This window comes from Shewanella sp. SW1 (genome assembly GCF_025653545.1).
Taxonomy (GTDB): domain Bacteria; phylum Pseudomonadota; class Gammaproteobacteria; order Enterobacterales; family Shewanellaceae; genus Shewanella; species Shewanella oncorhynchi.
The window spans coordinates 115343-230685 of record NZ_JAKKSG010000005.1 but is presented as its reverse complement, the minus strand read 5'-3'; the positions used below and the strand labels follow the sequence as shown (position 1 = coordinate 230685).

At 45.7% G+C, this 115343-nt stretch carries 99 protein-coding genes, 1 pseudogene and 1 riboswitch (2 of these 101 running past the window's edge); of the genes and pseudogenes, 40 read left to right on the top strand and 60 right to left on the bottom strand.

Features of this window, described 5'->3' with window-relative positions; genetic code table 11:
- The 3 genes from L5M71_RS06685 to L5M71_RS06675 all read right to left on the bottom strand — a co-directional run.
- Positions 1-1123: the 5' portion of an NCS2 family permease gene (locus L5M71_RS06685; protein WP_131523194.1), read on the bottom strand. The gene continues 167 nt to the left of window position 1, outside the view; only the first 1123 of its 1290 coding nucleotides appear in the window; its start codon is at positions 1121-1123; the stop codon falls past the left edge of the window.
- Positions 1124-1364: 241 nt separating this feature from the next.
- On the bottom strand, positions 1365-1703 hold the full coding sequence (locus L5M71_RS06680; protein ID WP_263207317.1) for a carbon starvation protein CstA: 339 nt from the start codon (positions 1701-1703) through the stop codon (positions 1365-1367).
- A 25-nt stretch (positions 1704-1728) separates the two neighbouring features.
- Positions 1729-2055: a winged helix-turn-helix domain-containing protein gene (locus L5M71_RS06675; RefSeq protein ID WP_113941178.1), complete on the bottom strand. Its 327-nt coding sequence runs from the start codon at positions 2053-2055 to the stop codon at positions 1729-1731.
- Positions 2056-2262: 207 nt separating this feature from the next.
- Here L5M71_RS06675 and L5M71_RS06670 point away from each other — a divergent pair, with 207 nt between their 5' ends.
- Positions 2263-2796, top strand: a complete 534-nt coding sequence (locus tag L5M71_RS06670) for a DUF924 family protein (protein ID WP_263148813.1) — start codon at positions 2263-2265, stop codon at positions 2794-2796.
- A 169-nt stretch (positions 2797-2965) separates the two neighbouring features.
- On the top strand, positions 2966-3823 hold the full coding sequence (locus L5M71_RS06665) for a substrate-binding periplasmic protein (RefSeq protein WP_263148811.1): 858 nt from the start codon (positions 2966-2968) through the stop codon (positions 3821-3823).
- Between the two features lie 15 nt (positions 3824-3838).
- On the opposite strand, the gene L5M71_RS06660 is transcribed toward L5M71_RS06665, so the two are convergent.
- The 3 genes from L5M71_RS06660 to L5M71_RS06650 form a co-directional block, all read right to left on the bottom strand.
- Positions 3839-4276 carry a universal stress protein gene (locus L5M71_RS06660; RefSeq protein ID WP_028761701.1) on the bottom strand — a complete coding sequence of 146 codons (438 nt, stop codon included), beginning with the start codon at positions 4274-4276 and terminating at the stop codon, positions 3839-3841.
- Between the two features lie 171 nt (positions 4277-4447).
- Positions 4448-4879, bottom strand: a complete 432-nt coding sequence (locus tag L5M71_RS06655) for a universal stress protein (RefSeq protein ID WP_028761700.1) — start codon at positions 4877-4879, stop codon at positions 4448-4450.
- 108 nt (positions 4880-4987) lie between these two features.
- Positions 4988-5371, bottom strand: coding sequence for an STAS/SEC14 domain-containing protein (locus L5M71_RS06650; protein WP_028761699.1), 384 nt, complete (start codon positions 5369-5371; stop codon positions 4988-4990).
- Between the two features lie 226 nt (positions 5372-5597).
- Here L5M71_RS06650 and L5M71_RS06645 point away from each other — a divergent pair, with 226 nt between their 5' ends.
- Together L5M71_RS06645 and L5M71_RS06640 are read left to right on the top strand one after the other, a co-directional pair.
- Positions 5598-7022, top strand: a complete 1425-nt coding sequence (locus L5M71_RS06645) for a coniferyl aldehyde dehydrogenase (protein ID WP_028761698.1) — start codon at positions 5598-5600, stop codon at positions 7020-7022.
- Positions 7023-7039: 17 nt separating this feature from the next.
- The gene (locus tag L5M71_RS06640; RefSeq protein WP_198571794.1) at positions 7040-7645 is read left to right on the top strand and encodes a TetR/AcrR family transcriptional regulator; all 606 of its coding nucleotides are present in this window, start codon (positions 7040-7042) and stop codon (positions 7643-7645) included.
- 147 nt (positions 7646-7792) lie between these two features.
- On the opposite strand, the gene L5M71_RS06635 is transcribed toward L5M71_RS06640, so the two are convergent.
- The 10 genes from L5M71_RS06635 to L5M71_RS06590 all read right to left on the bottom strand — a co-directional run bounded on the left by L5M71_RS06635 (position 7793) and on the right by L5M71_RS06590 (position 18059).
- Complete coding sequence (locus tag L5M71_RS06635; protein WP_105251644.1) at positions 7793-8599, bottom strand: CsgG/HfaB family protein; 807 nt, start codon at positions 8597-8599, stop codon at positions 7793-7795.
- Complete coding sequence (locus L5M71_RS06630; RefSeq protein ID WP_263207315.1) at positions 8599-8994, bottom strand: curli assembly protein CsgF; 396 nt, start codon at positions 8992-8994, stop codon at positions 8599-8601. The genes L5M71_RS06635 and L5M71_RS06630 overlap by 1 nt, the downstream gene beginning before the upstream one ends.
- Positions 8995-9004: 10 nt before the next feature.
- Positions 9005-9415: a curli production assembly/transport protein CsgE gene (locus tag L5M71_RS06625; protein WP_219251155.1), complete on the bottom strand. Its 411-nt coding sequence runs from the start codon at positions 9413-9415 to the stop codon at positions 9005-9007.
- A 298-nt stretch (positions 9416-9713) separates the two neighbouring features.
- A complete protein-coding gene (locus L5M71_RS06620; RefSeq protein ID WP_219255348.1) occupies positions 9714-11402 on the bottom strand; it encodes a sensor histidine kinase in 1689 nt (562 codons plus the stop codon).
- Positions 11403-11441: 39 nt separating this feature from the next.
- Complete coding sequence (locus L5M71_RS06615; RefSeq protein ID WP_263180159.1) at positions 11442-12920, bottom strand: sigma-54-dependent transcriptional regulator; 1479 nt, start codon at positions 12918-12920, stop codon at positions 11442-11444.
- A 123-nt stretch (positions 12921-13043) separates the two neighbouring features.
- Positions 13044-14243, bottom strand: coding sequence for an FtsX-like permease family protein (locus L5M71_RS06610; protein ID WP_263207310.1), 1200 nt, complete (start codon positions 14241-14243; stop codon positions 13044-13046).
- A 10-nt stretch (positions 14244-14253) separates the two neighbouring features.
- Entirely contained in the window at positions 14254-15564 is a 1311-nt protein-coding gene (locus L5M71_RS06605; RefSeq protein ID WP_198571797.1) for an ABC transporter permease, read from the bottom strand.
- An 11-nt stretch (positions 15565-15575) separates the two neighbouring features.
- The gene (locus tag L5M71_RS06600; protein ID WP_028761691.1) at positions 15576-16325 is read right to left on the bottom strand and encodes an ABC transporter ATP-binding protein; all 750 of its coding nucleotides are present in this window, start codon (positions 16323-16325) and stop codon (positions 15576-15578) included.
- A 98-nt stretch (positions 16326-16423) separates the two neighbouring features.
- Positions 16424-16687, bottom strand: coding sequence for a hypothetical protein (locus tag L5M71_RS06595; protein WP_028761690.1), 264 nt, complete (start codon positions 16685-16687; stop codon positions 16424-16426).
- Between the two features lie 109 nt (positions 16688-16796).
- Positions 16797-18059, bottom strand: coding sequence for an efflux RND transporter periplasmic adaptor subunit (locus L5M71_RS06590; RefSeq protein ID WP_263207308.1), 1263 nt, complete (start codon positions 18057-18059; stop codon positions 16797-16799).
- Positions 18060-18411: 352 nt separating this feature from the next.
- Here L5M71_RS06590 and pyrC point away from each other — a divergent pair, with 352 nt between their 5' ends.
- The gene (pyrC, locus tag L5M71_RS06585; RefSeq protein ID WP_263180162.1) at positions 18412-19443 is read left to right on the top strand and encodes a dihydroorotase; all 1032 of its coding nucleotides are present in this window, start codon (positions 18412-18414) and stop codon (positions 19441-19443) included.
- A 131-nt stretch (positions 19444-19574) separates the two neighbouring features.
- Positions 19575-20621: a hypothetical protein gene (locus L5M71_RS06580; RefSeq protein WP_263207306.1), complete on the top strand. Its 1047-nt coding sequence runs from the start codon at positions 19575-19577 to the stop codon at positions 20619-20621.
- A 383-nt stretch (positions 20622-21004) separates the two neighbouring features.
- Here L5M71_RS06580 and L5M71_RS06575 read toward each other — a convergent pair whose 3' ends face one another.
- Together L5M71_RS06575 and L5M71_RS06570 are read right to left on the bottom strand one after the other, a co-directional pair.
- On the bottom strand, positions 21005-22192 hold the full coding sequence (locus tag L5M71_RS06575; RefSeq protein ID WP_028761686.1) for an MFS transporter: 1188 nt from the start codon (positions 22190-22192) through the stop codon (positions 21005-21007).
- A 98-nt stretch (positions 22193-22290) separates the two neighbouring features.
- Entirely contained in the window at positions 22291-22980 is a 690-nt protein-coding gene (locus tag L5M71_RS06570; RefSeq protein ID WP_049821802.1) for an SDR family oxidoreductase, read from the bottom strand.
- Positions 22981-23098: 118 nt separating this feature from the next.
- Between L5M71_RS06570 and L5M71_RS06565 the strand changes: the two genes are divergently transcribed.
- From L5M71_RS06565 to L5M71_RS06540, 6 genes are all read left to right on the top strand, one after another.
- Entirely contained in the window at positions 23099-24022 is a 924-nt protein-coding gene (locus L5M71_RS06565; RefSeq protein ID WP_028761684.1) for a LysR family transcriptional regulator, read from the top strand.
- Between the two features lie 299 nt (positions 24023-24321).
- Positions 24322-24774, top strand: a complete 453-nt coding sequence (locus tag L5M71_RS06560; protein WP_028761683.1) for a hypothetical protein — start codon at positions 24322-24324, stop codon at positions 24772-24774.
- A 759-nt stretch (positions 24775-25533) separates the two neighbouring features.
- Positions 25534-26502 carry a retron St85 family effector protein gene (locus L5M71_RS06555; protein ID WP_263207303.1) on the top strand — a complete coding sequence of 323 codons (969 nt, stop codon included), beginning with the start codon at positions 25534-25536 and terminating at the stop codon, positions 26500-26502.
- A complete protein-coding gene (locus tag L5M71_RS06550; RefSeq protein WP_263207301.1) occupies positions 26499-27437 on the top strand; it encodes a retron St85 family RNA-directed DNA polymerase in 939 nt (312 codons plus the stop codon). The genes L5M71_RS06555 and L5M71_RS06550 overlap by 4 nt, the downstream gene beginning before the upstream one ends.
- A gap of 863 nt (positions 27438-28300) precedes the next feature.
- Positions 28301-29113, top strand: a complete 813-nt coding sequence (gene murI, locus L5M71_RS06545; protein ID WP_263207299.1) for a glutamate racemase — start codon at positions 28301-28303, stop codon at positions 29111-29113.
- 241 nt (positions 29114-29354) lie between these two features.
- A complete protein-coding gene (locus L5M71_RS06540) occupies positions 29355-31409 on the top strand; it encodes a toxin-antitoxin system YwqK family antitoxin (protein ID WP_263207297.1) in 2055 nt (684 codons plus the stop codon).
- A gap of 203 nt (positions 31410-31612) precedes the next feature.
- On the opposite strand, the gene L5M71_RS06535 is transcribed toward L5M71_RS06540, so the two are convergent.
- Both L5M71_RS06535 and L5M71_RS06530 read right to left on the bottom strand, forming a co-directional pair.
- Positions 31613-32755, bottom strand: coding sequence for a glucosaminidase domain-containing protein (locus L5M71_RS06535; RefSeq protein WP_263207295.1), 1143 nt, complete (start codon positions 32753-32755; stop codon positions 31613-31615).
- Between the two features lie 263 nt (positions 32756-33018).
- Positions 33019-33933, bottom strand: a complete 915-nt coding sequence (locus tag L5M71_RS06530; protein WP_263207293.1) for a LysR family transcriptional regulator — start codon at positions 33931-33933, stop codon at positions 33019-33021.
- A gap of 96 nt (positions 33934-34029) precedes the next feature.
- On the opposite strand from L5M71_RS06530, the gene L5M71_RS06525 reads away from it, so the two are divergent.
- Positions 34030-35097 carry a tartrate dehydrogenase gene (locus tag L5M71_RS06525; RefSeq protein ID WP_263207291.1) on the top strand — a complete coding sequence of 356 codons (1068 nt, stop codon included), beginning with the start codon at positions 34030-34032 and terminating at the stop codon, positions 35095-35097.
- Between the two features lie 128 nt (positions 35098-35225).
- Here the strand turns inward: L5M71_RS06525 and L5M71_RS06520 are convergent, their stop codons facing one another.
- Positions 35226-35684 carry a GNAT family N-acetyltransferase gene (locus tag L5M71_RS06520; RefSeq protein ID WP_028759274.1) on the bottom strand — a complete coding sequence of 153 codons (459 nt, stop codon included), beginning with the start codon at positions 35682-35684 and terminating at the stop codon, positions 35226-35228.
- 117 nt (positions 35685-35801) lie between these two features.
- Between L5M71_RS06520 and L5M71_RS06515 the strand changes: the two genes are divergently transcribed.
- Positions 35802-37265, top strand: a complete 1464-nt coding sequence (locus tag L5M71_RS06515; RefSeq protein ID WP_263207289.1) for a PLP-dependent aminotransferase family protein — start codon at positions 35802-35804, stop codon at positions 37263-37265.
- Between the two features lie 9 nt (positions 37266-37274).
- On the opposite strand, the gene L5M71_RS06510 is transcribed toward L5M71_RS06515, so the two are convergent.
- From L5M71_RS06510 to L5M71_RS06500, 3 genes are all read right to left on the bottom strand, one after another.
- Positions 37275-37658 (bottom strand): MAPEG family protein, encoded by a 384-nt coding sequence (locus L5M71_RS06510; RefSeq protein ID WP_113941155.1) that lies wholly within the window; start codon positions 37656-37658, stop codon positions 37275-37277.
- A gap of 92 nt (positions 37659-37750) precedes the next feature.
- On the bottom strand, positions 37751-38146 hold the full coding sequence (locus L5M71_RS06505) for a GNAT family N-acetyltransferase (RefSeq protein WP_028759277.1): 396 nt from the start codon (positions 38144-38146) through the stop codon (positions 37751-37753).
- Between the two features lie 29 nt (positions 38147-38175).
- Positions 38176-38691: an AAA family ATPase gene (locus L5M71_RS06500; protein ID WP_263207287.1), complete on the bottom strand. Its 516-nt coding sequence runs from the start codon at positions 38689-38691 to the stop codon at positions 38176-38178.
- A 471-nt stretch (positions 38692-39162) separates the two neighbouring features.
- On the opposite strand from L5M71_RS06500, the gene L5M71_RS06495 reads away from it, so the two are divergent.
- Both L5M71_RS06495 and L5M71_RS06490 read left to right on the top strand, forming a co-directional pair.
- Entirely contained in the window at positions 39163-40281 is a 1119-nt protein-coding gene (locus L5M71_RS06495) for a glycerol dehydrogenase (protein ID WP_131525605.1), read from the top strand.
- Between the two features lie 224 nt (positions 40282-40505).
- A complete protein-coding gene (locus tag L5M71_RS06490; protein WP_263207285.1) occupies positions 40506-41897 on the top strand; it encodes an NAD-dependent succinate-semialdehyde dehydrogenase in 1392 nt (463 codons plus the stop codon).
- A gap of 62 nt (positions 41898-41959) precedes the next feature.
- On the opposite strand, the gene L5M71_RS06485 is transcribed toward L5M71_RS06490, so the two are convergent.
- From L5M71_RS06485 to L5M71_RS06440, 10 genes are all read right to left on the bottom strand, one after another.
- Positions 41960-42787 (bottom strand): cobalamin-binding protein, encoded by an 828-nt coding sequence (locus L5M71_RS06485; protein WP_263207283.1) that lies wholly within the window; start codon positions 42785-42787, stop codon positions 41960-41962.
- Positions 42788-42863: 76 nt separating this feature from the next.
- The gene (locus L5M71_RS06480; RefSeq protein WP_263207281.1) at positions 42864-43898 is read right to left on the bottom strand and encodes a DUF2235 domain-containing protein; all 1035 of its coding nucleotides are present in this window, start codon (positions 43896-43898) and stop codon (positions 42864-42866) included.
- 214 nt (positions 43899-44112) lie between these two features.
- A complete protein-coding gene (gene cobO, locus L5M71_RS06475; RefSeq protein WP_006085878.1) occupies positions 44113-44736 on the bottom strand; it encodes a cob(I)yrinic acid a,c-diamide adenosyltransferase in 624 nt (207 codons plus the stop codon).
- 44 nt (positions 44737-44780) lie between these two features.
- Positions 44781-46439, bottom strand: coding sequence for a cobyric acid synthase (locus L5M71_RS06470; protein WP_263207279.1), 1659 nt, complete (start codon positions 46437-46439; stop codon positions 44781-44783).
- Positions 46440-46514: 75 nt separating this feature from the next.
- Entirely contained in the window at positions 46515-47141 is a 627-nt protein-coding gene (cobU, locus tag L5M71_RS06465; RefSeq protein WP_263207277.1) for a bifunctional adenosylcobinamide kinase/adenosylcobinamide-phosphate guanylyltransferase, read from the bottom strand.
- The gene (locus tag L5M71_RS06460) at positions 47138-47926 is read right to left on the bottom strand and encodes an adenosylcobinamide-GDP ribazoletransferase (RefSeq protein WP_028759425.1); all 789 of its coding nucleotides are present in this window, start codon (positions 47924-47926) and stop codon (positions 47138-47140) included. Before L5M71_RS06460 ends, cobU begins: the two co-directional genes overlap by 4 nt.
- A 106-nt stretch (positions 47927-48032) precedes the next feature.
- Entirely contained in the window at positions 48033-49115 is a 1083-nt protein-coding gene (gene cobT, locus L5M71_RS06455; protein WP_168822671.1) for a nicotinate-nucleotide--dimethylbenzimidazole phosphoribosyltransferase, read from the bottom strand.
- Between the two features lie 208 nt (positions 49116-49323).
- On the bottom strand, positions 49324-50454 hold the full coding sequence (locus tag L5M71_RS06450) for a FecCD family ABC transporter permease (RefSeq protein ID WP_263207274.1): 1131 nt from the start codon (positions 50452-50454) through the stop codon (positions 49324-49326).
- Positions 50451-51332, bottom strand: a complete 882-nt coding sequence (locus tag L5M71_RS06445) for an ABC transporter ATP-binding protein (RefSeq protein ID WP_263207272.1) — start codon at positions 51330-51332, stop codon at positions 50451-50453. The genes L5M71_RS06450 and L5M71_RS06445 overlap by 4 nt, the downstream gene beginning before the upstream one ends.
- A gap of 98 nt (positions 51333-51430) precedes the next feature.
- Positions 51431-51624: riboswitch (cobalamin riboswitch) on the bottom strand.
- Between the two features lie 221 nt (positions 51625-51845).
- Positions 51846-52571, bottom strand: a complete 726-nt coding sequence (locus L5M71_RS06440) for a histidine phosphatase family protein (protein ID WP_263207270.1) — start codon at positions 52569-52571, stop codon at positions 51846-51848.
- Between the two features lie 352 nt (positions 52572-52923).
- Between L5M71_RS06440 and metH the strand changes: the two genes are divergently transcribed.
- On the top strand, positions 52924-56658 hold the full coding sequence (gene metH / locus L5M71_RS06435; RefSeq protein ID WP_263207268.1) for a methionine synthase: 3735 nt from the start codon (positions 52924-52926) through the stop codon (positions 56656-56658).
- Between the two features lie 378 nt (positions 56659-57036).
- Here metH and L5M71_RS06430 read toward each other — a convergent pair whose 3' ends face one another.
- From L5M71_RS06430 to L5M71_RS06410, 5 genes are all read right to left on the bottom strand, one after another.
- A complete protein-coding gene (locus L5M71_RS06430) occupies positions 57037-57447 on the bottom strand; it encodes a hypothetical protein (protein ID WP_263139906.1) in 411 nt (136 codons plus the stop codon).
- 68 nt (positions 57448-57515) lie between these two features.
- Entirely contained in the window at positions 57516-57947 is a 432-nt protein-coding gene (locus tag L5M71_RS06425; RefSeq protein WP_263207266.1) for a hypothetical protein, read from the bottom strand.
- Between the two features lie 239 nt (positions 57948-58186).
- Complete coding sequence (locus L5M71_RS06420; protein ID WP_263207264.1) at positions 58187-58918, bottom strand: hypothetical protein; 732 nt, start codon at positions 58916-58918, stop codon at positions 58187-58189.
- A gap of 159 nt (positions 58919-59077) precedes the next feature.
- Positions 59078-59857 carry a Bro-N domain-containing protein gene (locus tag L5M71_RS06415; RefSeq protein WP_263207262.1) on the bottom strand — a complete coding sequence of 260 codons (780 nt, stop codon included), beginning with the start codon at positions 59855-59857 and terminating at the stop codon, positions 59078-59080.
- Between the two features lie 71 nt (positions 59858-59928).
- Positions 59929-60330 (bottom strand): hypothetical protein, encoded by a 402-nt coding sequence (locus L5M71_RS06410; RefSeq protein WP_263169221.1) that lies wholly within the window; start codon positions 60328-60330, stop codon positions 59929-59931.
- A gap of 192 nt (positions 60331-60522) precedes the next feature.
- On the opposite strand from L5M71_RS06410, the gene L5M71_RS06405 reads away from it, so the two are divergent.
- From L5M71_RS06405 to L5M71_RS06390, 4 genes are all read left to right on the top strand, one after another.
- Positions 60523-60966, top strand: coding sequence for a hypothetical protein (locus tag L5M71_RS06405; protein ID WP_263220658.1), 444 nt, complete (start codon positions 60523-60525; stop codon positions 60964-60966).
- Between the two features lie 630 nt (positions 60967-61596).
- Positions 61597-64494 carry a xanthine dehydrogenase family protein molybdopterin-binding subunit gene (locus L5M71_RS06400; protein WP_263207260.1) on the top strand — a complete coding sequence of 966 codons (2898 nt, stop codon included), beginning with the start codon at positions 61597-61599 and terminating at the stop codon, positions 64492-64494.
- Positions 64491-65024 carry a (2Fe-2S)-binding protein gene (locus L5M71_RS06395; RefSeq protein WP_006082848.1) on the top strand — a complete coding sequence of 178 codons (534 nt, stop codon included), beginning with the start codon at positions 64491-64493 and terminating at the stop codon, positions 65022-65024. Before L5M71_RS06400 ends, L5M71_RS06395 begins: the two co-directional genes overlap by 4 nt.
- Positions 65024-66313 (top strand): cytochrome c, encoded by a 1290-nt coding sequence (locus tag L5M71_RS06390; RefSeq protein ID WP_263207258.1) that lies wholly within the window; start codon positions 65024-65026, stop codon positions 66311-66313. Before L5M71_RS06395 ends, L5M71_RS06390 begins: the two co-directional genes overlap by 1 nt.
- Before the next feature lie 175 nt (positions 66314-66488).
- Here L5M71_RS06390 and L5M71_RS06385 read toward each other — a convergent pair whose 3' ends face one another.
- Positions 66489-67469, bottom strand: a complete 981-nt coding sequence (locus tag L5M71_RS06385; protein ID WP_263207255.1) for a dienelactone hydrolase family protein — start codon at positions 67467-67469, stop codon at positions 66489-66491.
- Positions 67470-67694: 225 nt separating this feature from the next.
- On the opposite strand from L5M71_RS06385, the gene L5M71_RS06380 reads away from it, so the two are divergent.
- From L5M71_RS06380 to L5M71_RS06355, 6 genes are all read left to right on the top strand, one after another.
- Positions 67695-68642 (top strand): LysR family transcriptional regulator, encoded by a 948-nt coding sequence (locus L5M71_RS06380; protein WP_011847616.1) that lies wholly within the window; start codon positions 67695-67697, stop codon positions 68640-68642.
- Positions 68643-68907: 265 nt separating this feature from the next.
- Complete coding sequence (locus tag L5M71_RS06375; RefSeq protein ID WP_105251603.1) at positions 68908-70116, top strand: NupC/NupG family nucleoside CNT transporter; 1209 nt, start codon at positions 68908-68910, stop codon at positions 70114-70116.
- Between the two features lie 217 nt (positions 70117-70333).
- Positions 70334-72631 carry a hypothetical protein gene (locus L5M71_RS06370; RefSeq protein ID WP_263207252.1) on the top strand — a complete coding sequence of 766 codons (2298 nt, stop codon included), beginning with the start codon at positions 70334-70336 and terminating at the stop codon, positions 72629-72631.
- Between the two features lie 12 nt (positions 72632-72643).
- Complete coding sequence (locus tag L5M71_RS06365; RefSeq protein ID WP_263207251.1) at positions 72644-74374, top strand: toxin-antitoxin system YwqK family antitoxin; 1731 nt, start codon at positions 72644-72646, stop codon at positions 74372-74374.
- A 159-nt stretch (positions 74375-74533) separates the two neighbouring features.
- Complete coding sequence (locus L5M71_RS06360) at positions 74534-76846, top strand: toxin-antitoxin system YwqK family antitoxin (protein ID WP_263207250.1); 2313 nt, start codon at positions 74534-74536, stop codon at positions 76844-76846.
- A gap of 143 nt (positions 76847-76989) precedes the next feature.
- Positions 76990-78087: a calcium:proton antiporter gene (locus L5M71_RS06355; RefSeq protein WP_025008445.1), complete on the top strand. Its 1098-nt coding sequence runs from the start codon at positions 76990-76992 to the stop codon at positions 78085-78087.
- Positions 78088-78116: 29 nt separating this feature from the next.
- On the opposite strand, the gene L5M71_RS06350 is transcribed toward L5M71_RS06355, so the two are convergent.
- From L5M71_RS06350 to L5M71_RS06330, 5 genes are all read right to left on the bottom strand, one after another.
- Positions 78117-79022 carry a hypothetical protein gene (locus tag L5M71_RS06350; RefSeq protein WP_263207249.1) on the bottom strand — a complete coding sequence of 302 codons (906 nt, stop codon included), beginning with the start codon at positions 79020-79022 and terminating at the stop codon, positions 78117-78119.
- Positions 79023-79186: 164 nt separating this feature from the next.
- Entirely contained in the window at positions 79187-80155 is a 969-nt protein-coding gene (gene pbpG, locus L5M71_RS06345) for a D-alanyl-D-alanine endopeptidase (RefSeq protein WP_105251600.1), read from the bottom strand.
- A 396-nt stretch (positions 80156-80551) separates the two neighbouring features.
- Complete coding sequence (locus tag L5M71_RS06340; protein ID WP_198571830.1) at positions 80552-81043, bottom strand: GNAT family N-acetyltransferase; 492 nt, start codon at positions 81041-81043, stop codon at positions 80552-80554.
- Between the two features lie 175 nt (positions 81044-81218).
- A complete protein-coding gene (locus tag L5M71_RS06335; RefSeq protein ID WP_263207327.1) occupies positions 81219-81938 on the bottom strand; it encodes an LrgB family protein in 720 nt (239 codons plus the stop codon).
- A gap of 2 nt (positions 81939-81940) precedes the next feature.
- Positions 81941-82375, bottom strand: coding sequence for a CidA/LrgA family protein (locus tag L5M71_RS06330; RefSeq protein ID WP_028761649.1), 435 nt, complete (start codon positions 82373-82375; stop codon positions 81941-81943).
- A gap of 122 nt (positions 82376-82497) precedes the next feature.
- On the opposite strand from L5M71_RS06330, the gene L5M71_RS06325 reads away from it, so the two are divergent.
- Positions 82498-83388, top strand: coding sequence for a LysR family transcriptional regulator (locus tag L5M71_RS06325; RefSeq protein WP_263207247.1), 891 nt, complete (start codon positions 82498-82500; stop codon positions 83386-83388).
- A gap of 8 nt (positions 83389-83396) precedes the next feature.
- On the opposite strand, the gene L5M71_RS06320 is transcribed toward L5M71_RS06325, so the two are convergent.
- Positions 83397-84215, bottom strand: a complete 819-nt coding sequence (locus tag L5M71_RS06320) for a hypothetical protein (RefSeq protein WP_263207245.1) — start codon at positions 84213-84215, stop codon at positions 83397-83399.
- Positions 84216-84648: 433 nt separating this feature from the next.
- Between L5M71_RS06320 and L5M71_RS06315 the strand changes: the two genes are divergently transcribed.
- From L5M71_RS06315 to L5M71_RS06305, 3 genes are read left to right on the top strand one after another with little or no spacing between them, the layout of a single operon-like run.
- Positions 84649-85383: a basic amino acid ABC transporter substrate-binding protein gene (locus L5M71_RS06315; RefSeq protein WP_263207243.1), complete on the top strand. Its 735-nt coding sequence runs from the start codon at positions 84649-84651 to the stop codon at positions 85381-85383.
- 7 nt (positions 85384-85390) lie between these two features.
- Positions 85391-86071 (top strand): amino acid ABC transporter permease, encoded by a 681-nt coding sequence (locus L5M71_RS06310; protein WP_006085903.1) that lies wholly within the window; start codon positions 85391-85393, stop codon positions 86069-86071.
- Positions 86064-86789, top strand: a complete 726-nt coding sequence (locus tag L5M71_RS06305) for an amino acid ABC transporter ATP-binding protein (RefSeq protein ID WP_106649618.1) — start codon at positions 86064-86066, stop codon at positions 86787-86789. Before L5M71_RS06310 ends, L5M71_RS06305 begins: the two co-directional genes overlap by 8 nt.
- Positions 86790-87335: 546 nt before the next feature.
- Here L5M71_RS06305 and L5M71_RS06300 read toward each other — a convergent pair.
- The gene (locus tag L5M71_RS06300; protein WP_263196162.1) at positions 87336-88406 is read right to left on the bottom strand and encodes a hypothetical protein; all 1071 of its coding nucleotides are present in this window, start codon (positions 88404-88406) and stop codon (positions 87336-87338) included.
- A gap of 55 nt (positions 88407-88461) precedes the next feature.
- Positions 88462-88557, bottom strand: a pseudogene (locus L5M71_RS23115) (transposase); the annotation flags it as partial.
- 208 nt (positions 88558-88765) lie between these two features.
- Between L5M71_RS23115 and nfsB the strand changes: the two are divergent.
- The 3 genes from nfsB to L5M71_RS06285 all read left to right on the top strand — a co-directional run bounded on the left by nfsB (position 88766) and on the right by L5M71_RS06285 (position 91466).
- Positions 88766-89419, top strand: a complete 654-nt coding sequence (gene nfsB, locus L5M71_RS06295; protein WP_263207241.1) for an oxygen-insensitive NAD(P)H nitroreductase — start codon at positions 88766-88768, stop codon at positions 89417-89419.
- A 334-nt stretch (positions 89420-89753) separates the two neighbouring features.
- Positions 89754-90398: a DNA-J related domain-containing protein gene (locus L5M71_RS06290; protein ID WP_131524261.1), complete on the top strand. Its 645-nt coding sequence runs from the start codon at positions 89754-89756 to the stop codon at positions 90396-90398.
- A 312-nt stretch (positions 90399-90710) separates the two neighbouring features.
- Positions 90711-91466, top strand: a complete 756-nt coding sequence (locus L5M71_RS06285) for a DsbA family protein (protein ID WP_105251591.1) — start codon at positions 90711-90713, stop codon at positions 91464-91466.
- A 110-nt stretch (positions 91467-91576) separates the two neighbouring features.
- On the opposite strand, the gene L5M71_RS06280 is transcribed toward L5M71_RS06285, so the two are convergent.
- A complete protein-coding gene (locus L5M71_RS06280) occupies positions 91577-92101 on the bottom strand; it encodes a cytochrome b/b6 domain-containing protein (protein WP_263207325.1) in 525 nt (174 codons plus the stop codon).
- 107 nt (positions 92102-92208) lie between these two features.
- On the bottom strand, positions 92209-92730 hold the full coding sequence (gene hemG / locus L5M71_RS06275) for a menaquinone-dependent protoporphyrinogen IX dehydrogenase (protein ID WP_028761755.1): 522 nt from the start codon (positions 92728-92730) through the stop codon (positions 92209-92211).
- 476 nt (positions 92731-93206) lie between these two features.
- Between hemG and L5M71_RS06270 the strand changes: the two genes are divergently transcribed.
- From L5M71_RS06270 to L5M71_RS06255, 4 genes are all read left to right on the top strand, one after another.
- Complete coding sequence (locus tag L5M71_RS06270; protein ID WP_113939002.1) at positions 93207-94415, top strand: MFS transporter; 1209 nt, start codon at positions 93207-93209, stop codon at positions 94413-94415.
- Between the two features lie 144 nt (positions 94416-94559).
- Positions 94560-95399 (top strand): TIGR03899 family protein, encoded by an 840-nt coding sequence (locus L5M71_RS06265; protein WP_028761753.1) that lies wholly within the window; start codon positions 94560-94562, stop codon positions 95397-95399.
- Between the two features lie 141 nt (positions 95400-95540).
- Positions 95541-97775 (top strand): EAL domain-containing protein, encoded by a 2235-nt coding sequence (locus L5M71_RS06260; RefSeq protein WP_263207238.1) that lies wholly within the window; start codon positions 95541-95543, stop codon positions 97773-97775.
- The gene (locus tag L5M71_RS06255; RefSeq protein ID WP_263207236.1) at positions 97772-99670 is read left to right on the top strand and encodes a sensor histidine kinase; all 1899 of its coding nucleotides are present in this window, start codon (positions 97772-97774) and stop codon (positions 99668-99670) included. Before L5M71_RS06260 ends, L5M71_RS06255 begins: the two co-directional genes overlap by 4 nt.
- 254 nt (positions 99671-99924) lie before the next feature.
- Here L5M71_RS06255 and cysC read toward each other — a convergent pair whose 3' ends face one another.
- The 5 genes from cysC to cobA all read right to left on the bottom strand — a co-directional run bounded on the left by cysC (position 99925) and on the right by cobA (position 105706).
- Positions 99925-100542, bottom strand: coding sequence for an adenylyl-sulfate kinase (gene cysC / locus L5M71_RS06250; protein ID WP_263207234.1), 618 nt, complete (start codon positions 100540-100542; stop codon positions 99925-99927).
- 64 nt (positions 100543-100606) lie between these two features.
- Complete coding sequence (locus L5M71_RS06245) at positions 100607-102331, bottom strand: SLC13 family permease (protein WP_173242986.1); 1725 nt, start codon at positions 102329-102331, stop codon at positions 100607-100609.
- Positions 102332-102334: 3 nt separating this feature from the next.
- Positions 102335-103777 (bottom strand): sulfate adenylyltransferase subunit CysN, encoded by a 1443-nt coding sequence (gene cysN / locus L5M71_RS06240; protein WP_263207232.1) that lies wholly within the window; start codon positions 103775-103777, stop codon positions 102335-102337.
- An 83-nt stretch (positions 103778-103860) separates the two neighbouring features.
- Positions 103861-104769, bottom strand: a complete 909-nt coding sequence (gene cysD, locus L5M71_RS06235) for a sulfate adenylyltransferase subunit CysD (RefSeq protein ID WP_028761749.1) — start codon at positions 104767-104769, stop codon at positions 103861-103863.
- A gap of 91 nt (positions 104770-104860) precedes the next feature.
- On the bottom strand, positions 104861-105706 hold the full coding sequence (gene cobA, locus L5M71_RS06230; RefSeq protein ID WP_263207230.1) for a uroporphyrinogen-III C-methyltransferase: 846 nt from the start codon (positions 105704-105706) through the stop codon (positions 104861-104863).
- Positions 105707-106148: 442 nt separating this feature from the next.
- Here cobA and L5M71_RS06225 point away from each other — a divergent pair, with 442 nt between their 5' ends.
- On the top strand, positions 106149-107033 hold the full coding sequence (locus tag L5M71_RS06225; protein WP_113939007.1) for a phospholipase A: 885 nt from the start codon (positions 106149-106151) through the stop codon (positions 107031-107033).
- A gap of 233 nt (positions 107034-107266) precedes the next feature.
- Positions 107267-108823, top strand: a complete 1557-nt coding sequence (locus L5M71_RS06220) for a S41 family peptidase (RefSeq protein WP_263207228.1) — start codon at positions 107267-107269, stop codon at positions 108821-108823.
- 61 nt (positions 108824-108884) lie between these two features.
- On the opposite strand, the gene L5M71_RS06215 is transcribed toward L5M71_RS06220, so the two are convergent.
- The 5 genes from L5M71_RS06215 to L5M71_RS06195 all read right to left on the bottom strand — a co-directional run.
- Positions 108885-110621 (bottom strand): hypothetical protein, encoded by a 1737-nt coding sequence (locus L5M71_RS06215; RefSeq protein WP_263207226.1) that lies wholly within the window; start codon positions 110619-110621, stop codon positions 108885-108887.
- Positions 110622-111023: 402 nt separating this feature from the next.
- Positions 111024-111809 carry a monofunctional biosynthetic peptidoglycan transglycosylase gene (mtgA, locus tag L5M71_RS06210; RefSeq protein ID WP_263207224.1) on the bottom strand — a complete coding sequence of 262 codons (786 nt, stop codon included), beginning with the start codon at positions 111807-111809 and terminating at the stop codon, positions 111024-111026.
- A gap of 752 nt (positions 111810-112561) precedes the next feature.
- The gene (locus tag L5M71_RS06205) at positions 112562-113344 is read right to left on the bottom strand and encodes a phosphoadenylyl-sulfate reductase (RefSeq protein WP_263207222.1); all 783 of its coding nucleotides are present in this window, start codon (positions 113342-113344) and stop codon (positions 112562-112564) included.
- Positions 113337-115034, bottom strand: coding sequence for an assimilatory sulfite reductase (NADPH) hemoprotein subunit (gene cysI / locus L5M71_RS06200; protein WP_263207220.1), 1698 nt, complete (start codon positions 115032-115034; stop codon positions 113337-113339). Before cysI ends, L5M71_RS06205 begins: the two co-directional genes overlap by 8 nt.
- 99 nt (positions 115035-115133) lie before the next feature.
- Positions 115134-115343 carry the end of an assimilatory sulfite reductase (NADPH) flavoprotein subunit gene (locus L5M71_RS06195; protein ID WP_263207218.1) on the bottom strand. 1590 nt of this gene lie beyond the right edge of the window, so 210 of the gene's 1800 nt are visible here — the last part of the coding sequence; the start codon falls outside the window, past its right edge — the gene reads right to left on this strand; its stop codon occupies positions 115134-115136.

The following is a 115343-nucleotide window of genomic DNA, read 5'->3' as shown; positions in this document are numbered from 1 at the left end:
CCACAGGCGCGGCTTCAGTCAAATCTTCCCATTCGACATGCACCAGTCCCGACATCATCAAAATCGCTACATAAAACAGTGTGCCCGCAGTCGCATAAGCCGGGATCATCCCCGCCAATGGCGATAAAAATAACGCAGCAATGAAGAGTAATCCCACCACAACGGCCGTTAAACCAGTACGGCCACCTGCGCTCACACCCGCAGTACTTTCGATATAACTTGTCGTGGTGGAAGTGCCAAAAGCCGCCCCCGCAATCGTTGCTAAACTGTCAGCGGTTAAGGCACGATTCAGACGTGGTAAACGGCCTTTATCATCGAGAAAACCACCGCGCTGTGCAACCGCCACTAAGGTGCCAGAGGTATCGAAGAGATCCACAAATAAGAAGGCAAAAACGACTGATAGCATAGTTACTTCAAATACTTGGGATAAATCCATCTTCATAAATGTAGGTGCGATTGAAGGTGGCATTGATACAATGCCCTGATACTGCACATCACCAAACACTAGTCCTAGGCCAGTGATAATCAGAATGCTGGCAATCACCGCCGACTTCATTCCCCGCTGCACCATAGCAATAATGAGGAAAAAGCCCAGCACAGCCATAACCGCCGGAAATGCCGTGATATCGCCCAGCGTCACTAGCGTAGCAGGACTTGCCACCACAATACCGGCGCTCTTAAGGCCAATCAGGGCAAGAAACAAACCAATACCTGCAGCAATACCGATACGTAACGACATGGGAATACTATTTACAATCCATTCTCGAATACGCACTAAGGACAAGATTAAAAAGCAAATTCCCGACAGGAACACTGCGCCTAACGCAGTCTCCCAGCTGTAACCCATTTCACCCACGACTGTGTAGGTAAAAAAGGCATTAAGTCCCATACCTGGAGCAAGCGCAATTGGATAATTCGCCATCAGCCCCATAACCAAACAGCCGACAGCCGCAGCCAAACAGGTCGCCACAAATACAGCCCCATGGTCCATGCCCGCATCGGCTAACATCATTGGGTTCACAAAAATGATGTAGGCCATCGTCATAAATGTTGTCAAACCTGCGACCGCTTCCTGCTTGAGGCTCGTTTGATTTTGTTTCAGTTTGAACAGTTTTTCTAACATGGAACAAGGTTCCTTTTTATTTTAAGTATGTAGGGTAGTTAGATGTAAACACTATGTAGCGTGATGACATTTGCAGCCGATTATAGGGAGTTTAGGCTGGTCAGGCCAGAAAATTGGCAACGGAGTAACGAAGAGAAAATGCTCAAATATCTATGCAAACGAATGCAATATCCTCTGGGGAGACTCGCGTTGAAGGTTAAGCATAAAAAATGAACATATTATGAACAAGATGATTCACTCGTTAGCGACCAATGCTGATTTGTAGCCATAAACAGCCCACATAAAGAGTAACAAGGATATATACAGCAGAAATAACTAAATTCAATTTCCACAGACTCAACCAAAAACTCCCTTTAAAATAGGTACGTAGCCTTACTTTTGATTTGTATAATGTTAAAGAAGAAGGTACCAACATTAACGCAGAACAGCCAAAGGCTGGTAATACCATAAAAATCATGCCTAAACCCGCAGCCCCAGCAGAAGCTTCAGATGTTTGACCGTCAATAGATGCTAGCGTTATATATCCTAAAATGACGCCTGCGATGGCAAGAATAAAACCTAACAGTTGAAGAGTTCTCAAATTCGTCCTTGGTAACAAACAGCGTTTAAATTGACTTATCGTAAAATCCTATCAGCTCAGCGATTTCGCTTAGATGGGTATCGACCCAAGCGCTGCTGATCGGCCCCCAGGTGACTATGCGGTAATAACCTGAATTGTTACGGCTGCCTTCCTGCACAAACTCGACTCGAATACCTATATCCTCAAAAGCTGCGATAGCGTCCTGTAAAGTTCGGCGAGGCATTCCGGTTAACTTATTGAGTGATAATAGATTATGGCGGTCATCATCCATTAAATGCGCCAAATATAACTTACGCAGAAACGCCTTATTTTGCTTTGAAACCTGTTGGGATGCTGGCATTGAAAGTGACATAGGATGACCTGTCTGGAAACAAAAGTAATTATCATCAAAACTACTTTATATTCAGTCAATAAGGCAATAGCCAATGCTAAATACTTACGGTTCGCGACAAGATCATCAGATAACAAATCTGCACTTAAATCAAACGAAACGGCTTGTCATCCTCCCCCAACAACTGTTATTTCTAATATCACTCAACACCTATGAAGAAAGGCTAAAATGAGCCAGACAATCACAGCAGACCAAATACTGACATTTTGGTTTGAAGACATTGACCCAAAGCTCTGGTGGATTAAAGATGTTGAATTTGATACCCAGATCAAACAGCGCTTCGAAGGTGTACTACTTCAAGCCAAACGGGGAGAGCTTTCACATTGGCGAATCACGCCTCAAGGTCGATTGGCTGAGATAATAGTGCTCGATCAATTTTCCCGTAATATTTACCGCGATACGCCTGCCGCATTCGAAGCCGATGCGATAGCCTTAGTGCTCGCCCAAGAAGCCGTTGCCCAACGGGTCGATACCGCACTAAAATCCAAACAAGTCCCTTTTCTATTTATGCCCTATATGCACAGCGAATCGGCAACCATTCACCAAGTAGCAGTAAAACTGTTTAATCGCGAAGCTGCGATAACAAACCTAACGTTTGAACTGCGCCATAAAGCGATTATCGACAGGTTTGGCCGCTATCCACATAGAAATATTATCTTAGGCAGGGAGTCTACGGCGGAAGAAATTGCTTTTCTGACTTAACCGGGCTCATCCTTTTGAGCCTGTAATAGGTTAAAGCGTTAATGTGTATTTGATAAATAAAGCCGTGCTGAGTTCACAGACACACTACACTTACTCAAGAAAGTCATGGAATGACTTGGCGAGTATCAAACACAGTTGCAAGTGTATACCGCGGAGGTGTTGGTAACTTATGGCGCATAAACTAAATAAGCCAAATAGCTCAGTGGCTCGTCGTAACCGCTATAAATTGATGGGGTTACTCATCCTATGCGGCGCTCAGCTCGGCCAAGCGGCTGAAATTAAGATAGGCGTCAGCCTGTCTATCCCGCCCTATGTCATCCAAGCAACCAATAGCGGGATCGAACTCGAATTACTTAACCAAGCCCTCGCCGTTAAAGGCCATACTGCTTCTATCCACTACTTACCACTGGCGCGCACTTTCCATGAACTCAGGGAGGGTAAACTCGATGGCATCATCAACATCAAAGAAGGAATGATTAACAACATTTTTTATTCCAACGTTGCGATAACCTACCAAAACTGCGCCATTAGCCTCGAGAGTAATCAATTTAACATCAATAGCATAGAAGACTTAAACAACAAACAAGTCGTCGCCTTTCAACGTGCATCATCGTTACTGGGGGAAGAGTTTGCCAACATGGTTAAGACCAATAGCGGCTACCAAGAACAAGCGAGGCAAGTGCAGCAGGTTTATATGCTGATGAAGCGCAGAGCCGATGTCGTTGTGATGGATAAAAATATTTTCAAATACTACTTAAAGCAGGCCTATCTTGAGGGCAAACTCACTGAGAAAGACTTAAAACAACAGGCGATTTGCCACCAAATATTCCCACCTACAGAATACAAGTTCGCGTTTCTCAGTGAACAAATTCGGGATGATTTTAATGCGGGACTCAAACAAATTACCCAAGATGGTAGCTTAGTGGCTCTGCAGGAAAAGTATCGACGCCTGATGTCATTTGACAATGAAGCCGAGGCGTCGACTAAGTTAACAGAACCTAAAATGATCAAAAATGATTCCTACTAAACTTATCCCATAGTGTTATTTCACCACCAACACAGGGCACTTAGCGTACTTAACAATATCCTGTGTAACGTGGGGTTTTAAAAAGTCAGCTAAACCGCTGCTCCCATGACTAGCGATAACCACCATGCCCACATCAACGGCTTCCGCTAAAATCTCATCAATAGCATCACCATGGCGCACGACTAACTTAATATTGAGCCCTTCGGTAAGGTTCTGCTGCATTTCCTGCTGCAAACTTTGCATTTTTGCATCAACGAAAGCTTTGAGTTCATTTTCCAATGTAGCGGGAATATCGACCGCAATACCATAACAATGGGCGCCACGGGCAGGGCTAGTCACATGCAACAACCGAATATCGACTTGATAAACATTTGCCATTTCAACCGCATATTTTAACGCATGGGCCGCAGTGGATGAAAAATCCGTAGGGCATAACACTTCTTGAGTACGCATAAGCTTATCCATCATTTGAGTTTTTAATTAAGCTAATTATTAAGGCCAAAATACCACTATTTTATAGCAGTTTGCTATGCTTCTTGCGTACCCATTTCAATTAATTATTCTTTATCAATCAAAAAGAAAGGACGCTATAAGCGCCCTTTGGATTTATAGAGTCAAAGCCAGTTACTTAACCACAAGCACAGGACAAGCTGCACCATTCGCCACCGCTTCTGAGACATTGGTGTGTAAAAAATGCGAAATCCCAGTTCGGCCATGGCTAGCAATTACTACCATGCCAATGTCTTTACTGTTGGCCTCTTCTAAAATTTGATAGACAGGATCGCCACGGCGGATCAAGGTAGTGATGGGAAGCTCAGTATTCAATCCATCCAATAGTGCTCGCATTTTAGTTGCCGCCGCTTCCTCCATGCTTTTAGCAAGTTCTTCAGGGGTAATAGATAGAATCATAAAGTTTTCATCACCGATCGGCTGTTCAACCACATGTAAAATTTTTAGCCCTACATGGTATAGATTAGCCATTTCAATGGCATAGCTCAGTGCATGGGCCGCAGTTTCCGAAAAATCTGTGGGCCAGAGTATTTGACCTGTACGCATAATTTGTACTCCTTCTATGGCGCGAATGGATTGTTGGGTGAATCTTTACGGTGCTGCTATAACGCCCGATTTAGCGCATTGGCAGACCACAAACTTCATCTCACAACCTTAGTCTCTCAGCCAAGCAACAGCATCGCCATTATCAACAAAAAACCTTACCTCAGCAGGCGTAAACCAGTTTGCCAATTTAGCCAACACTTCCTGCAAAGTCGTCTTACCGACGATGGCTATTTTCTCGAAATGACGAATATGCTTCACCCCAAGTTTGAGATCGTCCCAAGCGGCCTGTAGTTCCAAGCCTTCCAACTCGGTGACATCTACCAAGGCGAAGATATCAGGATCTTTCACCCCAGCTAATGCAGACTCCAACACAGGCACCATCATTTCGTAGTCTTGATGAGTTAAGGTACCGATAGCTTTAAAGGTAACGAAAAAATCATCATCACCATAACGCTCAATACCAATCGAAATTCCGTGCTTTAACAATGCCATACATACTCCTTATGTAACAACCCTTGATTTAGTGTAAAAGCTAACGCCACAACAAGCCGTGATCTTGCTCAAAAATACACCAGATACCTTGCGCCATCTCACTAAGCAAGCTAGGATAAACCGACTAATCAGTCGGTATTGATTTAATAAAAGACTCAATCGAGACGATTACTTAAATAAAGTACCGAATAAGACTCAGCCTACCATTTCCCTTGGAGCAACCACTATGAATATGGCCACCGAACACCTTAATACTTCGCCACTGACTCAGTTGCTCCAACGCCAACGCAGCAGTTATTTAGCGGCGCCGAATCCTAATTACGCTACGCGAGTGGAGCAATTAACTCGACTGAAGGCGGCCATACTGCAATTTCAAACACCCTTAGTCGAAGCCTTAAGCCAAGACTACGGCCATAGATCGATTGATGACAGCCTGATCTCAGACATTATGCCTGTCATCAACAACATCAATTACAGCTTGAAAAACCTCAAAAAATGGCTCAAGCCCAGCGCTCGCCATGCGGGCATCTTACTCGCACCCGCCAAAGTCACAGTGCATTATCAACCTTTGGGGGTGATCGGCATTATCGTGCCGTGGAATTTCCCCGTAATGCTGTCAATTGGCCCGCTAGTGACAGCTATTGCCGCGGGTAATCATGCCATGCTCAAAATGTCTGAATTTACCCCAGCGACCAACCAAGTGATCAAACAGTTATTGGCACAAGTCTTCGATGAATCCCACGTGGCGGTTGTTGAAGGTGAGGCGGACATTGCTGCCCAATTTTCTGCCCTGCCCTTCGATCATTTACTCTTTACTGGCTCGACCACAGTCGGCCGCCATGTGATGCGCGCCGCAGCGAATAACCTCACCCCAGTAACACTCGAATTGGGTGGTAAATCGCCTGTGATTATCGCCCCCGATATGCCGCTTGAGATAGCAGTAGAACGAATGATTTACGGTAAGTGTTTGAATGCCGGGCAAATCTGCGTCGCCCCTGATTATGTGCTTTGCCCTAAAACCAAGGTGGATGACTTTATCGCCGCCTACCAAGCTAAGTTTAAGGCCATGTATGGCACCATTAACCACAATAAGGACTATGGCAGCATCATTAATACACGTCAGTTTGACCGCTTGATGACAGTGCTCGAAGACGCCAAAGCAAAAGGTGCCCGTGTTATTTCAGCAACTGACGAAGCCATAGATAGCCAACATCGTAAACTCGCAACTCAGTTGATAACTCACACCAGTGAAGACATGCTATTGATGCAAGAGGAAATTTTTGGCCCATTGTTACCGATTATTAGCTACGACACCTTAGATGAAGCGATTCAGTACATCAACCACAGAGCCAGACCCTTAGCGCTTTATGTGATGAGTTTCGATGAGCCAACTCAGCAAAAGATCCTCCAGCAGACCCATTCTGGCGGTGTTTGTATCAATGAAACCGTGTTTCATGTCGCCGCCGACGATGCGCCCTTCGGCGGAATAGGCCCGTCGGGCATGGGGCATTACCATGGCAAGGAAGGCTTTTTGACCTTCAGTCACGCTAAAACGGTACTCAGCCGTGGCCGATTCAACACAGGCAAATTTGTTCACCCGCCCTACGGCACTTTTATCCAGCGCATCTTAATGAAGCTATTTTTGCGCTAGTCATTGGGGGATAAATCTTGAATAAACCATCAACAACACAACCCATTAAAACCATGACTGATAAACGCCAAGCTATTCTCGATACTGCTTTAGCGCTCTTTGTCAGCCAAGGATTTCATGGCACGTCCACCGCCTCGATTGCGAAACAAGCAGGTGTAGCAACAGGTACCTTGTTCCATCACTTCCCTTCTAAGGAAGCCTTGATGGAATCTTTGTTTCTAACCATAAAACAAGAATTTGCCGATGCCTTACTGTTAAACACCCATAAGGGCAGCGATCTTAAGCACAATGCCCTACAACTATGGCAAAGTGCGATAGATTGGTCGCTGGATAACCCTGTCAAACAACTGTTTTTTCAGCAATATTCAATGTCGCCCATGATTGCTGCTAAGGTGCGCGATCAAGCGATGAATAGCATCTTAGGCTTTATTAGCGAACTCATTAAGCAGGGACAAATGATGGGGCTAATCGCCCATTATCCAGTGGAATTGATGCTAGAAAACTGCCACGGCCAATATCTAGCAGCAACCCGTTTCTTTATCGATAACCCGCACTTGGGGACAGATAGAACATACCGCGATGCCAGTTTTGAACTATTTTGGAAGGCCATGCAAGCGGACTAAAATAGCCAAATATCAACTGACTGCTGCAATAACTGCAATAAAAAACCGAGTCAGCTTAACTGGCTCGGTTTTCTTTTACGCTATCGCGACTAAGTGCTAAAGCAGAAGTCTGCTTTGCTCTAGCATCTAATACCGGCTTTCAGGCACCTAGCCCTGACTCAACTCTTGGGCTTTTTCTGCTGGCTGCGCCACTTGAGTTGGGCTCCAGTAACCTTGTTTGATACCCTTATCAATCAGCTCAGCGACCGCCAATTCAATGGCTTGTAATACGCAAAATTGCACTGGCTCATTGGTAGTAAAACCGACTTCAGCCTCAGCGAGTCGATTTAAACTCGTGTAACGGAACAAGCCCGCACGCATTTCTTGGGATAAAACACGTTTGCTGGTTGAGACCGACATCATGACCTTACCTGTGTGTACATCCACGGCGCGTAGATAAATGGTCACCAGATCTTCACGGTACATTTCAGAGGCGCCAATGCCGTAGTATTCGACACCGCTACCACCAGTGCTAGTGTTGGTCTCATAACTAATCACCCCACCTTCGAGTAACAATCTGGCGGTGGATAATACGGGCACTTCATCGCCCTTAGTACCGCTCTGTTTGTTGCTGATCTTACGCTCGGTAAGCAAATTTTGTAGCCCTTCACGCTCAACTGGTGTAAACCATTTCGAGTCGAGCAAAGTCTGCATCAACATCGATGTTGCGCCCTGAGTTACCGCGGTCGAAAACGAACTCACGTTAGCCTGCGGCTTATATTGGCCAGTTTGATCGCGAAAGGAATACACGGCCACAGGGATAGGAAACTTAGGTCCTGGTTGAGTTTGCAACCCACGCATCACCTCACTCAAGGGGTTAACCTCGGCAGCCGTGATATTTAAATCGGGTTTGGAGATCAGGCTACAGGCCGACACACTTAGCAGTAATAAACTCACTAACACTAGACGGGCCATTAGTTGACTCCTCCGAATGTCGGCATTTCAATCACAGTGACTTCACCGGTTGCAGTATTAGTAATAGTTAGCATCACGCCATTTCCCGTAGAAGCCACTTCAATGCGAAAATCACCGGTATCGTAAACACCATCGGTGATTTCACCATCGGCAACGCCGCGGGTGATCGAGTTGATGATGTTACGCTCTAGGGATTCTTTAAAACGGGTGACAAAATCCTTCTCGGTCGAGCTGGATTTATTATCGTTCTGCGCTTGGGCTTTATTTAATAAAAAAGCCCCATTTTGCGGATTGCCGCCAAAACTGGGATTCACTGGCGTATAAATCAATTCAGTGGCTTGGCCACTGCTTGCCACACATAGCGTGACAAGAGCAAGTAACGTCCTGTATGTCATTATTATTATCCTAAAAGTCGTCCGATGTTCCTGAAAAATCACCTGTTATTGCATTGGCTCTGACTTGCGCTAAATAATCAATCGTAAGCAAAATCGCCTGCTCTGCGCTCTCTTTAATCGGATTTGCACGACGACCAAAATGGGTGGTGTAAATCCGAGTCCCGTTTACCTCTAAAGTTAAAACGGTTCCAGCCTGTGGAAACACTGTCTCATATAGAGTGACGTTAAAGCCTTGGGTAAAGGGCAGTTCGCGCCAATAGCTTGAGTAGTAAAAGCCAAAGTCCTTACCAAACCGAGTCAAGGTTCTATCTATTACTAAGCCACTAATTTCAATGTCGTTATCGGCAATAGTGATAGGGGAAGCCAGCAGCAGGAATGGACATAAAACGTAAGTAAACAGACGCTGTTTTAACTGTTTCACTTATCCCTCCTTAACCTTTTTAATCGAACCTTAAAAACCGCGCTAACCTCTGTTAGAACAAGGTGAGTTTTAACGCAAATTTTCGATAAAACAGGTTAACAGGGTTAAAGATCTCCCGTCATTACGCTGGGGGGCAAATTAGCCCGAAGAGCTAAGGTAAAAAGGCAAAAATAGCCCATTTGGCTAATACGCCAAGAGGCTGTTGAGGATAGGAGTTATGCATTAAACAAGCGGATAAGATAAGCAATAAAAATGCGACTTAAGAGTCGCATTACGGTGTTGATTCAAAACGCGAGCATTATTGTGGTAACCATAGTCGAACCAACAGGCCACCGTCACTGCGATTATGCATGCTAATACTGCCATCGTGGGCTTCGATAATTTCACGGCACAAAGGTAAACCTAAGCCTGTACCCGATTGTTTTGTTGAGTAAAACGGCAGTAGCGCCTGCTCTAATACTTCACCAGACATACCTGCGCCGCGATCCTCAATCACAATACTAAAACCTGCACCATCCACTAAGGTTTGATACCGAATCGACAGGGTGACATCCTCGGGGTTTGAGCCAGATTCATGGGCGTTTTTAAGTAAATTGAGGAGCACTTGCTCCATCTGTCCTTGATCGAAAAAACCATCAACCTCAGGTAACTCATGAATGAGTTTAAAGGGATAATGCTGAGTTAACTGGGCAGTAAATTGCGTCCAATTCACCTGACGCCGTTGCGGGAGCGGCAACTTAGCAAAACGAGCATAGTTGAAGATAAACTGGCTTAGATGGCTGGTGCGATTCTCGATGGTATCGAAAATTAAGGTTAGCTTGGGATTATCGATATCTTTGGTGAGCAGTCGGCCGGAGTTCACCATAGAGGCGATGGGCGCGACTGAGTTATTGAGCTCATGGCTAATAATGCGGATGACTTTTTTCCATACTGCCACCTCTTGACGATTGAGCTCGCGGGTCATCTGCTTGAGCAAAATCAAGTTATGCTGTTGGTTATTCAATAAAAATTGGCCGCGACTTAAATACCAAGTTTCCACATCATCTTCACCCATGGCGAAGAGTCCGTTCTTTTCATGTTTAAGCGCTAAGGCCAATACTTCGGGCAAATCCACCAGCAATTCATCTAAGCTCAAGCCTTCCATTCTGCCCTTTTTATGAAATAGGTGACGCGCCGCATCGTTGGCGTAAATGAGCCGCTGATGATCGTCCAGTAACAACATCACATTGGGAGAACTTTGAATCACCTTATCCAGTAATAACTCCCGCTGATAAATGTACTGCCTTTCTTGGCGCAATTTTGCCGCCGAATGGTTAAATAACTGCGCTAAGGTTTTGAGCTGACCTTCGCCATGTTCAGGAATACTCACACTAAAGTCATTATCACTAAAATTTAGCAAGCCGACTTCAAGGGAATCTAAACTGCGGCCGAGATGTCGAGTCAACCAAGCAATACCTAAACCACAGACAGCACAAGCGAGAAGCAACACGATCAAACCTTCACCTAAGGTCAAACTCGAGACACGCTCTCCCTTAGCTATCTCAGCGGATATCGCAGGAGATACAGGTGCTTTGGGCGGTAAAATGGATAGCGGTTCTACACGTAAAGGCTCAACCACATGAGGAATAGAATTAAACAGCCCTTCTTTAAGTTGTTCTAACTTGAAGAGTTTTATTTGTAACTGCTCTTGTTTAAGTTGTTCAAGCTTTTGCAGCTCGGCTTTAATCTGCTCGGCCCTCTGGTGCGCTTGCATCGCCGCAGCCTCCTGCAATTGCTCACTATTGTTAAGGGCGAGTTCGATGGAGGCGACCGTTTTCTCAAGCTCCGCAAAATCCAGTTGCACATTCACATCAGGGATTTCAATCGTGTTAGACGTGGCAACAGACGAAGCATAGGGTGAGATATACTTCACCAAAGCAAAACTCAGCAAGACGCCAAAGGCGCAGCAAGCCATTGAAAAAATGATAAGTTTAGTTCGAATTAACACTCAGATTCCTTAATCGATAGCCTAGCATCTGCATTTAGCCTATGACTTATCTAAACCAAACTTGTCCATCCGCCGATACAGCGCTTGGCGACTGAGTCCAAGCGCTTTTGCCACCCGAGCAATTACGCCATGATGCTGTTTTAGCGCCGCTTCGATATCTTCTCGGCTCACGTCTATCGCCTCATTGGCATCTGACACTTGGGCACGAACAGACTCATGATAAAATGCGGTATTTACGGGGATGGAAGCGGGCGAATAAACAGGCAGAGGATCAGAGTGTCTCAAGCCAGATAGCCGCGACTCAGATACAGCCGAAACACTGGAAGCAGATTTGATGACACTCGCAACAGGTGCCAAACCAAAGTCAGCTTCAGTCAACACATGGCTTTGCGCCAACAATACGGCTCGCTTACAGGCGTTTTCAAGCTCGCGCACATTTCCCGGCCAGCGGTGCTGTAATAACGCCTGCAACGCAGGTTTACTCAAGCTAAAATCGCTGCCAATAAAATGCTGCACTAAAGGTAAAATATCATCGATGCGTTGATTCAGCGGTGGCAATGCCAGTTCAATCACGTTTAAGCGGTAAAACAAATCCTCACGGAATCGCCCTTCAGCGATATCTTGGGCCAGATCCGCATTGGTCGCACTGATCACCCGCACTTTTACTTTCTGGGTTTTATGGCTTCCTAAGCGTTCAAATTCGCCGGTTTGTAGCACCCGCAATAATTTCACTTGACCAGACAAAGGTAAATTGCCAATTTCATCTAAAAACAGCGTGCCGCCGTCGGCCGCTTCAAAACGGCCAATACGTGCTTTAGTTGCGCCCGTAAAAGCGCCCGCCTCGGCACCAAACAGCTCGGCCTCTAATAAATCCATCGGCAAGGCGCCGACATTGACCTTAATAAAAGGTTTGTTTTTTAAGGGTGAATTGGCGTGGAGAATATCGGCAAGCTTGTCTTTACCCGCGCCATTGGGGCCAGTGATCAAGACCGACACATCGGAGCGCGCCAGTTGCAAGGCTAAATCAATGCAACGCTGCATAGCACCGCTGCCAAAGACAATACCGCAGAGATCCGCATCGGCGATCGCCACTTGGCGTTGATGATTCACTCGCTCCAAGCGGTGGTTAGCACGGGAGAGTTTATAAAGCGCAATCAGATTAGTGATGCTATTGAGTAGCTTAGCGTCATCCCAAGGTTTGCCCATATAATCGGCAGCGCCCGCTTTGACTAATTCAACTGCCGTTTCGAGTTGCGTCCACGCCGTCATCAAAATAATCGGCAAATCCCCTTGGCGTTCGCGCAGGGCGTAAAACAGCTGCCGACCTTCCTCACCCGAGGTGGTATCTCGGGTAAAGTTCATATCTTGGATCACTAAATCCACATCTTGCGTCGTCAATAACCCAAGGGCGTCCTCTGGGCTATGGCAAATCAGCACCCGATAATCATTGAGTTCTAGCATCAAACCTAGGGCTTGGCAGATGGCATGATTGTCATCGACGATAAGGATAGTATCCATAAGTGTGAGTGTTGTCCTAAGTAAAACTGTTAACCGTAAAGTAACAAAAAGTGCAATAACATCCTATTGTTATCGCACTTTTGTCGAGCTTTTATCGTACCTTGAGTAACATCAAATATTCCGCTATACGCTGCGGGTTGCGGTTGCTGGCGAAATATTTGCCGCCTTACGCGCCGGTAAGTAAACCGCTAACGTGGTGACAATAAATAAACCTGCCACAGTAATTAGTGGGTAGCTTAAGTCCAACATAGGCAAGCTATAGATTTTCATTAACTGTTGGCCTAACTGTATCGCTAACAAGCCGCCCAACACGCCTCCCGCTAAGCAAATCAAATAGTTTTCCACCAGGAAGTAACTGATAATATCGCGTTTTTTAGCCCCCAATGCACGGCGGGTACCTATCTGCTTAGTGCGGCGCTGGATATTAAACATCACCATGCCCGTTAAACCGAGCGAGGTGATAAGCAATAACAACACCACCATCATAGTTAACACAGTAATCATCAATTTATGATCGCGATATGAACTATCTTTTAAGGCCTCGATTGACTTAAAGCCATCGAGCACTCGGTTTGGATTCTCGGCCAGCAGCGCTTTTTTTATCGTGTCTTTAAGCTCGGCGTGAAACTCAGGTTTGGCCCGTACCATGTAAGAACTGCTGCCATAATCCACATTTTGAATCACACTATTTTCAAGGCTAGAACTGTCAATCCACGCGCCTTGCAGTTTTTCGACTACGCCAATCACAGTGATCTGCGCATCCTTGCCCTCGTACAACACTTTACCAAGTGCGGATTCATCAGGCCAAATGGCTTTGGCTAACACACTGGAGATGATCGCTAATCGGCTAGGGCTATCGAGGTTATCCTTAAGTTCATGGGGGTAAAAGTTACGTCCCTCAATCAGCTTAATGCCTAAGGTCTCAATGGTGTGATCTGTCCCTAAATACATGGCAAATTGCGGTGTCGATTTAGCGCTATCTGGGTCGGGGCCCAGATTTAACGTGCTCGACCAGCCGCCACCGCTTAACGGCAACATATTGGTTGAGGTCGCATCAATCACATTGGGTAGCCCCCGCAAAATTTGCTGATCAATTTTGTTTTGCGCGGTTTTATCAATCAATGGATCAAAGTTAAACAAGCTAAAGGTCAATACTTCTGACTCTTTAATCCCCGAATCACGCTGCATCAGGACTAAACGCTCTTGAATAATAAAGCTCGCATTCGCCACAATCGCCACAGACAGGATAATCTGAATAAGCAGTAAGACTGGACCGCTTTTACTGCGCAATAAACTGCTGAGAATAGGTTTAATATGCAACATAATGAGTCCCTTACTGGCTTTTTAGATAAACACTAGGTTTAGTGCGACACACAACCCATGCGGGATACAAGCCAGCCAACAAGGCTGTGCCTACCGCAATACTTGGGGTGATAATCCACATACTCGCCGATAAATGGGTTAAGCCCTTCGCGACCTCAAACTGGGCCGATAACCCATAAAGCGAAGCGTAGGCCCAAGCGAGTCCAAGCAAACCACCGAATAAGCCAATCATGCCCACTTCAACCATATATTGAGCGAAGATTTGACCACGGCTAGCACCAATAGCGCGGCGCACTCCCACCTCGGGAGCTCGCTTGAGGAACTTTGTCAGCATTAAACCTAATATATTGACTAAACAAACACTTAAAAACAGCGCACTCAAGCCAACCAAGATTTTATTGTCTTCGGGCACCACATGATTGTATTCAAGCCAAGTTGCCACATCGGATACTTTGACTGAGTCAGCGGCAGATTTATTATCCGTAAAACGGCCTAGGGCTTTTTGCTCCGCCACATAATTGCTGAGCCAAGAACGGTAACTGGCTACTGCGTCTTTATTTGGTAACTCAACCCAATACAGCAGCCACACTTTTTCAGAGTTAAGGCGATCACTGTAACTATTCATCGTCTCAAACTTCCAACCTGACGTGTTACCCCATATATCAAACTCTTCGATAGGCGTCAGCGAAAACGGCACAAAAATTTGTTCCGTGTCGTTAAAGGCACCGTTAGTGGGATCATAATATTTAGGCTTAGGATCCCAAGCATCAATCACACCAACCACTTGATAAGGTTTACGATTAAGATAGATAACTTTGCCAACACTGTTTTGACCCGCAAATAACTTTTGATTGAGTTTATCGTTAATCACCACTTGATAAGCAGGCTCAGTGTCGACGGATTTATCCCACGCATTACCGTACAAAAATGGCACGTCAAACAGCTTGAAAAAGTCACTGTCCGTCACCCGAATGCTTTCTAAAATAGGCGCAAAATTGGCATCCTCCGTCTGCACTGCCATCCCAGTGCGAAACATCGCAGCTTGGCGTTTAGGTAAGGTATTGTTGCGCAGATTCATCGCGTCTTGGTAAGTCACTAACGAGTTTAACTCATCCCAAGAATCGGGACCTTGGCTCCAAAGCTGTACCGCATTTAACTCATCAGAGCGTTCACCCGCAGGATTAAATGACATCATCTTGTACACGTTTAACGTAGTAATCGTGATACCAATACCAATCGAAATCGCCAACACCATCAACAGCGACAGCACTGGGGTTTTCTTAATGCTGCGCCAAGCTAAATCAACATAATAAAAGAACATAATGCATATCCTTAACGGTCGGCGTTGGCGACAAGTTTGTCGATATCAGTCGCAGCAGTGATGTCACTGACATGGCGATGACCTTGATGATACATAGTAAAGTCACACACTTGACCATCAACAATTTGAATGTTGCGTTGGGCGCGGCGAGCGAGTTCAGGATCGTGCGTCACCATGATAATGGTTGTGCCCGCTTGATTGATATTTTCGAGTAGTTCCATCACTTGACGTGCCATTAGGCTGTCGAGGTTTCCCGTAGGTTCGTCGGCGAGTAGGAAGCGTGGCTCCCCCGCCAAAGCACGAGCAATCGCCACCCTTTGTTGTTGTCCACCCGACAACTGAGTAGGTAAATGTTTAAGCCGTGAAGCTAAGCCCACTTGCTCTAATGCCTCTTGTACACGACGTTGACGCTCCTTGGCATTAAAACCACGATAGCGCAGCGGCACTTCGATATTCTCAGCTAAGTTAAGATCGGGAATTAAGTTAAAACCTTGGAAAATAAAGCCAATTTTTTCATTTCGGATAGTGGCGCTCTTGTTATCGCTCAAGTTAGACACGTTAATCCCATCGAGAAAATAGTCACCGTGAGTAAAACCTTCGAGTAAACCTGCAATATTTAAAAAGGTGGTTTTACCCGAGCCAGAAGGACCCGTGACCGCGACAAATTCGCCTTCATTCACCTCGAGGTTAAAATCGCGCAGGGCGTGGGTTTCTACTAAATCCGTTTTAAAAACCTTGCTCACATTCTTCATTGATAACATGTTAATTTCCTTTAAATAATCAAATCTATTTTGCGCCCAGACTCTGCGTCTACACCTTAGGCATCGACTCATGTACGACCGTAATCAGCACACCTTTATCAGCCAAAGAATGGCTCAACGACACACTCTAAAAACCACATAAAAGCGCCCAGCATAAGGTTGGCAGTTTCGGTGGAAACCTCACCCACTTGGCGAAACTCATCCAAAGGATTGCTCCATTCCAACAAATTGAGTCCGAGGAAAAACCAGCTATTGGCCTCACCGATACTTAATTCCACCGCAACCACCAGTAATAATAAGGCTAGTACTCCAAACATTTTGGATGACATCAACACGCTGATATCAAATTGTTTATCACGCATATCCGGCTCCTATTCTTGTCCATGTCGCAGCAGGTTTCGTCATTCACCTTGATCACTGCGCTGTTAAATTCATCAGATTGGTTGTTTAATAATTTACGAATATCGGTCATCAATGAATTCTGACCTGTTCGGCGTGATTAAAGGGGTCGACACTTGAAATAACCCACTCATCTCCGGCTTTGCCACCATCAAGCACTTCGACTTGGCTCAGGCTAGTACTGCCAAGCTTAACCTCACGACGACTGGCTAAATCGCCCTCGATTTGATAAGCCACATTACCCCCACCGCTGGTCATAAAGGCGCCGCGTTTTACCATAAGAACATTGGGTCTGTGCTCTAATAACACTCGGGCCGAGATACGTTGATTCTGGCGCAGTGTTAGGCTGTCGCTTTGGTCAAATTGCACCCTAGCGGTCACTTCACGGTTACGCACTTCAGGGGAAATTGACGATAACTTGCCCATTAACTTAATACTGCCAAAACTCAACTCGACTTCCATGCCTAAACCCAGATCGTCCGCATAGGACTCAGGCACGGCTAACTCAGCCTCATAGGCGCTTAAATCCACGACGGTTAAAATCGGTTGGTTAGCGCTAAGACGGGTTTTCTGCTCGGTAATCCAGTTACCGATAATACCGTTAACAGGTGCGACAATATTCAAGGCATCGACTTGACGTTCTAATTCACGCACCGCGAGAGTTTGACGCTCAACTTCTAGGGCTTTATTTTTAATTTCAAAGGTTAACGTATCTTTCGTTAACGCAACTTCTTGCTCTGCATGCTTAAACTTCAGCTTGGCTTTGTGTAGATCATCTTTGCCTTTTTCATAATCAATCTGGCCAATAAGCTGACTTTGAATCAGCTCCTCTCCGCGTCGGCTTTCCCTATCCGCCGCTTCAAGATCGACCGTTGCGATATCTAAGGTTTGATAAGCTTGTAATTGATCGCGTCTTGCATCCAACTTAGCGCGCTCTAATGCACTCTCCATACCCGCTAATAGGGACTTGGCTTGCGCTAGCTGATTAGTGAGTCTTGGACTATCAAGTTTGGCGACCACATCGCCCTTATTAACAGTATCGCCAGGATTGCTGAGCAGAGTCACAGTACCTTCCTCAGTGCTATACAAAATAGGCGCATTGGCCGCCACGATTTTACCTGTGGTCGCCACATCGCGGGTTAACGTTCCAACGAAGAGTTTTGCGGTAGTGATGTCGCTGCGGCTTAAGGATTTGCTCACGCTATCAGTGCCCAAGCTAGCCCAAACTAAGGCGCTGACTAATAAGGCGCAACCGCCAATGATCAGCGGTAACTTAAGACGTTTAGAGGTCGATGGCACAAGTACTGTATCTTGGCCGCTAGTATCTTTAATCATGGCTTTACTCGCTTCCCTGTTGGAATCATCAGTGCCGGAACGTATCAACGGACACTATTGGAAATCTCTACCCTAGAGACAGCAAAGCCTATGCCAAACAAGTAAAATCATTTACTTTCATAATCTTAATAAAAAATTACAGATAAAAGTGTCCGCGGACACTGGCGCTTTTATTTAAAAGTGTCCGCAGCAGTGAAATGAAAAGTGTCCGATTGAAAAAGCAGTTCCTAGATTCTAGGGTCTAGAATCTAGATTTATTAACCAAAACAGCCGAGTTTCCCTTTACAGTAAAATCCTTGCCACATAAGATCCTGCCACCCTCGCAGCAAAAACGATCAAAAGACCAAACCCTATGACCACAATAACAATCACTCGCCCAGACGACTGGCATATTCATTTAAGAGACGGCGCCCAGCTTAAAGATACAGTGCGCGACATCAGCCGCTATATGGGCCGCGCCATCGTGATGCCAAACTTAGTGCCCCCCGCTATCGATACCGAAACCGCACTGGCCTATTACGATCGCATTAAAGCGCAGGTGCCCGCGGGCTCACAGTTCGAACCTTTAATGGTGTTGTATTTAACCGACAAAACCAGCCCAGATGAAATCCGCAAGGCCAAAGCCTCGGGTAAAATTGTCGCTGCTAAACTCTACCCAGCGGGCGCGACGACTAACTCAGATTCCGGCGTAACCGATGTTAAAAACATCTATCCCGTACTCCAAGCCATGCAAGAAGTCGGCATGCTATTTTTAGTCCACGGTGAAGTCACAGATTCAGCTATTGATATTTTCGACCGCGAGCGTGTCTTTATTGAAAATATCCTCAGTAAAATTGTCGCCGATTTCCCCGCGCTTAAAATCGTGCTTGAGCATATCACCACCAAAGATGCCGTCGATTTTGTCACTCAAGCCTCAGACAATGTGGCCGCGACTATCACAGCCCACCATTTACTGTATAACCGCAATCACATGCTGGCAGGCGGTATTCGTCCGCATTTTTACTGCCTGCCGATTTTAAAACGCAATACCCACCAGCAGGCGTTGTTAGGTGCAGCGGCAAGCGGCAGCAAGAAGTTTTTCCTAGGTACAGATTCAGCGCCACACGCCAAGGATAAGAAAGAAGCGGCCTGTGGCTGCGCGGGCTCCTACACGGCTCATGCTGCCATAGAGCTGTATGCCGAAGCCTTCGAGTCGGTCAATGCGCTGGATAAACTCGAAGCGTTCGCAAGCTTTAACGGCCCAGACTTTTACCATCTGCCACGTAATACCGATACCATTACGCTGGTCAAAAAGTCATGGGATGTCCCTGCAACTTACCCGCTTGGCGATACTAACGTAGTGCCAATCCGTGCTGGTGAAGCCATTGATTGGCAAGTTAAATAAGCCTTAAGTCTTTAACATCAAGTCGCCTACGGGCGACTTTTTTATCAGATTTTGATTTTTAATCCACAATCGGTCAGTATCCAGCGCTTAGAATACGGCCCTTACTTATCACCTTTTAAGAGAAAATCAGTATGCCCACAAGGATGTTATTCTCCGTTTTATCTTCAAGCCTGTTGCTGACCGCCGCGATCTCTTTGCCGACCTTTGCGGTCAATGAACTCACAGGGATCTGGCAGGGACAGTTAGGTAAAAGCAAGGTCAGAATTTGTTTTAATCAATATGGAACAGGCAGTTATTACTATCAACGCTACTTAACGCCGATAAGACTCGAGCAGCAAGATGAACTGTGGAAAGAAGAAGGCAATACAGGAAATTGGCAGTTTGATAGTGTCACGCCACAAAAACTGAGCGGCCATTGGTTTAAAGATACCGCGAGTAAATCATTACCAGTGCAACTTGAGCGAGAAATCAGCCCAGATAAGGTCGAGGATTGTGGTGCCGATGCTTACAATCTACCGCTAGAAACCACGCCAAAACTCAGCCGAGGTAAATGGCAAAACTACGAAAATATTGAGTATCGCCCGCTGACTTTTGGCACAGATGTGGGTATCGAATTTAAAGGCCCACAAACGGGTATCTTGGCAATTAATCAATGGCTTGAACATAAGCTCACCGATGAAGCCCAACTAGCACAAACCTTTGATACTCGCCGCAGAATGCTGGCACAAATGGGCAGTTTTGTGACTGACGAAACCTTTGCCGAACCGATTTTTATTAATCAGCATTGGCTCAGTGTGCGCCTATATCGCTGGGCGGCAGGTTATGGCGCCAATGGTATCAGCCAAGAATTTGTGAGTTTCTCCCTTACCGACGGCAAACCTTTCCACCCGTGGCAGTGGTTTCTCGCCGATACGCAACCACAAAGTATGCTCGTGGGTATGAGTCATCCTTTACCCCCTGCATTAAGGGACAAATTGTTTGCTGGCAAAGCACCGGACGCAGAATGCCCCACATCAGACGGCTCAGGATATTACCAACTCACCCTTGAGCAAAAGGGGATCAAATTCTGGGAAACGCCCCGCGGCGATGGATGCGAGCAAGAGTTTGTCCTCAGCCCGCAAGAAGCCATGCCCTATGCCACCCAATGGGGAAAAACACAGCTTAAGCTATTAGAATAGTGTACTTAACTGAAAAAATATTAGAGGGAAAGAAAGCTGTCATGGCGATGATGCCTAACTGCCAGTTCGCCATCCCTGACTCTCGTTCGTAACGTTGCTACACAGCACTCACCCTAGCGAAGTTACAGGTATTGATTAGTAGCTTCGCCGGGAGTTGGCATATTTCTGATGCTTAACATGACCAGTTATTAAGTGGAATTTAAAAGTGTGTCTAGTCCGAATATAAATTAAGCAAGATAGACGATAGATGAATCAATCTTGCAGAATCACAAAGGTCAGCTACATTTGAGCCTAAAATACAAAATGCTCAATGAGTTACATTGAGCATTTTAGCTAAAATAAATTGCAGCCAATATCAGAAGTAATCAGACTTTCTACCACATTTAAATACTAGGCACAGCTACAGCATTCGCGGCACGTGTCTCACGTTTGTTTACCATCGAAATAAACACTAAGCCAAGCACAGGGACAATCACTGCTGCATAAGGGATCATGCCTGCACCCATCTGACTATCCAGCACCATCCCCCCTAAAAATCCACCGAACGCATTAGCTAGGTTAAAGGCTGAAATATTAGCGGTTGCTGCCAACTCTTGGCCTTCACCACCGTGATTCATTACCCGTAACTGCATTGCAGGAACATTAGCAAACGAAGCGATACCAAAGACAAAAACGGCAATCACAAACATCACTTTGCTGTCCAGCGCGAAACCAACCAGTAGCAGCGACACTATCATGGCTATCGCCCAAAACATCGACGCTTTCTGCAGGTTTTTATCCGATGAACGCCCACCTAAAGTGTTACCCAATATCAAACCTAAGCCGACGATAACTAAAATCCACGTTACTGCATGTTCACTAAAGCCCGTAATGTGCATCGCAATTGGCGCAATATAACCGTAAACAGTCATAAAACCGGACCAAGCAAATACAGTGATAGCAAGACTAATCAACAACATAGGGTTTTTAAACGCTCGCAGCTGAGCCGAAACATTTTTCGCTTCACCATGGCCGGTCGCATTAATAAACTTGAAGATAGACGCGATTGAGATAACGCCCAATATCGCGACTGTGATAAAGGTGGTTTGCCAACCAAATTGCAGGCCAATCCAAGTGCCACCTGGTACACCCAATACGTTCGCTAAAGTTAAACCCGCAAACATCTGACCCACAGCACGTCCGGCCATTTTTTCAGATACCAAACTGGTCGCCACTACGGCACCTATGCCATAAAATGGGCCTTGAACTAAGCCAGTAATCACTCGGCTAATCATCAGCAAGGTGTAATTGGGGGCAAATGCCGACAGCAAATTACCCAAGATAAACAGCACCATTAAGCTGGTCAGTACGGTTTTTTTATTGAACCGCGCCAAGTAAATCGTGAGGATAGGACCTCCAAACACAATTGCCAATGCATAGGCGCTGATCAAATACCCTGCCTGACCTTCACTAATAGACAAAGACGTGGCAATTTGTGGCAGGATACCAGCAATCACAAACTCTGCGGTGCCAATTGCAAACGCTGCTAGCGTTAGTATCCACACTTGTAACGGCATTTTTTCCTTGTTCATTGTAATCTCGCTTATTTTAAATTTTGTGTAGGGAACATACCGGCGATGTGTTATCAGCTCGGTGCAATCATGGGTAAAAGCACTATTTATTCAGCGCATTAGTTAATCAGCGCGCCACCATCAACATCGATAATGGCGCCAGTCATAAAGCTGTTGTTAATGGCAAGGTAATAGGCCATAGCGATATCACTCGGCTCACCCACTTTTGCCACAGGCAATGTGGTTTTGGCTTGTTCGTACATCGCCGTTTGCGCTGGCATTGACCCGGTTCTTGTTAATCCAGGGCTAACGGCGTTGACTCTAATGGGGGCAAGCTCTTTAGCGAGCACCTTAGTAAAGGCTTCTAAGGCGGCGTTCATTGTGCTTTTAACATAGGTATTAGCGACCACTTTTCGTGACAGCATCCCAGTGGTTAGCGTGATCGAACCACCTTGTTTAATGTAACGAACCGCCTGTTTTGTAGCATTGATTGAACCCCAAAACTTAGTGTCAAAAGCCGCTTTAGCTTGTTGAATATCGACATCAACGACCTTGCCAGCTGGCGCAGAAGAACCCGCGGTGATCACTAAGTGATCGAACGCACCAATGGATTCAAAAAATCGATTTACCGATTGTTCGTCCGCCACATCTACGCCTGTTTGACGACTGGCGACATGGACAATCTGGTTGTCTACCGTTAGCTGCCTAGCAAGCGCAGCCCCTATTCCTGATGTTCCGCCGATGATGACAACCACAGCTTTATCGCTATTGCTCTGATTACTAATCTGATTACTGATATGGCTGCTCATATGACTACTCTCTGTACTGCTGATTGGTTAGTGGAGCCAGTATATTCATTCGACATATTTTGATAATTGATTAATATATGAATTCATTATTCAGCCCAGACAAATAATAGAAGTGAAAATGGATAAATTTTCAGATATGGCGCTGTTTATCAGCATAGTGAAACATCAAGGATTAGCAGCGGCGGGCCGCGAGCTCGGACTTTCTCCAGCAACCGTCACGGCGCGCTTACAAGCACTTGAAGATCGCTACGGGGTTAAGCTGCTCAATCGAAGCACTCGACATCTGTCACTCACAGACTCAGGGGCCCTGTATCACCAAGCATGCTTGGGGATTATCGAAAATGTAAAAGAAACCGAAAATTTGCTGCAGAATGGGGTAAAAGAGGTCAAAGGCACCTTAAAAATTGCTGCGCCAAAAGATATAGGTAAACAATATATACTGCCGATTTTGTCCGCCTTCACCGACCGCTACCCCGATATCGTTCCCTATCTGTATCTCAATGATAATTTGTCTAATATTGCCGAATCGGGCATAGATGTCGTTATTCGCTACGGTGATTTAACTGACAGTAATCTGATTTTAAGGCGGCTCGCACCGAGTCGACGGGTACTGTGCGCATCCCCGGAATACCTTGCGCGTAAAGGCACTCCCGTTAAACCGCAAGACCTCAGCCATCATGATTGCCTCGCTATGCTGCGCAGTAATGAAGAGCTCAAAACTTGGCACTTTCAAGACCAAGAAGGCCGCAACTCAGTCACTGTCACCCCAAAACGGTTTTCTGATGATGGCGAAGTGATCCGTTGCTGGGCATTAGAAGGCGCGGGGATCGCGTTAAAATCACTGCTCGATGTGCAAAATGACATTAATCAGCAACGCTTAGTGACAGTTTTAAATGGCTACATGAAAAACTTTAATAGCTCGACCACAGTCTCAAGTGCCGACCTCAACGTGGTATACATCAGCCGCCAATATCAGCCCAAACGACTGCGATTATTCTTAGATTTTCTGTTCGAACAATTTGAAAAGCAGCTGGAGCATTAATCGCTAAACATGGAGCAAACGGGGGCAACTGCATCAACCAATAGACGCAAAGTATTTTATCGATGTGATCAACTGTATTTTAACGCATCACCTCGCAAGGATTGCGTGTAAACAGCGCATGGCTTATGCCCCGCAATGTAAGCAGCAATAGCAGTAAGGTCATTACGGCTAAACCCGGCATAGAATTAAATGTACTTTTGCCCAATAGAAAATTGCTAAGCACCCTCTACAATTAACCATCAGCTCACACTGCAAACTAGCAATGAGCGATCCACAACTTGATACTAACGAGGGAACTCATGAACACTAAAATCATCATCACAGCAAGCATTGCACTATTAATATCGGCAAATAGCTACGCCATTAACGACGAATATCGCAAGTTACTCGAGCGCTCTGGCTGCACCCAAATGTCAGAAGCCCAAGGCTGCGATATCCACAAAACCAAAGAGGAAAATGCTAAGGCAAGCGCCATGTCCCAAACCGCAGATGACGCTAAGGTAATCATTCCCAATGCCCGACAATGGCTTGCAACCGCCAGCTCAGGCGCGACGGTTGCCAACATTCAAATCGATGATAAAAATCAGGTTTGGGTTAATGGTAAACACGTAAAATCGAGCCATAGTGATGGCGCAATCAAATTCAAACAAGGCATGGTGGAGTTCACCATTTACCCTGATGCAAGCATGAATAAAGACAGCTCGTGGATTGATACTGATGCAGGAACTCAAGGCTCAATTACCGCGAAGTAACATTCAGTAGATGTCTAACAACGATGTGCTGAGCCATCGTTGTTGGGCAAACGCATTAGTGAGATTAAAGATTATCTCTTTGAAGTGATGGTGTTTGAGATTAATGATGAGTTGATTCGAGCCATGTGGAGTTTTGCAACCAACTGATTGGTTTTTTATCATTGTCTTTAAAATAAAAGTCAACGTCGTGGGGCTTCACCCCACACCCGACCGAAAGGGAAAAAACGCCTATTCCCCTTTTGGAAATCCCCCGGCGTCCCTAGCGAAGTTACATGCATTGGGTACTGGCTTCGTGCTTATTCGAAAATAACTAACGCTTCCGATGGGGCGTCCCTTCCCCCCGAAAGTTACGCAGACGTCCTGTCTGCGTCACGCTATTTTCTTCAACGCCCTTCAGCAACTTCGCAGGAAATAGTGAACTTCTGTGCTTTAAAGTTTTGTTTATAAGTTCGTTAAAGAAGACTCTTTCTAACATCATTTGGCATCATATATAAATCTTACTTAATATCTTGTTCTAAAGGGTGAATCTTCCTATAATCAACCTACTCTTTAGCGTTTGGGTCGAATATATTCAACCTTGTCGGGCGTTTCGCTAGACACTAATTTATTGAGTGCATTTAGGGTTGCGTTAGAACTTTTCTGACGATCCTTCGTGCCTCAGGAGCGCCAGAGAAAGTTCTAACGCTAGCCTCCAAGTAAAGAGTAAACCATCAATAGACGGGCATTATGCCCGTCTATTTTTTCAGGGAATAAGCCACAGTGAGTGATAAGTTTGAAAATGCAATTATTGATGTCTTCGAGTCTTTTGACATCAGTAATTTTAAGGTCAACTATCCAGATCATCGAATTTTTGTATGTGGCGGCCCAGTAGATGTAAAAGAAAGTATTCCTCAGAGTTTTAGGCATCGATTAATCGCAAGTTTAGCTTCTTCTCATCCAGATATTGAAGAAGAAATTGTTTTAGCAGAAACCTTTAAAGACTATTTTAGGGAACATGCTTACAGTGATTTACTTATATTTGAAGATGACATTGCTCAGTTAGCCTCCGTTGTTGTTATTTTTTTAGAAAGCCCAGGCTCTCTTGTTGAGCTAGGGATGTTCTGCACTAAACCAAATTTTTATAAAAAACTTCTAATAGTTGCGCCAAGAGAAGAAACAGAGAAAGAGGATTCCTTCATTTACCTTGGACCATTAGAGCACATACGGAAGAAAGAACCATCTTCTGTTGCAATATATCCTTGGCCAGATAATAAAGTACTAGATTATCCTAATATACATATGCAGGACTTATCTGACGCTTTACTAGAGAAGCGAAATACAATCCCTAAAAACCCTGCATTCAATAAGAATAATTCTGGACATGTGGCTTTGTTGCTATTAGAGATTGTTCGCCTTTCATACCCGATTTTATTGACTGAAATTGAACTTACATTGGTTTCACTTGGACTTGATGAAGATAGGAATAAAGTTACTCGCTTACTATACTTGCTCAATAGGTTGGAATACTTAAATACATATGAGTACGGTGTATACAAGTATTATTATCCACTTGACAGGACAAATCCAAGGGTGAAATTTGGCGCAGATAAAAATTCAAATGCATTCGATGAAAAAAAATTAGTAATGAATTTAAAAATATCTTACGTTACTGAAACTAATAGTCCTTCTCGAAAAAGAATAGCTGCAGCAAGTGAAATCCAGAAAAAACTTAGAGGTAATGCAAAGTGAACTTATCGGAATTACTTGCTAGTTTACTATTTATGGATGATGAGGAAATCATTTCTTTTGCAACTAGTTCACCTTATCGCTATAAAGTATATTCAATTGCTAAAAGAAATTCTTCTGACCGTAGGATAATTGCTCATCCATCAAAAGAACTTAAATTCATACAAAGAATAATTGTTCAACAGTTAAGTGTTAGGCTACCTGTTCATAGTGCTGCCAAAGCATATACTAAAGGTTTGAGTATTAAGGATAATGCTAGACCACACGCCAATTCTAAGTACTTACTTAAGATGGATTTGAAAGATTTTTTCCCTAGTATTAAACCTTCATTGTTTTTCAATGAATGTAAAAAAAATGGCATTAAACTTTCAGATCTTGATATGAAAATATTAGAAGGATTCCTATTCTGGAAACGGCGCAGATCAACAAATTTAGTTTTAAGTATTGGAGCACCTAGTTCGCCACTAGTGTCTAATTTTATTCTCTTTAAATTTGATGAGAGCATTAGTAAATACTGTAAAAAATTAGGTATAAACTACACTCGCTATGCTGATGATCTTACTTTTTCGACTAATGAGAAAGATGTACTGTTGAGTTTTCCAGCATATGTAAGGAAAATACTTAATACTCTCTATGACGGCCAACTAAAAATAAACTTAAAAAAGACTTTATTGTCGTCTAAAGCACACAATAGGCATGTAACAGGCGTTACATTAACAAATGATGGAAATCTAAGTGTTGGCAGAAATACAAAACGGAAATTATTAGCTGCTATACACCATTTTGCTCTAAATAAACTTTCTGATGAAGATATACTTAAGCTCAACGGGAATTTAGCACATGCTATATTCATAGACCCAGATTTTTTAAAGCAGATAGAACGAAAATATGGTAAAGAACTTATTTTTAAATTGAAACATTATACTACTGATGATTAGAATTAAAAATCTGATTTGTTTTTTACACCTCAAAAAACTTCATAGATAATGTAACGTCTCAACTAATAGATAAAACTAGCATAAGATTAATGTTTATTCCTTAATGACTTGCTAGTAACACAAAGCTGAAGGAATACGTCATCCCCTCGGAGTTGCCGCAGGGCGAATAGGCAAATTGCGTGAGTTCGGTCATGGATGACCGACTAGCTTTCGCAGGTGCAGGGACGCATCCTTCGGAAGCGATAGCAAAATTGCCTATGAGCACAAGGGGCTTTCAACTCCGTTAGGGGCGTCATGGAGCATCCAAGGAGGATAGGACGAGCAGTCCTCCTTGGTCGGGTGTGGGGTGAAGCCCCACGACTTTGATTTTTATTTTAGAAATACATCAAATCAACTATCAGACATACACAGGAATTAACCAAATTATGCACTATCATGGAAGTGACCGTCCGTGGCATGGTCGCTTATTCACATCCATGTGATCGCGACATTAGTATGTCCTATACAGCAGATGTCACGTTCGAGCATTCAGGGACGGACTTGCTGCGTATCACTGGAATGATAGTGCTTAATGGATATACGGAATTAAAGCTCCACCAATATTTACAAACGCACGAAGGATTAAGTTGGCATCCAAACTAAACTGCGGACAAAACTGAGTATTCATGATCTCACCCTGCGGTAGATTGCATTAACTCACCAAAAGATTTTTTGTTTACGAAAAAGTCTTAACCAAACATATCCTCATTGATCAAAATAGGCTGAAAGAGCAAAATGCGCCTCTTGAAGCTGTATGCCAATTCGACTAACGCTCCTGTGTCTATGGCAAAATTAAATGTGTTGATTATGTGAAGGTAGGTGCAATGGATAGCTCAATATTAGTTTTTGATTCAGGTTCAGGTGGACTAACTGTCGCGGCCGAAATAAAAAAGAGAATCCCCAACATACGGCTGAGTTACGTCTCTGACGCTGGCTTTTTCCCTTACGGAAAAAAGCCGCACGATATACTTAAAAAGCGAATTTTAGACGTTATATCCAAAGCAAGCTCGCTGACTCAACCCGATATCATAGTTATCGCCTGCAATACAGCGAGTACCATTGCGCTAGACTTACTTCGTGCTGAACTCAATATACCTATTGTCGGCGTTGTCCCTGCGATAAAACCTGCCGCTTCGTTATCAAAATCAAAGGTAGTGATGGTACTTGGCACTCACACCACGGTGAACTCAGCTTATGTGAAGATGCTGATCACGAATTTCGCTACAGAATGTAAGGTTTTAGTAGAAGACTCTGAAGTGCTGGTTCTCGCCTCAGAGCAAAAACTTCTCGGCAATGGGTTTGATCCCGACATTGTAACCCAGGAAATTCAGCGTATTTTTAACAAACCCGATGCGTTTAATACCGATGTATTAGTGCTGGCTTGTACTCACTTTCCACTTATCAATGCAGAAATCAAAAATGCCCTTCCCCACCAGGTTACCGTCATTAATTCTGGATTAGCCATTGCTAATCGAACGCACTCATTGTTGAAAATCGAACACCAAACGTGTAGCCCGATACTCGATCCAGAAATAACGTTTTACACCACTGGGAATGTAGATTCAGAACAAGCGAAACAAAGCAAAATTGAAGCACTGCTTCAGTGCCCCATTAAATTTAAGCAGCTGTTATTGTAATATTTTTAGCTCATTTTCTTTTAAAACCCGTTTTCAATAAAATCTAAATGATTACCCTAAAAGACACCCACGAAATAAATGCTACGTACCATCGCTGATTGTTAAATATTGGATCTTAACAGGCCGCTATTGCGGCCTTTTTTGTATCAGCTACTTCCTGAAGTGCTTGTCTTCGCATAAAATTCGGCCCGTTTACTGGTGCGCATGAGGCGCAAGTTATCGGTATAAAAGGTGTAGTTAAATGGAACTTTCGATTCGCAGTTTATTCACTGCAGCGGGCATGGTGTTGTTATCCTCTTTAATGGTTATTCCTGCGGCAAGCGCTGCGGGCAAAGCCGTCCATCCCACTGTCGATTTACCGAATGGCCAATGGCTTAATTTTCACCAAAAAGACAATCAAGTGTGGAGCGAAATGTCCGACGGCGATGCGCCCGGCGTACATCTTGATGATTATGGTGCGGCTGAAATTGTGGCCGTTTTTTACTATGACTTTGATAAGGGTGGCGACAAAGAAGTCGTGGTCATGCTTAAAGATGCTGATGGTCAGCATTTACGGGGTTATGGTTTTGAGGATTCAAAGCTCACTAAGCTGCCACGCCTTCAAGTTGTGCTGGATGAAGTCGCCCCGACGTTATCGTCATTTACCGTCAGCGACACCCGCAAAGTGTTAAACCAAATTCCGCCGCAGCAATATCGCATGACCTATGATGTTGAGGCGATAGAAGATCCCGCCATTAAAGCGATTATCGATGGTTCAACCAAGCTCAAACCAACCTTAATCGGCTATCGCAATGCTAAAGGTTTACCCGCCGATGTGAAAACCGCGGACGAATATAAATTACGTTACCCCCTCACCCGCAAAGATAAAGATGCCCAAGGCCGCGAGCATCAATACAGTTTAGTGACCCACTTTTATCGCAATGATTATCGCGAACAACAGGGCAGTTTTGTGTTGGTGAGCGTTGTCTTTGAAGCCGATGATGTGAACTGGCTAAACAGCGGTGAGAGTGAAATCCCAAAAACGGGCCCAGCTTATGATTATATGAATCTCGGTGGTTCTTGGGCTGGACTTGCGCTTGAAAGTCATTATGCCCAAGGTGTGCTCGATGGCCCCTATATCGCCTACGATAACCGTAATGCCAATATCATGTTGAATGGTCAGTACAAACAAGGCAAAAAAGTCGGTAAATGGATGGAGGCTGACGGCCAAGCAAGCTATTGGGAAGGTGAATATCTTGACGGTAAAAAGCAAGGTAAATGGATTGCACAGTCCATGTTCGATGAGGCAGATAACTACGGTTTTGCCCATTACAATCAAGGAGTACTCGATGGCCCCTATGAAATCTATGAGCCCGAATATGGCGCAGACACAGGGGATAAGCGATTGTCTGAAAAAGGCATTTATCGCAACGGCGTCAAAGACGGTGAATGGCTTGAGAGCAATGGCAATAAAGGTCACTATCAAAACGGCATTAAACAAGGCCCTTGGGTAGATAAAGTCTCGCTTGGCGAATACCGCAACTATGTGGGTAACGGGGCTTACCTTGATGGCAAGCGCACTGGCCCTTGGGTATTTAAAACTGACAAGAAATCACGGATCGAAGTGACTTATCTCAATGGATTACGCGAAGGTGAAGAAAAACTAATCAGCGATGAAAATGTACTCTTTGCCAATAAGCATTATAAGCAGGGCCTGCTCGATGGTCAGAGTATTTGGTACTCAGCACAAGATGTAGTTAGCGGCATTAGACACTATCGCAAAGGTGAATACCATGGCATGCAGGCGATATTGGATCCTAACCATAATCACCGGCTTATGGAGTTAAGTCATTATGAATATGACGAAACCTTGCCCGTCAAGCCCTCTCAGGACGAGTGCATAATGCGAGAAAATCCCTATAGCAATGACTGTAAGGACATACTAAATCCCCCCTTTAGAAATACGCCATCGATTAAGCATGGGAAACAATATTATTATGATAGTAAAGGAAAATTATACAAATTTTCTGATTATCATCATGGCAACCTCATCAAAGAATATGAATTCGATGAAGAGGGGCATGTCCAAAAGCTGCAAAATAATGAACAGGGGCAAGACAGTCAAATCAGCATCCGCTACAAGAAGGATGGCGGTTATTCACTGTCCAATTACAGCGACAATGAGCAACGTGGCTGGACATATGAAATCGATAACAAGGATCGATTACTGTCCCTGAAGTATTACCATGATGGTGACAAAAAGGGGTTTATCATCCGCTATAACACAGATGAAAGTTATGCGATTACAGAAAGGTAAACATTAATATCGAACATCAGGCACTGCTTATCCTTTTATCCTAATGGTTAACTCAAGACCTTGAAGACAATTACCAGCAAAAAGGCAAAGTTTAAAATTGGGATATAGGGTAATGCAGGTGCCCTTGATTAAATTGACCTATATAAGCCTAATTAAAGTGCGCTTTATTCAGGCTAAGTGAAAATGGTTATTTTACCAATCACTTAGTTTGTTCTTGTTAATAGATGTAATGGTGCGTCATCACTTAAATAAATATCATCCACCAGATATAGCTTATTGGTGCGGATCATCTGACGAATCGCCTCAACATAGGCGTGCCCACGCTCCGAATATCGGTCTAACGTCCCTGCGAGTGCAGAGCCTGTCACAGCTTGATTAGCTTGTCTTGATTGAGCACGAAAATCTCGCATCTTCTGATAAGCATTATGGGTATTCAAATTCAACAAATACCCTTCTACTGAAGCAAATGGTGTATCGAATCGTGCTAAACCATAATTGCCTAAACCTTGGCGCTTCTGCCTAGGTTCCATACCATTACCCTTGAAATCCCACTGCCCAAATAATGCATTACCTTCACGGGCAAATCGCGATGTGCCCCAACCGCTTTCTTTTGCTGCTTGAGCTAACACTAACGATGGCGGCAGGATATCCACCCTTTCAAGTAGCATTTGTCTTTGGGCTTCTAACAGCGGTTTATCTTCACTGCTTATTACTTTGTACTTTACCCCTAAGGCTAATAACGCAATATCATCGAGGGGGGCAGACATAATGACCTGTCTTTCTTGTAAAATTTTCTCATTCGCCAATAAGACTAAAGGGGCAATCATTCTAAGAAACACCATTTTCTTTTGCTTCACCGGGAGTTGGCTTGACACTGAACTCCAGCCCTCTCCCACGGCATCAAAGGTCAATCTAGGGACCGATTTATTACCATCACGAAAGCTTTCTGGCGTGTAATTAAGCGAGTCAAACAAGCCCATGAGTTCATCGAGAGAACTGATATTCAGACTCAGTTGTTTAGTCTCTGGATTGTCGAAGGATAACTGCTCAAGCATTTTTGGGGATGAGAAGTGTTCAGCAACCGTTGGATTGGCAACAGCACCTTGATTCGCTTGCACCAAGGAAGTCGTCATCAGTTTTGGCAAACTCTGCATATGATGCTGAGCACTCGGACTGGCAACTAAAGAATTGGAAGCCGTCTGTGACTGAAAACCAAGAGCATCAAATGGCAGCCTATTTGAAATCAGCTTAGTCGCTAGCGTTTCTTGCACATACACCGAAGAGCATAAAACAGACAAAGCAATGAGTGCGAGCATAGCAACGGGAAGCTTAAACTTTATAAACATGGTATCTCTTTAACTGAGGTAAAACGGTAGCAATGGGATTAGCCAATACATCGGGGGCGTAAGGTAACAGTAAAAACCTGACAGTTTGCTTAATAGATATACAAAATGACCTATTACGATCATTTTTTAAGGAGAATAGGACGAGCGCCTTCTTGGCCGCCTCTTGACCCAATGTCAGCAATTAAATCCAACATCTTGATTTATTTAAACTCAATATAAAAATAGCGAGCGTTCACTCGCCCATAGAGATTGGCGAAATAAAATCAACTTATTCCAGTGCCAGCAAAACGAGGTAATGCCTCTTCAAGATAGGCGACGCAGGTGCGAAGTTTGGCAGACGTTTCTAATCGTGAGGCATAAATTACATGAATTTCAGCGGATTGATGATACTCGGGGAGTACTCTGACTAATGTGCCACTTAAGAAATCTTGCTGTAAATCCCAGATGGAGCGCAACATAATACCGTGGCCTTTAAGACACCACTGCTTAGCGACTGTGCCATTGTTGGTCATCAAGGAAGCCGCTAAATCAACCGAGGCTATGCCAGCCGCACTTTCCAATCGCCACACTCTATGGTTTTGATCGCGCTCGCGGATCCCTATGCACTTATGCTCGGCTAATGCCGCGAGATTGTTTGGCATGCCATGCGTGTCGATATAGGTCGGCGATGCCGCCAATACCCGATAATTACTCGCAAGACGCTTAGCTATCATTTGCGGTGGCAATTCGCCACCGACACGGATCTCCAGATCAAAACCTTCAGAGACCAGATCGACCGGACGGTCGAGCAACTCTAAATCAACTTCTAATTCGGGATAGTGGAACACGAGGTCTGAAATAATCGGCGCAATACAGTGGCTGCCAAATCCTGTGCTAGTTGCAATACGTAATCGCCCCCGTGGCACTTGCTGCTCTAAGCTAATTTCAAGGCTCATTTGCTCCATGGTATCGAGCAAACGTTCGGACCATTCCAAGGCAATCTTGCCCTCTAAGGTGAGGCTGACACGTCTGGCAGAGCGCAGAAACAAACGCACTCCGAGCGCTTTTTCTAATAGGCCAATGCGTTTACTCACATACGCTGGAGAAAAAGATAATTGCTCCGCAGCGGCTGTAAATCCCCCGCTTGTTGCGGCGATAACAAAGACCCGTAAATCTTCAAGTGGCGGCAGTTGACTCACGATTCGTAATCCTTAACAAAACATTTAGCCTATTCATACACGATACGAATATGGAATAACATACTAAAAACGCAGAATCCCCTATTGGAGTCAAAGATGTCTAAGGTAAAAATCGCCGTAATTGCCGGAGATGGCATAGGTACAGAAGTGATCCCCGAAGGGATACGCACACTCGAAGCCGCAGGAAAAATCTTAGGTGTGGTGTTTGAGTGGACCTACTTCGACTGGTCCTGTGAAACCTACCATAAAACCGGTCGCATGATGCCAGAGGATGGACTTAAGCAACTAAAATCCTTTGATGCCATCTACTTAGGCGCTGTTGGATTTCCAGGAGTTCCCGACCATATTTCACTCTGGGGATTGCTACTACCGATCCGCAGAGCCTTTGAGCAATACGTGAACCTTAGGCCTATTCGGTTATTTGAAGGCGTGCCCTGCCCACTCGCGGGTAAAAAGCCCGGCGATATCGATTTTTATGTAGTACGTGAAAACGTGGAAGGCGAATATTCCGCCGTCGGCGGCATTCAATATGAAGGTACTGAACATGAGATTGTCTCCCAGCAGAGCATTTTTACCCGTCGTGGAACAGACCGCATCTTAAAATATGCCTTCGATTTAGCCCAAAGCCGCAAAGCAAAGCACTTAACCTCGGCGACCAAATCCAATGGCATATTTCACTCTATGCCCTATTGGGATAGTCGCGTCGGGGAAATGGCAAAACAGTATCCCAATGTTAAGGTCGACCAATATCATATCGATATTCTGACGGCAAATTTCGTGCTGCAACCCGAGCATTTTGACGTGGTTGTTGGCTCAAATTTGTTTGGCGATATCCTGTCTGATCTTGGCCCTGCGTGCACTGGCACTATCGCCATTGCCCCTTCGGCGAACATCAATCCAAGCAAGGAATTTCCGTCGATGTTTGAGCCGGTACATGGTTCGGCGCCGGATATTGCAGGCCAAGGTATTGCCAATCCTTTAGGCACAATTTGGGCTGGCGCTATGATGATGCAACATTTAGGTTATAGCGCAATGCACGACCTGATACTCAGCGCGATAGAAAACGTATTGAAAGGTAAGCAGTCTTTAACCCGCGATATGGGCGGAACGGCGAATACTCGGGAGCTGACCGATGCAGTGATCGCTGCGATTAGTCGCAATTAAAACGTGCATTAAAACCTAATGCTAAAAGCCCTTTAGCATTAGGATTGAAAGGATTTTAGACTATCAAGACGCTGATAATAAACGCATCAATAAGCTAACCAGTTAATGCGTTAATTAAAGGCCCTTCCTTACAGCGGCATTCTGTACTCAATAACGCCCGGTTTTTCACCAATCCAGTTATAGAGTTTTTGCGCGGTTAAATTTGTTTCCTGTGTATGCCAGTACAGGCGCGCGCAGTTGTGTTCAATGGCCGCTTGCTTTACATACTCAATCAATTGTTTTCCAACATGTTGACCCCTTGCCGTTGGGGCAACAAACAAGTCTTCAAGATAACAATAATCCGTTTCGGCCCAAGTAGAACGATGAAAAACATAGTGTACAAAACCGAGTAAGTTTTGGCCCTCTCTTGCGACGGCGCAATAAATAGGTTCTTGGTCATCGAAGAATCGGCGCCACGTGGCTTGGGTGGTCGCTTCCGATAACGCCACTTTATAAAAAGTCTGGTAATCACGCCAGTGTGGTAACCAGAGTGAATAGTCTGTTTCTTTAACCATATCAATGGTTACTGTTAGTGACTGGCTGGACATTAGCGCACTCCTTGAAATTAAGTAAATGGTCTCAGTTTTACTGAAGCAAGATTCTAGATTCAATTGTGGTACCGCATAAGGTACACTTTTTGCATTTTTTACAGTACCAGTTAGCAAATGAAAAAACCTCAATCCAATTTCCCTCACTTGCAACTCAAAGATGGCATCCTCAAAGATCAGCTTTATCATGCGTTTAGAGAGGCCATTCTTGATGGACGTTTACACCCGCGAATGAAGCTCCCATCCAGCAGAGCCTTGTCGGAAACCATGCAGATTTCACGTAACTCAGTACTGCAAGGGTTTGAGCGCCTGATTGATGAAGGCTATCTGCTGACTAAACCGGGATCGGGCACTTATGTGTCAGATACCATTCCCGATGAATTGATCGATATTCCAAACCGTGCCATAGAAAGCGCTCAAGCCACTGATTCCGAATTAGAAATTAATCCACAGTTAATAGAAATGGCGCGACTGAAAGCGAAGGGAAATACGGACCACAGCCATAGCATGTTTAATATTGGCGTCGGATGTATTGATCTTTTCCCGCACCAACTTTGGGGACGGCTGTTAGGCCGAGTTTGGCGGCAATCGCGTAAAACCTTAGGTAAATCAAACCATAGCGCGGGGTATTTGCCGCTGCGTGAGACGATAAGTGACTATGCGCGTTCGACCCGCGGCCTCAATTGCACACCTGAGCAGATCATCATAGTCAATGGAACTCAGCAGGCCATTAACCTCACAGCGCAGGTACTACTCCAACAGGGAGATGAAGTCTGGCTTGATGAACCTGGGTATGACGGGGCTTTAGGCGCTTTTCTCTCGCAAAATATGCAAGTTCGTCCTGTGAGTGTTGATGATGAGGGCACAAATATTGCCGATGCGATACAGCGGTGGCCCGCAGTGAAACTGGCTTTTACCGCGCCCTCACACCAATTTCCCCTCGGCGGTATGCTAAGTCTGCCACGACGATTGGCCTTACTCGATTGGGCCGCTGAGCAGAGTAAATGGATTTTAGAAGATGACTATAATAGCGAGTTTCGTTATAGCGCCCGTCCGATACAGGCATTACAGGGGCTCGATAAACATCAAAGGGTGATCTACGCTGGCACCTTTTCCAAGATGCTGCTGCCCGAATTGCGACTCGGCTTTTTGGTGGTGCCCCCTAAACTGATACAGGCTTTCCAGTTGGCAAAATATTATGCCGATACGCACACGGCTCACCTAGAGCAAGCAACATTAGCGTTGTTTATCGCCGAAGGACATTACTCGCGGCATGTTCGCCGAGTGAGAAAAGCCAGCTTAGCACGCCAAACGGCGTTAATCGCGGCAATTGAGCAGTATCTGCCCGACAAATTGTCCGTTCAAACCTCTGACTCAGGTATTCACCTCGTATGTTGGCTAAAAGGCAACTTAACCGAAGAGGAAGTGATCAATAAATGCCGCCAACTCAGTTTAGGTGCACAGCCTTTGTCTCGATATTGCCAAGCGCCCTATCCAAGGCAAGCAATCTTACTGGGCTATGCCGCTCATACGCGTGATGAGTTGCGGGAAAGTATCAAAAAACTGGCGCAGATCCTTTAATATCCAAGCTTAAAAAGCCTGAAAGAAAATCCCGAAAGCACTGAAGATGGCAACAAACCATGTGAGGGATCTTAAGGTGCCTTTGTTGGCAAGATAGAGGATGTGATACACAAAGCGGGCGCCTACATGGACGATTGCGAGCCACTCAGTGGTGGGATTCACTTTGCCCGTGGCGATAACCACTAATACGGCTAGGCCAAACACCAGCAATGATTCAAAGGCATTTTGATGTCCCGCTAAAGCGCGAGCGCCAAAACCAGTGAGCTGCGCCTGCTGAGCACGGGGATGATTATTATCGTAACCACCCGCCTTTGCCATCGCCCAAGCCACTGGACCTTTCGCAAGATATGGCAATAACATGGCGACAAATAAGCAAATAAGTAAGGTATTCATGGGGTAATCTTCCTTTGATTGTTGTTTTGAGTTCTACTGTTTGAGTTCTACAGCTATAAGTGCCTAAGCTACAAGTGTATTGGTTAGCGACGTTATTTCACCATATACATGCCTTCACTTGCGGGACGACTAAATTTAAAGCCAAACTTTTCATAAAGTTCTGGCACATCCGCCATCAGGGTAATATACGCGCCCTCAAAAGCCTCACGATCTAAATAAGCCATGATGTGCTGCATAATAAGCCGCCCTAATCCCTTACCTTGATGCTCAGGATCCACTGCAATATCAACAATTTCGAAGTTGAGCGCGCCGTCACCAACCACACGCCCCATACCCACAGTCTGCTCAGCGAGCTTTATTTGCACGCCATATAAACTCCTTGGCAAGGCCTTAATGGCGCCCTCCAATGGTCTAGGGCTTAAGCCTGAAATCTGTCGTAAGCGAACAAAATCATTGGCAGACACAACGCCTTCAAGTACTTGGTACATGATATTTCCTATTGTTTTTATTCACGAACTTATCTTTCTATCACCTCAAGCTCAAAGCCTTCATCCATAGTCGGCGGCTGAAAATAACGGCTCACATGCCAGAACATCGCCTCAGTATCGAACATGGCGCGCTCAGGGTGGCTTTGTCTGCGTTTATCGAGTTGACTCAAACAAAGCGCATCGCTGTGATTAAGATAAATAAGTTTATGGGCGGCGCAATCAGTAAAAATGCTTCGAAACCACAGGCGCTGATTGATAGTATTCGCGGGAAAGTCCATGACCACAGAAACACCCGAACAGAGCAGTTCCTGCACATGCTTTTTAAGCAAAGGCTTAAGGCGAGCGGAATAGCTCAAGTAAGTATCAAAATCTTTAATTTCATCGGGATATAGCGCCGCCAGCCATGCGTCTTCCGAGATTAAAATACAGTTTTCGGCCTCAGCAAGTTGTCGCGATAAGGTTGATTTACCTGCGCCCATTTTGCCACAAAAGAATATTAACGTACCTTTACTGACCAATTGTCCTAACGCATTCTGCTGTGTCATCTTCACTCCTTGATTACTGGTCTTTTATCTCAGCCGACGATTTCACTCGCTATGACACTAATGAACGACAGTACAGAGCATCACATAAAGCATGAACACCGAGCAAGACTTGGGACGAGTTTAAGGTAATAAAATCCCATTACATTAATGACTATCCTGTGTTTAGACAGCAGACGTTTACCGCTATTCGCACAATCCACCGTTAGCTTTTTTTGAGTTCTGACATCTCTTCGCCCGCTTAGATCGCCTCGCTCTCTTAGCCCTATCTTTGCCTTAAATCAGGGAGAAACAAAAGCATTTAACTCGAAGAATAAAACAATAAGCCACATTATTAATCTAACAATTAAGCACTAAAGTAGTAATTTACGCTTAGCAATAAAAACATTACCACCATTCATGCTATGACATTAATTTAGGCGTATGCTAGGGTAAGAATGAAAGGATAACCGTCATAAGTGCAAAGGAGGCTCTATGAGCACTGTAGTTCCACGTACCGTCACTTCCCCTAAAAAATTCATTATCGGCAAGGGCCTATTAGCTCAAATGCATGATTATGTTAAGGACTTTGGTGACAATGCTTTTATCATCTGCGATGAATTTATCCTCAGCCGCGTGAAGAATGAAGCGGTCGCTGGGCTAGATCAAAATGGGATCAGCAGCCACCTCGAAAAATTCAACTATGAGTGCAGCGAAGCCGAGATAAAGCGCTTAGGCGCGCTGGCAGAACAGCATCATACCAACGTTATTGTTGGAGTTGGCGGTGGAAAAACCTTAGATGCCGCCAAAGCCGTCGCCTTCTATCAAAAACGGCCTGTCATCTTGTACCCCACAATTGCCTCAACCGATGCGCCTTGTACTGCACTTGCAGTGATCTACTCCGAAACAGGTGAGTTTGAACGCTATCTGTTTCTGCCACAGAACCCAGATGCTGTCGTTGCCGACACTGCCATTATTGCCGCGGCTCCGGCCCGATTTTTTGCGGCAGGCATAGGCGATGCACTGGCAACCTATTTTGAAGCTCGTGCCTGCTATCAATCAGATGGCGTCAACCTAGTCCTGAAAAAGCCTTCCCGCACAGGGCTGGGATTGGCCCAACTTTGTTATCAGTTACTGACTGAAAATGTTGAAGCTGCTATGGACGCCGTTAAAAACAAAATAGTCACACCTGCGCTAGAGCAAACCATTGAAGCCACCATCTATCTCAGTGGTGTTGGTGCAGAAGCAGGCGGGTTAGCCGCCGCCCATGCCGTAAACAATGGTATGTCAGCGGTGGCGGACTTACATAAAGCTCAGCACGGCGAGAAAGTCGTCTTTGGGCTGCTAACTCAGCTCGTGCTCGAAAATGCCCCAAAAGCCGAAATCGATAACGTTATCCGCATTATCAAAACGGCGGGACTGCCGCTCACTCTCGCAGATTTAGGGCTGAAAACCTTTATCGAGGCCGAGTGGCGCAAAGTGGCTGAGATAGCCTGTGCTGAGGGCGATACTATGGGCAATATGCCGATGAAATTAACCGCAGATGACGTCTATCAAGCCATGATAGCCGCCAATGCCATGGCTGAACGCTATAAAACAGCTGAAGCTTGTTAACCGTAACAATATGACGTGTACGCCGTATGTGGAAACCATCTATCAATTTGATTTAATTGATTAATACTACTGAGATAGTTCCTACTACCACACGAGTTTACCGTTCATCCTAGGCTTCCTTGCCACATATCAATGGCAAGGAAGTCCACAACAAACAAGACATTTCCACCCTCGATGCCAAAGCTGGCATTTACGCTCTATTTGTTAAACGCTTGGAGGCACATATGGCTTATGCAACAACCAATCCCTTTACGGGAAAGCTCATTAAAGAATTTCCAAATGCAACAGATACCGAAGTCACACAGGCGATAGAATCCGCCCATCAGGCATTTTTAAGCTGGCGAACCACTCCCTTTGCCGACAAGGCCGCAATACTGTCTAAGGCAGCAAAGATCCTCAGAGACAATAAATCCAAATACGCCAATCTACTGACCTTAGAAATGGGCAAAGTCACAGCAGAAGCCGAAGCTGAAGTCGAACTGTCGGCGCAAATTTTCGAATACTACGCCGAACATGCCGAGCGACTGCTGGCACCGCAAAAACTGCCGGTTGCCGATCCCGCTGAAGGTGAAGCGATACTGGTTAACGAACCGCTGGGCGTATTATTGGCTATCGAACCTTGGAACTTTCCCTACTACCAAATTGCGCGCATCTTAGCGCCGCAGCTTGCAGCCGGAAATACCTTACTACTCAAACATGCATCCAACGTGCCCCAGTGCGCTGCGGCCTTTGAAGGCTTAATGCGCGATGCCGGACTGCCCTCAGGTGCATTCCAAAATCTGTATGCCACCCGAGAGCAGATAGAACAGATCATCAATTCGCCCAAAGTGCATGGTGTTGCGCTCACGGGATCAGAAGATGCGGGATCGATCATTGCCGCTCTGGCGGGTAAGGCACTGAAAAAGTCCACCCTAGAACTGGGTGGCGCAGATGCCTTTATCGTACTTGAAGATGCCGATCTGCCTAAAACCATCGACTGGGCAGTGTTTGGCCGTCACTGGAACGCGGGACAGGTCTGTACATCATCTAAGCGGATGATCTTAGTTGAAGCCATTTACGATGAATTTATGAAGGGTTATATCAAGGGGATCGAAGCGCTAAAAGCCGGCGATCCTATGGACTCGGCCACTACGCTAGCGCCGCTCTCTTCCCAAGGCGCGGCCGATGAGTTGAAGCAGAAGATCCGTGATGCCATAAAACACGGCGCAACTGCGACCGAAGTGGGTCCTAAAGTGCCGCAGCAAGGCGCCTTTGTGCAGCCAACAATACTGACAAACCTGACGCCAGATAACCCCGCCTATTATTGGGAATTCTTCGGCCCTGTGTCCAGTATCCACAAAGTGAAGGATGAGCAAGCAGCGATTGCCATCGCCAATGACTCGCCCTTTGGATTGGGTGGCTCAGTGTTTACCGCCGATACCCAACGCGGGCTGGCGGTCGCTAAGCAGGTTTCCACAGGCATGATGTTTGTCAATCATCCAACTATGGTCAAGGCCGACTTACCCTTTGGTGGCGTACGCCGCTCAGGTTATGGCCGCGAGTTGATTGATTTAGGATTGAAAGAGTTTGTAAACCACAAGCTGATTAATGTGGTCGACATCAACGCGCCTTTCTAAACGCATAGAAAATAGCAACATCTGACTAAACGCCTGACGGAATAATCTGTCAGGCATTTTATTTAACGTGCTTTATCCAAGGCATCACATAAGGCTTGAACGCCAAGTAAAGCTCTGGGCGTCGCGCGGTGTAATAAATCGGCATTGAGTTGATAAATATGCTGTTTCTTCACGGCAGGAATTTCTGGCCATTGGCGCCAATCAATCCCTTTCACATTACCTTCTTCTTCACTCTGCAAAATCACCTCGGGCAAGGTCAGCAAGACGTTTTCTAAACTGACTTGCGGATAATCACTGGCGGCATCGTAAAACACATTTTTTCCATGGCACACACTGATGATCTGTTGGATCCAACTGTTTTTAGAGACTGTCATCAAGGGGGTCGACCAGAGTTGATAGAATACCTTAGGTTCTGATTTTTTAGCATTTTCAACCCGTAATCGGATAAGCTCAGCGCGATAAGCGGCCGCAGCCTTGCTTGCTTCTTCAACATGCCCCGTAAGTTGGCCTAACTCTTCAAGCTCCTTGGCGACGCCTTCTAAGGTTTTAGGATCGCTACCATAAAGGTTAAATCCTAACGTCCTAAGCTGGTTGATATCTTCGGCTTTATTACCCGAATCCCACACCACAATCAGATCGGGATTAAGCTCCATCACCCGCTCCATTTGAATGCCATAGTAACCACCAATACGTGGGATATTTTTTGCCGCCTCGGGATAATCCGCATAATCGGTTGCGGCCACAATCGTATCGCCCGCACCTATGGCGTAAAGCATTTCCACCGCATGGGGAGAGAGCGCAATAATGCGTTTAGCGGGCTGCGCCAATACGCTATGAGGGAGAAACAGACTGAGCCCAAAAACGAGTCCAGCTAAGTGTCGCTTAATCATGATATGCCTTAGTATTTATCCCCAAACCGCCTGAAGATGCAGGCGTAGTCTCTTCAGGTCACTTGGGGTTATAGAGTTAAACTAGCTGCTCTGGCCAGCCATAGTGTTCGATATAAGTTTGTAGATTCTTCGGGCGATACTGAGGATCTTGATCCCAGCGGTCCTTCACCGAATGATGCAAAGGTACTGGGACTTGCTCAGGGTCGAGTGGTCGTAAATATTCCTGTTTTATCCGATAAAAACTGCGTCTCGAGTCATGTAAAGTCGCGAGTGGATTAGGATGTAAACTTGCCGTTAAATGTGGCTCTAGGCTTAAATTAAATTTCTGCGCCTCGGATATCATCCACAACAGTGCAATATCCGACAACAATGAACCGTCTTTATCAGGTTTATAACTGCCGCCAATATTGCTATGGGCGCCCGCAAACCACACTTGCTGCATGTCCATATTGTCGCGTAGTTGCCAAATAGTCGGCTCAAAATCACTGCGATGTTCATCTATGGCTAAGGCATGACGGGCAACGCGCACATTGCGGCCAATTTTAGTGTCGTAAAACTCGTCTTTATCTTCGAACAAGCCTAAAAATGAAATAGGGATCCCCATAGCACCCACGGTATCCCACACGCCAACAAACTTAATTTCCCGAGATTCATGACTGTATCTCGCTCTAAAATCTAGGGATTTTTCACCATCAGGCGCAAAGGGCGCACTGCTTTTTTTATAGTGGTCGAAAGCTTGTTGAATCAACGCCGCATCGGGACGTTTGAGTATGCCGCAGTTATTAATCAAGCCACACAAGCAACGCACAGTGTAAGCACCGCGGCTAAAACCAAAGAGATAAATCTCATCGCCGGGGGAATAGTTTTGCACTATATAGCGATACCCATCCATGATGTTTTTATGTAAACCGCGCCCTGTTGCGCCACCGATGGTTTGATCGTAATAGGAACCCACGCCCCAATCATAAAATACCTGTTGGGGTTTGCCGTCACTGGCCAAGGGGCTAATAGCCCGCGCGAGGCGCAGCACATTGGTTGGGAAATCGACCTTAAGATCTTTCTCGGGCCGATTCCAAGTCCCATCGGCACAAATCACAATACGTTTATTCATAGGATCATCCTTGAGAACACTTTGAACGCTCAACGGTTAGTGGCTAACCCATAGTCGCTAACAACAAATTGTCGCTAGTTGCTAGTCACTAATAGGCAGTTACTAGTCCTCAAACTTAGCGCATTTTATGCCTGTGCTAAAGCCATTCGCGCGTCTTACTTAACATTGCAACCAACAATGCTGCGTCACTTATGCGCCGACATTTAAGGTTCGATTAGTAATCAAAACCTTGCTGTGCCTTGATACCCGCTTCAAAGGCGTGTTTCAGCGGCTGCACTTCGCTGACCGTATCTGCAAGCTCGATGATGGCACGGTGGCAAGCACGGCCAGTGATAATCACATGCTGCATCGGTGGGCGATTTTTAAGTGCGCTAAGCACGCGTTCCACATCCAGATAGTGATAGCTCACCATATAGGTGAGTTCATCGAGCATAAGGCAATCTATGCTCTCATCTTGCAGCAGCTTTTCGGCGGCTTCCCAAGCGAGTACAGCGGCGGCGGTATCCTTTTCTTTATCTTGGGTTTCCCAGGTAAAACCTGTGCCCATTACATGAAACTCAACCCCTGCACCTTCGAGTAAATTGCGCTCACCGCACTCCCAAGTGCCTTTGATAAATTGCACTACCGCGGCTTTTTTACCGTGACCGACGGCGCGGGCCACAGTGCCAAAACCTGAGGTCGATTTGCCTTTACCGTTACCGGTTAACACCAGCAGAATCCCCTTCTCCTCTTGGGCGGCGGCAATTTTAGCATCCACACCTGCTTTCACTTTCTGTTGACGAGCCTTGTGGCGTTCGGCCTTGATTTGCGCTTGTTCGTTGTCGTTCTGTGCTGTCATGGTCTTCTCTTCACTCTGCTGCTAAAAATGTCTGCTTCTAAAACTTATGCTTCTAAAATTGGCTGTAATTTTTGCATGTCTAAATGCTCGGCTAACACATCGGCTAAACGATCGAGTTGCTGCTCACGTATTTGATTGATATCTATCGCCTTAGCATCGTTTAATCCTGCCCAGCGCAGGATCAGCTGACAGGCATCAGGGCTATCAAATAGCCCATGTAAATAAGTACCTAAGATTTGCCCATCATCGCTTTGCAGGCCATCGGCAAAACTCATCGCTGGCGCGGTTAATGATGTCGATTCAGGGATTAACTGCAAGGGCGCATTCGTTTGTTCAAGCCTAGGGATAAGATAGCTTGATTCACCGCAGTGGATTTCATAGCCCTTCACAGCAACCTTTTGCCCAAGTAACGTTAGCTCACCTCTCACTCGCCGTAACTGTTTTTCGGCTTTGAGTTCTGTGCTCAGCGGCAGGTAGCCAAGTCCAGCGGTATCGCCCGCACTGTCTTCAATGCCTAAGGGATCGGCAATGCTTTGGCCTAACATTTGGTAGCCGCCGCAAATTCCGAGCACTTTGCCGCCGTAACGCAGGTGTGTGGCAATATCTTTATCCCAACCTTGCTGGCGTAAAAAGGCTAAATCGGCGCGCACATTCTTACTGCCGGGCAAGATCAATACATCGGCGGCGGGCAAATGAGTCGCGTGACTCGCGGCTTGGGTTTGCAACGACACATAGTCAAAATCAATATCGGGATGCAGCCGCAGCGGATCAAAATCTGTGTGATTACTGATCCTTGGGTACACTAATACCCGTACTTTTAAGCGGCTGTTAGCGCCTTTGGTCGGCGAGCTTATCAGCGCATCTTCGGCATCGAGATGTAAATCATGCAGATAAGGCAACACGCCTAAAACAGGCTTTTGAGTATAAGCTTCAAGCCAATCGAGCCCTGATTGCAACAGGCTAATATCACCACGGAAACGGTTGATCACAAAGCCCTTTACCCGCGTCTGTTCGGATTCTGATAACAAGGCCAAGGTCCCGACCAAATGGGCAAATACGCCACCTTTATCGATATCGGCAATGATAATCACAGGACAATCCACGGTTTCGGCAAATCCCATGTTGGCGATATCACCTTCGCGCAGATTGATCTCCGCTGGACTACCCGCGCCTTCAACCACTATGGTTTGATACTGGCCCGTCAATCGCTCAAAGGATTCCAGCACAGCACCGAGCGCCATTGCCTTGTAATCCTTAGATTTAGGTCCAAAAAAGGCCGAGGCTTCGAGTGTTGTCAGGGCTTTGCCATGAACAATAATTTGCGCGCCCGTGTCCGAGCTAGGTTTAAGCAGTATGGGATTAAAATCGGTATGGGGCTCAAGATAACAGGCCACGGCTTGTAAGGCCTGTGCGCGGCCAATCTCGCCGCCATCTATAGTGACAGCGCTATTGAGCGCCATATTTTGCGGCTTAAAGGGCGCAACCTTAATCCCCTGACGAGCGAGCAAACGACAAATGCCTGCGACTAAGGTGCTCTTGCCCGCATCGGATGTTGTGCCCTGCACCATCAAGACTTTTGCGCGACGAGGTGAATTAACAGCAGGCGTATTCACCACAAGATTAGCTGCAGAATGAATAGCTAAAGCGTCAGCGGTATCGAGTGCATTAGCACAGGCGGTGTTGTCTGTGTTTGGAGAGGACATAGGTTTAAAAGGCTTATTCTAGTTTGCAGGGATAAAGATAAAAGCTCAGTCTCAACATCACTTAACTTATTTAGATTAAAGTGGTTTTAGTGCTAAGGGTAAACCAGCGACCACTAAGGTGACATTGTCCGCTAAGTTCGCCACAGCTTGATTCAACCAGCCCGCTTCATCGACAAATTGTCGGCTCAACTCACCTAATGGCACTATGCCAGAACCGACTTCGTTACTGATCAAAATCACCACTCCCTCGAGCTCGACGAGGGAATCCACAAAAGCTGTTTTCTCGGCCTGCCAACTCGCATAAGCTTTATCGTCAGAGATTGAAGTAGCAGAGGTTGAAACGGCAAAGTCAGTCGCATTCCACTCAGTCGGCGCGGGTTCATCATCGATGTTAACGTTCGATGCAAGTAATTGATTAGTTAACCAAAGAGTTAAACAGTCTACTAAAATCACTCGCCCAGGTTTTGCTAACTGTTTTAACAGTGCAGTGAGGGCGAGCGACTCTTCAAACAATTGCCATTCGATACCATCGTCCGATCGTCCCGCTTGATGCTTGGCGATACGTGTCGCCATTTCATCATCTAGCGCCTGCGCCGTCGCCACATAGCAAGCATCGAAGCCAAGCGCAGTATACTGACGCACTAAGGCTTCGCCGTAGCGACTCTTACCGCTACGGGCGCCGCCTAGGACGAGGTGGATCACAGTATGTTACCCACAACGAGCAATACAAAATAACACACAATTTCAGATATTTGCTGCGCCGCGCCTAAGGTATCACCCGTGTAACCGCCAATCTGGCGTCTAAAGATCACTATGATCAAACGGCGCAGTCCTATCATCACCAACAGCAATGACAATGCCGCTAACCCCTTGAGGAATAACAGCACTAATACGCCGCTGGCGATCAGGATAAGCAGCTCATTAATGCCTTGATGTTGCGATAGCGGCTTAGACTTACTGGTCTCGTCATCGCGGACATATTTTTCACTAAAGATGATACTGGCTGATACCACACGGCTCACTGTGTGCGCGACGATAAGTGCTGAACCCGCCACGACAGGATCGTACAGGGCCAACTCGACTAGCAACTGCCATTTCAGCAGCAAGGCCAACATCAGCGCCAGTGCGCCATAACTGCCAAGGCGCGAGTCTTTCATGATCCGCAGCTTGTCTTCAGCCGTCCAACCCCCGCCAAAACCGTCGAAGGTATCGGCGAGGCCATCCTCATGGAATCCGCCCGTGAGCAAGACGCCAACCAACATAGCTAAAAGAACAGAAACGCCAGCGGGGAGCCAGTTCTGCGTCAGCCAAAACACTATGGCGCTTAACAAACCGACCAGAAGACCGACGAGACCGAAATAACGGCTGGCCTTATTCAACTTATCGCTATCGACTTCGACCCACTTAGGCATAGGAATGCGGGTAAAATAGCCCATGGCAACTAAAAATAAATCTATCTCTTTGTGCCAGCTTTCGCGTTCTGACATAAAGCATCCTTAGTGAATTCACACTTGCTGCAAGGTTTAAAATTAAAACGGTTGGCTAAAAAGCTATTATTTTAAATAAGTAAAATAAGCGACTTAGCAGAGCACATCATACAACAGCCTCAATCCCCGCATCACTAAAACTCGCCATTTGATTGTAAAAATTTACTGAGGCTTGAATAAGCGGCAACGCCAAGGCTGCACCCGTACCTTCGCCTAACCTTAGCCCTAGGGATAATAAAGGTTTAGCTTGCAAAAATTCTAACATTCGCAGATGACCTTGCTCATCGGATTGATGGGCAAAAATCAAATAATCACGCACATTGGGGGCGATTTGCACCGCGACTAATGCCGCCGCTGTCGCGATAAAACCGTCCACGACCACCAGCATTTTACGTTCAGCGGCAGCTAACATAGCTCCCGTCATCTGCACAATTTCAAAGCCTCCTAGGCAAGCTAACACTGACTTAGGCCCAGTTAAGGCGCTTTGATGCAGCAATAACGCAAGCTCAATCAGCATCAATTTACGTTCTAAGGTTTCGCTATTAATGCCCGTACCACGGCCGACACAATCAATCACATCCAGCTGCATAATCGCCGCCATAATGGCCGCAGCAGAGGAGGTATTGCCTATGCCCATTTCGCCAAAGGCGACTAAGTTACAACCCGCTTGATGGTGACGTTCAATCAAATCGCGCGCCATAGCAAAGCCTTTATCGACGGTTTCCAACGTCATCGCGGGCTCTAAATGGATTGCACCCGTTCCAGCGCCAAGACGTTGATCGATAATACCTTCAACCCCTTCAACTGGCGTTAAAATACCGCAATCGATCACTTCGAGCTTAAAGCCCACCTGCCGACAAAAAACGTTAATCGCGGCGCCGCCATGGGCAAAGTTTTGCACCATTTGATGAGTCACTTCGCTAGGGGCAATCGACACGCCTTCTGCGGCAATGCCATGATCCCCCGCAAACACTAACATGGTTGGATGGACTATTTTGAGCACATCCGTTTGTGGCTGCTCCGTTTTTTGCAAATCAGTCGTTTGCACGCGGGCAATCTGCAAGGCTAAGGATTCGAGCTGACCTAAGGCGCCGGGCGGCTTAGTCTTAAGATCAATTTTCTGCAGAATCACCAGATCCTGCGCTTTACTCACAGGGCTTATTTGAAAAGACACGGCTGACTGAGACATCCACACTCCACTTTGTAATCTACATTAAATAACCACAACGCATCCCGCGTCTATGACGAACATGTCCAATTGTGCATTTCCAATCGCGGGTGGGATATCAACAGAAATACTGATTATCCCGTCAGTCTGCACTTACGACATGACTCTAGGATGACGACTTAACTCTGGGTTTACATCCTGACTAGGCGCCTACGGCATGACCTTGTATTTACGGCATGACTCTACGCTTACGTAAAATCAGCAAAAAGAACATGCTACCTATGGCGGCCGTGATAATGCCCACGGGCAACTCTTGATTACCCAATAAACAGCGCGCTAATACATCAATCCACACCATAAATAATCCGCCCACCAGCGCCGTTAATAAAATTGGCTGACGACCGGGGAATAGCATACGCACGGTATGGGGGATCATTAACCCGACAAAACCGATACCGCCACAGGTAGCCACCAAAATAGCGGTAATCAAGGAGCAAAGCAGCAACATATTGAGCCGCAGCTTAGGCACATTCACCCCTAAGGTATGCGCCGTTTCATCCCCCGCCTGCAACGCCATGATCTGCCGTTTCATGCCTAAAATAATGAATAAACTCGCGCCAATCACCAGTGTTGGCAGTACTAACAAGGACCAACTGGCCTTTGCAAAACTGCCTAAACTCCAAAACAGCACAGAGGCTGTCGCCTGCGGACTGGCGAAATACAGTAGCAGACTCGTTAATGCGCCGAACATAAAGGAGGTCGCCACACCAGAGAGCAGCATGCGCTCCACTTGGCTATTGAGCCCAAGCCCAGACAAAGCCAGCACTATTAGCACCGACAAACTCGCGCCAATAAAAGCGCCCAAGGGCAAGCTAAACCAAAGTAATCCAGACAAGGCGCCCGAACCGCTAAAAAGCCCAGAATGTGCCGCCATGCCCGCATTATCAAAAAATCCAGAGCCAGTGAATAAGGTCAACATCACCACAGCGCCAAAGGACGCGCCAGAGCTAATGCCAAACAAATAGGGATCGGCGAGCGGATTGCGAGTCACGGTTTGCAACACACTGCCCGCCAGTGACAAACCCGCACCCGCCACAAAAGCCAGTAAAATGCGCGGTAGCCTGAGCTCCATCACAATGCGCTCAGTCATGCCATTGGCTTGAGTGAGGTTCGTCGCCTTATTGATAAATACTTGAATAACATTCATAAAACTGATGTTCGCCGCACCAAAACTCGTCGCGACAATAGGCGTTATCAAAGTGATGATACCTAATACGAGCAGCATCAGTTGTTGTCTCGTCAACGGTGTCACGATACGCCCCAAATATGAGATGAAATATTGTTTACTCCCCGGAGTCATCCACCTTCGCCTCGCTCGTTCAGGCCATGATCTACATGGTGGTAACCATAAAAATAGCTGATTAAGGGCTTTTTATGTTGTGGATGGGGCGATACCTGAGCACACACGCCAAACACATCGCCAATTCGCGCCTCGGTTAATACTTCGGTTGGCGTCCCCATAGCGCTGACTTCCCCGTTATGGATCAACAACAAACTGTCGCACAGGGCACTGGCTAAATTAAGATCATGAATAGAGGCAATCACGCTAATGCCAAGACTACGCACCAATTCGAGGATTTGAATTTGATAGCGCACATCGAGGTGGTTCGTTGGCTCATCGAGGATTAAAAGCTGCGGCTGCTGCACTATGGCACGGGCAATCAAGGCGCGTTGCTTTTCACCGCCAGATAAGTGCTCATATTGTTGGTGCATCTTATGGCTCAAGCCTACTTTCTCTAAAGCCTTAGTAATACGCTCAATATCACAGCTCGAATTGGTATCGAACATACCCTTGTGGGGCGTTAAGCCCATACTGACCAATTGCTCTGTGGTGAGGTCAAAATAGTGCGGTGTATCCTGCTGCACTACGGCAACGCGACAGGCAAACGCCTTGGGCGACAAGCGCTCAATATCTTGATCAAAAAGGGTAATTTTTCCCTGAGTTGGGCGAACAAACCGATACAAACAGCGCAGCAAGCTAGACTTGCCCGCACCGTTAGGGCCAATCAGCCCCAGCATCTGCCCCGTTGGCAGCGTAAAGTTAATATCGGAAAGAATGGTTTTGCCATCGATACACCAGCTCAACTGGCTCACATTGAGCGCGACTGACGGGCTCAATGACGGGTTAGTGTCACTGTCATTCACGGGGCTATTAGTTTGGATTGCGGAAAGTTTCACCTAAGCGGCGCTCCTATCGAGTCCAAACCTGTATAAAAAAGGTTGTGCATATTGTCATCTGCTCCCTCGAGTCACCCGCTCGAGAACTAAGGCTGCACGCAGCGATAACAGAAATAGGCAGGTCTCCTGACTTGTAGAAAAGAAGGGGCTAGGCTCTAGAATCTAGGTGCTTCTTTAAACTACTCACAGTTGCGGGCACAGTTCTGGCTGACTAACAAGCAGCTCCCCGATTCCCTATTATGTTTGGGTTGATATGCTCTTTGTTAACAACGCCACTGTGAATTAAAACAACGGAGCGATTCGAACAAAGAGAGTCTATTCCCAACACCTATTTCTGCGACGTTATCACTCATTGCGCATGTAATACGCTATCTCGTTCAAACGTCAGGGAAAAGCATTATCCTACATCTATCCCATTAGGCAATGCTGTTTAAATCAGAATATTTTCATGTCAGCTTATTCTCGCCAAACAATCACGCCTACATGATAGCGCCGAGATAGTGAAATAAGGCCTCAACACCTGCGCCCACTCGGCCAATCTAAACGCCAATAGCAGGCACCCTGTTCATCTTGCAGCACATTAACGCTCACCACGGCCGCCACGGGTAAATCGAGTTGACTATAAAACCCCACCGCCCGTTCAACCCCTAAGGCACGCGCCATTAAGTGACGGATCACCCCGCCGTGGGTCACGACCCACACTTGAGTGGTTGGCATATTGTCAGCGGTTTCATTAACGGCACTGTTTTCATTACCCATTTTATGTGAGTCAAGGGTCAATCGTTTAAACTCGGCGGCGAGTATCTGGTCAATCGTCCCATTCACCCGCGACTCGAAACTAGCCATAGTTTCCCCATTGGGCGGCGGTGTTTGCCAAGGGTTTTGCCAATAGGCCGCTAAATGTTCGCCCGCTTGTTGATACAGTTCATCGAGCCGACGACCGTCCCAATCGCCAAAATCAATTTCCTGTAAACCCGTTAAAAACTGCGCCTGCAATGGCCTTGACTCAGATACCAGCGCCGCCGTCGAATGCAGCTCGGCGGCAAAGGCTTGGGCAAATTCGGCGCAGCGGCGTGAAGTCGAGCTGTAGATAGCGCTGCAGGTACTTGCCTGCGCCTCAACCGCTGCCGACATTTGCTGCCAGCCCTTTTCACTTAAAGGCACATCCACACGGCCGCGTAAAATGGCGCCGCCTTCGCACTCGCCGTGACGCAACAATAACAATCGAACTTGTTTCATCGTATTCCTATGTCTATCACTCATGGCAAATTTTGTTGAAGCCCCACATTAGACCCGTCGTCCTATATACTCAATTACGTCCTAGTCCAACGACTAACAATACAACTAGCCCAGCAAAAAAACCGTTAAACTGGGGATAAAGTGGCGCTAGGACTCAATTATCGTCAGTCAATTTTGACCTTGCCCTGACAATCATAAGTCGCGTATTATGGACGTCTATACGTTTAAATGTCCAAAACAAATTTTTAAGAACAAGTATTCAAAAAAATGTCGGCTGACGACAATAAAATGCACTTAGCATAACAATGGCCGATTTTTGGACTTAACTTAGCTGTATTTAAGGTAATTATTTATGACGATACCCTCAACCAAAGCCAGCCAAATATTAGCAGACATTCGCAAACAGCTTGCAGAGCGCATTCTGATCTTAGACGGTGCCATGGGCACTATGATCCAAGGCTACAAACTGGAAGAAGAGGACTATCGCGGCGAACGCTTTAAAGATTGGCATACGGATGTCAAAGGTAACAACGACCTCTTGGTCTTGTCACAGCCTCACATCATCAAACAAATTCACACCGACTACTTAAACGCCGGTGCAGACATCATTGAAACCAACACCTTTAACGCCACCACCATCGCCATGGCCGACTACGACATGCAGTCGCTGTCCGCCGAAATTAACTTAGTCGGCGCGCGCCTCGCCCGTGAAGCCTGTGATGAAGCCTTTGCTGCCACAGGCATTCCACGCTACGTCGCCGGTGTGTTAGGCCCCACTAACCGTACGTGTTCGATTAGCCCTGATGTGAACGACCCTGGCTATCGCAACGTCAGCTTCGATGAGTTAGTGACTGCTTACAAAGAATCCACTAAGGCACTGATTGAGGGCGGCGCGGATATCATTATGGTCGAGACCATATTCGATACCTTAAACGCCAAAGCCGCGCTGTTTGCGATTGAATCGGTATTTGATGACTTATTCGGTCAGCATTCTAAAGACAGACTGCCTATCATGATTTCGGGCACCATTACCGATGCCTCTGGCCGCACACTGACTGGCCAAACGACCGAAGCCTTTTACAATTCCCTTCGCCATATCAAGCCGTTATCTATCGGTCTTAACTGTGCACTTGGGCCAAAAGAATTACGCCCCTATGTGGAAGAATTATCCCGCATCAGTGAGTGTTATGTGTCGGCGCATCCGAATGCAGGCCTGCCGAACGAGTTTGGCGGTTACGATGAAACCCCAGAAGACATGGCGAATGTGATCGAAGATTGGGCGCGCGAAGGCATGCTCAATATTATCGGGGGTTGTTGTGGTAGTACGCCTGAACATATCCGCGTGATCCGCGAAGCGGTGAGCCGTCATGACCCGCGTATTTTGCCGGACATTCCAGTCGCTTGCCGCTTGGCAGGTTTGGAACCACTGACTATCGACGCCCAATCCCTGTTCGTTAACGTGGGTGAGCGCACCAACGTCACAGGCTCGGCTAAGTTTTTAAAGTTGATCAAAGAAGGCAAGTTTGAGCAAGCGCTCGATGTCGCCCGCGAGCAGGTCGAAAGCGGCGCGCAAATCATCGACATCAACATGGACGAAGGCATGCTCGATGGCGCCGAGATCATGCACAAGTTTTTGAACTTGATTGCCTCTGAGCCCGACATCAGCCGCGTACCGATTATGATCGACTCCTCTAAATGGGAAGTGATCGAAGCTGGCCTCAAATGTATTCAAGGCAAGGGCATAGTTAACTCTATTTCCCTCAAAGAAGGCGAAGCCAAGTTTATTGAGCAAGCCACCTTAGTGAAACGCTACGGCGCGGCGGCCATTATCATGGCATTCGATGAGCAAGGTCAGGCCGACACTAAAGCGCGTAAAATCGAAATTTGTACCCGCGCCTATCGGGTGCTGGTTGATAAGGTCGGCTTTCCGCCAGAAGACATCATCTTCGACCCGAACATTTTTGCCATCGCCACCGGTATCGATGAACACGACAACTATGCCGTCGATTTTATTGATGCCATTAAAGCGATTAAAGCCACCCTGCCCCACGCGATGATTTCGGGCGGCGTGTCGAACGTGTCGTTCTCATTCCGCGGTAACAACCCAGTGCGCGAGGCGATTCACGCCGTTTTCCTGTACCACGCCATCAAAGTCGGCATGGACATGGGCATTGTCAACGCGGGTCAGTTAGCCATTTACGACGATATCGACCCTGAACTTAAAGTGCGGGTCGAAAACGTGGTGCTTAACTTGCCCTGCCCAGTTGAAGGCTCAAGCAATACCGAGCAGTTACTTGAAATCGCGGAGAAATTCCGCGGTGATGGCGCGCAGGTCGGTAAAAAAGAAGATTTAGAATGGCGCAGCTGGCCGGTGAGTCAACGCTTATCCCATGCGCTCGTCAAAGGCATTACCGAATTTATCGATGAAGATACCGAAGCCGCTCGCCAAGAAGCGAAACGTCCACTGGATGTGATTGAAGGCGCCTTGATGGACGGCATGAACGTAGTCGGTGACTTATTCGGCTCGGGCAAGATGTTCCTGCCGCAGGTGGTGAAATCGGCGCGGGTAATGAAAAAAGCCGTGGCTTACTTAAACCCCTATATCGAGCTAGAAAAGGTCGAAGGCCAATCTAACGGCAAGATTTTGATGGTGACGGTAAAAGGCGACGTGCACGATATCGGCAAGAATATCGTCGGCGTGGTGCTCGCCTGTAACGGTTTTGAGGTATTCGATTTAGGCGTGATGGTGTCGGTGGAGCGAATTCTCGACGCCGTGAAAGAACACAATATCGATATCATCGGCATGTCGGGCCTCATCACTCCGAGTCTGGACGAGATGGTGCATAACGTGAAAACCTTCCACCGCGAAGGCTTAACCATTCCGGCGATTATCGGCGGCGCCACTTGCTCAAAAATCCACACAGCGGTGAAGATTGCGCCCCATTATCCCCATGGCGCCATTTATATCGCCGATGCGTCCCGCGCCGTGCCTATGGTAAGTAAACTCATCAACAACGAGACTCGCCAAGCGACAATCGACGAAACCTATGCCGAATACGATGACATGCGCACTAAACGTTTATCACAGGCTAAACGCAAAGAAATTGTGTCACTCGAAGCGGCCCGCGAAAACCGTTGCCAACACGATTGGGCCAACTACACCCCGTTCACGCCAAACGTGCTCGGTCGCCAAGTATTTGATAATTATCCATTAGAAGACTTAGTCGAGCGTATCGACTGGACACCGTTTTTCCGCTCGTGGGAATTACATGGCCATTACCCCGAAATCCTCACCGACAAAGTGGTGGGCGTTGAGGCGCAAAAGCTGTTCGCCGATGGTCAGGCCATGCTCAAGCAAATCATCGAAGAAAAGTGGCTCACGGCGAAAGCGGTTATCGGCTTATTCCCTGCCAATACCGTTAATTACGACGACATTGAGCTGTACACCGATGAGTCGCGTACCACAGTTGAAATGACCACACATCACCTGCGGATGCAGCTTGAGCGTGTCGGTAACGACAACTTCTGTCTATCTGACTTTGTTGCGCCAAAAGACTCAGGCGTCGCCGATTACATGGGCGGCTTTGCGGTGACCACAGGCCACGGCATAGACGAACATGTGGCGCGTTTTGAAGCCAACCACGACGACTACAACGCCATCATGCTCAAATGCTTAGCCGACCGTTTGGCCGAAGCCTTTGCCGAGCGGATGCACGAACGGGTACGTAAAGAGTTTTGGGGTTATGCGGCCGACGAGCAGTTAAGCAATGAAGCCTTAATCCGCGAAAAATACAAAGGTATACGCCCCGCACCGGGTTACCCAGCATGCCCAGACCACACAGAAAAAGGCTTGTTATGGGACTTGCTCAAGCCCGATGAAACCATCGACTTGAATATCACCGAAAGCTACGCCATGTTCCCCACAGCGGCAGTATCGGGCTGGTATTTCGCCCACCCGAAATCCCGCTACTTTGGCGTGAGTAACATAGGCCGCGATCAAGTGGAAGATTATGCCAAGCGTAAAGGGATGACTATCGCAGAGACGGAGAAGTGGCTGGCGCCAGTGTTGGATTATGATCCCGAGTGATTGGGATCTGCAATCACCCGCAGGGCTTAAACTTTCAAACTTCGTTTGAATTAAGCGTTAAAGTCGTGGGGCTTCACCCCACACCCGACCAAGGAGGACTGCTCGTCCTATCCTCCTTGGATTCTCCAAGACGCCCCTAACGAAGTTACATGCATTGATTAGTGGCTTCGTGCTTATTCGAAAATAGCTAACGCTTCCGATGGGGCGTCCCTTCCCCCCGAAAGCTACGCAGACGTCCTGTCTGCGTCACGCTATTTTCTTCAACGCCCTTCAGCAACTTCGCAGGGGATCGGTGAACTTCTGTGAGATTAGAGTTAACTTTTCGCATTGAAAGAATTATGCCAACGCCACAAGCCTTATTACCCTCAACTTACCAATTTATATAGTAGACTCAAGCTTATTATTGATACTTCTATAAACTAAATATAAGTGTATCAACTCAACCAAAGCTAAATTAACTATTACGACAGTGAAATATTGAAGATGACCCATAGCCCATAAGTTAAATAAAAATAAAACTTCTATAAGTCGAAATTTAGACCATTTAAAGTAATTTGACGGATAATCTTTACCTATAAGCATAGGTAACAGTTTCAAATTAAAAGTGACTGCAATAGCAATATGCACACAGAGCATGCTAAGTAAAGAAAACAATAATTTAAAGCTAAAAATATTCATCTGCATAAAAATCGATTCAGACTTAAATTCAACCAAAAAATCAACAGCAAGGCCGATAACAAGTGTCAAAGCAAGCACTATGCTCATACCCAAAAAACTAATTTTTTTCATAAAAAACTCTTAAATCATCCCTAAAATAAATCAATAAACACAGTCAGCGAAACGTCTTGAAAGTGAAGTTAACCCAATAAATTCAAACTTTTATAATTTTTCACAAGTATATTAAAAACAAAGAACAAGGTCAGAAACATGAGTGTTTTTACAAAGATATCGATAAAACGTAATGGACTCATCCCGCCAGCTAATAACACATCGAAAACAGGCAGTGATGGCAGCACAACAAATGTAAAAAATGAAGTACCTAACACAGAGTAAATAAAATACCTTGGATACCCAACTCGATTAATAATCAAAGCACATACTAAAGAAAATATGATCATCAGTGGAAGATGTATCCAAAAGCAAAATACAACTATCCCCAAGTTTTCACTTAATGCTTTTACATTGAAAGATAACAGTAAATCCCACCACCATTTGCTATCAACAGACAACCCACTTCCATGCATATATATCAACACAGCTATGCCGAAAATAATCACTAAAAACTTCAATCAACCTCCAAAAACTCAAGCTTAGTTATTACTAATCGAGATTTAAAAAATCGAAACCGTGTATTTTCAATAATAGTGAGAGCGTTATACCATTTCTGCATCGAGTAAAGTAATAGGCGAAAAATTATAGTTTAAATAAGGATTGGTGAATCCAATATTTTTTGTTTTTGCATTCCATTTAAAAATGAAATGCATATCTAACTCACCATTCAAAAAAAACAATTTATTGTTGAAAAAATTTATTCAACAATAATTTCAGTCGCAAGAACTGAGAAGCCATACAACCAAGTTGTAGCACCCTCAATTTTAGATGTGCTACGGCGTTTATGACATCTCCATGAATTATCAAATGGGCTAGTATATTCTAATGTTACCTTTGGAAGTAGCCTATCATCGATTGCCTCAATCAATTTTTTATGCTTTATTGATACTGCCGATGCAATATCATTAACGAGATCTTCATCTTTATTACTAACATATAGATAGACTACTATAGGTAGCCGAATATATTTATAATTCAAGTCACTTTCAATTTGTTCAATATTCAGACGTTTCATTTGATCACATGCACTTTCCCAAGGCTGCAATACTTTTGGAATATTAGATAGCGTTGAAATATCTTTTGCAATATTAATACGAGCGACTTTAAATTCAATTAAAAAATGTACATCTTTATAGCAAAGTAAAAAGTCAACACGTCCAACACTCGAACCCTCCCGCCCAACCTGTAGTTCGGTTGCAATGAAACCCACATCGCCTTGAAATTTCAAGCAAGACTTTACGAAAATACCATATAACTCGCGCTCATTAGGAATTCTAAACTTTTCGAAAAATACTTTAGACTGAGGTGAAGAAAGCTCTAGATTAAAATTATTACAAAATAGATTAACAAAATCCCTTAGGATACGTTGTTGATGCCCATCAGAATTTGAATAATAAAGCCTATTAACATTCATAGATAAATCTACCATTGTAAACCTCTCAAACTATCATTCTAATAAAATAACTATGATGCCACTATTACATCATCATGCAACTTAGTATGAAAACTCAATGCAAAGTATTGAATTTAATAAAATGTCTAAAAAATCACATAAACTCACTTGCAATTAAATTATTACAGCTAGTTTTTATTTATAATTTAAAACCAATGAAATTGCCTCATCAATAATTAACAAATCATATCTACTGTTTAACCAATTACCTGATGCACACCGTCTAATCCTTTTATTTTTATTTAAGCTCAAGTTATCGCACCAAGCAACAAGGTGTTCCTCAGTTACACTATCTAATTCCATATCTAATTCGTTGCATCTTTCTCTAACGGTGACAATGAATTCATCTATTTTCGAAGATACGTCTAGAGAATTAATTTTTTTAACTACATGACCCAGCTGATTTTTTACTTCGATCACATCTTGTTCAATTGCATCTTGCCTCGCCAATGAGTCTGCAATCATTCTAGAGTTTTGAGCAACAACTTCAGCCATTTGTGTCAGTAACGATCCCTTTGTTTCTGGCGGGGGAGGATACACACCATGTTTAGTTAAGGATGGAATTACTTCATGATATAACCATTTTTGGAATCGTTTACCAGCCATACTTCTATCACTAGATAAAACTCGATATAGACCCGGCTGAGTAACAAAAACTTCAGTTTCACCTTTGAATGTTGCATTTCCTACAGGAATGGAAATATATTCATCAGGTTCGAGAGTTTCTAACTGAGATTTAAGTAGTCCAGCCATATTTTTTGGAATATGGTTCTCATTTAGTTCTCTATTTTCCCTGTTTAAAGTAACCAAAACATCCTTTAATGAAATATGAAGTAGTCCATCATATATTAAGGTTCGGATATCAGAGACCCCTGATTCACCTTCATAACAAATGTTAATTAATTCACTTTCCAAATCGTTTATCCTTATAATTAAAAAAATATAGCCGATTAACTAAAACTTCGTTTCTTCCGAGCTCTATTCCATTACTGCGGTAATACCAATTCCCCTGAATCATACGACCTATCAAATTCTGCTTTTGCATCGGCTTTGTGGTTGATGCAATTGACCATGTGTTCATCGGAATTAAAGTTTTTACAGTCTTCGGGGACTAGATAATACTTGCGCCATGCTTCGGCTTTGCGTATTCGAGCGGCCTCGTTTTGTTTGGCTAGTCTGGATTTTTCAGCCGCATTTTGCTGTAACTCTTGCTGAACCTGATACTCAGCAAGCTGGCGAGCAAGTTCCGTTTGCTTTTGTTGCATAGCAAACTCATTAAGCCCTTGTGTCAGTCGGTATTCGACATAACTCAGATAGCCAATTCGCACTAACAAAGTGACCAAACCCGCTAACAAGATACCCAACGTAATTTGTAAAACTGATTTCATCCCTAACTTCCAAAGTCCATTACCGATAGAAATGCGATTTATGCCGTTAAAATCCGAGCAACATTAAGATGTTGCTGACTGCACCTATGAAGCCCTGTATCAAAACTTTAATCACACCAAATACTAAGCGAACACAGTAGCCGCAGAATACATTTCCCCTCGGAGTTGCCGCAGGGCGAATAGGCAAATTGCGTGAGTCTCGCCATGGATGGCGAGCTAGCTTTCGCAGGTGCAGGGACGCATCCTTCGGAAGCGATAGCAAATTTGCCAATGAGCACAAGGGGCTTTCAACTCCGTTGGGGGGCGGCAAGGGAGATCCAAGAGGGAATTGCTGTTGATCCCCTCTTGGTCGGGTGTGGGTTGAAGACCCACGACCTTGATTCACCTCGGCCGCTAGGCCGCAAAATTACCAGTTCACTATTTTGTAAATCGACAAATTGCGAACCGACAAAGCTTCCCCATGGCTACCGCACTTCGCCAACATTCGTCAGCCAAGCCATCAATCGATCAAAACAAGGTTGCACCAACTCAAAACGTCCACTGCTGAACATTGAGCACAATGCCAATAAGCACTATGGCAACAAGTATAAGTGCCAAAGCATATTCACGAATTTGCAGGAGGAGTTGGGTATCTAAGAAAGAGAAAAGACACATCGTCCTGATGCAAGTGACTCGAATCGCGGGTACGCGATTAAAGCTCATCCTTGTTAAAAACCTAAGATAGCGACATAGCGTACACTTGTCTATAACTTTAGCATTATAAATCAAGTAATTAAGCAAGCACTGATTTAATAATGTTGATATGAATGCATGTGACTAAACCAATCGCCATCAAATAACACTATCTCTTGATTTTGCAGTGGCATGAAGTCTCGCTGTGTGAGGCGGTCTTGTTTTGGCAAATGGTCATATTTCGACATGCAAATAAGCCCCAATTGAGTGCATTGCTCAAGGGCTCTGCGCAAAGAGCACTGAGCAAAATTCAGGCATAACGTAACTGAGTTGAATCACAGTACGAACATCACTGTAGAAGCCTGATAACACGGGTTTTACACTCTGATTTAGCTTGGTCAAAACTGCAACGATTAACCGCCTAAATTTGCATTTTCGGCCCTACATGCTAACGTGGCTAATGTAAATTTACATTCAGTGTTTATCAAAGCTATGTCGCAACAATCAATAAAAAGTCGATCGACAACAAGCTTATATCGGGCGATACCATGCAGCGCGGCTGATATTACACGGAAGCACAACTGAGGTTGAGATATGGAACCATCTAATACGTCACGCCGGACCTTTATTAAGCAATGTGTGATTGGCGGGGTTGCCGTATATTCGGCCCCTTTGTTGTGGGAAATGAGTCGCGCGAATGCGGCGATTGTCTCACCTGAACTGGCAGCCCAATGGCAAACTCAGGTTAATGGTCAATCCAAACCTAAGTTTCGTAACGACGGCATAGCGAAAGTCACAGGCCAAAAAGTCTATGGCCGTGATTACCGCGCTATGGACATGGAGGGCTGGCCCAAGCAGCAAGGTTACGCTTTTATACTTCGCGCCGCCGATGCCTCCCATGTTTATCAAGGCTTTTCACTCGACCACCTGCCCGCTTCGGCTAAGCCCTATAAAGTGATCACTGCGGCCGATCTGGCCCGTGATAAAATCAAGCTGCCCGATTTTTACGGTGACAATATGTTACTGGCCGAGGGGCAAACCGCTGACTACTTAGGTCATGCGGTGGCGATATTGTTGTTCGACAGTTTCCCCGCCTTTAAGCAAGCTAAGTCCTTGCTGCAATTTGACCAGACCTTACTGCGCTTTGGTGAGCAAACGCCGTTTGTATCGGACTCGAAAGACCCGTACGCCAGCTGGCGCCTTATTCGAGTTGAAGGTGAAAATGGCGCAAGGGAAGATTTATATAGCCCGCTCCACGATGGGCTGTTTTTCCCTAGCGTAAAAGATCGCAAACCAGAATGGTTAGGCAATCCGAATGCCAAAGGGACTGTGTCTGAGCGCGGGCTTTATTATGCGGGTGAGATAGATAAGCAGATTGCTAGCGCCCAAGCCAATCAACAATGGCAAGTGTTAGAACGGGAATATCGCACCCAGATCATCGATCCTATGATGATGGAACCCGAAGCCTTTAACGGCTGGTATGATGCGGCTAGCCAAACCTTTCATACTGTGATTACCTCGCAGTCGCCGCAGGACTTTCAAGAGATGGCAGTGCACATGCTGTTATCTAGCCCACTGGCAGGCAAGGTAAAACATCTTGTGGTGCACTCGCCCTATATCGGCGGTGGATTTGGCGCGAAAGACCATTCGATATTTCCTTATTACGGCGTGATCGCGGCCGTTTATGCCAAGGGACCAATCCGACTCGCCAATGACAGATTCGAACAATTCCAGTCTGGCCTTAAGCGTCATCCGTTCATCATGAAAAGCCGCTTAGCGGTGGATAAATCGACCTTAAAAATCCAAGCCTTAACTTCGCAGATGACAGTCGATGGCGGCGGACGAGTCAACTTTACCCCGTCTGTGACCTCGGTTGGCGCAACAGCGATGCAAAGCATTTACTACACGCCGCGCAACGATATTATCGCCACAGCCTATGCGTCGCGTAACCCAGATGCGGGTTCGATGCGCGGTTATGGCACGCTGCAATCGATGACGGCGATGGAATGTATGATCCATGAGATCGCCGACGAGCTAAAGGTTGATCCCTTTAAACTGCGCGCCGCCAACGTGATGGAATCCGGCCAGCGCAATACTCAAGGCGCGATTCCTAACGGTACTTTACGTTACCGCGAAATGCTCGACATGGCCGAGCAAGCTCCCGTGTGGCAAAACCGCGCGGTGAATAAAAAGGACTATGAGGCCAAACATCCAGGGATGCGTTACGGCGTCGGTTTTGGTATCGCCACCAAAGATTATGGTACGGGTGCAGCAGCGCCAAGTGCGGCGGTTCGCCTAGCTAAAGACGGAAAAATCACCCTAGAAATCGGCTTTATCGAAATGGGCACAGGCACGCAAACCTCCCAAGCTGTGGTGATCAGCGATGCCCTTGGCAACTTTGCCGATGAGGTAAAACTCGCCGAAGTGGATATTTGGGATGCGATGCAATTAGTGCAAACCGATAATCCTTATATTATTTCGCAGCAACGCCAAGATGAAATGGCGGCTAATCCACGCTGGACACCGGTTAAAGCTATGGCATCGTCGGCGTCTATGTCGGCCTATTACCAAAGCCATGTCAGCCGCATCGCCGCCGATATTATCTATCGCCACGGCCTATGGCCTGCAGCGGTATCGATTTGGAACGAGTTGTATTTTAATACGCCAATGGGCTCAACTAATTTGCATAACTCACGGGATGGTCGCTGGGTCGATGGCAAGCTAACCGCCTTGGGCTTTCCGCCATTGTCGCTAGATATTCTCGCTAAACGCGCCCACGATATGGGTTTAGTGGTCGGCGTGATGGGCCATGCCTTTAATCGCTGGGCTTGGGCCGAAGCCGATTTCGACATTCTTGGCACTAAAGAACGTTTAGCACTCGATGCGCTGGCGTTGCAATACGGCGAAGGGAACGCGACGTTTGCGGCCACCTCCGACACGACTATGAGTATCAAAGCGCGCCAAGCCAGCATGAAGTCTAACGGCTATCACTTGATCGATCGTCAAGCCATAAGTTATCCCAGAGCCGAACTGAACAATGCCATGGTGACTTACTACGCCCCCTGCGCCACTTTGGTTGAAGTGGCCGTAAACGAAGGCAATGGCGAAGTCACGCTACTGAGTTCTCATACTTGGTTAGAGGCGGGCAAAGTGATTGTTAAAGAATTAGTCGAAGGGCAAATTCAAGGTGGCCTTGCGATGGGAATAGGCCATGCACTGCATGAAGGCTTACCGCCATTTGAAGCAGGCGCTGGCAATGGTACGTGGAACCTCAATCGCTATCAGGTGCCGCTAGCGCGGCATGTGGGCGTGTGGGATCAACGTCATACCATATTGCCGCAGTTATCTGATAACGATCCCAGCCGTGGTATCGCCGAAGTGGTGATGATCCCTGTGGTCGCGGCGCTGATTGAAGCCGTGTATCAAGCAATCCATGTCCGCTTTTACGATTTACCTATGACAGCGAAAAAAATTAAGGAGGCCATGGCATGAGCCAGTCTATTAAACTGACCATTAATAACCAAGCCGTAGGCCCGATTGAAGTCGCCGATGGTGTGATGATGATTGAGTTTCTACATGAATACTTGAACCTCACAGGCACTAAGTTTGGTTGCGGCGCAGGCGTATGCCACGCCTGTACAGTGATCGTCGACGACGAGCAAGGCATGAGTGAAGTGGTTCGTACCTGCATCAATGGTGTAGAGCGTTTTAATGGTAAACGCGTCCGCACTGTCGAAGGTCATGCTAGACAAAACTCCCTTGGCGAAATCACCGCCCTGAGCCCAGTGCAAGAGGCTTTTTTAGAGCACTTTTCGTTTCAATGTGGTTGGTGCACCTCGGGCTTTGTCAACGAATCAACCGCACTGCTTGAGCGATTAGAGCGACAACCTATCGCTAAAGATCAAGTTGAAAAAGTCGTTGAAGATGCCTTGAGTGAACACGTATGCCGCTGTACTGGCTACGTAAAATACTATGCGGCGGTCAAAGATCTGATCCTCAAAACTAAGGGGCTAACCCTGTGATGACATCAGCCAATCTGCGCCATTTCTCGCGCTATTTCCCGCACATTAGTAGGATAAAAAATCTGTTGAGCCACAATCTACTCCTGAGTTTAGGGCTAGGTTTGCTCGCCTGTTCCAGCAGCGTTGCCGATGAAGGCGGCAATACGAATAACGACATCGCACGCGGCGCGTATCTGATGAAGATAGGCGACTGTGTGGCCTGCCATACTGCGGTCGGCGGTCGCGAACTCGCGGGCGGTTTGCCGTTCGAAACCCCCTTTGGCGCTGTGTACTCAACCAATATCACCTCAGATAAAGAAACTGGGATTGGCAAATACAGTTACGAGGAGTTTTTTGATGCCATGCACCACGGTGTTGGCGTCAACGGCAACCTTTATCCTGCTATGCCTTACACTTCCTACAGCCTGCTCACGGACGCAGACACTCAGGCGATTTATGCCTATCTGATGAGTACTAAACCTATCAAGCAAGCTAATCGCGACAATGATGTGTACTTTCCGTTTAACCTGCGTTTTGGCCTAAAAGCTTGGAACTTAGTCGCACACGATGCTAAGGAATTTACCCCGAGCAAGGAAAAAAGTGAGCATTGGAACCGCGGCAATTACTTAGTCAATGCCCTAGGGCACTGCGGTGAATGCCACACCCCAAGAGACACGCTGTTTGCCATGGAGCAGGACAAGCACTTTGAGGGCGCGATTATCGAAGGGCTAGAGGCATCGGACATTCGCCCCGCTGAGCTTAACAGGCAAAACTGGACCCATGAGGATCTTAAGTCGCTATTTACCGAAGGCTATTCCCGCAAAGGCACCGTCTTTGGCGGCATGTATCCCGTGGTGTATCACAGCTTTAGCCACTTAACCGATGATGATATGCGCGCGGTAAGCAGTTATCTGCTCGATAACGACGATGATCTTAAACCGGATCCGCTCACCTTTAACGGCCATAAACCTGAACTGCCAGGTTATACGCTCTACAAAGGTTACTGCGCCGGTTGTCATGGCCAAAATGGTGAAGGTCGTCCTAATGTCGCGCCCGCGATGGCAGGTAACGCCACCTTAGATAAAGCGAGTCCGCACAATATCGTCGCCGTGATGCTAAAAGGTATTCAAAGCCAGCATTACAACGCTACCACCAGCTTTTATGCCATGCCGGGATATGCTGATGAGTTAAGCGACGAGCAGATTAAAGACTTAGCCAATTACCTAAGACTCACCTGGAGCACACAAGCTGGTAATCTCGATGTGAAAACCATCCAAAGCTTAAAAGAAGTGATCCTCGAGCACGACTAACCCACATAGGTATGTGGGAGATTTAAGATAAAAGCCGCATAGTTATGTGGGAGATTTAAAATAAAAGCCGACTCTAGAGTCGGCTTTTGCTTGAATGATATAGCGCGCATGAATCGGTCACTCATCGACTTAATCAAAGTAAGCGGGATCAGAGTAAGCGGAGCTTCACTTTCACTTAGCCACGCAGTCGAGTATCGAAGAAGGCTAAGCTGCGCGCCCAAGCGAGTTCGGCGGTGGCTTTATCGTATCGGCCAGTGGAGTCGTTATGAAAACCGTGATTCACATTTGGGTAAAGATAAGCGACATAATCGGCTTTGTTGGCTTTTAGCTGGGTTTCGTACTCGGCCCAAGTGTCGTTTACCCGCTGATCGAGCCCAGCAAATTGCAACATAAGTGGCCCCTTTACTCGGCTACGCAGTTCCGCAGCGGCTGGTGTGCCATAGAAAGGTACGCCTGCATTGAGTTCATCGGGAATCGTGGCGGCCAGCATATTGACGATATAGCCGCCAAAACAAAAACCTACGGCACCGAGTTTGCCATTGCTTTGGGGGTGGGCTTTTAAAAACTGCGCTGCGGCAATAAAGTCTTGCTCGATTTTGGCTCTGTCTAAACTGCTTTGCATGGCGCGGCCCGCATCATCATTACCCGGATAACCACCGAGGGAATAAAGCGCATCGGGGGCGAAGGCGATATAACCCTGCGCCGCTAATCGACGAGCCACATCTTCGATATAGGGATTAAGGCCACGATTTTCGTGCACCACTAATACCACAGCGGCTTTTTTGCTGAGATCTAAGGTTTTCGGCTCACCTGCGGCACTGCCCGCGAGCAATAACTCATCGGGCATGACTAAGTAGCCGCGCCCTTCACCGTAACCATTTGGTGAGGGAAACTTAACATAGCTGGCTTGAATACTGGGATCGTTAAAGGAGACTTGCTCAGCGAGGGCATAGTTCGGCAAAAGTGCGCCCGTGAGCATAGTCATGGTGAAACCAAGCGCCACCAGTCCTGCGAGCCGCCCCATAAACTCACGGCGATCGATAATGCCATGGGCATATTCGTCATACCAGTCAAAGGCTTCCTGCGGTATCGGTTGTACTTTCTGGGCATGTATCTGACTTGTTTCTGCTAAGGCTTGCTTGTCTTGCTGTGTCATCGTTATTCCTCCATTGAACAAGCTAACCACAGGTAACACGTCTTCCCTAGCTTGTGGGTGTTAAGATTTAACTCAAGAGTAAAGTAAGAATCGCACTTAGGGCAACTGACTTTAACGTGTGCCGTTTGGTAAGTTTGTTTTGAAATAGCACACGATCGGCACAAACGGCTGTCGGTTAGGGCAAGGCTAGCTTAAAATAGCGATTTAGATTCTAGAGGGCCTAGCGTGATACAACATAGAGCTAGCCAGATGGTGATATTCCACACTCTGGTGACCAGTGGCAGTTTTACCCAAGCGGCAGCTAAGTTAAAAACCTCGACCTCCTATGTCAGCAAGCAAATTGGCGCGTTGGAAGCTGAGCTGAATTTGCTGTTAGTGCAGCGCACCACTCGCACCTTAGTGTTAACTGACGCGGGCCAGCAATTTGCGCGTTATTGTGAGCAAGTGTTTGAAGCAACGCAAAATGCCGATGCCATGATGCTGGATGCCCGCGACGACATTAGCGGCACGATTCGCCTCGGTTCCTCTCAATCCTTTGGCACCTTACACATCATCCCCGCGCTGGAAGTGTTGCAGGAAAAGTATCCCGAATTACGATTTGAGCTAAGCCTATTCGACCATAAGGCCGACATGCTAGAGGAAGGACTCGATCTGTGGATCACTAACCATGAACAGCTGAACGAAGGTTATATCGCCCAGCATCTCGCCGAGACTAACTTTGTAGTGGTCGCCTCCCCCGATTATTTACTCAAGCACGGCGTGCCACACCATCCACGGGAGTTAGCTCAGCACAATTGTGTTATCTATCAAAGTAAAAGCCGTAATTATGATCGATGGAGTTTTGCTAAGGATGACCTTGAGCAAACCGTCAATGTGGCGGGGAATTACCGTGTCGATTTAGCCGAAGCCGTGCGCAATGCCGTGATTGCAGGGCGCGGCATAGGCTATGTGGCCACGTATTTACTCAGTGATGAGTTTCAAAGCGGAAAACTGATCCAACTCTTACCCGATTGGAAACCACTGCAACAGATGCCCGTCTATGTGGTTTACCCAAGGCGGCGCCATTTACCGACTAAGTACAAAGTGATTATCGAATGTTTAAAGTCCCATATCGGCCACCCGCCCTACTGGGATAAAAAGCTCAAACCTTGGTTAGGTAAGACTGTCACTTAAGCTGCATTTCAAACCAGCACTGACTACGACACCAGCCTAAAGTCGTCTGTGGCGTGATTTCGATTATTGCCACAGGCACAAATATTATTTCCTCTGGGCAACAGTAGCCGAAATCTTTTTTATTATCCTGCATAAACAGCAACTTAAATAGTTGCTATTTTCGACACTTTTATCGTAACAGCCCAGTAACGCCCGCGACTTGCCCTTACGCTGACTCGGCCTACAATGCGCGACTTCTTCTATCACTCAAAAGAATAAACCCATTATGACCGCGATATTAGGCATGATTAGTATCTTGTTTTTTGCTTGGTTACTGTCAGTGAACCGCAAGAATATTCCCTACCGCACTGTGATTTTAGCCCTAGGCTTACAAATTATATTTGCCCTGTTAGTGCTCTACGTCCCTGCGGGTAAGGCCGTATTACAGTCTGTTACGGCGGGCGTGTCGAGCGTGATAGCCTATGGCAACGAAGGGATTGGCTTCCTGTTTGGGGATCTCGCCACGGGTAAAGTCGGCTTCGTATTTGCAATCAATGTGTTAGGTATCATCATCTTTTTCTCGGCACTGATTTCAGCCTTATACCATATTGGGTTAATGCCTAAGGTGATCAACATTATTGGTGGTGGTCTGCAGCGTTTACTGGGCACGGGCCGCGCCGAGTCTTTATCTGCCACGGCAAACATCTTCGTCGGCATGATTGAAGCGCCGCTGGTGATCAAACCTTATTTAAAGCACATGAGCGATTCGCAATTCTTCGCGGTCATGAGCTGTGGTTTAGCCTCAGTCGCGGGCGGTACCTTAGTCGGATATGCCGCTTTAGGTGTCGATCTTAACTATTTGATTGCCGCCGCCTTTATGTCGGCACCCGCGGGTCTGTTGATGGCTAAAATCCTCATGCCGCCTAGCGACAATGACAAAAATAGTGCCGATGAAATCACCTCAGTCGAACTGCCACGCGCCACCAATGTGGTTGAAGCCTTAGCCGATGGCGCTATGTCTGGCATGCGGATTTCTGTCGGGATTGGCGCCACTCTACTGGCCTTTGTCAGTGTTATCGCCCTACTGAATGGCATGTTAGGCGCTGTGGGTGAATGGTTCGGTTACCAGTTAAGCTTCGAATTTTTACTCGGTTATCTGTTCGCCCCTATGGCGTGGCTGCTGGGTATTCCTTGGCATGAGGCCATTACTGCAGGCTCACTCATTGGCCAAAAAATCGTAGTGAATGAATTTGTAGCCTTCATCCAGTTAATGAAAGTCGAAGACCAACTGAGCGCCCATTCTCAGGCCGTTGTGACTTTCGCCCTGTGTGGTTTCGCTAATATTTCCACTATGGCAATTTTGATCGGTGGACTGGGTAGCATGGTGCCAGAACGCCGCGAATTTATCGCCCGTAATGGTTTTCGCGCCATTGCCGCGGGTGTATTTGCCAACCTCATGAGTGCAGCAATTGCCAGCGTGATCCTCTCGCTGTAATCCATCAGCTTGGGCTTTTTTAGGCACTCATCTCACCATTGAGTTAGCCACTAAGTTAGCCACTCTCGCGCAGCAAAACCGCGATCAACACAAACCCAAATCAAGCAAGCTTGGTTTGGGTTTTCTTTTATGCCTCAGATATTTTTTGTGTATAATGTCGCCAGAAAAAGATTAATTAGTTTACATTTCAATAACATGTGTAGCCAAAGGAGTACGAATGGCCATAGTGAAATACAAGGCAGTTAACGCCGCAATCACACTGACAATGGCAGGTATAACACTCTTGTTAACCGCCTGCGATAACTCAACGTCACCCTCCAATTCAGTTAATACCAACATCCCCACAGAACGTGAATATCAGATTATCTCCACCATAAACCTCAATGATGGCTTTGAAACCCGCAAAGTGCTGCAGGCACGACTGCTGCTGGATTACCAATTACAGAATGCAGAGGGTAAGGCGACCAGCTTAACAACGCCGTTAACCCATAACGCCCGTTTTTTTATCCAACCTAATATGCTGCAAATTAGCGATTATGGCATGCCGATTCCGGTGAGTAATATCGACCCTAAAGGTAACTCTAATGAAATCTTTCAGTTGGTTAAAGATGGCTTTAATGTGGAATTTAACAATGGTGAAGTCCGCCAACTGACTCCCATTGCCAAGATGGATCAAAAAGATATCAAGGAATTATTTGACCACTGGGTGAATCTTAATAGCTTGTTTAAACAAGCTCCAACCTTGCCTGTGGTGCTTGAGCCTAGGGTCGGTTATAGCATCAGCGCCCCCATGGATGCACGCCTAACTTGGACGGTTGAGCAAGTGACCGAAGATAAGTTATTTGCAGTAGTACAAGGTGAGAAAGACAACTTTAAGGCCTATGGAAAGTTCGAGCTTAACCGCAAAACCGGTTGGTTAGAGAGCATGGCGTTTTTTCAACAAGAAGTGCAGCAAGGCAGTACTCTTACCCGCCGCATCGCCATGGCGCCCAAGGATAGCCCTTATATCATGAACATGCTTTGGCATGCCGACGCTCGCTACGATGCCGAACGTGATATAGATGATATGCAAAAAGAACTCTACCCTATTAGCGATGCTCCGCGGGAATATAAAGCCCATGATAAGGACTTTATAAAATCCTTATTACCTGATCAGCAAGGTATTCTTGATAATATTGGCCCATGGGGCGCTGACACGCCAGAAGTGCTGCAATTGCGCTTTGTGCATAATATGAGCCCGCGATATGTGGTTGCTAATGTGAATTATGAAGACTTAGCCGCCTTTGATGCCAGCGGAAATCCGATAGACATTCACTTCTGGCAGCACAGCAGAGGTGTGGCGATGAATTTCAACCGCTCGATTGAGTCTTCGGTGGATCTTATCGCCACAGGCTGGGACAACACCGCCAATAAACTCAAACAGATAGACCATATCACCGCCAAGCTGACCCTTATCCCCGAAAGCAATAAGATAGTCGAAAAGTCGTGGGATGAACTGGTCGCGAATCCTTACGCCTTCGGCGATGCGAGCCTCACAATTCAGGTGCTCGACGCCGAGGCAAAGCTATTTAAAGTCGTAATAAAGCAGAGTAGCACTCAAAACATTAACCTTCCTTTTCAGCAATTTAAAGGAAGGATGGCCGAAGCCCGTCGCGATGGTGATTATCCCCAATGGTTAACAGTGACGGATAAGGAACTACTGGGGGAATTAATCGGTGTCGATGATCCTCATCACCTTAGCACCCGCGCCCTGTTACTTAAGCTAGATGAGATCCCTAAAACCGTTGTAATCGTAGAGAACCAGCCACAGCCGGAGTTAAGCCAAACCAAGAACATCCGCTTTGTGACCTTTACCGACTACAACCAAAATCTGGCCAATCCCCTAAGCGAGTTTGGCAATTCAAGCCTTGATAGCTTCCTCTATCAGGATCTTGAGTCATCAAAAGCTGAAATCAGTGCTATCCAAGGGATAAAACCTGTAACTGACAATGGTCATAATCTGTATATTCCCATGTCAGCCGCATTAGCGAGTGCCTGTAAACCTGAAATAGAGCAAGGTTTTAATGAGGGTAAAAACCCCGTCACTTGGCAGTTTGATCCCAATGCCCCCAACGGTGCCGCCTATATTTTGATGACTCCGGATCACGTGCGGCAGTTCTTCTACGATAAACAGATCAAGGGCAAGATCCGGTGCCAAGGTGATATCCATTGGCAGCCTTTAGAACTGCCCGTGACTGACCGCCCTTGGTTAATCGATTTGCAGTCTTGGCTGACGCAAACCGGATATGGCAATGAGCCGAGTAGCGATCTTAAAAATTACTTTAAGGTCGAAGATGCCCAAGGCAATCTGTTAACCATTCGACTCCCTGAAAATACTGAGCAGCGGATTAACGAGGTGCTGATCGATGGTCGCTATTTAAGTGTCGTAGGCCCCGCAGCGAAGGTGAGTTATATGACGATCTCTAAAGACCCCGTCGACATCCCCTATGAATTCACCTTTAAACCTTTGCCATAAAAAGGAGCGGTTATGCGTCTATTTACAGTAAAACTGCTCCTTGGAGCACTCGTACTTATCAGCACCCATGCCAATGCACAAAAGGTGTTACTCGATGCCCATTGGAAGGTTGTCAAAGATGAAAAACAGGCTCAATACTATCTAAAACAATCGACCGAAGTGATCGACGGCAATTATAAGGCTGAGGTTTATTACAAAAACAAAGATATGCTTTTCTGCGCCAGTGCCCTCGCCGATAACAAAATCGGTAAAACCCTCACGAGCGAACAATTCCGCGGTGCTTATCAATGTTACTTTGAGGATGGCAAGCCGTACGAGCAAGGCTTTCGCAATGGGCAAGGCCAACTTCATGGCTTGCTTAAAAAATACATTGCCACCGGCCAATTATATACTGAGTCGCACTATGAAAATGGTGTGAAACAAGGCCTCGAAACCGCTTACTGGAATGGCGGCAATATCCGCTACAAAACCACCTTTAAAGATGGACAGGCAGTCGGCATCAGCGAACATTTTGGCCCCGAAGGTGAAGTCACCGCCAAGATCTGCAATGACCCGACCTGTGTGAGTCAATATTTTAATCTTGGCAAACTTAACCGTGAAGCACATCGCGTTGATGGCCTATTGCATGGCACTGAGACAACTTGGGGCCTGAATGGGCAAGTCATTTCGACCCAAGAGTTCGTTAAAGACAAAAGGCAAGGTGACTATTTTGAATATTTTGACAATGGCAAAGTCGAGCGTCACTACCAATATCAAGCTGATTATCAGGTCGGTGAGCAACTGACTTATTATGAAAATGGTCAGATCAAATTAAAGGAAGTGACCAACGGCAAAGGGGATGCCCTCCAATCCATCGAATACGATGAACAAGGGCAAATAAAAAAAACCACCGACAGCAAATACCAAGGTAATCGCTGGGTTTATCGTAAGCAGCAGCGCTTTAGCAAAGGCCAACTAATTGAGAGCACAGAAAACGACATACTCAAAAACTGGTCACTCAGTGAAGACTACCAGCAAGGCGAGTTAGTGAATCGTCGCGAGGAACTCGATAAAAAATTGACTGGCTTACATATTAAATCCTTCGACCAAACAGATGTAAACACCGTTTCCCGCGAGTATTTTAACGAGGGCAAGCGTGAAGGCCCCTATGAAATGGTGAAAATCGACCATAAAACCGGTAAGCGTTGGGTGGCCGAGCAAGGTCAATATTCCAATGACAAGCCCTCAGGCAAATGGAAGAAGCAGCAAGAGGATACCAGCCTCACCTTTAGCTATGATGACAAAGGTGAACTCCATGGTGAGTTTCGTAATCAGACAAGTTCAGGACAACTGCTTGAATTAATAAATTTTAACCAAGGCAACCCCGACGGCTTAGTGCAACGTTACGCCAACAATGGTCAATTGTATGAAAAAGGCGAGTACCGCAATGGCCAACAGGATGGCGATTGGATATTTACCGATGGTGAGTACGGTTTCCGCCCAATACCCAATCCTGAAAGACGCTATTGGTATGGTCGTTTCGACCAAGGCAAACAAGTCGGCCATTGGGAATTGCGCTCATCTGAGGACTATGTGCTCCAAATCGCCAATTATGACGAGCAAGGCAAACTTCATGGTAAGCAATACGAGTTTGAGGAACATGGCTGGATAGAGGTGATTAATAGCTACAATCATGGGCAGTTTTTAAATCAGGAAACACCACCACCTGTGGTCACTTCAGACTCTGGTTTCCCGATGTTTTAGCCTAAGCATATTCGCTTAATCGATTAACTTAACCCTTGGCGCTGTGCACTGTATATAAGTGCACAACCCGATAAATAAACTCAACAGCAAAAAATTAGGATTCTTGTATAGGCCGCAAACCGCGCGGCCTTAAGACCCAGAACAGAGCAAGGAATCAGCATGTTCAATACGCCATTTCGCTTTATCAGCCTCGCGATTGCGGGAGCCAGCTTAACCAGTGTCCATGTACAAGCAGCGCAAAATCTCTCCTCCATGATGGTCGAAATCCGCCAACAGGACGGAATTCCCAGCTATTACAATCTCGCCACTGGCATGCCCTTAAATGGCGATATCGCCATAGTGCGCGATAACCAAGGCTATACCTTAGGGCAGTTTTCCGAGGGGATCCCTAATGGTAAATGGCAAGTATTTCATACCAATAACAGCAAGCTAGTCGAAGGAAACTATCAGCAGGGTTATCAAGATGGCACTTGGCATATGTTCGATTTGAGCGGCGCCGTTACTGAGGAACAGCAATTTGCCAAAGGCGTGCCCACGGGCGAATGGAAGGAATACAACAGCAGCGGCCATCTCAGCCAAACGACGCGCTATAAAGACGGTAAAAAGGAGCAAGTAAAACGTTTCTATAACAGTGGCAAACTGCAAGCCCAAGAAAGCTACCTCGATAACCTGCGCCACGGGAAATGGGAAAGTTTCTATGAAAACGGCACCTTGTCCCAAAGCCAGAGCTATGCGAACAACCAACTCTCAGGTTCTTATTTAGAACAAAATCCCAATGGACAAGCCACAGTGACGGGCCGCTTCGATGCAGAAGGCCGTCGCCAAGGAGCATGGGAAACCTTTTTCGATGACGGGACTAAATCGAGCAGCAGCCAGTTTAATCTCAATCTGCTCGAGGGTGAAGAACGGACATTTTACCCCAATGGTGAACTCGCCAGCCGCTGCCAATATAGCGCTGGGCAACGCCAAGGTAAATGCCAGCAATTTAATGATGCAGGTAAATTACAAGTTGAAGAACAGTATGTTAATGGTGCATTAGACGGGCCACAGCAATATTTTAATGCCGAGGGCATTCTCACCAGTGCTCTCAACTATAAACAGGATCAACTCGCCGGTACGCAAAAATATTTCCACAACAACGGCCAACTTAAAGAATTACGTAACTACCAAGACTCAAAGCAGGCTGACAATGGCCAATATCCGCTTCATGGACCATCGGAGCGTTATGACACCGAAGGTAATTTGCTCGAAAAAAGCCACTACGACATGGGATTTAAGGATGGTCTATTTGAGCGCTATCACGCTGGCAAGCTGCAATCCTCCGAGCAATGGCGACAAGGGCAGCGTCACGGTGAATCACGCCGTTACCACAACAATGGCAAGCTGCGGACGCTAGATCAATACGTTGAAGGTAAACCAACAGGGAAATCAGAAACCTATTTTGACGACGGCACAGTGAGTGAGCGCGGCGAACGTATCGATGGCCAATGGGTCGGAAAATATGAGTCATTTTACGATAACGGTAAACCTCGGGAAGTATCTCACTACGCACGGGATAAAAAAGACAATACCAGTCGTTACCCTCTTGATGGCCATTTCGCCCGCTGGTATGCCAATGGTGATCCCAATGAAGAAGGCACATATCAAAACGGCAATAAAGAAGGCCTATGGATACAGTACAGCGAAGGCCTGAAACAACGGGAGCAAACCTTCGCCAATGGCAAACTTAATGGTAACTATGCAGAGTATTACCACGGACGCCGCCGTGTGACAGGGGAGTATCTGGACGACCAAAAAACCGGTCTGTGGACGGATTATCGCTACGAAGAAAAAGACCCTACCTATGGCACAATCCCCGAGGGGAATATCCAGCAAAAAAGCCATTGGCAGGAAAACAAGCGCCACGGAATTCGCGAGTTTTACAGCTTTAAGCAAGTGGTTTACCGCTCAGAAACCTATGATAAAAATGATAAAGCAGGCCCATATGCCGAGTACTATCCCAACAATGGCCAGCTAAAACTCAGCGGGGCTATGGATAAAGGTAATCAAACTGGACTGTGGGAAAGCTGGTTTGAGGACGGGATGCAAGCTGCTAGCACTGAGTTTTTAGACGGTCAAAGCCATGGCCAAACGAAAGAATATTACAGTAACGGCCAACTCAAATTAGAGGCAATTTATGCTAAGGGGTCGCTTGATGGTCAAGTTAAGCAGTATCACCAGAACGGTAAGCCAGAACTCGTTGAAACCTGGGTGAAAGGCCAAAAAGAAGGCGATGCCAGCTATTACCACAACAATGGCAAGTTAGCCGAACAAGGCACTTATCTTAGGGATCGCAGGGAAGGTCTATGGCGAAGTTTTTGGCCTAATGGTGAAAAACGCACTGAAGGCAGTTATCTCAGCGATCGAGAATCAGGGGATTGGAATCATTATGATCAACTCGGCAAGCTGATTAAAACAGAACACCATGGCTAGCTTAAAAATGGGGTTTTAGATTAAAAAGCGATCTAGTTCAAACATTTATCCTTAACTCCAAATCTAAAGGAAGTTTCATGCAAAGTGTGCCATAACCAGTGTCTATACTAACGGCCTTTTTTTTCGTTTAGGACAAATTGCCTATGAAGACATTTATGAAAGACGAGTTAGCCCTGCTACTGGGAATACTGACCTTAGTATTCTTTAAAACCGGTGGCGATAGCTTACTCGCCGATGGCACCGCCCTCTCGACCTATATTCCCGTTTCACTCGCCCTATTGGGTGTAGTGACTTGGGCTATTTTCTCTGTGGTACGCCACTCAGATGCACTAGCGATTAAGCTTGGCGATCCCTATGGCACCTTAATCTTAACTTTATCGGTCATTTCACTCGAAGTGGTGATGATCTCCTCCGTGATGCTGACCGGAGAACCCAACCCTGTCATGGCGCGCGACACTATGTTCGCCGTCGTCATGTTGATCATCAATGGCTTAGTGGGCTTTACATTATTACTTGGCGGCTGGCGTTACCATACCCAGCATTTCAATTTAGATGGCGTAAAATCCTATCTCGTGGCGATTATTCCCCTCGCCCTACTCTGTTTAGTACTGCCCAATTTTACCGAAGGTGGCACTATTGGCGGCATGTCTAAAGCCATGTCTTGGATGCTGATCATTATTTCAATTCTGCTCTATGGCGTCTTTTTAGTGGTACAGACGAAGAGCCACAGCCATTTCTTTGTCGATGCCGATCATGAAGACCATGAGGAACACCACGGCATACTACGCAGCAATGCTTACCATACGATTCTATTAATTGGCTACTTGCTCGTGGTCATTTTGCTGGCAAAAACCTTAGCTATGCCTATCAATTACAGCGTAGCAACCCTAGGCGCTCCACAGGCATTAGGGGGCTTTATTGTGGCCTGCTTGATTTTATCCCCCGAAGCTGTGGGAGGCTTTAAGGCCGCGTTAAACAATCAATTACAGCGGGCGATGAATCTGTATTTTGGCTCAGTGCTCGCGACGATTGCACTCACAGTCCCTGCGGTATTAATTATTGGCAGCGTGATAGATCAAGAAGTCCATTTAGGCCTGTCACCCGCCGACATGGTGCTGTTAATTACCAGTTTAATGGTCTGTAAGGTAAGCTTTAGCAGCGGTCGCACCAATGCACTGCACGGCGCGACTCATATAGTGTTGTTTATCGTTTACTTGTTCTTAATGTTTGAACATGCCTAAATTTTATTAAATCCAAGGCCGAGCGTGATTTATTTGCGTCTCGGCTTTACGCTTTTCTCATCCAGATTGACCCGCAGTAAGAGTACAAACCAAACTAAAGCGCCAACAACAAACCAGATAAAAATCCACACTAACTTATGGCCATTACGAGCCTCAAATGGCTCAAATTTAGGCATAAAAATCGTTTGATGTTCAGCTTGATAAAGCGGACTTTTTTGTGCGGCGCTGAGCAACTCTGAACGAAGAGAGGATGGGGCTAATCGTTCAAGGTAAACAAAACTCTGGGGGTCCAATTCATTGAACTCATTTAGGGATTTAGCCAAAAACGCTTTGAATTGCGCTTCTTTCTCATTGGGTTCAAGTCGATTACTGATCTCCTGCTGATAAACTTTACCATACCAAGCGAGGGCCTTAGCATGCCAACTGTCTGCACGCTCTGCAAAAATCGGCATAGCGATATACAGTGCCATATTTAAGTGACTACTATGTTTACCTGTAACCTCTAGGCTTCGCTGCAAACCAATTTGCGTCTTATCAATATAAGATTGCTGCAACTGATAATACTGAGTATTTTTATGGAGATACAATTCTTGTATCGATGCTAATTGCGTTAACTTCCCCGTGGCAGTCTTGAGATATTCCTGCGCAACAATGCAAGGAACAGCCATTAATTGCACCGCGATCAATAAATAGAAAAAGCGCGAATTGTCTTTAACAAACTTGAGTCGTTTTAGCCTAGGTCGGATATAAATGATCGACAATAACCAAGACAGTATCTGCGGCAGCCACAAATTAACGATATCTTCATCTAGGCTAAAAAACTCAAGGTTAACCAACAACAGCCAATGGACAAAACTGTAACCAGAAACAAATAACAGGCTGAGAAATAAGAAGGGAAAATAGATAAGTTGAATTTTTTTTAAAAATACACCCACACGAATGTCATCCTTGAGAACATAAAATAACGACTATGGTACGCTCAAATCCATCATAAATTTACCAAAATTGAATAGAAACTCAAAGCGTTAAAACATAAAGGCCAGATTGATTGCTCATCTGGCCTTTATGTTTGTACTTTTATAAAGCTGCAACCGAGAAACTAGGTCTCACTCAACTTAGCTAATTGCTGCTGGCTACGTTGTTTCTTGTATTGCTTAGCTTCAGCAGGAATAGGAGTGACTTTGCCAGTCTCTAGCCAGTTACGTAAACGGTTAGCATCCGCAATATGAGTATATTTGCCGTAAGCATCGAGCACGACAAATGCCACTTGGCGTTTTGCCATTTCAGTACGCATCACAAGGCAGTGCCCTGCTGCATTCGTAAAGCCTGTTTTGGTTAGATGAATATCCCAGTTATCTTTATAAACCAAACGATTGGTATTACGAAAATCTAAACTGTATCTTGGGTTGGCAAAGGTAACCGTCTTCTTCTCGGTCGAACTCAGCTGGCCTAGCATAGGATACTTTTCACTGGCCTTGAGTAATACAATCAGATCACTGGCACTCGAAACGTTTTTATAGGATAAACCTGTAGGTTCAACATAGCGGGTATTTTTCATTCCCAGCGCTTTTGCTTTGGCATTCATCGCCTTAATAAAAGCTTTATGACCACCGGGATAATGATGTGCAAGACTTGCAGCTGCACGGTTTTCTGATGACATTAAGGTTAGCAATAACATTTCTTTACGGCTGATTTCACTGCCGATACGAACTCGAGAATAAACACCTTTCATTTCTTTGGTATCACGGATGTTTACCGCAAGCTTTTGCTCCATAGGTAACTTTGCATCCAGCACCACCATAGCTGTCATCAACTTAGTGACAGATGCAATTGACATTACTGCATTAGGATTATTGGAATAAAGCACTTCATTGGTTTTTAAGTCCACGACTATCGCACTACGTCCTGCAATTTCTTGCTTTAATGGTGCTTGCTTCGTTTTTGCTGTCGATTGAGTTTTGGTGCTTTTATATGCGACAGAGGCCGAATCGGCTGAATGCGCTGTCGTGGCAACGGTGAGACTGCTGCACGCAAGAATAAAACTACTGAGCAGAAAACGGATCTTCATATAGATTTCACTGAATAGATAAGGGATCGATTGTGCTATGGCACAGGTTTTGGCTAAGTATAGGAGTTCTACAATGAAAGAAATAGAATGCAATTAGACTTTTATCAGTAAGATCAGCACTTTCTTCTCAATTTTTTTATATAAAACCAGCTTAACCTGTCACCAATCCAGAGCAATAAAGCATCTAGATCTAGGCTTTTCAATTACAGTAGAGACAAAATCTTAGGAAGAGGCTTTTTTCAGTAGAATAATTTGAAATGAAAATAATGGGCGACTTTTTGCACTTTTAACAAAAGTCCCTGTACAACAGTGGTTTCAAGCATCTAAATACGTCATTTTAGGCGAATGAAAGCGTTAACATACGCCCTAAAATGTCGCGTTATAGCATCTTATCCGCTAGCGTAAGACAAATTCGAGTAAAGCTTCAGTATCTTCACACTCTTGTATCAGTTGGTCTGTCAGCACAAAACCGTGTCTGAGCAGCACTCGCTGTGAAGCTAAATTATGTTTAGCCACATGGGCAAAGAGGGGTCTTAAACTGACTAAAGGCAAAAATTGCGCTAAGGTCTGTGTCGCGATACCTTTGCCCCAATATTCACGGTCAATCCAATACCCTATAAGCGCTTGTCCATCACTTTGCCAATGCCCAATATTGCCCACAAACTTGCCATCGACCACTATCGCCCTTGGCAATACATTTACTTGTCCCAGAATATTTTGATGCCAATGTTTAAAAAATGCTTCTCGATCCCGAGGAGGAAATTGAGCAAGCTGGTTAGCAATGGGATCGCTTTGATGCACAAAAATAGCTTCAAGATCACTTTCAATAATCGGGCGTAAACTCACGCTGTATTGCGTGTTTGGCTGTTTATCTGACTTACTAGACATAGGTATCACCATTAATACTATGTATTTCAACTTGGTACAGCATGCCACATTTTATGAAGGTAAGCTCAAAAAAAAAGCGCATAACCGAGAAGGAGTTAGCGCTCGAAGAGGCAAATTTGCCGAAATTGAGGTGTGTAAATTCAAGCCATAAAACTCACACGATAGCATTCAAAGCCTAGATAAAAATCAATGCAAAAACGGGTGCGCCTAACACCATAGCGATACCAATAAAAATCATAGTCAAACTGGCGATAACGCCCTCTTGCTTGCCGATTTCATTGGCTTTTGCGGCGCCTGCACCATGGGCAGATGCGCCTAGAGCAACACCTTTACCTAACGAAGTACGAATACGCATAAATTTAAATAGTGGCTCGCACACCAAGATGCCAATGACGCCTGTAATTAACACCATCATGGCCGTCAACTCAGGCACGCCGCCAAAGGCACTGGTCGCCTCCATCGCGAAGGGCGTCGACACCGAACGTACCAGCAAACTCTTAGACAATTCCACCGGCAAGGGCACAAACTTCACCAACAGCCAAGAAGACATCATCCCCAGAAACAATCCGGCCGTTACACCTAACCCTATCGTCAGCGGATACTGGCGGATCAAGTTACGCTCACGATAAATCGGCAAAGCAAAGGCGATAGTCGCGGGCGCTAACATGGCCATTAACCAATGGGTGTATTCAAAATAGGTTGGCAGCGGGATTTTAAGATTAAACACCAATAAAGTAATCACTATTGGCGCTAACACTATGGGCGCTAACCACCAGACTCTATGGTACTTATAGAGACGCTTGGCGCCGAAGTAACAAAATACCGTCAGCAGCAAGCTGAATAGGGCTAATCCGGTCTGCGACAACACAAAATCCACCACTTTTGAGTCTGTCATCATTAAGCCGCCTTAGCGTGGCGACGGGCTTGCTTTTTGATGTTCAGTTGGCGCTCAAAACGAAACACTCTATCGACCACAAAGCCTGTACCAAACATCACACACACACTGCCCATCACTAAAGTGAATAATATATTGGTGCCGTATTGCTCAAACAAACCTTCGTACTTAATAACGGATATCACTGGCGGGATGAAAAACAGCAATAACTCACCAATCAACCAAGCGGCGCCCAGTTGTACGGCATTTTCAGGAATGAGTTTAAAACCTAATAAAAATAAGAGTATGCCTAAGCCAATCACACTCCCTGGAATAGGAGAATGTGCCCAAGTGGCGAACCAGTGACATGCGAAGGACAGTAAACAGAAGAGGCCGATTTGGCTTAATAACAAAGCCCAATGTCGACACTGACGTATTGCGGCTTGTGGGAATGACATGATTTTCTCGGTTAGAACAAAGTTTTCTATAGGACTATTCTAGGCTTGCCTATTTGATAAAAAAAATGAATATTAAGAATGTAATGCATGAATTTTAAGAATACATTTAAAGGTGAACCTTAATGGACCTCAAAGTTATCCGCTATTTTATCGAAATCGTCGATGCCGGAGGCTTTGGTAAAGCCAGCGAAAAAGTCCATCTCACCCAACCTGCGTTATCAAAAGCCGTACGCCAATTGGAAGAGGAGCTAGACCTCATCTTACTCGAACGCGGTAAACGCGGCACCCAAGTCAAACTCACGCCCGCGGGCGAAGTTGTTTATCGACATGGCAAAGAGTTACTCGCTGGCCGACAACGCATGCTCGCTGAACTCACGGCCCAACGCAGTTTAACCGCGGGCGAACTCAATCTCGGATTGGCTCCTCTAGGGAGTGCCGAAATTTTTGCCCCGATTATTGCCAAATATCGCCAGCAATATCCGCAGATAGAGATGCACTTACTCGTCCGTGGCGGTGTAGAGCAAACCGCGGCAATCCAAAAGGGCGAAATTGAACTGGCCACTGGGATTATTGATTTTGATGAGGGTTATGACGGCATACGCGTGTTTAACGATCCTATGGTAGTAGTGCTGCCTAAGGAAAATCCGTTATCCACCCGACAGATATTATCGTTTAGCGATCTCAGTGCCGACCCTCAGGTGATGTTCGAAACCGAATACACTCTCTATCAATTAGTGCTCAATGCCTGCCGACACGCCGGATTTGTCCCTAAAAACATTACCCGCGTTAGCCAAGCCGATTTCGGTATTGCCTTAGTCGCCGCGGGCACAGGGGTGATGGTATTGCCGTGCTCCATCGCGCGGCGCTACAGCGTGCCCGGCGTCGTAAATATCCCGCTGGCGAGTGACGAGCTGCGCTGGGAGCTATCGCTCTTTTGGCGCAAAGACCAAGTTTTATCCTTCGCGGCTCAAGCCATGATCGCCTTAGTCGAGAAGCACTTAACCCATAAATAACCCTATTCTTACCAAGGAACCACTAAGCTTAAACGCACTAGCGTATCGCTATCCCATGGCAGAATAGGCAAATACTCAGCCGAGTTAACATCGACTTTGGCATAATGGTCTAAATTGTATTGCGTGTGCTCAGCGCTCAGCATTAACACGCTATTAGGCCGCCAAAAATCGGTTTGGTAACTCAGTTCAAAGCGATATTGATTCTCTAACCATTGGTCTTCGTCTTGCCAGGTTTGTGCGGCAACCTGTATATGTAGCTTAGGCGTCACATTAGCCCCTACACTTCCCATAAAAGTATAAGCAAACGTACCATTGCCAAAATCGCCACGATCGTAACCTCGAGTTCTAGGCACATCATCATCGATTTCGAGATAATAATAACCCGCCCCCGCCTTGAACTGGGCCTGTAATGCTTGCCCATCAAAGTTAGCTGTCAGCCCAGGAAATACCTTAGCTTGTTTCTCAACCGAGCTAACGGTATTACGCTTTCCCTGTAAATCGAACTGCCAACCAAATGAAAACGCGGGATTAACACGATAAAGTTCACCGCTCGCGGCATAGGCAGACTTAAACCACACAGGGATGTGGTCAGGGTCGAGTTTATCGACATCTACGTCTATATAGGCATCCAGCGCCGCCGTCAGCAAAATATCGCTTTGGGTTTTATGTTCTAACAATAGACTCGCATTTACCCCTAAGGTGTGAGAATCCTCGACCACAAAATCATGGCTGCCTAAGCTGTAATGCCACTGAGTTTGCTCTTCGGCCTGCAGTGCACTCGATAAGCACAGGGCTAAGCACACTAATGCTGAGTTGAGATAGTTCACTTTTGACTCCTGAAACATCGTTTCTAGCTTGATAATCAAATCAGCCAGAGGATTAAACTGCATAAAATAGGAATAACACCAACTAAGGTTGCCGTTAAAGAGCGGCTAAACTAGCCAATTTAATCAAAGAATAATAGCCGATAGTTCAAATTATGACACTCTCATTGAGAAGCCGCTAATAAACACCACAGAAGTATAGATAGCCAAAAACCTAACAGTAACAATAGTTATAGACCAAAGCACAATAATTCAACCCAGAAAAAACAACTTACACACAAATTTGTACAGGAAAGCAGCGCCCCTCAATCTTGCGACTGAAAACTGCAAAATAGAAATGAATTTTTAATCAAATTAACAGCATAATTATTGACACTTAATGCTCATCTGCCTATAGTCGCCACACTGATAGTGAAATCGAACAAGAGAGTCTTAAATGAAAAAGTCCATGTTATTAGGCGGCCTGACCTTAACTGCCACCTTGTTGTTAGCTGGATGCGGAAAAAGCGATGACGTGTTAGTCGTTGGCACCAATGCCGCCTTCCCTCCTTTTGAATATGTTGGCGGCCAAAGTGGCGATGAAATTAAAGGCTTTGATATCGATCTGGCCAAGCAAATCGCTAAAGACGCGGGCAAGACACTCAAAGTCGAAAACATGAAGTTCGATTCACTGATCGTCGCACTCAACTCAGGCAAGATTGATTTTATCGCCTCAGGTATGACGATAACCGCTGAACGTCAAGCAAACGTAAACTTCTCAGAGCCTTACTACGAAGCGACTCAAGTCGTACTCGTCAACAAAGATAACGATAGCATTCATACACTTGAAGATATTAAAGGCAAACACTTTGCGGTGCAGTTAGGCACAACCGCTGACATTATGTCGAAAAAATATACCCAAAATATCACCGCCTTTAATACGGGTTTCGAAGCCATCATGGAGCTTAAAAATGCCAAGGTAGATTTAGTGTTATTCGACAGCGAACCTGCCGCTAACTATCTGGCTAAAAATCCTGAATTAAAGATGATCAAACTGGATTTTCCTGCTGAGTTTTATGGCTTTGCCGTATCAAAAAAGCAACCAGAACTGCTGGCGAGCATCAATAAAACACTGGCTAACATGAAAGCCAACGGCCAATATCAGACGCTCGTTTCTGCCCATATAAAGTGATATCAGCATGATAGACGCAATTAATACCTCGCTGTTTAGCCCGATTGGTGAAGACGGCATGATAGGCATACTGCTGATATTAAATGGTTTGAAGGTGACATTAATCGTCACTTTCTTCGCCATGTTATTAGGCGCAGTGTTAGGCATTGGCACCACCTTTATGAAGATGTCGTCTAAGTGGTATATCCGCTTCCCCGCCAATCTTTATGTCGGTGTGATCCGTGGCACCCCAGTAGTTGTGCAATTAGTGATCCTTTACTTCATCGTGCTTTCAGCCTTAGATGTCGATAAGATCACTGCCGCCATTATCGCTTTTGGTCTCAATAGCGGCGCGTATATTTCTGAGATAATCCGCGCAGGGATTCAAGCCGTTGATAAAGGTCAAACCGAAGCGGCCCGTTCACTTGGCTTGTCCCAAGCAATGACCATGAAATCGATTATTCTGCCCCAGGCGATTAAGAATATTCTGCCCGCACTTGGTAATGAATTTATCGTGCTCCTCAAGGAAACCGCCGTCATTGGCTTTATCGGTGGCGTTGACCTTATGCGCGCCGGTGAAATCATCCGTAGCCGCACCTTCGAGGATAGTGTGCCCTTATTTACCTGCGCCCTTATTTACCTATTCCTGACCTACAGCTTCACATTTGTGCTGTCGAAATTTGAAAAGAGGTTGAAACAAAGTGATTAAAATAACCAACCTGCATAAAAACTTCGGCGATAACCAAGTGCTCAAGGGCATTAGCGAGCATATTCGTCAGGGTGAAGTGGTGAGTGTGATCGGCCCAAGTGGCAGTGGCAAGAGTACCTTTTTGCGTTGTATTAATCTGTTAGAACAGCCAAGCCAAGGCGATATCGAGATTGAAGGTCAATTGATCACAGCGCCAAACGCCTGCGTAGATAAACTGCGGCAAAAAGTGGGCATGGTGTTTCAAAACTTTAACCTGTTCCCCCATAAAACTGTCATCCAAAACATCACCTTAGCGCCCATTAGTCTAAAACTGATGACGCCCGCTCAAGCCGAGACCAAAGCCCTCGACCTACTGGCACAGGTTGGCTTAAGTGACAAAGCCAATGCCTATCCGGCCAGTTTATCGGGCGGCCAAAAGCAAAGGGTCGCCATTGCCCGCGCATTGGCCATGGAACCAGACTTGATGCTGTTCGATGAGCCAACATCGGCACTCGATCCCGAAATGGTCGGTGATGTATTAGACGTGATGAAAGACTTAGCGTTAAAGGGCATGACCATGGTGATCGTCACCCACGAAATGGGCTTTGCCCGCGATGTGTCCGATCGGGTGATCTTTATGGATGGCGGCTATGTGGTCGAATCGAGCCCACCCGATGAGCTATTTACCCATCCAAAAGAAGCCCGTACCCAAGCGTTTTTAAGCAAAGTATTACGCTAGCTGAAGCGGATTCAGTTAAATTCATCATTGGGGATAGGGGCGGATTGCCATCTTGCATAACTCTCTGGCTTGCCTTTTTAGTACTAACGTAACCAGTAGATTTGAAAGAGATACATAAAGCGCTTTGGGATAAAAGTGCATTGGAAAATGTGCACGAATAGTAAGATGGAGTGACTTATAACTTAAGCTGTTGAGAACTGAATGCATAGGCCCCGACTTAGAGGTTTGCCATGGCATTCGCTCATCGACTCGCAGCCAGTCCATCCGTGGATGCTCGACCGCCCCGTCCATGGGGCGGACGGTCGTCTCGCTAATCACCATGGCTCACCTTTTGGCATTAGCGTAATCTGTAGATTTAAAAGCCTTACGCAGCACGCTTTGGGACAGAAACGTGATAGGCTCTTTGCTCTAACTCGTCAGTTTCGAATTAAAATTTCTATGGGTTTAACGCTGAGTTAAAGAGCCGAAAAAGCGTAGCTTTTTAGGTCCCAATGAACAACGCGAACGGTTGTCAACGCTTTGTTAGTTGCATTGCAGAAAGAAATTTCAACAACCTTCCTGAAGTATCTCCCTATATTCATCACTGAACCTTAATTCAGCGAAAGGATTATCTAACCTTTTCACCTGATCTATCTTGGGTTTAATTTCATCCCAGATATCTATGATGACTCGATGATATTTTTTCATACCGGGCCTTTGAAGGCTCCCTGAAAGGAAGAAATCTTCAGGCACTCCAGACTGCATATTTTTCCTCAGCCAGAAAATCCCTACAGAAAATGAAGACCAAGAAGTAATGTTTATAAGATCGAGACGACTCATATTTGAACCATTCGATTTCAGCAACTCTTGAGTAGAGTAAAATTCAAAAAAAAGAGGCATTGTATTTTCAAGCCTAATCAAAGGTGGAGGGTGACTACCTTCGGGTATTTCGGTGCTTGAATATGATTTAATACCATGAAATCTGTAAAGGACCAAAGCTAAAGCCGATGAGAAGGTCTTTATTTCATTTTCGAGTTCGTCGCTTTCAAAGTGACGCAATAAAGCGCTGAGTACTGATATAGTTGCAAAATAATCAGCAGCCATCTCAGTAGCGTGAGAAACCGCCGATGATTTTCCTTTGGTACTATTATATTTTTCATTGTCGTAGGAAGAGCAATCAATAACATCTGTACTTCCACTACAATCATATAATTTTCTTATATATCCATGTTCTTGAACCAAATGACCTAGCTCATGAAAGAAGATCCACGTTAGGCCACTGATAAACATATTTTTGCAGCAATGTTCTTTCTGCGATTCAGATGATAGGGATTTGGGATAATCAAAGCCTTCAAACCAGATATCAAATTTATCGTTATCAGCACCAAATTTAATATATTCGTAATAGTCTTCAATATCACGATAAAGCAATGTAGCGGTATCATAAGTCAGCTCTATATGATGCAGAGGCGGTTCTTCTACAGAGGACCTGACAGAAGCACAAGCATAAAAAGACCTTTTAGTGCTCCATTTTACAGATAAATTACCGTTCAAATCTTTGTATATCCCCTCGTTTAAATCACCAGATATTGTTGAAAATACATCACAAGCGAGCTCAATTATTTCAAATTTTTCCAACTTTTATTCCTTAAAGTCAACCATGTATAGAATTACCTCAAGAGTAACTAACGTCTCAATAACCGGTGCAGCTTTGCTGCGTACCCACGGGGCCATGAAATAATTTACCAAACTCTGTAGTGAGCTTAAGCCAATTGTCATGGTTAATATTGTCAGTAACTTAGCAACGAATTCACAGAATCCCTATCTAGCACTTCAATTAAGCTTCTTTGTGTTTCAATCATTCTCATCACTTACTCTAAAGCCAGTTTCAAAAATTTTTTGAAACTAATACCTGCCTTGATCACATTGTTTTTTACTTAAACCTGCTTAAAATGCTGCCATTGAATTTGTATTCCTTAATGATTTGGAGCCGTTACATGAGTGATTTAAGTTTCTTCGCCAAAAAGCGCTACACCACTAAGGCCTTTGATCCAACTAAGACGATTCCTGCGGATAAAATATCAGAAATCAAAACCTTATTGCAGTACAGCCCATCATCGACTAACTCACAGCCTTGGCATTTTGTGTTAGCGAGTACGGCGGAAGGTAAAGCGTTAGTTGCCCAAGCGACCGAAAACTATGCGTTTAATACCCAAAAAATTCTCGATGCTTCCCATGTACTCGTACTCTGTGCTCGTGCTCAATTAGATGAAGCACACTTACTGCAAGTACTCGAGCAAGAAGCGAAGGATGGCCGTTTTGCTAATGAAGAAGCCAAGCAAGGCCAACATAATGGCCGTTCTTTCTTCGCGAATATGCATAAATTTGAGCTGAAAGATGCCCAGCATTGGATGGAAAAACAAGTCTACTTAGCGCTTGGCACTTTAATGCTCGGTGCAAGTGTATTAGATATTGATGCGTGTCCGATCGAAGGTTTTGATGCCACTAAAATGAATCAAGTCCTAGGCTTAAGAGAGCAAAGTCTATGTGCCTGCGTGGTTGTTGCATTAGGTTATCACTCAGAAAATGATTTCAACGCTAAATTACCTAAGTCTCGCTTAGATCAAGAAGTGATCTTCACCGAAATCTAGTCCTTCACTCTATGTAAAAAATAAGCATGCCCTTGATTTTATGTGATATAAACAAGGGCATCATGTCTAAAACTAGCCCTCTCTTAACTGCCGTCCCCTAAAACCTCACTGCTGTTAACGGCTTATTTACGCCGAGAAACCATCTAAAGTAGGAGTAAACCATCACGGTATTGCTCTAAAATTCATCTTTGCCTACACTTTGGCTCTGTGGCATAGTTTGCGGCTCAACTTAGTGAATGATCATTTATCGTCGCCTTTCGAGTCATCTTTGTTGCAGCCCAGCGGTTTTATCGGCGCATTGGTAACACTCACAATTTAGGATGGGACAGTCAGTATGTTATTTGCCAAACCCTCACTCACTGAAGAATCTCAATCGATTCGAGTTGCAAACACTAAAGGCGATAACCCACTGATTTGGCCGTTGCTTACGGTTTTACAAGCTTCAAATCAAAGTTGGAAAATCCATCACTTAGCCACTGAATTACAAACCCAAGGGCTGATCCACCAGCTTGATGAAAATCCGGGTAACGATTTATTCAAACGTAACTTCCTACTGATGAACGCCCTGTTTGAACTGCAGGAAATATTACTGCCCAAGCAATGGCTACAAGTCAAAGCCATGGAAATTCAAATCTTCCGCTTAGTACCATCTAACGTTAACCTGCTGATAATGCAAGATACTTCCCTGCGTGAGTATTACCTTGATTGGAATAACTACGACACTAGCGAAAACGTAGTACGAGAATTACTTGAGGCATTCTGGAGCAATTATAAGAGCTATATTGGCTTAAATATCAATCTGATGAACAAAGGTAACGCGCTGCGAGTTTTCGAATTAGACGAGAGTGCTACCGCCCGAGATATCCGCAAGCAATGGCGTCGTTTAGCGCTCAAATGGCACCCAGACAGGCCCGATGGCGATGCGGCGCGTTTTCGCGAGGTGTGCGAAGCTTGGCAGTCGCTTAGGGATATTGCGTAAGAATTGAGTCAGTGATGATGCAGAACTGGGCTTTAATCAACATGCACCGACTTAGCGATGCGATCCTGCCTACAGTCCTGCCAAATCTAAGGTAAAACTTCCATTGAGATCACAGATTTAGCCTACTAGCTTTATGCCAATTCAGTCATAATTAAGCCTTTCCATTTAACCTGAACCTATGTGTCAACGCTGGCATTTTGGCTAGCTTAACTCCTAGGTTGAAGCTCACTCTATCTCTTATGTTGACCGTTGAATGTCAACGATAACAACGACTGACATTGTGAATCCAATCCCACCGAATTTGAGGAAACTATGATTAAACAATTAGCCTTGGCTGTAACCTTAGCGATTGCACCATTGAGCACCTTTGCCGCCAATTTTGTTGAAGGCACACATTACACTCAAATCTCGACCAAAGCGCCTAGCAGCGAACCAAAACTCACTGAATTCTATTCATTTTATTGCCATAACTGCTTCAATATGGAAACCAACTATTTGCCTGATATCAAGGCAAACCTCAACAAACAGATAAGTTTCGACAATAAGCATGTCGACTTTATGAATAGCGACATTGGCACCGAAGTGATGCGTTCATTAGCCGTGATCCAAAGCGTTGATAACAAAGACGCCTTAACCCATGCAATGTTTACCGCAATCCAAGGTGCAGAGGGCGCAAACGGCCACGATCATAGTGCACCTGGCCATCAGCACGAGCCGCAAATTAACAGCCGTGATGACATCAAAAAAGTCTTCGCCCAATTTGGTGTCGATGCTGCTAAATACGATGAATTAGCCGATAGCAAAAGCACTAATGAAAAGCTTTCCCTGTGGCGCACCCAACAGAATGAATTCAAAATCGACAGCGTACCCGCCTTTATCGTGAACGATAAATATGCGGTAAATTTAAACAGCATCAAAACCTTAGATGAGTTAATTGGGTTAATTAACTACCTTGCTGTTGAGAAAGATGCCGCCCCCGCTAAAACCTCATCGGGTGGCAGTCTAGGCTGGTTATTTCTAGTCTTCGCTGCCGCAATTGGTGTGACCCGTCAGCAACGTCTTAGCTAATTCAAAACAATCGTTGGAATAAAAAAATGGCCTCCAAATTAGGAGGCCATTTTTATGCACGTTCAATCCAAGTGATTGTTATAAGCGCTCAATATGAGTTCTGAACTTTATTACCGAATAAAATCAAGAATATGGCTCGCAGCCAAGACGAGATGTAGGATCAAGAAACCAATAAAAGCCTGCGCAAAGACTTGATGATAACCACGCCATGCCAGTGCTGTTGGCGTCCCTTGAACGATAAACCAAACTAGGCCCGTAACCCCTGTAGCCACCAGCAACAGCATGCCGATGCCTTCTATGGCACTAAACAGCCCTTTGCCACCAGCGACGGGGAATTTGCCTTTAGCAAGTCCAACAATATCTTGCTTTAACTGTGCCCAATCGCCCGCCAACCAGCCAAAGTATTGGTGCCACTTGCCACGCAAGATATTGCTGAGTAAGAAAAGAATCCCAAGCACAGTACACGCTAAACCTAAATATACATGCAAATAATCCCAAAAACTGGCGTTATCGGGTATCCGTCGGCCCATAAAAATCCACGGACTGGAACACACGAGTAAGATAGTCGACACGACAATCCACACATGCAGTTGCGCCATAATGACTCGGCATAAGGAGCGAAGTTTAGTCATCATACTGATCATATTTAATGCTCCTTTGCCCTTGTGACTAAGGCATGCACACAGCTTTAAGGGCGCGAATAGAATAGGGCTAAATGAAGCACCGAAATTTGATATCAAGCTTAAGCGCTGTGGATCTGCTCACCAAACTCAGTCACTTTCTGCCAATCCGTGTATTCAACATTGGTAACAGGGTCCGTAGGTCCTTTCGTTAACCACATGATGAAACGGATAATATTTCTATCTAAAGCGTTATAGCCTTGGTAATTCAAGTTACCCCCAAAAACGCGCAGCAATTGTGGCCGCCAAGTGGTTTTACTTAAAAATGCCTGCATGTAAGGATTGGTCTCTGGGGTGTTTTTCTCGGGTTTACGTGCCACTAAGCTGACAGAGAAAAAACCACTGACCTTATCCGTCAATACGGCTTGATGCTTTTCAATAAACTCGTACAAACTTGGGTTATGTTTACCATGGCGAATACTGGCGCCTATGATGATTTTGTCGAACTCAGTGAGCACTGGAGCGGCCTTGATATCGGCAGTAACCACTTCATTACCCAAAGCCATTAACTGCTGTGCGAGCTTTTTAGCAATCTTTTGGGTCTGGCCGTGAACACTAGAGTAAATGATAAGAATTCTTTTCAATTTAGCCTCGATTAATCCCAAGCAAAATAACAATAAGCGCCCTAGAAAAGACGGTGTAGGCGACTTAATTTCGACTCTCTATGCCCGTTTGGCATATCAAATGACATCACAACGCTCAGACTAAATGCGCTAAAAGTAGCAATGGACACCCAGAGTCATTGGCATTCCAGTGGAATTTAACTTGGTATGCAAAAGTAAAATGACAATTATGATATTTCATACTAGGTGATTTACCCGCCAATTTACATGAAATAGATCACGGGCTTAGCGCCAAACACCCCAAGTATATGCGGTAGTTTTAACTGCCTCACAAAAATAACGCCTTAGGTATATTCTCGCTTTAGCGTCTTTGTAACCTAGGGAGTTAATTCGCCTAAACATTGTTACAAAATTGAAAGGGATAAGTCACACCTTATATAGCCAACCTAAGAAAAAAGCATTAGCATTTGAACACTTATCGCCTGAGTCCCTTATCCATGAAAGCTATTCAAGCAAAAGATCCTAAAGCACTCTTGCTGTGGATGACCTTTGTTATGTCGCTCGTGTTTGCCGTTTGGCAGGCATTGCTCAACAACTTCGTGATTGAGAAAGCCCAATTCACTGGTGCTGAAATCGGCATGTTACAAAGCCTGCGCGAAATCCCCGGCTTCTTGGCTTTTACGGCAATTTTTGTGCTGCTGCTCATTCGAGAACAAGCCTTCGCCCTGCTCTCGCTCGCCATTTTATGTATCGGCGTAGCGGTAACAGGTTTCTTTCCTCAGGTCATAGGCCTGTATCTAACGACTGTGTTGATGTCTGTCGGGTTTCACTATTTTGAAACCATCAACCAATCGCTAACGCTGCAATGGGTCGATAAAAAAGACGCGGCTGGATTTATGGGGAAAGCACTGGCGTGGCGTTCGGCGGCCGCTTTAGTCGGTTATGCCAGCATTTGGCTAGTAATGACTTGGTTGAAGCTGGACTACCTGCATATGTATTTGATTATAGGCGTATTAGGTCTCATCATTGTGCTAACCATAACATGGTATTACCCCAAGTTTGAGACAACGGAAATACAACACAAAAAAATCATACTGCGTAAACGCTATTGGCTCTATTACCTGCTCACCTTTTTTTCAGGTGCGAGGCGGCAAATCTTTATGGTATTTGCGGGCTTTATGATGGTTGAGAAGTTTGGTTATAGCGTCAGTGAAATCACTGCGCTGTTCTTAATCAACTATGCCGTTAATCTACTGTTTGCGCCTGCTATTGGTCGTTTGATTGGACGTATTGGTGAGCGTAATGCGCTTACTGTGGAATATATTGGACTCATCTTAGTCTTTATCAGCTATGCCCTAGTCGAACAAGCCCATATGGCGGCAGCACTCTACGTCATCGATCATTTACTGTTTGCGATGGCAATTGCGATGAAAACCTATTTTCAAAAAATCGCCGACAGCAAAGACATTGCCGCCACTATGTCAGTCAGTTTCACCATAAACCACATAGCGGCTGTGATTATTCCTGTACTTTTGGGCTTATTATGGTTAACCGATCCCGCCTTTGTATTTTACATAGGGGCGGGCTTTGCCGTATGTTCGTTACTGCTAGCGCTGAATGTTCCGCGCCATCCTGAACCGGGTAATGAAACCTTATGGTCTTGGCCAACTAAAAGTGCGAAATCAATCGCTAAAGTCGTTAAATAAAACGGCATAATAACGAACCAAAGAATTGGCTTAACGAGATGCTCAAACTAAAGAGATGATCATCTAAAGTAAGCTACAACCGAATGTAAGAGTTCACTAAACCCTCACCTCAACCACAGTGCAGGCTCAAGGATTAATAACGCGATGAAGGATTCAGATATTTTACTGTTGGCAGAAGAAGGCGAGTCAGCATCCGAGGTATCCGCTCGCAAAAAAGCCCTGCTACTCGGTCGCCAATTAGGGCTCGCCAGTGAGCAAGAATATCGCCCTGCGAACGCCTCAATAGCCGAGCGAGCTCAACATAGAGCACGCAAGTTATCGAGCGAATATCAGGCCAATGTGGAAACCATTTTTGCCTTAGCCCTCAGTTATACCCACTCAGATGTCACTGGGGTCGATCTTGATCCCGATTGGAGCCATCAATTTTTCTTGATGGCGGAACAAATCCATAACCGTAAGATGCAAGATTTGTGGGCTCGGATATTGTCGAGCGAGATAGTCAATCCGGGAAACTTCAGTCTACGTACCCTAGCGCTGCTCAAGCAACTGACTCACAGGGAAGCACAAATTCTTGAAAAAGCCCTTGGCATGGCGGCGAAAGTAAATAACGAGCAGCGCCTAAAACTCATCAGTGGCTACCGCTTGTCAGGTGGGATTGGCCAGTATTTCCGTAAAACCACCTCAGTCAATTTAGGCCTATCCCAGTTTGGGCTACCTTATTCCAGTATTTTGACCTTAGTCGATGCGGGAATACTGCACAGCAGCGAGTTCGAAACCGGCTTACTCAACAATAAAACACCGATTCAATTTGCCCTGCAAGGCATACAAATGAAGCTCACGCCTAAGAGCGGCAATCTGCTTTTTAGCTATTATCGCTTAACGCCGATTGGTGATGAACTGGCCCAACTCGTGCAACCTAAGCCGGATCAAGAATACCTCAAGGCCCTGCAACTCTTGTTCGCTAAGGATTTTAAGATCGAGTAGCGACTTAATCGCTTATATTATTGACTAATAAAATATTTGCTTGAATAAACTCCATCTGTCGCAAATACTCTATGTATAAAAAATGCTCGTTTTATTTGCTGAGTGAATAAGGATGCGAATGGCATCTCAAGGATGGAGAGAATGATTAGTCAAGAACAAGATGTCTTTTTTTTAGACGAACAACCGTCACCACAACACCTCGAAAATCAAAAAACAGTCAAAATACTCACGGTGGACGATGACTCAAACTTCCAACGTTCGACCGCCTTCGCGTTATCAACCCTCAAAGTATTAGATTGTAAAATTGAGCTGGCCCAAGCCTTTAGCTATGCAGAAGCCTGCCAAGTGTTAACGAAGGAAAATGATTTTGCGATCGCCTTAGTCGATGTGGTGATGGAAACCGAAGATGCTGGGCTGCGGTTAGTCCGTGCCATTCGGGAAGTGCTCGGTAACGAAAAAATCCGCATTATACTGCTTACAGGTCAGCCCGGTATGGCCCCTATTTTCGATGTAATGCGGGATTACGATATCAACGACTATTGGACTAAATCCGAGTTATCGGCCGATAGACTGCAAACTATTCTCACGACTAACCTGCGCTCATATCAACAAATTAGCAGTATTGCCAATGCTAAGCGTGGTTTGCAACTGATTGCCGAGTCCAGCGGCGCGCTCTACACCTCACGCAATATCAAAGAACTCTCAGGCAAGATGCTGCGACAATTATCCCAGCTATTAAACCTGCCCCATGGTGGCATTGTGTGCGTGAAATCAATGGGGGAATTAACTGAACAGGGTATTTCCCACCAAATCATTGCCGCATCGGGCGAGTTTGAACCTTATTTTGGCTATGCTTTACAGCAGCTTGAGCAGCAACATATCCGTGCACAACTTGAACTTTGCCTGAGCCGCAGGGAATCCCGTATCGAAAATGACTTTACTTGCCTCTTCTTCCCCGACGAACTCGCAGGCGCCGATTACTCCGTTTATTTAGCCACAGGCAGACCACTGGATATCACGGAAACTGAAATGATCCGTGTGTTTAGCATGAATATTTGTGGCGGCCTGCATAGCGTGTCGCTCATGAGCCAACTAGATAAGATTGCTTTTGAAGATCCGCTCGTCAAAATCCCTAATCTCAACGTGTTGCTCCGCACCTTAGAAGGCGTGCTGGCGGAAGATATTCGCGAAAAATTTAATTTATTGATTATTGATATTGATAAGTTTTCCGACTTTAATCGTGTATTTGGTTCGCCCCAAGGTAACGAGATGCTCAAACACGTCGCCTGTTGTTTGCGCGAACACTTTGATGCTTGTGTGTTAGTCGCTCGCCTCAAGGATGATAAATTTGCCGTGCTCGGCCCTAAAACCTTAGTCACCGCTGACATTATTAGTCGACTGTTTATTCAACCCTATCAACAGGGAAAATCGAAGATCACGGTCAATATCAGCACTGTCACACTGCCACTAGAGTTAGCCGATGGCACTGCGGTTGATGCCATAACACAAGTCAACATGGCCCTGAAAACCGCCAAAAAATTAGGTATTAGACAACATGTGACTTACCAACAAGCCAATGACGATAATGTGGCCTATCACTTCGAACTCTTACAATCGCTACAACACAGTATTACCTGTAATGACATCCATATTGCACTGCAACCGCAAGTCTGTATTAAAACGGGTGAAGTCGTCGGGGTTGAAGCGCTGGCTCGCTGGACCTTGCCAAATGATCAAAATGTGCCGCCGTTGGATTTTATCCCCATTGCCGAAGCGACAGGTTTGATCACCCAACTCGGTGAGCAACTATTCGTGCAATCTTGCCAAGCACTCTGCGCACTCAATGAGGCGGGTTATACCAATTTGTGTATGGGAGTGAACTTATCGGCCATGCAGTTCGAGCAGGAAAACATCGTTGATATTTTAAAGCAGCACATTGCCGACGCTAACATGCCTCCAGGTCAGATAGAAGTCGAAGTCACTGAATCGATTGCGATGCAAAATTTCGAAACCATCCGCAAGCAGTTAAATGACTTACGCTCGATAGATATTAGAGTCGCGATTGACGATTTTGGTACCGGATTTTCCTCATTAGCCTATCTCAGCAAACTGACCTTCGACCGCATTAAGATTGATAAATCCTTTATCGACAATGTCACCTCAGATGATGGCGCCGCTGCGATAGTCGATAGCATTATCTTGTTAGGACAGCGCTTCCACATGAATGTGATTGCCGAAGGCGTCGAGACTAAAGAGCAAGCGAAATGGCTAAGCGACCGCGGCTGTCACGATGCCCAAGGCTACTTTTATGCTAAGCCAATGCCACTACCGGAGTTATTAATTTGGCTTAAAAACTACCAAAAAACACCACTATGACAGCGCCATTGCAATTGACTCAGCCTACCTTCTGGGGCTACTGGCTCAGATTCATGCTGCCGTGGTTATTGTTGGTGCCCATACTCACCACTTTGCTTTATCAAAAGCGCCATGAAGATGCCATGGTGCCCTTATACCAAGAGGCGAACACCCTTTTAGGTGATGCCGCTAAAACCATTGCCTACCATATTGGTAATATTAAGCGCGACGCCCTATTTCTTGCTAAATATCAAACACTCCTCGATGCGGCGGCGGGAAATGAGCAAGATCTCACTCAGGTCGAACATTTCTTCGAAAGCTTTAGTGCCGCATCACAAAACTACGATCAGGTACGTTGGCTCGATAATAACGCCCTAGAAAAAGTCAGAGTCAATCTTGTCCAGAATCTCCCACACATAGTTGCTAAACCATTATTGCAATTGAAGGCTAAGCGATATTACGCCATCCAGAGTTTAAGCTTAGCCCCTAATAGTTTTTACTTTTCGCCCTTAGATTTGAATGTCGAAAAGGGAGAAATAGAAAACCCAATCAAGCCCGTATTAAGAGTCACCACTCCCGTGTTTTTACCTTCGGGCGAGCGCCAAGGCTTTATTGTCCTCAATTTCCTCGCCCAATCCATGTTAGACGCCATTGCCAAAATTACGGCTAACAACAATGTCGAGCTTTCACTGCTGAATAAAGAGGGTTACTGGCTACTCTCATCCAATCCAGAACTCACCTGGGCATTTATGTTTAATCGCCCGGAATTAACCTTAGCTAAGCTCAATCCCGATGCTTGGCAACAGATTACCCAAGATAGCGAAGGTGCCTTTATCACCCCCGAAGGGCTCTGGGATTATGAAAATGTACAAGATGCGACCAACACTTCTGACCAAGATTGGAAACTCGTGATACGGGTTCCCAATGATCAACTATCAAAGATTAATCAACGCAGCCTGCTGGAAGCGCTCAGTCTTGGGATTTTATTGCTGTTACTCGGCGGTGGGATCTGTTGGCGCGCTGCAAAGTCCATGCGAGAACGGGACAAATTGAATCAAGAGTTAACCGAGCAACAGCAAAAACTCACCCAATCCAATGCCGCGTTAGCCGAATCGTTACAGCACTTACACGACACTCAGCAACAACTCATCGAGACGGGAAAACTCTCATCCTTAGGCATGATGGTGGCGGGCGTCGCCCATGAACTCAATACCCCTGTCGGCGCTGCACAGGTCACGTTATCGAGCATGAAAAATGAATGCACTAAGCTACAAAACGCCTTCGAATCGGGTCTTAAGCGATCTGATGTCGATACTTACTTTATTCACTTCCATGAAGGCGCGGAGATAGTGCAAGCCAATTTAAGCAGAGCCGCAACCTTAGTCAGTAGCTTCAAACGCTTAGCCGTGGATAGAACAAGGGAAGAACGCCGTAGTTTTAAGCTCACAAGTCTCGTTCAGGACATGCTACATACCTCATGGCTACGGATGAAGAAGCAATCCCATGAGCTCGAAATCGACATTGATGCCAATATCGAAATGAACAGCTACCCAGGCGCACTCGGACAATCCCTTGAAAACTTCGTCACTAATGCGATAACCCATGCTTTCGAAGGAAGGGGAAATGGCCAGATAAAAATCTCGGCAAAGATGATAGAAGATCAAATAGTCGAAATCACAGTCTCAGACAATGGCATAGGGATGAGCGCGGAAACGATGAAACAAATCTTCGACCCCTTCTTTACCACTCGCAGGGGAAATGGCGGAACTGGGCTGGGGTTACACTTAACTTATCAACTCGTCAGCCAACTTCTTGGCGGGAAAATTACGGTCAGCAGTATGTTAGGTAAAGGCAGCGTTTTTAGTCTAACAATCCCAGTAACAGCCCCAGAAGCCGCCGAGCTGAACCTGAATTAACCGCTTATACGCAACGGCGATAGATGGCCAGTATGCTGGCCGAATATGATGCTAAAACTTGATGTCTAACCATGATGCTTGAACTATTCTGTTTGAACGCGGCGCTTAAACCATATTGCTTGAATATCAGCATTAAACATAGCGGACGCATTGTGCCCAAAACAAAACAGGAGCCCAAGGCTCCTGTTTTTTATGACCATTCAATCACTTGCTAAGGCATGATTTAATATGGCTAGGCATAACTAGTCATAACACTAGGCGAGCGCTTTAGCCTTATCGGCATTGATAACATTGATTGCCGTTAGATAATCGATTAAGGCGCGCACTTGAGTCGCTAAATCGCCTTTGCTGGTATCTATGGTTAATTCGGCCGCTACTGGCGCTTCATAGGGTGATGAAATACCAGTGAAATTACTGATTTCACCACTGCGTGCTTTCACATATAACCCCTTAGGATCACGCTGCTCGCACACACTTAATGGCGTCGACACGTGCACTTCAATGAACTGACTGGCAGGGAAACGGGCACGAATGCTATCGCGCTCCTCACGGGTCGGGGAGATAAAGGCTGATAACACCACAAGCCCCGCATCGACCATCAATTTAGCCACTTCGCCCACACGACGCAGGTTCTCATCACGGTCTTCAACCGTAAACCCTAAATCTTTACACAGGCCATGGCGCACATTATCACCATCGAGCAAATAAGTGTGGAATCCCGCCTCAAATAACGCCCGCTCTAATGCACCCGCCAGTGTTGACTTGCCCGCGCCAGAAAGTCCGGTAAACCAAAGTAGTACTGGGTTTTGGCCTTTCTGCTCGGCTCTGGCGGCTTGGTCTACAGGATGTTGATGCCACACGATATTTGTCATAAAAACTCCTCAATCCCCATGTTGACTAACCGCTAACATAAGGGCAATAAACTCAAGCTAATCACTAAAATGGAAAGATGATCGGCACCATAAATATCACTATCAGGGAATACAGCACAGATAACGGCAATCCAAGGCGGACAAAGTCACTGAAGCGATAATTACCCGCATTAAATACCATCAAATTGGTCTGATAGCCGTAGGGTGAAATAAAGCTCGCGCTGGCACCAAAGACAACGGCCATAATAAAGGGCCTTGCATCGACACCGTAATTAAGCGCAATCGCGTAAGCGATAGGGAACGCCAGCGCCGCCGCTGCGTTATTGGTCACCAGTTCAGTCAGCAATAAGGTCATTAAATACACGCCGACAAAAGCGCCAAATACCCCATAACCGTTAATAACTGAGAGTAATCCTTGGGCTAAACTGTTCGCAAGGCCTGTACTCATCATCAAGTTGGCAAGCCCTAATGCACTCCCCACGATCACCACTAATTCCAATGGGAAACGGCGTTTAAGCTCAGCCAGCGTGACTGCGCCTATGGCAAAATAACTGAGCAGCAATATCACTAAACCCTTAGCCAAGGGTAATATGCCAGTGACACTCAGGATGATCGTTGCCGCAAAGCCCAGCAATACCCAACGACCACGACGACTGTCTAGACGCACATTCAAATCTAAACCGCTAATCGCCGCAAACTCTGAACTCAGCTTTGCGCTATTGCTAAAACCATCGCCGGGCGTCAATAACAACACATCACCGGGTTGCAGAATAATGTCACCGAGTCCGCCCTTCAGCGGATGATTTCCGCGGCGAATGGCCATCACAGCCGCATCAAATTGCTCACGAAAACGTGATGCTTTCAACGAACTGCCCACTAAACTGGATGACGGTGCAAGTACGGCTTCAACTAAATTTTGTCCCTTGGCTTGATGCTTACCAAACCAATCTAAACCATCGAATTGGTGCAATAACTCAACCGATTCCACCGCGCCACTAAAGCGCAGCACGTCGTCCGCTTGCAACACTAACTGGGGCGGCACAGGGCAAATACAAATGCCGCTGCGCTCTAACTCAACTAGATATAACTTTTTCAGCGCCCTAAGTTTATTATCCACCACACTGCGACCGACCAAGGACGAACCTTTCGCCACATGGGCTTCGAGCAAATATGGCAGCGCTTCTTCACCTGATTCTTCCCGTCTGTCGGGCAGAATGTTCGCCAGCAAGGTCAGTAACAAGATGCCCGCGACGACGATCACCACTGCAACTGGCGTAAACTCGAAGAAGCCTAAGGCGGGTAAGCCGGCGTTTTCTACAAAGGAGTTCACAATCAAGTTGGTCGAGGTACCAATCAGGGTCAGTGTGCCACCTAAAATTGCCGCATAATTTAACGGCAATAATAACTTAGCTGGCGCGTGTGCTTGATTGCGGCGCACAACACCAATCAGTGATGCCACAACTGCAGTGTTATTGGTAAATGACGACAGTAAAGCCGTCGAAAAACCGAGCTTTGCCATTGTCATAGGCAAAGAACTATTGCCTATAACTTGACTTAACTTTCCCAGCAGGGACGTTTTTTCTAATGCTGTCGCGGCCAACACCAACAGGACCAGCGTGACTAAGCCAATATTGGTAAAGCTTGTTAATGCGGTATCGAGCGCAACCATGCCAAGCAAATAACAGAGCAAAAATGCAAATAAAAACAATACCGCTGGATTGATACGGCCGCTAATTAAGCCAGCCACAAGCCCTATCAAAATAATCGCTAATAGCCACAAGTCACTCACAAATTAAGCTCCAAGCTTAGTGATATCTATCGCTTGCCAATGGGGGAAGTGTTTACGCACTAAGGCATTAAACTCGACTTCAAAGGCACTAAATTGTGATGCTGTTTGCTTGTTAACATGTTGACCCGACACCACCATCACTGCGGCAACCGTCGCATTACTCAGGCGGTCGATTAAGATCATTCCGCCCGTATCACGCACTAACGAATATGCATCAAACACTATGTCTTCGGTCAATTCTAAGGTCACACGCGCAATCGCGTTTAGCCCAAGCGTATCTGTCGCACTGCGCGCTAAGGTGTTAACGTCAACCACATAATCGATAGCAGTCACAGAAGCTTGCGTCTTCTTACCGGCCACTTTGATGTCGTATAACTGACCGAGTTGTAATGGCTTTTCATCCATCCACACGATATCAGCACTGATCACGTTAGCGACGGCAGGTGCAGAATCCGGTCTTGCCAGTAAATCGCCACGGGAAATATCAATTTCATCTTCCAGCGTGATCGTCACAGCTTGGCCAGCAACCGCTTCTTGTATGTCACCATCGAAGGTCACAATACGTTCAACCTTGCTGCGTTTGCCCGATGGCAAAGCGACTAACTCGTCACCAACATTGATAATACCAGAGGCTAAAGTGCCTGCAAAACCGCGAAAATCTAAGTGAGGACGCGACACATATTGCACAGGAAAACGCACTGGCAATGAGCTGAGTTCACGTTGAGTATCAATGGTTTCTAGCAGTTCAAGCAGTGTACCGCCTTGATACCAGTCGCTTTGAGTGCTGCGCTCAACCACGTTGTCACCATTAAGCGCCGATAACGGCACAAAGTGGATATCGAGGTTGCCGAAATCTTTAACGAAATCCGTAAAATCGGCACGAATACGGTTGAATACTTGCTCGTCAAACACAAGCAAATCCATCTTATTCACGGCCACAACAAAGTGACGAATACCCAGTAATGACGCGATAAACGCATGACGCTTAGTCTGAGTCTGCACGCCGTAGCGGGCATCGACTAAAATCACCGCTAAATCACAGGTCGATGCACCCGTTGCCATGTTGCGAGTGTACTGCTCATGCCCTGGCGTATCGGCGATGATGAACTTGCGCTTATCACTTGAAAAATAACGATAAGCCACATCGATAGTGATGCCCTGCTCGCGCTCGGCTTGCAGACCATCCACCAGCAAGGCTAAGTCAATGGCTTCACCTGTGGTGCCCATCTTAGCGCTGTCGCTCTTTAGGCTCGCTAATTGATCTTCATAGATCTGGGCGCTGTCGTGTAACAGACGGCCGATTAAGGTACTTTTACCATCGTCAACACTGCCACAGGTTAAAAAACGCAGTAAGCCTTTGTGTTGCTGCAGGGCTAGATATTCTTTCACACCATGGAGGGTAATTTCTGCCGCCATGAGATTGGTTTTATTGACCGCTTTGTCCATCTTATTCTCACTCTTGATCTGCTTGGCTGAAGGTCGCGCTTTACTTGCGCCACTTTCGCGAAATAGGGTTAACCCTGTAGAGATTAGAAGTAGCCTTGACGCTTCTTCTGCTCCATAGAGGCACTTTGATCTGAGTCGATCAATCGGCCCTGACGTTCGCTCGAACGGGTTAACAGCATTTCTTCAATAATCTTTTCTAGACTGTCGGCCTCAGAATACATGGCGGCCGTGAGTGGGTAGCAACCTAAGGTTCTAAAACGCACCACTGCTTCTTTAATCTGCTCGCCCTCGGCTAACTTCATCCGCTCGTCATCGGCCATGATTAACTGACCACCGCGCTCAACCACTTTACGTTTAGCAGCAAAGTACAAAGGCACTAACTCAATGTTTTCTTGATAAATATATTGCCAAATATCCAGCTCAGTCCAGTTAGATAATGGAAACACGCGAATACTTTCGCCCTTGTTCACTGCGCCGTTATAGGTGCGCCATAATTCTGGACGTTGATTTTTAGGGTCCCATCTGTGGTGACGGTCGCGGAAGGAATACACGCGCTCTTTGGCGCGGGATTTTTCTTCATCGCGGCGAGCCCCACCGAAAGCCGCATCGAAACCATATTGGTTAAGTGCTTGCTTTAAACCTTGGGTTTTCATGATGTCAGTGTGTTTCGCACTGCCATGGTCGAAGGGGTTAATTCCCTGCGCCAACCCTTCTGGGTTAATGTGCGTCAGTAACTCGAAGCCAAATTTCTTTGCCTGCGCATCACGGAACGCGATCATCTCTTTGAATTTCCACCCAGTGTCGACATGCAGTAGCGGGAATGGGATCTTGCCTGGATAAAAGGCTTTACGCGCTAAGTGCAACATAACGGAAGAATCTTTCCCGATGGAATACAACATCACAGGATTATCGAATTCGGCTGCAACTTCACGAATGATCTGGATGCTCTCAGCTTCCAGTTGTTGTAAGTGGCTTAGTTCACGCCCGGCCATACTATTCTCCGTTACCTTAAATTCGCCGTGTTACCACAGCATGGATTAGCTTAATTTGTTTAACTGCTTAATAGCTTTAACTGTTTGCGGCTTAGCTTATCGACGCGACGGCCGAGACTCTAACCGATTGAGTCTGTTCATCGCTGACCTGAGTCGATTCAATCGCTTCAGGTTTGAACCAATGCAAGGTGTCACTCAGCGTGACGACTTCACCTATGATCATCAAAGCTGGCATTTGTAATTCTGGATCGGCGGCAAGCTGTTCAAGCTCACCTAAACGGCCGATAAAACGACGTTGCTCTTTGGTGGTTGCCTTTGACACTATCGCCACGGGTGTTTCAGGGCTTCGGCCCGCATCGACTAAACCTTGGCGAATAATGCCTGCGTTCAGAATCCCCATATACACGACTAAGGTATTGTTAGGATTAGCATAACCTTGCCAATCCATAGGGCGACTCTCTAACTGACAATGACCAGTGATAAAAGTGACGCCTTGGGCATGGTCTCTGTGGGTTAGGGGAATTCCCGCATAGGCTGACGTGCCACTGGCAGCGGTAATGCCGGGAACGACTTCAAACTCAACCCCAGCTTCGACTAAAGTTTGTAACTCTTCGCCCCCGCGGCCGAAAATAAAAGGATCGCCACCTTTAAGGCGCACCACATTTTTACGGGTGTAGGCTTTAGTGACGAGTAACTGATTAATCTCGTCCTGTGCGGCGCTATGCTTGCCCGCACGTTTACCTACGGCAATCTTCTCAGCGTCTTTGGGAATAAGATCGAGGATATCTTGGCTGACTAAAGCGTCGTATAGCACTGCATCAGCGGTTTTAAGGATGCGCCATGCCTTTAACGTCAATAACTCAACGTCGCCGGGACCGGCACCCACCAGCCAGACTTTGCTTTTGGCCGCTTGGCCAGGTAAAGAGAAAATTTCCATCAGAATCCCCAAGATCACTTTAGTCTGTAGAAATATAGCGCGTCTTATATTCCATAATAAATAGATAATTATTAGTTTTTATATCATTTAGATATAAAAGAATGAGTGACCACTCACTTAAAGTGGGGAAAACCTTGGGTTTCAAAATCAAAAATGCCCTAAATCCAGGTTAACCTATTGAAATAAAAATGACTTAATAAGATTAAGCGAATTGCATCAAAATAATTTCTGTCCGCTAAGTGCATGATTTTGGCACTATGTTATTGCCAAAAATTCTACCTAAACATGTCTCTATGGGACTAAAAATGGCTGACTACAAGATTTGTCATTAAGTGACACAGGATTTTTCCATAACCATAAATTCACTTTCTAATGTTAAGCTGGAAATAACTATCTTTGTTGAGTACGACTGACAAATAAATAAACACATCAAGGAGGGCAGATGAAACCACTTTACTCAGGTATTGCATTGGCAGGGCTATTAGCCTGTACGGACATAAATGCCGAAGAATCATTAGTCAAAGGAAGAGTAAAAGATGAACTTGCCACGGCGGATCTACCTTTTGTGATTACGCCACATAAAGTGAATTACCTTTTACCAGTCACCTACAGCCCAGATCCCAACATGGCACCTTTCACCGAAGATGCAATACTCAACCCCTATTCTTTAGATGAGTTTGAGGCTAAGTTCCAAATCAGTTTTAAATTTCCTATTTGGTACAATGTGTTTGGTGATAATGGCCATTTATTTTTTGCTTACACCAATCAATCCTATTGGCAGGTTTATAACAAAGACACTTCATCGCCTTTTAGGGAAACCAATCACGAGCCTGAAGTCTTTATGCTGTTTAATAACGATTGGAAAATTGGCAGTGTGACCAATTCCTTTTGGGGGTTTGGTGCCGTACATCAATCGAATGGTAAAGCAGGGCCACTTTCCCGCAGTTGGAATCGCCTCTATGCCACTATGATTTTTGATGCAGGCCCACTCGCCTTCTCCACCAAAGTGTGGTGGCGTATTCCTGAAGATGAAAAGACAGATCCATATAAAGCCAGCGGCGACGATAACCCTAATATTGATGACTATATAGGTAAAGCAGAGTTTATTGGCGTTTATGGTATCGATGAACATAGATTCACTTTAACCGTTAAAACGAATCTAGAAGATATCGACAGAGGCTCAGCAGAACTGACTTGGAGTCATCCTATCGTCGGCAACTTACGCTTTTATACTCAATACTTTAATGGTTATGGCGAAAGCCTAATCGATTACAACTATCACAATCAACGTATTGGTATCGGAATTTCACTCAACGATATTCTTTAAGAAAGATATACCCACTTGATCCCGCTATTTAAGATTGTTTGGGTATATAAAGTGACTAAGTACAAAAATCGACCATAATTTGCTGCTAATCTACCAAACCTGCTGCTAAATTGCTCAGATGGACCTGAGTTTATGGCTCAGCGGGACGATTTACATTGATCCGAATGGCATTTAAGCCGATAGTCGCACACCTTTTTGTGCCCTGAAGCAGCGCCTTAACATCATGGAGGAATATGAGTTTTAGCTACCGCAGCATAGTCATGCTACTCAGTGTCATTATTTTCGCGAGCTTACTTAAGCTCGCGTTTTTCGCTGTGCCAAAAGATAGCACTGCACCAGTGCTGAATGCACAAGAGGTACGCCAAGATCTCTATGCCTTATTGGATCAAATCGAGCAACACTCAGCGTTTTATGCCTTAGCGGCCGACAAAGCCAACCCGCAGCTTAAATTTATGGCTAGCCTTATTGTTGAACAGTATCAAGATATTACTCCCAATGATCGCTTTGCTGCTGAAGTCACTAAATTACTCAATACCCTCAAAGATCCAGGCGCTCAAGTGCATAACTTCGATGATCAAAGCGTCGATCTCCCGTTAACGCTAAGGCCAGTCAACGACCAATGGTTAGCCTTGGATAACGGTAATAATCCAGTCAACAACGACTTCCCCTTTATCACTCATATTGATGGTTTACCTATGAGCAAATGGGTAGCGGCCAGCCAAGCCTACTTACCTGAGCCGGCAAAACAGAGTCAAGAAATGCAGTTACCTTGGCTGAAAAAACTTAACCTACTGCGCGAAGACTTAGGACTCAGCATAAAGCCCTATGTGGTCATTACGCTAATTAATGATGATCTGCAAAGCCAGCAGGTGACTCTCGCCCTGCAAAGCCATAAACCGCAAGTTCAATTAGCAACTATCAGTGAAAAAGACGAGACTCAAGATATTAATGTGCTCGAATTTATTAACCAATTATCTCAATTTGAGCGCACCGAATTTCAAGACATGCCAAATCAATTAGAGACGGTCAACAATACGACGGTCAAACTTAAGATCAGCGATCTCTACGCCTTTGAATTAGATAAAGAACAACAGCAAGAACTGCTCAAAGGCATGACACATCCCTTACTAATCATTGATTTACGTGATACCAGTGGCTTTAGTCCGAAATTATTGACTATGCTGTCGCGATATCAAGATGCGGATTTAAATAACACTTTAACACCTAACGTGATGGGATTTGCGCACTATCGCCGCTCACCAGAGCTGAGAAATGATTATCTACAGCCGCTCAATTTTATGCCTCTGGATGCGTTAGAGTACAGTCCTCCTAGGCTCAAATCTCTCACCCGTAACTTACCCTCTGTCGATAAAGAGAAATTCAGCCCTTGGTATGTTCGCACTAAGCCTGCGGTGGCTCCTGAAGGGCGAAATCGCTTAGCGCTACTCGTGAGTCCCCATTGTCGCCAAGAATGCGAGTGGATTGCCTATCGTACTAAATCTTGGTCTAGGGCAAATTTGATTGGTGAAAAAACCTCAGGCGACTTTGCACGTCAGTATCATTTCAAACTGCCAAACAGTGGATTAAACATAAGATTCAGCAGTTCGTTAACCTATGATGCACAGGGGAGACTCCTGTCCGGTATCGGGACTGAACCGGATATTTTGCTCCCTCAGAACAGTGATATTCAATGGCAAGGGCTCGTTAGTTTAATGCGCTCCGCCAAGCCCAAAGCGCAACTTGTTCTGCCAGCACAGCACACTAAGTTGGCTCAAGCTAAGCTAAATTAAGCCAAAAAAAGAGCCAGCAATCTGCTGGCTCATTTCAAACAAATATGAGTTTACTAACGCATTACTTCTTTTCAGTCGCTTTAGAATTGGCGACTGAACCTATGACCAAGCCTTGCTTATTCACATCAAAGCTCATTTGAACTCGCATGTTGTAATCTTTAAGCATTTGCATTTCTTCAGGGATCGGCTCACCGCTCATTTCTAACAGTGTAAGCACTGGCGTAAACATCTTGCCGTAATCAGCAGATAAGCTGTACATGCCATTCGCTGACAGTTTCTCGCCTGCTAATTTGTTGGCTAAAGCTAAGCCTTTATCACCGCTATACACCACTAAATGTTGACCTTTAATCGCCAGCATTGGCTTAACACCTAACTCTGGAGGCAACATCAATATTGGAGATAAATCAGTAGCATCACCGTTATCGGCTAATTGCACTTCAGCCAGCATAGGGGCGAAAGGTTTGACCATATTGAACAACATGGATGGGTTTTCGACGCTAAGGCTGACTAAAGCATCTAAGCTTTCTAACTTAGGCTCTTGATCTTGTGTGCTCATTTTAAAATCGAGCAATGAAACGCTCATGCCTTTCACACCGTTAGCCATGCCAGTAAACATGCCTAGCATAGCAGGGCTCTGTTGGCTCAACTCAGCCTGCAACTCTGCCAATGGTGCACAGGTCAGTTGTGGCTTTTGCAGATCATCCCAAATAGCCGTTAATGAAGGGGTAATTTCATTGATATCTAGACCTATTCCCATGGAGAAGATAGTGCTGTCGATATCCGCCAGATGCGATGGAATAAAACCACGCATCTTTTGCATTGCCGCAAGAATAGGTTGATTCTTCGTTTCGACAACAAATGAAGCCGCCATATGGCTTTCTTTTTCAGTCACAGAAAACGCCGTTAAACCAGCAACGGTACGCGGCCAGTTAGCGGCAATTGCAGTCAGTTCGGTACGACATTCTGGTGTTCTGATTTGAGCTAATGGATCTTCACCCTCACTTTCATCAGCAAAAAATTGAGTCAGTTGCTTAGCTAGCATATTGCTATCTGCAGAGGTCAATGCCTTTACAATTTCCACATGGTTAATAAAGCTAATGCTGTCATCTTTAAAACCATGGGTCTTAATAATATCTTCTAATATGCCAGAAGCGGCTAATGACTGCGGCGCCTTCTTAATACCAAATGCCATTTCTAATAACTCAGGCTCGGTAATAGAGGTGCTGAAAGTCATCGTTAATATGCCATCTTTCTGGGCAAATAACAGTTCAGCTTTCTCTGCTGAGCTTTCATCCGATAGTGCATAAGCGCGATAATCAACATCGCCCACTTTACGCATTTCGTGGGTTACACCACTGTCTTTTTCGGCTTTATCTAATACAGCCCAAAATGCTTCAGCCTGATTAACATCAATCTTTAATACTGGCAAAGCACCTAAAGTATAAATATAAGGTTTAACTTCATCGGGGAAACCGAAGGTTTTTAACAGTAAGGCAGGATCTTTCATCCCATCCATATACTGCTGATAAATGCTAACGAAGAACTTGCCCATAGGGCTATCCTGCACACCGAGTTCATCAAGCGTGTTACTTGGATATTGCTGATAATTTCCAGAAATAGACTGTAAATACGCTTTTAACGGGAAGGGTTTTAACTGGCCCGAAAATATCGGCGTATCGGCAGGCACATAGTCGAGCAAAGGATTAGCAGAGGCACTAGAACCCGCGCCATTCTGCATATACCAATAACCACCAGCACCTGCTGCAATAATTGCCGCGGCAATCACAATCTTTTTCATTTAAGAAACTCCATTTAATGACATTCAATTTTATGAAAACAATACCTAAAGAACTCACCTTAGGTATTTAAATATTTATCCGCTCTTACATATCCCTTACGCAGATAATGCAAAATCAGAAAACGCAACGACTCAGCCCTACGCAATACAAACCCAGTTTAAAATGCTTAGGCTAAGCGAAACTAAGGTATAAAATTTTCCCGATAATTTAACATTAAACCGACACAGAAGCGAACAGGATAGGAGTTCGCAGCATTAAAAACGCATTAGAATTAACGTTTATTAAACATAACTCCAATCTTATTTCAATTCGGTAATAAAACATCTCAAAGTCATCGACGATTAAGCAAAGAACTCAATGACAAATTAAGCTCATCTCACTCAAACTACCTCACCAAAGCGTCATCGTGCTTCGTGGACTTTTTTAAGCGTGACGTCACCTAGCTGACGCATTTGCTTACGGATCCAAGCTGAGCGCTGCTGCACATACGATGACGGTGGAGACACCTTATAGCGCCAAGGATTGGGTAAAATGGCTGCGAGTAATGAGGCCTCGTATTGGGTAAGTTTTGCCGCTGACTTTCCAAAATAATGCTTTGATGCCGCTTCGGCGCCATAAATGCCTGGACCAAATTCTACAATATTTAAATACACTTCAAGAATACGCGACTTACCCCAAGTCAACTCCATCAATAACGTAAACCAAGCTTCCAATCCCTTACGAAAGAAACTGCGACTCGACCACATAAAAAGGTTTTTCGCCGCCTGCTGACTTAAGGTACTTGCCCCACGGACTTTGGTGCCTTTTTGATTGTATTTCAGTGCCGAACTTATCGCGGCTAAATCGAATCCAGTATGCTCAACAAAACGTTGATCTTCCGCTGCAATCACAGCCAATTGTAATTCGGGAGAAATTTGCGCTAAATCGCGCCATTGATGCCTGATCTCACCGATAGGTGCAGGTGGAAATAAGGCACGCTCGATACGCCAAGTCCACATAGGAGGATCGACGAATCGTAGTAGGATCACTAATAAAATTGAGCAAATAAATGCCCAAACTAATCCCTTAAATAACCAAGACAATAAACGACGAAAACCACGCTTTCGTCTCTGAGGTGCTGGGTCACTCGACTTATTAACACTTGGACGCCTGACATGATCTCGCATCGCATATAAAGGGGCCGTCATTTATACCATCTCATCCACACACTCTCATTTCTTGTTTCTCATCTATCCAGTCAAGCCATTGCAAGGATTCTTTGGGGCAACCTAGGCTTACAGAAAATATTCTAAAGCTTTACGCGAGTTGCAAGCTGATCATGCTACGAGAATAAAGGAAACACCAAGGATATCTTACTCGATAATCAAAGATAGGTTGAGAAATAACCATAACAAGAACAAATCACTATTGGAGATTGACTGGGGTCGACTTAACTTGACCTCGGCAGCTTTGACGACAGCTGACCGAGGTAATGATGGCTGATTAACGAGAGCTAGCAAGTCAATCAAACTGCTTGATACTCGCAGGTGCGAGTCAGGTTTTTAACGCTTTCACTGCATCCAATTAAGCCATATCGATACACAGCAAACCCAGCCCATAAATACCGATATACAACAACTTAACCTCATAAAAGACATGAATCATGTCAATTAACGCAGTAAAACGCTTCAAAACCATCTACGGGAACTTCAAAATATAGCGCAGGCTTAACCAATGTGCATAACTCTGTGAGTAAAAATGTACAACATTTTTAGCATTTAAAAATGAATGCAAACTAACTCTATGAATATCAATCTATCTTAGTTAAATGACGCTTAAATGACATCACTTAGCTTCCTCGGCAATCCAGAGTATTAAATTCAATCCCACTTATCTTAAAATGATAAAAAAACGCCCCAAACTAAGTTGAGGCGTTTAATATTTAAAATCAATAAAATGACTAGATATCGTAGTGCAAACCACACTCACGTTGTAGGCCATTAAAGCGAGTTTCTTCCTCTGTCATGCCTAATTCGAGTGGTTTACTCGAATGGGTATCTCCCACAGAAACATATCCTTGGTCCCAAAGTGGATGGTACGGCAAGTCAAATTGAGTCAGATAGAGGTGCACATCTTTATTCGACCACTCGATAATCGGCAGTAACTTAAAGCGCGTGCCATGAATCGCCAGTATCGGCAACGCCTCACGGGTACTGGCTTGGCTACGTCTCAGCCCTGCAAACCAAGTGCCTACCTCAAGCTCGGCTAAAGCGCGTTGCATAGGCTCAACTTTGTTGAGGCGGTTGTATTGCTCTAGCCCGTCTAACCCTTGCTCCCACAACTGACCAAAGCGTGCCTCTTGCCATGCCGATGTCATCACTGCTTGGTACACTTTTAAATTCAGTGATAAACGCTCTGTCAGCTCGTCGATAAACTGATAAGTCTCAGGGAATAAATAACCCGTATCCGTGAGGATAACCGGAATATTCGCCTGTGCCTGACTCACCATATGCAGCATCACTGCGGCTTGGATCCCAAAGCTTGAGGACAGCGCGTGATTACCGGGCAAATAAGTTAAGCCCCATAGCACTCGCTCTTGCGCGCTCAGTCCAGCTAAAAACTGATTGATACGCTCAAGCTCTATCGCTTGCTCAGCCTTTGGCGCACTCAATAATTCCTTGAGTTCGGCAGCGCTGACCACAGTCGGCACTTTATCACTGGTTTTTTGCTCAAGATCAGCCATGAAAATCCTTAGCGGCATCGATCACCGCCTTCACTACACCCACGCGGACGGTGAAGTTACCAAAGGTTTCGCCTGCATCACGCTCTACGGCGTAGCGGCCAAACAGGGCATCCAATTCGGCGAGAATGTCCGCCTCTTGGATATTTTCTCTGTGCATCTTGTTCAGGCGAGTCCCTTCAAAACTTGCACCTAAGTACAAGTTATAACGGCCCGGCGCTTTACCCACAAGGCCAATTTCAGCGGCAAATGGGCGGGCACAACCATTTGGACAACCCGTCATCCGCACCACAATCGCTTGCTCGCTAATGCCGTGTTTTGCCTGCAGCGCATCGATATGATCGATAAACTCAGGGAAATAACGCTCGGCTTCCGCCATCGCTAATGGGCATGTCGGCAACGCCACACAGGCAATCGAGTGACCGCGGGTTTGCGTCAACACTTGGCCCAGCAGACCATGTTTACGGGCTAAACCTTCAATGGTAGCTTTATCTTCCGCTGCGACGCCTGCGATGATCATGTTTTGATTCGAGGTCATGCGGAAATCGCCCTTGTGGATCTTAGCAATTTCACGCAGCCCCGTTTGCAGGGTTTGGCCTGGTAAATCTTTAATACGACCGCTTTCGATAAATAAGGTTAAATGCCACTTACCGTCAACGCCTTCGACCCAACCATAACGATCGCCGCGATCACCGATCACGACCTCACGCTTAGGTTCAAACTTCACCCCAGCACGTACTTCAACTTCGGCTTTAAATTTCTCATAGCCGTGGTCAACGATAGTGTATTTAAGGCGCGAGCGCTTACGATTAGAGCGATTGCCCCAGTCACGTTGCACAGTCATCACAGCTTCGGCAAACTTCATCACGTCTTCAGTTTTGATAAAACCAAAGTCGTCCGCTAGGCGTGGAAAGGTTTCTACTTCGCCATGGGTCGAGCCCATGCCGCCGCCCGCGGTTAAGTTAAAGCCAACTAGCTCGCCGTTTTCGGCAACAGCAATAAAGCCTAAATCGTTAGTGTAAACGTCAACATCGTTATCGGGAGGAACCGCAACCGCCATTTTGAACTTACGTGGCAGATAGGTTTTGCCATACACAGGTTCAACGGTTTCATCTTCGGTTGAGAGTAACTTTTCTTCATCTAACCAAATTTCGGCGTAGGCGCGAGTGTGGGGTAATAGATGATCAGACAGTTGTTTCGCCACTGCATAAGCTTGCTCGTGCAGTTTCGATTCCACCGGATTGGGGTTACACATGACGTTTCGGTTAACGTCACCACAGGCAGCAATCGAATCCAGCGCTTCGCGATCTAAGTCTTGAATAATGGTCTTCAAGTTACGCTTAGGAATACCGTGGTATTGGAAGGTTTGACGGGTCGTCAAACGAATGCTGTTCGAGCTGGTGAGCGTCGAGGCAATTTTGTCCACGCCTAACCATTGCTGTGGAGAACAAATACCGCCAGGTACACGGGCGCGCAACATAAAACTATATAAAGGTTCGAGTTTTTGCTCTTTACGTTCGTTACGTAAATCGCGGTCATCCTGCTGATAGAAGCCATGAAATTTGATCAGCTGCTGATCGCCGTCACTGAAACTGCCAGTCACGGAAGAATCTAAACCTTCTTTGATGGTCCCGCGCAGGTAATCACTGTCGGTCTTTAGGTATTCGTTTAACGCTAACTTTTGCTCACTCATGGCAACTGCCTCTTAAAATTGGGTTCGCTGGCTGCACAGGTCATCACGTGTGCAGCTTTAGCTATTCTTATGCGTTTCTTATCTGCGCAACGGTTGAGATTAATACACGTCTTTTTGGTAACGTTTATCGCTGCGCAGGGTTTCAAAATAGGCTTCGGCAGCTTCGGTATTCAAACCACCGACTTCGACTGCCACCTCAATCAAGGCTTGGTGAACATCTTTGGCCATACGCTCAGCATCACCGCAAATATAAAGATGCGCGCCATTTTGCAACCATTGCCACAGTGCTTGGCCTTGTTCTTTAATGCG

Excerpts from the sequence above, each read along its gene's own strand:
- L5M71_RS06675 (WP_113941178.1), bottom strand. The coding sequence starts at position 2,055 with ATGTCACTTTCAATGCCAGCATCCCAACAGGTTTCAAAGCAAAATAAG.
- L5M71_RS06670 (WP_263148813.1), top strand. The coding sequence starts at position 2,263 with ATGAGCCAGACAATCACAGCAGACCAAATACTGACATTTTGGTTTGAA.
- L5M71_RS06665 (WP_263148811.1), top strand. The coding sequence starts at position 2,966 with ATGGCGCATAAACTAAATAAGCCAAATAGCTCAGTGGCTCGTCGTAAC.
- L5M71_RS06660 (WP_028761701.1), bottom strand. The coding sequence starts at position 4,276 with ATGCGTACTCAAGAAGTGTTATGCCCTACGGATTTTTCATCCACTGCG.
- L5M71_RS06655 (WP_028761700.1), bottom strand. The coding sequence starts at position 4,879 with ATGCGTACAGGTCAAATACTCTGGCCCACAGATTTTTCGGAAACTGCG.
- L5M71_RS06650 (WP_028761699.1), bottom strand. The coding sequence starts at position 5,371 with ATGGCATTGTTAAAGCACGGAATTTCGATTGGTATTGAGCGTTATGGT.
- L5M71_RS06645 (WP_028761698.1), top strand. The coding sequence starts at position 5,598 with ATGAATATGGCCACCGAACACCTTAATACTTCGCCACTGACTCAGTTG.
- L5M71_RS06635 (WP_105251644.1), bottom strand. The coding sequence starts at position 8,599 with ATGGCCCGTCTAGTGTTAGTGAGTTTATTACTGCTAAGTGTGTCGGCC.
- L5M71_RS06630 (WP_263207315.1), bottom strand. The coding sequence starts at position 8,994 with ATGACATACAGGACGTTACTTGCTCTTGTCACGCTATGTGTGGCAAGC.
- L5M71_RS06615 (WP_263180159.1), bottom strand. The coding sequence starts at position 12,920 with ATGGATACTATCCTTATCGTCGATGACAATCATGCCATCTGCCAAGCC.
- L5M71_RS06610 (WP_263207310.1), bottom strand. The coding sequence starts at position 14,243 with ATGTTGCATATTAAACCTATTCTCAGCAGTTTATTGCGCAGTAAAAGC.
- L5M71_RS06605 (WP_198571797.1), bottom strand. The coding sequence starts at position 15,564 with ATGTTCTTTTATTATGTTGATTTAGCTTGGCGCAGCATTAAGAAAACC.
- L5M71_RS06600 (WP_028761691.1), bottom strand. The coding sequence starts at position 16,325 with ATGTTATCAATGAAGAATGTGAGCAAGGTTTTTAAAACGGATTTAGTA.
- L5M71_RS06595 (WP_028761690.1), bottom strand. The coding sequence starts at position 16,687 with ATGCGTGATAAACAATTTGATATCAGCGTGTTGATGTCATCCAAAATG.
- L5M71_RS06590 (WP_263207308.1), bottom strand. The coding sequence starts at position 18,059 with ATGATTAAAGATACTAGCGGCCAAGATACAGTACTTGTGCCATCGACC.
- pyrC (WP_263180162.1), top strand. The coding sequence starts at position 18,412 with ATGACCACAATAACAATCACTCGCCCAGACGACTGGCATATTCATTTA.
- L5M71_RS06580 (WP_263207306.1), top strand. The coding sequence starts at position 19,575 with ATGCCCACAAGGATGTTATTCTCCGTTTTATCTTCAAGCCTGTTGCTG.
- L5M71_RS06575 (WP_028761686.1), bottom strand. The coding sequence starts at position 22,192 with ATGAACAAGGAAAAAATGCCGTTACAAGTGTGGATACTAACGCTAGCA.
- L5M71_RS06570 (WP_049821802.1), bottom strand. The coding sequence starts at position 22,980 with ATGAGCAGCCATATCAGTAATCAGATTAGTAATCAGAGCAATAGCGAT.
- L5M71_RS06565 (WP_028761684.1), top strand. The coding sequence starts at position 23,099 with ATGGATAAATTTTCAGATATGGCGCTGTTTATCAGCATAGTGAAACAT.
- L5M71_RS06560 (WP_028761683.1), top strand. The coding sequence starts at position 24,322 with ATGAACACTAAAATCATCATCACAGCAAGCATTGCACTATTAATATCG.
- murI (WP_263207299.1), top strand. The coding sequence starts at position 28,301 with ATGGATAGCTCAATATTAGTTTTTGATTCAGGTTCAGGTGGACTAACT.
- L5M71_RS06540 (WP_263207297.1), top strand. The coding sequence starts at position 29,355 with ATGGAACTTTCGATTCGCAGTTTATTCACTGCAGCGGGCATGGTGTTG.
- L5M71_RS06535 (WP_263207295.1), bottom strand. The coding sequence starts at position 32,755 with ATGTTTATAAAGTTTAAGCTTCCCGTTGCTATGCTCGCACTCATTGCT.
- L5M71_RS06525 (WP_263207291.1), top strand. The coding sequence starts at position 34,030 with ATGTCTAAGGTAAAAATCGCCGTAATTGCCGGAGATGGCATAGGTACA.
- L5M71_RS06520 (WP_028759274.1), bottom strand. The coding sequence starts at position 35,684 with ATGTCCAGCCAGTCACTAACAGTAACCATTGATATGGTTAAAGAAACA.
- L5M71_RS06515 (WP_263207289.1), top strand. The coding sequence starts at position 35,802 with ATGAAAAAACCTCAATCCAATTTCCCTCACTTGCAACTCAAAGATGGC.
- L5M71_RS06510 (WP_113941155.1), bottom strand. The coding sequence starts at position 37,658 with ATGAATACCTTACTTATTTGCTTATTTGTCGCCATGTTATTGCCATAT.
- L5M71_RS06505 (WP_028759277.1), bottom strand. The coding sequence starts at position 38,146 with ATGTACCAAGTACTTGAAGGCGTTGTGTCTGCCAATGATTTTGTTCGC.
- L5M71_RS06500 (WP_263207287.1), bottom strand. The coding sequence starts at position 38,691 with ATGACACAGCAGAATGCGTTAGGACAATTGGTCAGTAAAGGTACGTTA.
- L5M71_RS06495 (WP_131525605.1), top strand. The coding sequence starts at position 39,163 with ATGAGCACTGTAGTTCCACGTACCGTCACTTCCCCTAAAAAATTCATT.
- L5M71_RS06490 (WP_263207285.1), top strand. The coding sequence starts at position 40,506 with ATGGCTTATGCAACAACCAATCCCTTTACGGGAAAGCTCATTAAAGAA.
- L5M71_RS06485 (WP_263207283.1), bottom strand. The coding sequence starts at position 42,787 with ATGATTAAGCGACACTTAGCTGGACTCGTTTTTGGGCTCAGTCTGTTT.
- L5M71_RS06480 (WP_263207281.1), bottom strand. The coding sequence starts at position 43,898 with ATGAATAAACGTATTGTGATTTGTGCCGATGGGACTTGGAATCGGCCC.
- cobO (WP_006085878.1), bottom strand. The coding sequence starts at position 44,736 with ATGACAGCACAGAACGACAACGAACAAGCGCAAATCAAGGCCGAACGC.
- L5M71_RS06470 (WP_263207279.1), bottom strand. The coding sequence starts at position 46,439 with ATGTCCTCTCCAAACACAGACAACACCGCCTGTGCTAATGCACTCGAT.
- L5M71_RS06460 (WP_028759425.1), bottom strand. The coding sequence starts at position 47,926 with ATGTCAGAACGCGAAAGCTGGCACAAAGAGATAGATTTATTTTTAGTT.
- cobT (WP_168822671.1), bottom strand. The coding sequence starts at position 49,115 with ATGTCTCAGTCAGCCGTGTCTTTTCAAATAAGCCCTGTGAGTAAAGCG.
- L5M71_RS06450 (WP_263207274.1), bottom strand. The coding sequence starts at position 50,454 with ATGACTCCGGGGAGTAAACAATATTTCATCTCATATTTGGGGCGTATC.
- L5M71_RS06440 (WP_263207270.1), bottom strand. The coding sequence starts at position 52,571 with ATGAAACAAGTTCGATTGTTATTGTTGCGTCACGGCGAGTGCGAAGGC.
- metH (WP_263207268.1), top strand. The coding sequence starts at position 52,924 with ATGACGATACCCTCAACCAAAGCCAGCCAAATATTAGCAGACATTCGC.
- L5M71_RS06430 (WP_263139906.1), bottom strand. The coding sequence starts at position 57,447 with ATGAAAAAAATTAGTTTTTTGGGTATGAGCATAGTGCTTGCTTTGACA.
- L5M71_RS06420 (WP_263207264.1), bottom strand. The coding sequence starts at position 58,918 with ATGGTAGATTTATCTATGAATGTTAATAGGCTTTATTATTCAAATTCT.
- L5M71_RS06410 (WP_263169221.1), bottom strand. The coding sequence starts at position 60,330 with ATGAAATCAGTTTTACAAATTACGTTGGGTATCTTGTTAGCGGGTTTG.
- L5M71_RS06400 (WP_263207260.1), top strand. The coding sequence starts at position 61,597 with ATGGAACCATCTAATACGTCACGCCGGACCTTTATTAAGCAATGTGTG.
- L5M71_RS06395 (WP_006082848.1), top strand. The coding sequence starts at position 64,491 with ATGAGCCAGTCTATTAAACTGACCATTAATAACCAAGCCGTAGGCCCG.
- L5M71_RS06390 (WP_263207258.1), top strand. The coding sequence starts at position 65,024 with ATGACATCAGCCAATCTGCGCCATTTCTCGCGCTATTTCCCGCACATT.
- L5M71_RS06385 (WP_263207255.1), bottom strand. The coding sequence starts at position 67,469 with ATGACACAGCAAGACAAGCAAGCCTTAGCAGAAACAAGTCAGATACAT.
- L5M71_RS06375 (WP_105251603.1), top strand. The coding sequence starts at position 68,908 with ATGACCGCGATATTAGGCATGATTAGTATCTTGTTTTTTGCTTGGTTA.
- L5M71_RS06370 (WP_263207252.1), top strand. The coding sequence starts at position 70,334 with ATGGCCATAGTGAAATACAAGGCAGTTAACGCCGCAATCACACTGACA.
- L5M71_RS06365 (WP_263207251.1), top strand. The coding sequence starts at position 72,644 with ATGCGTCTATTTACAGTAAAACTGCTCCTTGGAGCACTCGTACTTATC.
- L5M71_RS06360 (WP_263207250.1), top strand. The coding sequence starts at position 74,534 with ATGTTCAATACGCCATTTCGCTTTATCAGCCTCGCGATTGCGGGAGCC.
- L5M71_RS06355 (WP_025008445.1), top strand. The coding sequence starts at position 76,990 with ATGAAGACATTTATGAAAGACGAGTTAGCCCTGCTACTGGGAATACTG.
- pbpG (WP_105251600.1), bottom strand. The coding sequence starts at position 80,155 with ATGAAGATCCGTTTTCTGCTCAGTAGTTTTATTCTTGCGTGCAGCAGT.
- L5M71_RS06340 (WP_198571830.1), bottom strand. The coding sequence starts at position 81,043 with ATGTCTAGTAAGTCAGATAAACAGCCAAACACGCAATACAGCGTGAGT.
- L5M71_RS06335 (WP_263207327.1), bottom strand. The coding sequence starts at position 81,938 with ATGACAGACTCAAAAGTGGTGGATTTTGTGTTGTCGCAGACCGGATTA.
- L5M71_RS06330 (WP_028761649.1), bottom strand. The coding sequence starts at position 82,375 with ATGTCATTCCCACAAGCCGCAATACGTCAGTGTCGACATTGGGCTTTG.
- L5M71_RS06325 (WP_263207247.1), top strand. The coding sequence starts at position 82,498 with ATGGACCTCAAAGTTATCCGCTATTTTATCGAAATCGTCGATGCCGGA.
- L5M71_RS06315 (WP_263207243.1), top strand. The coding sequence starts at position 84,649 with ATGAAAAAGTCCATGTTATTAGGCGGCCTGACCTTAACTGCCACCTTG.
- L5M71_RS06310 (WP_006085903.1), top strand. The coding sequence starts at position 85,391 with ATGATAGACGCAATTAATACCTCGCTGTTTAGCCCGATTGGTGAAGAC.
- nfsB (WP_263207241.1), top strand. The coding sequence starts at position 88,766 with ATGAGTGATTTAAGTTTCTTCGCCAAAAAGCGCTACACCACTAAGGCC.
- L5M71_RS06290 (WP_131524261.1), top strand. The coding sequence starts at position 89,754 with ATGTTATTTGCCAAACCCTCACTCACTGAAGAATCTCAATCGATTCGA.
- L5M71_RS06285 (WP_105251591.1), top strand. The coding sequence starts at position 90,711 with ATGATTAAACAATTAGCCTTGGCTGTAACCTTAGCGATTGCACCATTG.
- L5M71_RS06280 (WP_263207325.1), bottom strand. The coding sequence starts at position 92,101 with ATGATGACTAAACTTCGCTCCTTATGCCGAGTCATTATGGCGCAACTG.
- L5M71_RS06270 (WP_113939002.1), top strand. The coding sequence starts at position 93,207 with ATGAAAGCTATTCAAGCAAAAGATCCTAAAGCACTCTTGCTGTGGATG.
- L5M71_RS06265 (WP_028761753.1), top strand. The coding sequence starts at position 94,560 with ATGAAGGATTCAGATATTTTACTGTTGGCAGAAGAAGGCGAGTCAGCA.
- L5M71_RS06260 (WP_263207238.1), top strand. The coding sequence starts at position 95,541 with ATGATTAGTCAAGAACAAGATGTCTTTTTTTTAGACGAACAACCGTCA.
- L5M71_RS06255 (WP_263207236.1), top strand. The coding sequence starts at position 97,772 with ATGACAGCGCCATTGCAATTGACTCAGCCTACCTTCTGGGGCTACTGG.
- cysC (WP_263207234.1), bottom strand. The coding sequence starts at position 100,542 with ATGACAAATATCGTGTGGCATCAACATCCTGTAGACCAAGCCGCCAGA.
- cysN (WP_263207232.1), bottom strand. The coding sequence starts at position 103,777 with ATGGACAAAGCGGTCAATAAAACCAATCTCATGGCGGCAGAAATTACC.
- cysD (WP_028761749.1), bottom strand. The coding sequence starts at position 104,769 with ATGGCCGGGCGTGAACTAAGCCACTTACAACAACTGGAAGCTGAGAGC.
- cobA (WP_263207230.1), bottom strand. The coding sequence starts at position 105,706 with ATGGAAATTTTCTCTTTACCTGGCCAAGCGGCCAAAAGCAAAGTCTGG.
- L5M71_RS06225 (WP_113939007.1), top strand. The coding sequence starts at position 106,149 with ATGAAACCACTTTACTCAGGTATTGCATTGGCAGGGCTATTAGCCTGT.
- L5M71_RS06220 (WP_263207228.1), top strand. The coding sequence starts at position 107,267 with ATGAGTTTTAGCTACCGCAGCATAGTCATGCTACTCAGTGTCATTATT.
- L5M71_RS06215 (WP_263207226.1), bottom strand. The coding sequence starts at position 110,621 with ATGAAAAAGATTGTGATTGCCGCGGCAATTATTGCAGCAGGTGCTGGT.
- mtgA (WP_263207224.1), bottom strand. The coding sequence starts at position 111,809 with ATGACGGCCCCTTTATATGCGATGCGAGATCATGTCAGGCGTCCAAGT.
- L5M71_RS06205 (WP_263207222.1), bottom strand. The coding sequence starts at position 113,344 with ATGGCTGATCTTGAGCAAAAAACCAGTGATAAAGTGCCGACTGTGGTC.
- cysI (WP_263207220.1), bottom strand. The coding sequence starts at position 115,034 with ATGAGTGAGCAAAAGTTAGCGTTAAACGAATACCTAAAGACCGACAGT.